The sequence below is a fragment of the Skermania sp. ID1734 genome, assembly GCF_007489285.1.
Classification (GTDB): Bacteria; Actinomycetota; Actinomycetes; order Mycobacteriales; family Mycobacteriaceae; genus ID1734.
In genome coordinates this window covers 57192-172534 of sequence record NZ_VLIY01000009.1, presented here as the reverse complement: position 1 = coordinate 172534, position 115343 = coordinate 57192, and the positions used below count along the sequence as shown (strand labels likewise).

Genomic DNA, 115343 nt, shown 5'->3' with positions numbered 1-115343 from the left:
GAACTCCCGCGGCGGGATCACGATGACGTCGCACAGAATGCGCATAGTGATCGGGTAGACGATCGAGAGCAGCGCCTTGCCGATCGGGCCGTTCTCCGGAACGTGCTGGCGCAGGAACTCGTGCGCGAACGAGATGTGGCGCGCCTCTTCGGCAACGTGGATACGCATGACGCCCTTGATGATCGGGTGGTAGTCGGCGTCGCTGCGCAGGTAGCTCTTCTGAATGTGGTCGATCGGCTCTTCACCGGCGAGCACGCCCATGAAGAAGATCGACGGGAACGGCGTGGCAGCCAGGCCCAGGAAGGGCGCTACCTTGCGCATGATCGGTCCGAAGCCGGGCACGTTTGCGCCGATGCGGTTGACCGCCTCCTGGAACATCAGGGTGTGGTTGCACTCCTCGATGACCTCATGGGTGGCGTAGCGGAACTCCGCGGAGTTGTTGGGCAGCTTGGACAGGTAGTCCATGAAGCCGCGGATGAGCACCTGCTCGAACAGCAGGCCTACCTTGGCGACGTTGGCCTGGCGGTACATGCCGATGGCGATCTGCTTCTCCTCCGGCTGCGCCTTGTACCAGGGGTGGCGGCCCAGCGGGTCGATCTCCGGGAGGATCCAGCGCCGGTCGTTCTCGACAACCTGGAACTCAGGGGCGTCCCAGTCGATATCGCGGTACGGGCTGAAGCTGCGGTGCATCGAGCCCTCGGCAAGCCGGGTGAGCATTTCGTCGTAGGTCTCGCCCGCGTAAGCGGTCAGCGGTTGGATGTCCGCGCTCTTTTCCATCGTCGTCATGACGCTGTCCTCTCCGACTGCGACAACATTGTCTGTGTTGGACAATAACATCAAAATTGTCCAATGGAAGACCCTTGCTGTTACTCGCAGTACCCAATATCGGTAAGCCTGCCCACCACCGGGCAAGAATGTGGCGGCGGTCACATAGGCCGCCGCCCCACTCAGCCCCGAATGCCCAGGTCACAGAGTTCTAGCGATGATTTCCTTCATGATCTCGTTGGTGCCGGCGTAGATCTTCTGGACCCGCTGATCGGCCCACATCCGGGCAATCGGGTACTCAGTCATGTAGCCGTAGCCACCGAAAAGCTGCAGACATTCGTCGGCCACCACCATTGCCCGCTCGGTGGTCCACCACTTGGCCATAGCGACAGTGGGGATGTCGAGCTCACCGCGAATGTGCCGGACGATGCAGTCGTCGACGAAGACCCGGCCGATCTTGGCGTCGGTGGCCACCTCGGCGAGTTTGAACTTGGTGTTCTGGAAGGCGAACACCGGTTTGCCGAAGGCCTGGCGCTCCTTGGTGTAGCGGAGGGTGTGCTCGAGGGCCACCTCCATCCCCGCAACCGAGCCGACCGCGATGATCAGTCGTTCCTGCGGGAGTTGCTGCATGAGCTGGATGAAGCCGAGGCCCTCCTGCGTGCCGAGCAGGTTCGACACCGGCACGCGCACGTCTTCGAAGAACAATTCGGAGGTGTCCTGGCCCTTCTGGCCGATCTTGTCCAGTACCCGGCCGCGCCGGAAGCCTTCCCGGTCCGCCTCGACCAGCACCAACGAGATGCCGTTGGCGCCCTGGCTCGAGTCCGTCTTGACGACCGTGATGATGAGGTCCGCCTGGCCGCCATTGGTGATGAAGGTCTTCGAGCCGTTGATCACGTACTCATCGCCTTGCCGGACGGCCTTGGTCTTGACGTTTTGCAGGTCCGAACCGGTGCCGGGCTCGGTCATGGCGATCGCGCAGACGACCTCACCGGAGGCCATCTTCGGCAACCACTTCTGCTTCTGCTCCTCGCTGCCGTAACCGAGCAGGTAGTGCGCCGCGATGACGCTGTGCACGGCGTTACCCCAGGACGAGTCGCCGATGCGGGCCTGCTCCTCCATGAGCACGGCCTCGTGGGCGAAGGTGCCGCCACCGCCGCCGTATTCCTCGGGAATTGACAAGCACAGCAGGCCGAGCTCGCCGGCCTTGTTCCACAGGTCGCGATCGACGTGGTGCTGTTCGATGTACTTGTCGATGTTGGGCTTGAGTTCTTTCTCGAAGAACGCGCGCGCAAGATCGCGCAGCGCATCGAGATCTTCGTCCAACCATGCAGACCGGTACGTCATCGAGGGTGTTCCTTACAGGTAGGAGCAGCCGCAGACGGCGGCTATTCAAGTTAACCGCAACAGTCTGTCTCATGTACCTGGCCGGTTACAAGACGGGCGCGGGCCGCAACCTTTCCGGAAGCCATCGCGGTGGCGCGTCGGGTGCGCCGTCGAGCACTCCGCCGACCGGATCATCGGTGCCGTCTTCGCGGACGAGGTCGGTGTCCGGGCGATAGATCTGCCGGATCACGAGCGCGCAGAGCGCGACCACGGCCAGGTCTCGCACCAGCACGGTTGCGGTGAACCACTGCTCGGGCAGGCCCTTGTTGCTGACGCCCAGGTAGTAATACATCCGCGGGACCCAGACCAGCGCGTCGATTGTCATCCAGGCCAACAGAATTCGTCGTTGTGGTATGGCCAACACCGCGAGCGGGACCAGCCACAGCGAGTATTGCGGACTCCACACTTTGTTGGTCAGCAAGAAGCCCGCGACCAGCAGGAAGCACAACTGCATCACCCGCGGCCGCTGCGGCGCGGTCAGCGCGAGGTAGGCGACACCGAGACAGACCGCGACGAACAACGCCAGCGACACCGCATTGAGAATGACCGGTTTGTCCGACGCCGCGAGGTTGCCGTCGAATCCCGGCCAGCCGGTGAAGGACGAGATGACGTTGTATATCGAGTCCGGGTCTGCGTGTCGGTCGGTGTTGAGCCGGAAGAACTCCGACCAGCCCGCCGGATACAACAGCGCAATCGGTGCGTTGACGGCCACCCAGGCCACCACCGCGCCGATAAACGTCGACAACCAGGTCTTGACGCGATCGGCCCGCACACACAGCACCAACAGCGGGCCGAGCAACAGCAGCGGATAGAACTTGGTGGCACCGCCCAGGCCCAGCAGAACGCCGGCTAACAGCGGCCGCCTGCGCGCCCAGGCCAACAGCCCGGCGGCGGCAAAACCGGTGGCCAGCGCGTCGAAGTTGGTGAAGATGTGCACGATCACCAGCGGTGAACAGGCGATCAGCGCGGCGTCCCACACCCGCCGGCCCGCCAGCATGGAACTGGCCCATACGGTCACCAGCCACGCCATGGCCAACCCGAGGGCCACGACGTTGAAATAGACCGCCACCTGCAGCCCGCCCGGCAACCACGGCGCAGCTGACCACGCCTTCTGAATCCGCATTGCCACGTACTGGTAGAGCCCTGACAGCACCGGATATTCCATGTACCGGGTCTGCGGGACACCGTCGGCGTTGGACTCCACCCAGGACTTCTTGTACGGGAACGCACCCTGATTGAGGCGTTCGGCGCCGTACAGCGGGACGGTGTCCGAATAGCACATGGCGACGTACTGCCGGCTGCCCGCCCAGTCCAGTCCGACGGCGCCGTCGGGTCCGATGGGTGCCTGCTGGATGCAGGCCGCCTTGCCGAACCAGCCCAGTGCCATGAATACGACCGCGAAAGCCAACATCACCCGCACGGGCGTAAAGAACCGGGACCGGCCGACGACGGCATGGTCGCCGATCGGGCCACCGATCACACTCGACAGCGCGTTCGTCAGCCGGTCGGTGCGGCTGGGCAGGTCGCGCCAGTCGGCCGAACGCTGGTCGACCACAACCTCGCGGGGTTCCGATCCGGTAGGCGCGACGAAGCGTGGCTCGACCACTGCGGCTTTGGCAGGTGGCCCAGCCACGGCAGAGCCGTTCGTTGCCGATTCGTCGCGCACTACTCGAACGCTACCGCCCTACGCCCACGCCGTTCGGCGCGACGCCATTCGGCGCGGCACCACCGCCGGCGCCGGGACCAGTTCCGCCGCCATTGGGCGACGGCCCGCCACCGGCACCGGTTTGCGATCCATTGTCGGTGCCGCCTCCGCCGCCCTGCGACGGTGACTCCTGCTGTATCCCGGGAACCGGGATTGTGATGCCCGGCAGGATCTGCACCTGCGACGGCGTGATCACCACGGGCGGCGGGCCGGAGTCCTCGGTCGGGCTCGGCTTGGCCACGGTCGTCTTCGGACTGGCGGTGGTAGGTCCGGTGTAGTCCGGGACCCCGGCCTGCCCGCCGATCGCCGCAGGCTTGGGGAAGTACTCGACGTCGGTGCCCTTCAGCGCCCCGTCCATCGTCGACTTCCAGATGTCAGCCGGCAGCCCGGCGCCATAGATTTCGCCGCCGTACGAGTTGACCAGCGGAATGCCCTGTTCGGTGCCCACCCACACCGCGGTCGACAGCGACGGCGTGAAGCCGATCATCCATGCGTCCTTGTTGGAGTCAGTGTCACCGAGCTGGGTGGTGCCGGTCTTCGACGCCGACGGGCGGCCACCGGCCAGATTGTGACCGTTGGAATAGGCGGCGATCGGCTCCATCGCGGAAATCACGTTGTCCACGACGTCCTTGTCGATGCGCTGCTCCCCGGACGGATTGCCGCGATCGAGCAGCACGGTGCCGTCGGCGTTGACCACCTTCTGCACGAAGTACGGCTGGTGGTAGACGCCCTCGGCCGCGAAGGTCGCGTACGCCGACGCCATGTCGATCGGGCGCACCTGGTACTGGCCGAGCACGATGCCGTCGTTGGGTCCGGCGCCATTCGGTTCGGTGAGGGACTTACCGACTCCGGGGATGTCTTCCGGGATGCCGGCCTTGTGCGCCATGTCGGCGATCTGCTGCGGGCCGTCGTTACCGAGGCCCAGCTCCATGCGGTAGAAGCTGGTGTTCAGCGACATCTTCAGCGCCTGCGCAATGGTGCAGGTACCGCAGGACTCACCGCCGACGTTGGTGACGGTGATGCCGTGCACGGTCAGCGGAGCACTGCTGTACATCTTCGACAGCGGGATTCCCTTGGCGAGGTTGGCGGCGAGGCCGAAGACCTTGAACGTCGACCCTGTCTGCAACCCGGCCTGGGCGAAGTCGTAACCGTGGCCGTTGTCGCCGCCGTAGTAGGCCCGCACCGCACCTGTGTGCGGATCGACGGACACGACGGCGGTTCGGAGGTCGTTGCCCTCGCCGTCCATGTTTGCCTTGACGGCCTTCTCGGCCGCGGCCTGCGCGGTGGGATCGATGGTCGTGGTGATGCTCAGACCCTCGGTATTCAGTTCCTGCTCGCTGATCCCTGCGGCCGACAGTTCCTTGAGGACCTGCGCCTTAATAAGCCCGGCCGGACCGTTGTCCTGGTCGTCCCCGTTTTGGGGCGTCGCAGGCAGGACTTGTGGGAACTGGATTGTCGCGCGCTCGGACTTGGACAGCGTGCCCATGCTGACCATTCCGTCGAGAACATAGTTCCAGCGCGCTTTCGCACCGGTCGGGTTGGTCTCCGGATCCAGACCGGACGGCTGCTGAATCAGCGCCGCGAGCACCGCGCCCTCGGAAACATCGAGCTGATTGACCGGCTTGCCGAAATACGCCTTGGACGCCGCGCCGATGCCGTATGCGCCGCGACCGAAGTAGATCGTGTTGAGGTAGGCCTGCAGAATGTCGTCCTTGCTCCACTCGCGGGTCATCTTTGTGGAGACGACGAGTTCATGCAGCTTGCGGATGATCGAGTGCTGCGAGCCGACCAGCGCGTTCTTGACGTACTGCTGGGTGATGGTCGAGCCACCACCCGCGTCCGCGCGCCCGAGCACGTTGTCGCGCAAAGCGCGGCCAAAACCAGTGATCGAGAAGCCTGGGTTGCTGTAGAAATCGCGGTCCTCCGCGGCGAGCACCGCGTTGCGCACGTGTGCCGGCACATCCGACAGCGCGACATCGGTGCGGTTGCCCTGCGGCGGAATGACCTTGGACAGCACGGTCTTGCCGTCGGAGTCGTAAATGGTCGCGACTTGGTTGGTCTTCATGTCGCCCGGCTTGGGAACGTCCACCACCAGGTAGGCAACGAAGAAGGCCACCAGGGGAACTACCAGAAAAATGGCGATCAGTGCGTACAGCGTCCGGCGGATGGCCTTCCAGTTCGGCCCCCGGCGCTTGCCGCCGGAGCCACCGGACCCGTGGCCGCCCGAGCCGCCCGTGGGCGGCGGTCCACCGGGACCGGTCGGTCCGCCGGGTGCCCGGCCACTCGGACCGTCAGGCCCAGCCGGCGGTCGCGAGCCCGCTGCACCAATGGGAGCGATCCGTGGCTCACGCGCCGGCGGCACGCCTGGACGCCGGATCTGCTGAGTGGGCGCGTCGTCGCCCGACGGCCGACGCGGCGGGAGCCCGCCACCACTGCCGCCCCAATTCGGTGGCGGCACCGGACGCCCACCTGGCGCCCCGGCTGGTCGGTTGGGGTTGCGGGCGGGTCCGTTCGGGCGATCACCTGGTGGCGGGTTGTAGGGGTTGGTCACTGGCAAATCTCCCGGTGTAGACAGTGGAGCATTTCTCTCGGGCCGAAACACAGGTGAGCGCTTCGGCGCGGTCGGTCAGGACATGGCTGATGAGCGCGTTCGTCGGTGGAGCGCTATTCGGTCGCGGTGCGGCGGCTGGGCGTGCGGCTGCCCGAAGACCGCCGCGAACGCTTGGTGGAGGGCACCATACCGAGCACGTACGACTGAACCAAATGGTTCCAACTGCAGGTCCGGCACACCTCGACGACATGCACCGAGAATTCCTCCCGTGCCGCTGCCAGTCGTACCAGCTCCTCGGCGGTACGCGCCGAACCCGACACTGGACCGAGCGTGTCACCGAACACCCACGAAACGAGCGTGAGTTGTTCCTTGCGGCAGATCGGGCACATCACCTTGCTGGGCTTGCCGTGGAACTTGGCGGCACGCAAGAGGTAAGGGCTGGCGTCACACACTTCGGAAACGCCGGTGCGTCCCGCGTACACCTCGGCAAGCAGCGAACGGCGCTGAAGCGCGTAGTCCACCACCTGCCGCTGTATTCGCACGCAAACCAGAGTACGTGCGGAGAAGCGGGAATTGACCCCGCACACCCAAAAGTGTGACGACGACGAGACGCCACAAGGCAATATCGCTGTGCGCTTTACGAACCTATGATTCTTCGGTGGCGACCCGTTTCCCCGACGGCCTACGGGTAATACGACGCAGCCCTGCGACAATGCGGGCGCGCGACAGCGATCGCTCCGACGCGTGCGGGGTCCTGGACGCCAGCCTGGCTGATGGTCAACTGACCCAAGCCGAGCACGACGCGCGAGTTGCGTCCGCCATGCATGCCGTCACCATGCAGGATCTGCACGGCCTGCTCGACGACCTCCAGATACAGCCCGGCGACGCTCCGCTGCGGTTGCCGGCGCAGCCGACGGGCGGTCGCGGCTGGCTACTCCTCGCTGCCGTGGTCGTGGCAACCGTCCTGGTAGTCACGGTCTCGGTCCGGTCGTGCAGCGGCGGATCTTCGAGCGGTTCGAACGCCGCGAACTACCTGTCGCTGAGCGGTTTGCAGACTTTGGTCCGCGCCGCACAGGACCATTTCGGCACGGCGACCGTGGATCAGCTGGTGGTCTACCCGACGTATGCGGTGTTCCAGCGCGCCGACCCGGCGGCTCCCCGGCGCTCGTTGAGCTACTACTTCAACGGCGACTGGAAGGATCCAACGAATGCCGGCACCCGCGACCCGCGCACTGTGCCGATCGACCTGGCCCGCGCGAATCTGCCCACCTGGGCGGGATTGATCGAAGGCGCGGGCGAGAGTCTGAACCTGAGCCAGATAGACACGATCTATTTCATCGTCGATTCGAGCGGCAAGTTCGGCGCGTTGTCCGTGCATGCGAGCAACGAACTAGGCGAGTCGGGCTACCTTTCCGCCGATCTCGATGGCAAGTTTGCCGCGGTCTACCCGTTCGATCCAGCCAAGTAGATTGCGCGTCGAGGAGGACTTGTGGGGGTCGCACGATTACGCGCCCGGGATGTCGATCGGGTCGCGGCCGTGTCCAAGCTGGACGCGGCATACGCCGACGGCCAACTCAGCCCAGCGGAGCACGGCGATCGGGTGGTGGCCGCGAATGCCGCAAAGACGCTCGGCGAACTCGACGGGCTGCTTGCCGATCTTCAGCTCGAGCCCGAATTCCGCGACCCGCCGATTCGTCCGGCAGTCGTAGCCACTCGATCCTGGCTGCCGGGCGCGGTTGCGCTGGCGCTGCTGCTCGCGCTTACGGGCGTCGGATGCTGGTTCGTCGCGTCCGGCAGTGAGGCTGGCGGTGCCCAGGTTCCGTCCAGCCAGCCGGCGGTGACGCCCATCGTCGCGCCGGTCGTCGACTTCAATACGGTCGCGGGTCTGCAGTCATTCCGTGACCAGTACCGCGCGCGCTTCGGCGATACCCAGGCCGACAGCGCGGTGTTCTACCCAGCGTTCGGCGCCCGGTACGCGGCGGTCGTTCGCATGGATGATCGCCCCGATCGCGCCATCGACTACTCCTACCGCGGGGGCTTTTCTCCGGGGAGCGTGTCCGACCGCGACCCCGCGACAGTTTCGTTCGATCTCGATGCAATGAACCTGCCGGCGCTGGTGAAGCTGATGACGACCATCAGCGGATTGGTCGAGGTTCCCGACGCCGCGATCAGTCACATCATGGTCGACACCACGTCCGGTGCGCCGACGATCCGGATTTACGCGGCGAACAGCGTTGGACGCGGCGGATTTGTGGAGACATCACTCGCCGGCGTGATCAGCCGCGCCGTGCCCTACCGGCGCTGAGCATCTCGTCACGTTGTATCGGGCCGAACTGTACGAAACTATATCGGCGCGATATAGTTGGGCATCGCATCAATCGGTTAGATCTGAGCGCACAACCAGGAGGTGACAGCCCGGTGCTCGAACTGGCGATCCTCGGGCTGCTCCTGGAGTCGCCCATGCATGGCTACGAGCTGCGTAAGCGGCTCACCGGCCTGCTGGGGGCCTTCCGTGCTTTCTCGTATGGATCGCTGTACCCGACGCTGCGTCGCATGCAGGCCGACGGGTTGATCGCCGAGGAGGTGCCCGCCGGATCCATTCGACGGGCGCGCCGCGTCTACGAACTGACACCTAAAGGCAAGCAGCGTTTCGCCGAGTTGGTCGCAGACACCGGACCGCAGAACTACACCGATGACGGCTTCGGCGTTCATCTCGCCTTCTTCAGCCGCACCCCCGCGGAAGCGCGGATGCGGATCCTCGAGGGCAGACGTCGCCAGGTCGAAGAGCGCCGGGAGGGGCTACGGGAGGCGATCAGTCGCGCCAGCGGCTCGTTCGACCGCTACACCCGTCAACTCCATCAACTCGGTCTCGAATCCAGCGAGCGCGAAGTGCGCTGGCTCAACGAACTCATCGCCGCCGAGCGTTCCACCGCCGAGGCGAGCAGTAGAGCAGCGCAGAAGACAGCACCACAAGTAGAAGGAGAACCCGACCATGGGTGACAACACAGTATCGACGGGGCGTTCCGCAGGCTCCACGCCCTCTGTGCGCGTGGCCATTGTGGGCGTGGGTAACTGCGCCTCATCCTTGGTCCAGGGCGTGCAGTACTACAAGGATGCAGACGAGACCGCGTCGGTCCCCGGCTTGATGCACGTCAAGTTCGGTGACTACCACGTGCGCGACGTGAAGTTCGTCGCCGCCTTCGACGTCGACGCGAAGAAGGTGGGCTTCGACCTGTCCGAGGCCATCCTCGCGAGCGAGAACAACACCATCAAGATCACCGACGTGCCGCCGCTGGACGTTCCGGTGCTGCGCGGTCCGACGCTCGACGGCATCGGCAAGTACTACGCGCAGACCATCGAGCTGTCCGACGGCGAGCCAGTCGACGTGGTGCAGGCCCTGAAGGACGCCAAAGTCGACGTGCTGGTGTCGTACCTGCCGGTGGGTTCGGAAGAAGCTGACAAGTTCTACGCCCAGTGCGCGATCGACGCGGGCGTCGCCTTCGTCAACGCGTTGCCGGTGTTCATCGCCAGCGACCCGGTGTGGGCGGAGAAGTTCAAGTCCGCCGGCATCCCGATCGTCGGCGACGACATCAAGTCGCAGGTCGGCGCCACCATCACCCACCGCGTGATGGCCAAGCTCTTCGAAGACCGCGGCGTGGTGCTCGACCGCACCTACCAGCTCAACGTCGGCGGCAACATGGACTTCAAGAACATGCTCGAGCGTGAGCGGTTGGAGTCCAAGAAGGTGTCCAAGACTCAGGCCGTCACCTCCAACCTCGAGGGCCCGCTGTCGGGCAAGGTACACGACCGCAACGTGCACATCGGCCCGTCGGACTACGTCGAGTGGCTCGACGACCGCAAGTGGGCGTACGTCCGCCTCGAGGGTCGCGCGTTCGGTGACGTGCCGCTGAACCTGGAGTACAAGCTCGAGGTGTGGGACTCGCCGAACTCGGCGGGCATCATCATCGACGCGGTGCGCGCCGCGAAGATCGCGCTCGACCGCGGCATCGGCGGTCCGGTCTACCCGGCTTCGGCGTACCTGATGAAGTCGCCGCCGGTGCAGATGGCCGACGACAAGGCCCGTGCCGAGCTTGAGGCGTTCATCGTCGAGGCCTGATAGCAGTTGTCGAAAGGCCCGCCGGCCAGGTGTCGGCGGGCCTTCTGCTGTCCCGGGGGCGTTCGCAGCGTTCGCAGTTTGTTCCCCTATTTCGCGGAAGCAGGGGACCACTACTTGCGTCAGCGTGCAGTAGGGGACCCCTGCTTCCGCGGTGGAAGTCCGGCTAAGCGGAAGCTGGCCTCGGCTCAGCCCGGCAGTGGGATCGTGATCCCCGGCAGGATTTCCACCTGCCGCAACGGCGGCAACCGGGGTGGCGGCGGCAGCTGAATCTGCAGCTGCGGCATGGGCGCCGGAGCGGGCGCCGGTGCATCGTCTGCGTTGGTGTTCGCTGGACCGGAAGGGCCGGAGTACGACGGAACGCCAGCCTGCCCGCCGATCGGATCGGGCCACGGGAAGTTTTCGAAGTCGGTGCCCTTCAGCGACGCGTCCATCGTCTTCTTCCAGATGTCCGACGGCAGGCCCGAGCCGTAGATCATCGCGCCGTTGGCGTTGGTGATCGACTGCGCCTTCTCGGTCCCCACCCACACCGCAGTGGCCAACGATGGTGTGTAGCCGACCATCCAGGCGTCCTTGTTCAACCCGGTATCGCCAAGCTGCGTGGTGCCCGTTTTGGCGGCGGACGGCCGCCCGCCGGCCAGACCGTGGCCGCGCGAATATGACGCGATCGGGATCATCGCCTGAGTCACATTTTCGGCGACCGCTGGCTTGATCCGTTGCTCGCCGGGATCGGCGGGCCGATCGAACAGCACGGTGCCATCGGCTTTGACGACGCGCTGGATGAAGTGCGGAGCGTGGTACATCCCGTTGGCGGCGAGAGTGGCATACGCGGAGGCCATGTCGATGGGCCGAACCAGGTACTGCCCGAGAACAATTCCGTTCTCCGGCGGACCACCGTTCTCGCTCAGGCTCTTGCCGGGCACGCCAGGGATGGACTCCGGAATTCCTGCAGCGTGCGCGGCATCGGCGATTTTCTGGGCACCGTGCTTCATCGACAACTCGAGCCGATAGAAGCTCGTGTTGAGCGACTGCTTCAGTGCCTGTGCAATCGTGCATGTCCCGCACGACTCGCCCTCGACGTTGGTGATATTCACATTTCCAACGGTCAGCGGTGCGCTGCTGTACATCGCGGACAGTGGAATGCCGTCGTTCAACGCCGCGGCCAAGCCGAACACCTTGAAAGCCGAGCCGGTTTGCAGCGGCGCCTGCGCGAAGTCGAACCCGGCGCCGTCCGCGCCGCCGTAATAGCCGCGCACCGCGCCGGTTCGTGGGTCGATCGACACCACCGCGGTGCGCAATTCGCCGGGCTCGCCGTCCATCACGTTGTTCACCGCGTCGACCGCCGCCTGCTGCGTCTTCGGGTCGATGGTGGTGGTGATCTGTAATCCGCCGGTATTCAGATCGTCCTCGCTGACGCCTATCGCGGCCAACTCACGCACCACCTGCGTGCGGATCAGCCCTTCAGGCCCATGACTGGCCCCGTTGTCGGCCACCTGATTGAGCGGCACGATCGCCGGAAACGCCGTGGCGTGCCGATCAGCGCTGCTCAATGCGCCCATCTCGACCATGCCGTCCATGACGTAGTCCCAGCGGGCCCGCAACTGGGGAAGATGGGTATCCGGGTCCAGTCCCGACGGACTGCGGATCACCGCCGCCAGCACCGCGCCTTCGGCGACGCTCAGGGCCTCGACCGGTTTGTTGAAGTACGCCTTCGATGCGGCGGCGATGCCGTACGCGCCGCGGCCGAAGTAGATGGTGTTGAGGTAGGCCTCGAGGATGTCGTCCTTGCTCCATTCGCGCGCCATCTTCGCCGAGATCACCAGCTCGTCCCACTTGCGCGCGATGGTGCGCTGCGACCCGACCAGCGCGTTCTTCACGTATTGCTGGGTGATCGTCGAACCGCCACCCGCGCTGTCGCGGCCCAAAATGTTGTCGCGCGCGGCCCGGAGGAAGCCGGTGACCGAGAACCCGGGGTTGGAGTAGAAGTTGCGGTCCTCGGCCGAAAGCACCGCGTCCCGCACATGTTTCGGCGCCGCCGAGAGCGGCACCTCGGTGCGGTTGCCGTCGGGCGGAACCACTTTGCTCAGCACCGTTTTGCCGTCTGCCGCGACGATGGTGGCTACCTGATTGGTGCGCATGTCCGCCGGCTCCGGCACATCTGTGCGCGCGTAGCTGATGACGAACCACACCAGCGGCACCACGATGACTATTGCCAGCAGCCATGCGCAGACGCGCAGAACACGCCGACCAGCCGATCGCTTCGATGTCGCCGATCTAGCAGTTGCCGCGTGGCGATGCTCGCTCACGATGTGTGCCGCCTCCGATTGCCCCGGGAATCGGGCGAAAAATTGCCGCTCGCCACCCTAGCCGCAGACGCACATGGTCGGCCAGTCCGCTCAGCTCTTGACGCCGCCCGCGGTCAGGCCGGAAATGATGCGCCGCTGGAAGATCAGCACCATGACCACGAGCGGCACGGTCACGATCGTTCCGGCTGCCATGATCGCCGTGTACGGCTCCACGTGCGGGTCATTCCCGGAGAAGCGTGCGATGGCGACCGTCACCGGCTCGGTCGCATCGCTGGAGAGCAATCGGGCGAGCAGGTATTCGTTGACGGCCGCGATGAACGCGAGAATCGCGGTGGTGAACACCGCCGGCGCGGCCAGCGGGAGCATCACCAACCGGAAGGCCTGGAATCGGTTGGCGCCGTCGATCCGCGCCGCCTCCTCCAGCTCCCATGGCAACTCGCTGAAGAACGACGCCAGGATGTACACCGTCATCGGCAACACGAACGAAATGTTGGGGATGATCATCGCCTGGTAGTGGCCGATCCAGCCGATGTTGGTGAACAGCTGGAACAACGGGGTCACCAACGCGACCACCGGGAACATCGACGCGCCCAGAATGATCCCAGCCACCAGGTAGCGGCCCGTGAACATGACCCGAGCGAGCGCGTAGGCGGCGAACACGCCCAGCACGACCGCGATCAGGGTCGTCGCGCCGCCGATGATCAGGCTGTTGATCAGCGCCTGGCCAAAGTGGTTGCCGCGACTGGTGTCGAACGCATTGACGAAGTTCGTCAGTGTCACGTGCGTCGGCCACGGGGTGGTGTCGAACGTGTAGGCAGGATCGCGGAATGCGGTGACCGCCATCCAGTAAAACGGCGCCAGCCCCCAGATCAAGATGATCAGCACGCCGACGTACACGCGCAGGGAGCCGATGCGGAAGCGTTGGCGCTTGATGACGACAGGTGCCTCGGGAGCGCGGTGAGCCATCATCGCGCCTCCCGCTGAGCTTCCTGGGTTCGCACCGCATTCGCACCCAAGAACTTCACCAGCACAAACGCCACCAGGAAGATCATCACAAAGGTGATCGTGGACAGGGCCGCCGCGCTGTTCGCCCCCTGCCGAATCTGATCCACCACCAGAATCGACACCGTCCTTGTGGCGCCATTGTCGAGGGTCAGGATCGCGGGCAGGTCGTACATGCGCAGCGCGTCCATGGTCCGGAACAGGATCGCTACCAGCAGCGCGGGCTTTACCAGCGGCAAGGTGATGTGCACGAATCGCTGCCAGGCAGAAGCGCCGTCCACCCGCGCCGCCTCATAGACGTCCTCGGGAATCATCTGCAACCCCGCCAGAATCAGCAGTGCCATGAACGGCGTGGTCTTCCAGACATCGGCGATGATCACCGCAAAGCGTGCCGGCCAGGCATCCGACGTCCACAAAATGTGCGTGCCGAACACCCGGTTCACCACGCCGTCGTAGGCGAACATGAAGGCCCAGAGCTTCGCCGTGACAGCGGTCGGAATCGCCCACGGGATCAGCACCGCCGCGCGCAGCAGCGCCCGGCCCTTGAAGGTCTTGCCCATCACCACGGCCATGCCCAGGCCGATGGTCGCCTCCAATGCCACGGTGACGACGGTGAAAAACAACGTCACCCCGACCGCGCCCCAGAACTGCGAGCCGAGCGTGCCGGGCGGACAGGCGTCCAGCGCCCCGCCGGGCGCCGGGCACTGTTGCAGCAACCAATGGGTGTAATTGGAAAACCCGGCCGACCCCCCGGCGGTGAACATGCCGGTCGTCGGGTCGAGCCCGGCGTCCTTGGTGAACGACATCCACAGCGCGCGCAACACCGGGTAACCGATGACCACGGCCAGCGCGATCAGCACCGGGGTGATCAGCAGCCAGGCGTGCACACTGCGCAGGCCGCGCCGTTTCGGCGGTCGTGACTCCCCGCCGCCGAGACTGGCTGCCGAGAGCTCGGCCGTTTTCGTGTCCGTCGTCATGACCCCGCGGACGCGATCCCTTGCTGCATGTCGGAAATCGCCTGGTCTACCGACTTGTCACCCTTGAGCGCCGCGTAGGCGTTGTCCTGGATCGCCTTGGACACGGCGGGGTAGAACGGGGTCACCGGCCGCGGTACCGCGTGCTCGATGGACTCCTTCAGCGTCGGCAGGTAAGGCATCTTGGCGTCCAACGCCGGGTCGTCGTACAGCGACCCCATCGTTGGCGGCAGTGCGCCGTCGGCGATGATCCGCTGAGCCTGCTCACCGGTGATGAACCGCAGGAAGTCCATGGCGGTGGCCTTGTGCTTCGAGTAAACGTTGATGCCTACGTTGTAACCACCGAGGGTCGACGTACCGATGCCGTCCTTGCCGGGCAGCGGTGCCACCGCGTATTTGCCCTGCACCGCAGATCCGGCCTGGCCCGCGGTGCCGTAGACGTACGGCCAGTTGCGCAGGAACAACAACTGCCCGGACTGGAACGCCTGCTGGCTCTCCGGCTCCTTGTAGGTGATGGCCTGCTTGGGAATGTCGCCGTTCTTGTACGCGTCGACCAATGTCTGCAGGCCCTGCTTGGACTGCGCGGAGTTAACGGTTGGCGTGGTGCCGTCGCGGCCGACGAAGCTGCCGCCGAAGGCGTTGATCACCTCGGACACGTTGACCGTGAGGCCCTCGTAGGGCGCGAACTGTCCGGCGTAGCACCCGATGTTGTGCTCCTTCGCGATGGCGCAGTCCTTGAGCATGTCGGCCCACGTCGCCGGCGGGCTGGGCAGGAGGTCCTTGCGGTAGAACAGCAGCCCGCCGTTGGTGTTCTTCGGCGCCGCATACAGCGTGCCCTTGTAGGTGGCACTGTCCACCGTGGGCGCGAGCAGCTTGGACGTATCGAGGGAGAAGTTGCCCTTGAGCGGCTGCAGCCAGCCCTTGGCCGCGAATTCGGCTGTCCAGACGACGTCAAGCGCCATCACGTCGTAGTCGGATTCCTTGGCCTGCAGGTGCTGGACCAGGTCGTCGTGGGCTTGGCTGGCGTCGTTGGACTGCTCCTTGAACGTCACCTGCTCATTGGGGTGGCTCGCGTTCCACTGCCCGACGAGTTGCTTGACCACGCCGGTCTCGGTGGTGTCCTTGCCCTCGACGTAGGTGATCGGACCGCGCGCGTCCTGGTTCTGCGACATCGCATCGTTGCTGTTGCTGCTGCTCGAGCAGCCAGCTACCAGCAGTGCCGCGGTCGTTGCTACGACTAGTGGGACCAGCGATCTCAAGGGCATGCGACTCTCCAAGTGCGTGGGGGTTCCGCCAGGCAACTTACAGGGCCGTCGGCTTGACTGGGCGGAATGGCCGGTGTTGTCGGCGGCCCGACGTACCCTCGCACCGTGAGCAGCGACAAGGTGACCGGCCGCGCGGGCGGCGAAAAGCTCCTCGGCCGGATCGGCGGTCTCTTGCGGCAGGCCGAGTCGACCGACAACGAACACGAGGCCGAGGCCTTCCTCGCGGCCGCCCAACGGTTGGCCACGCAAGCCTCGATCGACCTGGCCGTGGCGCGTGCACACATCGTCAACCGGGAGCGTCGGCCGGTACCGACGCAGCGCATCATCAAGATCGGCGAGCCCGGCAAGAAGGGTCTCCGCACGTATGTGCAGCTGTTCCTCGCTATCTCTGCAGCCAATGACGTTCGCTGTGACGTCGCGCAGTCGTCCGCGCAGGTATATGCGTACGGCTTCGACACCGACATTGATGCCTGTGAGGCCCTTTACTCCAGCCTGATCGTGCAGATGGTTCGAGCGTCGGACGCCTACATCAAGTCGGGCAGTTATCGCAGCGCGACGGTGGAGAAGGTGGTGGTGGAACGGCGTGGTCACCGCCGGATCGCGCGGACTGTGCAGGCGCCGGTCGCCGGCGTCACCGCTCGATTGAACTTTCAGCTGGCCTTCGCGGCCCGGGTGGGCAAACGTCTCGGGGAGGTCCGGGCCCAAGCACAGGCGGAGGCGATCCGCGACGACAGCGCGCACGACAGCACGGCTGGCACCGCACTTGCGTTGCGAAACAAGGAAATCGAGCTCGTCGACTTTTACCGACAGACTTCGCAAGCTCGCGGCACGTGGCGTGGGGCGCAGGCGAGCGCCGGTTATTCGGTGCAGGCGCGGCGGGCGGGCGATCGGGCGGGTCGTGCCGCCCGCCTGGGAACGGCACCCGAATTAGGAACGGCGCGTGGGCAATTGCCCTCATGAATGCTGTTCGCGACAGTCAGCGTGCGCGCGTCTACGACGCTGATCAGTTGGTCCGCAATGCATTCGAACGGGCCGACACCACGGGCGTTAGACAGATCGAGGTGTTCGGTTCGCACCTCACCCTGCCCGTGGAGCGCAAGTTCGCCTCGATCGAATCCGTGCAGAGTTACGTGCAGAAGGTGCTCGCGCTCGGATGGATCCAACAGCAGTGGCCGCAGGCTTCGGTTCCGGTTGCCGTGCGGGCACGTGCCGGGCAGTCCGCCGCGCACTACGAGCGGACCGGAAACCGAGCAGTGATCGCCGTGCCGACGCACGTGGGCAGTCGGGCGTGGGCGCTGCGTGAACTCGTCGTGCTGCACGAGCTGGCGCACCATCTGCAATCCCCGGACGACGAGGAGGCCGCGCATGGGCCGCAGTTCTGCGGTCGCTATGTCGAGCTGGTGGACGGGGTGCTCGGCGCCGAGGCGGCGTTCCTGCTTCGCACGACGTTGGCGGAGTGTGGAGTCGCCCTTGGCTGAGGGTCAGCCAGCCGCGAGTTCCGCGAGCGCCTCGTCCGTGGTGGGGTACACGGCGAAGGTCTGATCGAGTCCGACGAGTTGCAGCGGTCGCCCAGTTGCCGGACCGTGCGCGACCACCGCGAAAGCTGTCGACGGGTCGACCCGCTGGTGGGCTGCGGCCAGGACCGACATCCCCGCCGATGCCAGAAAGGCGACTCTGGACAGGTCGATAACTATCGCGCGCGGCTCCTCCGCGAAGACCGCGTCCAGCGACTTCGTCAATCCGGGAGCGTTGGCCAAATCGAGGTCACCTTGGACGGCCACCAGTGCCAACCTGTCCTGCCATTCGACGCGAACGGCGAACGGTTGGGATCCCAAAGCGAACTGATCGATGGTCATGACGCGAGGACCTCCCTGAGCATCGCAGCGCCATAGGCGCGAGGAGCGGAGGGGAGGTCCGCAGCGTGAGTCGCCGGCGCGAGGACCTCCCTGAGCATCGCAGCGAAGTGAGGAGCGGAGGGGAGGTCCGCAGCGTGAATCACTGTCATGACGTTTAAATCTATGCGGCAATTCGCCCGCGCGCACCCGAGCCGACCCAGCGGTGCCCGTCACCCGGATAGTCGACGCCCGTCGTCGGCCGCGAAAAAGTGCAGTTGGGACCGCTCAGCCTGCAGTCGTACCCGGGATCCCTTGGCCGGCGGGTTGCGCCAGTCCGCACGCGCAACCAGCGTCACATCGTCGCCCCCGCGCCCGTAGATGTAGGCGTCGGAGCCGAGCTCTTCGACCACGTCGACTTCTATTTCCAGGCCCTCGGCCCCGATTTCCAGATGTTCGGGGCGGATGCCCACCACCACGGATTCACCGGCCGCGGCGGCGACAGCGGACGGCAGCGATATGCGCCAATCGCCGATCGTGACCTCGCCCGCCGAGACCGGCAAGGTGAGCAGGTTCATGGCCGGCGAACCCATGAATCCGGCGACAAAGACGTTGGCCGGCTCGGCATAGAGCTGGCGCGGCGACGCGCACTGCTGCAGGACGCCGTCGCGCAGCACCGCCACCCGGTCGCCCATGGTCATGGCCTCGACCTGGTCGTGGGTGACGTAGACGGTGGTGGTTCCCAGGCGCCGCTGCAACTGGGCGATCTGCGTTCGCGTCTGGACCCGCAGTTTCGCGTCGAGGTTGGACAGTGGTTCGTCCATCAGGAACACCTGCGGTTGGCGCACGATCGCCCGGCCCATGGCCACTCGTTGCCGTTGGCCGCCGGACAGCGCCTTGGGCTTGCGGTCGAGGTAGTCGGTGAGATCGAGCAGTTTGGCGGCCTCACCCACGCGTTCGGCGATCTCGGTTTTGCTCTTGCCGGCCAATTTCAGCGCGAATCCCATGTTCTGCGCGACCGTCATGTGCGGGTAGAGCGCGTAGTTCTGGAACACCATCGCGATGTCGCGGTCCTTGGGATCCGCGCTAGTCACGTCACGATCGCCGATCAGGATGCGCCCGCCGTTGACGTCCTCGAGCCCGGCCAGCATGCGCAGCGAAGTGGACTTGCCGCATCCCGACGGCCCGACCAGCACCAGAAACTCGCCGTCTTCGATGTGCAGCTCGAGCTGGTCGACAGCCGGTGTCTTCGCCCCGGGGAACAGGCGAGTCGCGCGATCGAAGGTCACTGCGGCCATGGCTGGAATCCCTTCACCGGCGCCGTGGCACCGGAGATTCGTAAACGGTTCGCCTGGCAGTATGGCCGATCGTTCGGCGCTCGGTAGCCTCGGTTGCATCACCGGTCGCCGCGAAAGGAGCAGATCCACATGTCGCGTCCCATTCGAGTTGGTGTCCAACTTCAACCGCAGCACGCACCGAAGTACGGCCTGATCCGCGACGCGGTGCTACGGGCCGAGGAGGCGGGCGTCGACATCGTCTTCAACTGGGATCACTTCTATCCGCTTACCGGCGATGCCGACGGTGCCCACTTCGAATGCTGGACCATGCTGGGTGCATTCGCCGAACAGACTGAGCGGGTAGAGATCGGCGCGCTGGTCACCGGTGGTGGCTACCGCAACCCCGATTTGCTGGCGGACATGGCCCGCACGGTCGACCACATCAGCGACGGCCGGCTGATTCTCGGCATCGGCGCGGGCTGGTTCCAGAAGGACTACGACAACTATGGCTACGAATTCGGTACGCCTGGTACCCGATTGGCGCTGCTGAAGGAGAACCTGGCACGCATCGACGCGCGCTTGCACAAGCTGAACCCGCAGCCGGTACGACGGATTCCGATCCTGATCGGCGGGGGCGGCGAGCGTAAGACGCTGCGTCTTGTCGCCGAATACGCCGATACCTGGCACAGCTTTGCGAATCTCGAGGCTCTCGCCCACAAGTCCGACGTGTTGGCCGAGCACTGCGCGGCGGTAGGGCGCGACCCGAACCGGATCGAGCGCTCGGTGCCGTGGCCGGGCGCGGCGAAAGCACAGACGTTTGTCGACGCGGGAGTTTCGCTGTTCACCGTCGGCATCAGCGGGCCCGATTACCCGATGGAGAAGGTGATCGACGCCGTGCAGTGGCGCGACGAACACAATCCCGAGGCATTGACCGGGCTGGCGTAGAAAGTCGCTTTCGCTAAGCAAACTAATTGATTGATTACGATTTCGACCTGTTTGGTCGCAATTTGATACCCAACCGCATGCAGGTTTTCCCGCTCATTTAACGTCTCCGCGATACGTAATTGCGAACGACGGAGGATGGCCATGCGGCGCGGTTGGCAACGAGCAGTGTGCGTGACTGCCACGCTGGTTTTGGCTGCACTCGCGCCGGAGACGGTCGTGAGCGCTGACACCGCGAGTTACGAAGCATCGTTTTACCCAGGCCCCAGTGGTGATTCGTATCTTGATCAGCACCTTCCGGTCGATGCGTCGATGCCGAACGGCAAAATCCTGTCCTCGCGAAGCGTGGCTGTCCTGCCGCCGTTGGCCATCACCAATTCCTTTGACTCCTGGCAGATCTGGTTCAAATCGACAAATGCCGGTGGTCAACCGATTGCCGCGCTGACAACCCTGCTGAAGCCGAAGAAATGGAACGGCAAGGTGGTCAGCAATAACTACGCTATAGACGGCGACGGGCTGCAATGCAATCCTTCATACGCATTAATTCATAACGGCCAGATCGAGGCGCCAGACATCACCCGACAATTGCTAGGCCGCGGCTACGCCGTGGTGATGACCGATTACCAAGGCCCCCTCATGGCATATGCGCACGGGCCCACGGAAGGCCCGGAGGTGCTCGACGGAATTCGCGCGGCCCTGGCCTTTCCAGCGGCTGGGCTCGCCGGGAGCCCCGTCGCGATGGTCGGCTACAGCGGCGGTGCCATTGCGACCGTCTGGGCCGCCCAACTGCAGCCCACCTACGCGCCCGAATTGAACATGGTCGGCGCCGCGGCCGGCGGCACCCCCGCCGATCTCAGCCTCCTGCCACCGCGCATGGATGGGAAGCCGCCGGCCGCTGTGCTGTATCTGCTCGCCGTGCTGGGCGTGGCCAAGGCGTCGCCGGGGGCACTGGAACTACTCAACTCGGTCGGCGTGCAGACCGGTCAGAAGTTCAAGAACTCGTGCTTCAATGCCGCAGTCCTGGGTGTGACGCCGTTGCCGCTGCGCCTGTTGTGCACGACGAACCCGTACCAAACGACGGTGGTGCAGAACATCTTTGCCTTGACCAAGGCCGGACAGCAGATACCGAGGATGCCGATATTCTTGTGGCACGGGTCCAATGACCTGTGGATCCCGCTGGCCGGCGAACAAGCGCTGTACAACACCTGGAAGAACGCCGGGGTTTCCATCAAGCTGCACGTGATCCCGGGCGAGCACGTCACAGCCGCATACGACCCCGCTGCGCTCGATCAAATCGATAGCTGGATGGGACGCTGATTGGCGCACGCCGCGGCGTTCTGATAGGTCTGTTTGGACCCTATTTCCGATTTGCGTAGCGCCCACGCACGATCGCAGCCCGGCCCCGGGTACGCCGCGCATAGGAGCGATTCATGCCGGACACTTCCGCCGTCACCCCCACGCGCGACGTTTCGCCCGCAATTTTGCATCGGGCCATCGGCGCGTCGGCTATCGGCAACGCCGTCGAGTGGTTCGACTACGGCGTCTACGCGTACCTGACCGTGCACATCGCCGCGTCGCTGTTTCCGGAGGGCGCCAACGGCGTCTTCTACACCCTGGTGGGCTTCGCCATTTCCTTCCTGATCCGCCCGATCGGCGGGTTGTTCTGGGGACCGCTCGGCGACCGGATCGGCCGCAAACGCGTGCTCGCCATGACCATCGTGCTCATGGCCGGTTCTACGCTGGCGGTCGGATTGATCCCCAGCTACGCCACCGTCGGCATCTGGGCTCCCGTCATCCTGTACGCCTTGCGCATCGTGCAGGGATTTTCCGCAGGCGGCGAATACGGCGGCGCCGCAACGTTTATGGCCGAGTATGCCCCCGACCGCAAGCGCGGGTTTTACGGCAGCTTCCTCGAGGTCGGCACGCTGACGGGCTTCACGCTCGGCAACCTGATCGCACTACTTCTGGTGAACGTGCTCGATGACGCGTCGATGCAGTCCTGGGGCTGGCGAGTACCGTTCGTGGTGGCCGCGCCGCTCGGTCTCATCGGGCTGTATCTGCGTACCCGGATGCAGGACACTCCCGTCTTCACCGAACTCGAGGAGCGTCAGCACACCGAAGAGCGGGTTCGTGGAGTGTTCCGTGATCTGCTCACAAGGTATCTGCGGCCGGTTCTCACCCTGTTCGGCCTGGTGATCGCGCTCAATGTCGTGAACTACACGCTGCTGAGCTACATGCCGACGTATCTGCAAACCGCGATTGGGATGACGGAGTCACACGCGCTACTGGTGCCGTTGCTCGGTCAGATAGTCATGCTGTGCACACTGCCGCTGTTCGGCCGGCTTTCCGACCGGGTGGGCCGCCGTCCGATGTGGCTGTTCTCGTGCACCGCACTGGTGGTGGCGGTGGTGCCCATGTACCTGCTCATCGGGACCAACCTGGCCGGCGCGATCGTCGGCTTCACTGTGCTCGGCCTGCTTTACGCACCACAGCTGGCGACGATCTCGGCGACCTTCCCGGCGATGTTCCCGACGATCGTTCGCTTTGCCGGGGTAGCCATCGGTTACAACGTGGCCACGTCGCTGTTCGGCGGCACGGCGTCGGCCATCAACGACGCCCTGATCGACGCAACGGGTTCGCACATCGTGCCCGCCTATTACATGCTGGGAGCCTGCCTCATCGGCATTGTCGCCGCCTACTTCCTCATCGAAACCAAGGGAATGTCGTTGCGGGGCACCGAAGTCCCGGGCACACCGGAGGCTATCGCCGAGCAGCGCGCCCTCGCCCGTGCGTGAGTTTTCACCGCCCGCGGTGAAAACTCACGCACGGGTCGGGACGGCGCACCCTAGGATCGACCCGGCGCGTGCAGTCGGGAAGGGGCGCAATGAGCGGAGCTGGGGAGTACTCGCGTAGAGCTTTCATGGGCAAGGCCGCCGCCGCAAGCAGCGCCGCGGTGCTGGCTTCGTGGGCGGGGCCGATCATCGAACGCGCGTACGCGGCCGATCCCGGCGGCCACGGCTCGTTGAAGGACATCGAGCACTTCGTCTTCCTCATGCAGGAAAACCGCTCGTTCGATCACTACTTCGGAACCCTCTCGGGAGTAAGGGGTTTCGATGACCCCTCGCCCGCCTGGCGGCAATACGGTTACCAACCCGGGGTAGGGCCGACGCCCGACGGCTACCTCATGCCCTTCCGGCTTGACACCAATACCGGCACCAACCTGTCCGGCGAATGCGTCAACGACCCGACCCATGCGTGGGGCCCGCAGCACGAGTGCTGGAACGGCGGCGCGATGGATCAGTGGGTCCGGGTGCACCTGCAGCACGAAGGACCCGGAAACGGCCCGGCCACAATGGGTTACTACACCCGCGCCGACATTCCGGTGCACTATGAACTGGCCGACGCGTTCACCATTTGCGATCACTACTTCTGTTCGGTCCTGGGCCCCACCGACCCGAACCGGCTGTATTGGATCAGCGGCACCATCGACCCGGACGGCCACAACGGCGGACCGCTCGTGGAAACGCCGACCCTGATCCCCAAAAACGTCTACAGCTGGCGCACCATGCCGGAGAACCTCGAGGCCGCCGGCGTCAGCTGGAAGGTGTATCAGAACAAGGACATCGGCCCGGCGTCCGCGGTGATTCTCGACGGCATGCTGGGTTGTTTCAAGCAATTCAGCAATCCCGGAACCAGTCTGTACGCGCGCGGGATTGATCCGGTATTTCCGTACCACTTTCAGGCCGACGTGCAGGCCGGAACGCTGCCGGCGGTGTCGTGGGTGGTGCCATCCGTGTTCACCTGCGAGCACCCGGCCTTACCGCCGGCGGGGGGCGCGGTCGGCATCATGCAGGTGCTCGACATCCTCACCTCCAACCCCGCGGTGTGGGAGAAGACAGCGCTGATCATCAGCTACGACGAGAACGGCGGCTTCTTCGATCACGTGACGCCGCCGACCCCGCCGCCGGGCACGCCGGGGGAATTTTTGACCGTGCCGCTGGGGCCGGTCGCCGAGTCGGACGGCATCCCCGGGCCGATCGGGCTGGGCTTCCGGGTGCCGGGAATGGTGATCTCGCCGTACAGTCGCGGGGGATTGGTGGCCTCGGAAGTCTTCGACCACACCTCCCAATTACGGTTGCTGGAGGCACGTTTCGGCGTCGAGGTGCCGAACCTAACCAAGTGGCGACGCGCCACCACCGGCGACATGACGTCGACGTTCAACTTTGCGGCGACGCCCAATCCGGTGCGTCCGCCGATTACCCCCGCCGTGCCGGTGGCGCAGCAGAAGCTGCCGCAGTGCGTGCCCAACGTCGCCACCGGATTTCTCAATGCCGGCATACCGTATCCGGTTCCGCCGAATTCGATGCCGACGCAAGAGAAGTCACCGCTGCGGCGGCGCCCGTCGGGTTAAGGAGTCGCGAACGGGTCGCGCACCGTTATCCCCGGATATTTGCGAAAGTCCCGGTCTCTAGTAAGTATCGTGCCCACCCCGTGCTCATGCATGAGTGCGGCGATCACGGCGTCGGGCACATCGTTGCCTCGCCCGCCGCCGACGCTTCGGTAGCACTCCCAGAACCGCTCGCCCTCTCCCACCACGCGGACTGAAGGCGCAGCCATCAGGGCATCGACGTTCGCCTGCGCCTTCGCCGCGCTCAGCGGGGCCGGCAGGATCGCCGGGTGGGTGATTATCCGCAAGTAAGTCACCACCACGGGCCAGAAGATCGTGGTTAGTTGCGGTCCACGCAGGACGCTGGCCACGACGTCGGACGCAATGGCAAACTCAGGTGCGTCCACGTTGGACGCATATACCAATACGTTGGTATCGACGGTCTCCGCCATCACTCGGCCCGGTCCAGTGCCGCATTCAGGGCGTCCTTGTCCTCTAGATCGATCAACGGGCGGCCAAGATTGGCCGCCACCCAGGAGATGTCGGATCGCTGCGGTTCGCAACGAGCCAACTCTCGCGCGAGCAACTCCGACACCAGCTGGCCCAGCGACTTGCCCTCTTCACGCTGCTTTTGCTTCAACTGCGCGAGAACGACGGGATCCAGGTCGATTGTGGTACGCATACATCTGATGTTACGACTAATCGCATCTGATGCAACGACCTCACCCTTTCGGGGTAAGCTGCCGGAATGCGACCTACTGCGCTGATCACCGGGGCGAGCCGCGGGCTTGGTGCTGCCATCGCACGCGAACTCGCGGAAAGTCATGATCTGCTGCTCGGTGCGCGCAGCGCCGATTCGCTTGCCGACGTCGAAGCGGACATACCGACGGCGCGCCCCTGGGTGGTGGATCTGACCGACGCTGATGCGGTAGCGAACGCGGTTGCCGACGTCGAGCGCCTCGACGTGCTCGTGCACAACGCCGGTGTCGCCGAGCTGAGTTCGGTGGCCGACTCGAGTATCGAGCAGTGGCGGAACACGTTCGACGCGAACGTTTTTGCGGTGGTCGAGTTGACGCGCCTGCTGCTGCCACGACTTCGGGACAGCGGCGGACACGTTGTGGTGATCAATTCCGGGGCCGGACTACGCGCCAACGCCGGGTGGTCATCCTATGCGGCCAGCAAGTTCGCCTTGCGCGCCTTTGCCGACGCGTTGCGTCTCGAGGAGCCGCGAATCCGCGTGACCTCGATCTTTCCCGGACGCATCGACACCGACATGCAACGTGCCATCGTCGCAAGAGAAGGCCGCGACTACGACCCCGACGAATTCCTCACCCCGGCAACGGTTGCGCGCGCGGTGCGCAACGCAATCGACACACCGCGCGACGCCCACCCCACCGAGATCGTGTTGCGTCCCATCGCCCGCTAACTGAGCAATCCCTTTGCGATGTGGGTGACCTGCACCTCGTTCGAGCCGGCGTAGATCATCAGCGACTTCGCATCGCGGGCAAGCTGTTCCACCCGGTACTCGGTCATGTAGCCGTTGCCGCCGAACAGCTGAACCGCTTCCATGGCGACGTCGGTAGCGGCCTCGGAGGCATACAACTTCATCGCCGATGCTTCGGCCAGCGTCGGGATCTGACCCGCGCGCATCTTCTCCAGGGTGGCGAACACCATGTTTTGCACGTTGATTCGGGCGATCTCCATCTTCGCCAGCTTCAGCTGGATCAGCTGGAATTTGGCGATCTCCTGGCCCCACAGCTTGCGATTCTTCGCGTAATCGATGCTGAGGCGATGACATTCGTTGATCACACCGAGCGCCATGGCAGCAACGCCCACCCGCTCGACCACAAAGTTGGCCCGAGCGCTGTCGCGCCCGTCGCCGCCCTTGTGCTCCTCGGTCTCGCCGAGCAACCGATCCTTGCCCAACCGCACATTGTCGAAGAACAGTTCACCGGTCGGGGATGAGTGGATACCCATCTTCTTGAACGGCTTGCCCTGCGTCAGGCCTTCCATGCCGGAGTCCAGCACAAAGGTCAGCACCTTGCGGGAGCGCGGGTCGGCACCGTCGCGTTCGTCGAGCTTGGCGTAGACGACGATGGTGTCGGCGTAGGGGCCGTTGGTGATGAACGTCTTTTGCCCGTTGAGGATGTAGTCGTCGCCGTCGCGGCGAACGTTGGTCTTCATCCCCCCGAACGCGTCCGAGCCGGAGTCCGGCTCGGTAATCGCCCAGGCGGCAATCTTTTCCAGCGTCATCAACGGGGGCAGCCAGCGCTCCTTTTGCGCAAGGGTGCCCCGCGCCATGATCGTCGCCGCACCGAGTCCCAGGCTCACACCGAGGGCAGCCACCAAACCCATGCTCACGCCGCAGAGTTCGCTGACCACCATCAGCGCCATGGACTCCTGGCCGCCGAACGGACTGCCCCCTGAAGATTTCTTCTTCGCAGGCTTCGGCTCGCCAGCAGCAATACGAGCTTCTCGTGCCCGCTGCTTGTCCAGCATCTTCTTGACCGTCTCGGCCGCCATCACGTCGATACCGAACTCGCTGAACAGCTTCCGCAGCACGGGGTAGGGCAGCAACTCGCCGCTTTCCAGCGCGTCGACGTTGGGTCGGATCTCCTTGTCGATGAACTCGCGTACCGCGTCGCGAATCATCAGATCCGTGTCAGACCACTCGATCATGGGAGCCTCGCCGCAATGTCGTCGATGGCCCAGGGACCGTCGGTTTCAATGGTTTTCACGTCATGCCAGCCGCCGAGCTCGGAGATGGCGCCGCCCTGCACCGCAAACACCTTCCCGGTGATCGGACACTTGTCGGTGGCCAGGTAGGCGACCAATGGTGAGATGTTGGCCGGACTGAACGCGTCGAACTCGCCCTCTTCCACTTCGGCGGCCAGAAACTCACCCATGCCGGGGGTGGCCAACGTGAGCCGAGTGCGCGCGATCGGCGCGATCGCATTGACCCGAACACCATAGCGCTGCAACTCTTCTGCGGCGACCAGGGTCAGGGCAGCGATGCCGGCTTTGGCGGCGCCATAGTTGGCCTGGCCGGCGTTGGGCAACGTAGTGCCCGATGCCGAGGCGGTGTTGATCACCGCAGCATTGGGTTGGTCGCCGGCCTTACTTTGCGTCTTCCAGTACGCGGCCGCGTGCCGCAGGACGTTGAAATGACCTTTCAGATGGACGGCGATCACCGCGTCCCACTGCGATTCGTCCATACCGGCGATGAAGGCATCGCGCAGGATGCCCGCATTGTTCACCACCACATCCAGGCCACCGAATTCGCGGACTGCCTGGTCGACGAGCGCTTTGGCGCCGTCCCAGGAGGCGACATTGTCGGTGTTCGCGACTGCCCTGCCGCCGGCCGCGATGATTTCGTCGACGACCTGCTGGGCCGGTCCTGCATCCGCGCCCTCCCCGGCGTTGTTGCCGCCGAGGTCGTTCACCACGACGCTCGCGCCCTCCCTTGCGAACAGCAACGCATGTTCTCTACCGATACCGCGGCCCGCGCCGGTAATGACGGCAACCCTGCCATCGAGTGCACCCATTGAGAGATTCTCCTAGTCTCTGATTTCCGCGAGCCCATCAGTGATGACGAGGTCATCGCCGCGGGCCGTCTCGAATGCATAAGTGGTCGAATCGTTTTCCGATCCGACGCGCCAGATCCGGGTCTCCAGATCGTCGTTCGGGAAGACCATCTTGGCGAAGCGAACGGCGAGCCGACGCAGCCGCGTGACGTCCGAATCGGCGACCTCACTCAGCACCGCCCACGACGTGAACGCCATGGTGCACAACCCGTGCGCGATGATTCCCGGAAGCCCGGCGTCGCGGGCCACCTGCTCGTCGAGGTGGATCGGCACCGGGTCGCCCGACGCCGGGGCGTACCGGAACGTCTGATCCGCATCGACGTGCGCGGACACCTTGGCCACCGGCGCCGAAGTGCGCAACGCCGCGTCGAAGCGGTGGTCGGGGCTCAGCTCACCGACCTTCTTACCGGTGCTCGCATCGGCGCCACGGAAGAAGATCGTCACGTACTGCTCGTTGACGAGTTCGCCATCCTCCGTGCGGCATTCGATGTAGACACACGCCCGGGTGCCCTTTTCCAGCCCCTCGTACCCGGTCATGTTGGCGCGGGATACCAGCTTGTCGCCCGGCCGCATCGGGCGATGGAAGTGGAAGTCCTGCTCGCCGTGCACACCGCGGCCGAAGATCTCCATCGGCACCACTTCGAGCGTCGGTTCCATCAACGACTCGAAGACGGGAACTATCGCGAACACGGGTGGCGCGACGTCACCGTTTCGGTGTGCCTCGATCGGATCGTTGGTGGCCGCGGCGTATTCGGCGATGCGTTCGCGGGTGACCTCGAACCGCGTCTCGTCGGTCCAGGTGTCCAGACCATTGTCGTCAAATTCGATGTAGCCCATGCGAGTCGCCCGATCAGGCCGACGCGGTGGCGAGGGTATCGAGTTGCTCGAGCGTCTTATCGATCTGCTTCATGCCGTCCTTTTCGACGGCCTTACCCAACGCGCCCTTGATCAGCGCGCCTTCGAAGTCACCCGACGCGGAGAAGACGCTGCCCTCACCGTCCGGGGTGATCTGAAAAGTGAACTCCACCTTCACACCAGCCATGCCGGTGCCACCGAGCACGAGCTTGTGCGGTGCGTCGACCTCTTGAACTGTCCACTCGATCTTGTTTGCCATGCCAAGCATCACGATCTTGGCCACCAGCTTGGAGCCCACCGCGAGCTGCGTGGGCGGCTCCTCCATCCACTTCTCGTGAATGGTGAACCACTTGTCCCAGGTAGAGGTGTCGGATACGGTCGCCCAGATCGCTTCGGGGGTGGCGTTGAGCTTCTTGCTTGCCTCGATGTGTCCCATTGTTGTTGTCCTTTCTAGAGTTTCAGCGCTCGGCACGCTGGTAGGCGGTGACGACGGCGGCGCCGCCAAGTCCGATGTTGTGTTGCAAGGCGGCGGTAACGTTGTCGACCTGTCGTTTATCCGCGGTGCCGCGCAACTGCCAGGTCAGCTCTGCACATTGGGCAAGTCCGGTCGCGCCCAACGGATGTCCTTTCGAGATGAGTCCGCCGGACGGGTTCACCACCCACGTGCCGCCGTAGGTGGTCTCGCCCGAGTCGATCAACTTGCCGGCCTCACCCTCCGCGCACAGACCCAGCGCTTCATAGAGCAGCAACTCGTTGGCGGAGAAGCAGTCGTGCAGCTCGATCACCTGGAAGTCTTCCGGCCCGAGGCCGGACTGTTCGTAGACCTTCTGGGCCGCTTTGACGTTCATGTCGTAGCCGATGATCGACTTGCAGGTGCCGTCGAAGGTCGACTCGAAGTCCGTAGTCATCGCCTGCCCCACGATTTCCACCGCCTGACCTGCCAGGCCATGCTTATCGACGAACGCCTCCGACGCCAGGATCGCTGCCCCGGAACCATTCGAGGTTGGGGAGCACTGCAGTTTCGTCAGCGGGTCGTAAATCATCCGCGACGCCAGAATGTCCTCGAGCGAGTACTCGTCGCGGAACTGGCTGTACGGGTTGTTCACCGAGTGCTTGTGGTTCTTGTACCCGATCTTGGCGAAGTGCTCGGCAGTGGTGCCGTACTTCTGCATATGCTCGCGCCCGGCCGCACCGAACATCCACGGCGCAGGCGGGAACAGCACTTCGGAGATCTCGGCCAACGCCATGATGTGGCGCTCCATGGGCTGGGCGCGATCGTCGTAGGTGGAACCGAGCGACCCGGGCTGCATCTTCTCGAAGCCGAGCGCGATGGTGCAGTCGGCCAAGCCGCCGCGAATCGCCTGCACGGCAAGGAACAGCGCTGCCGACCCGGTGGAGCAGTTGTTGTTCACGTTGACGATCGGGATGCCCGTCATGCCAAGCTCATACAGCGCCCGCTGCCCGGACGTGGATTCGCCGTAGACGTAACCTACATAGCCTTGTTCGACCTGCTGATAGGAGATTCCGGCGTCTTCCAGCGCCTTCGTCCCGGACTCCCGGGCCATGTCTGGGTAGTCCCAGTCCGGCCGTGCGCCCGGCTTCTCGAACTTCGTCATTCCGACGCCGATGACATAGACCTTGTTCGCCATTGCGCTCCTTTTGGCCCCAACTCGGCACCCGCCGCTTGTTCTATATACAAACATGCAGTCGTGTATGTATCAAGACCAAATTATCGGCGTTTTGGCGGCAGTTCGAACCTTGCGACACAGACCGGATCCGCGATCGTCGAAGCGCGCAGGTGTCGCTGCCCTCAATCGCCGACGGTGGTGCCTTCTTCGTTCGGCATCGCGGACAACGCGTGGCTGAGCAGGGCTTGCGCAGTGCCGCACAGAATCTCGGCCGCCTCCGTCCTGCAGACTTTCGCGACATCAAGCAGCCAGATGAAGGATTCGATGCCGGTGGCGGAACGGATAGTGATGGCGAGTCGCCGAACGTCGATGTCCGGGCGGGATTCACGCAGCGGAGCGAGGGCCTGTTCGATCCAGCCGATGGCACGTCCTCGGCGTAGCACCGATAGGTCTGCAGCACCGGGTTCCAGTGACAGCCGCAATGAAGTGCGCAACTCCGGTTCCCACTCCTCGCAGATCCGCACGCACTCCCGCATGACGAGTTCAAGCCGGGCTTGGACCTCGGCAGGCGGCGGATCCGGAAGCAGAGAATCCTTGTCGATTTCCGGATGCACTGCCGCGAGTAGTTCACGCTGATTCGGGAAGTACCGGTACGCGGTTGTGCGGGAAATATCGGCCGCCTCCGCTGCCTCCTCCACAGTAGGAAGCACCCCCTGATCAAGGAGCCTCCTGGTAGCAGCGACGAGCGCGGCTCGGGTCCGGGCTTTCTGGCTACGCCGGCCAGTGGCTTCATATGGCATTCTCATTACCATCATGGTACTCTGATCACATATTGAAACCTCGGAGGGCACCATGAGCAGCGATCCCGCCGTTGTCGACCCGGAGCTCTACCGGGTCGTGTTCGAAAACGACCGCGTCCGCGTGCTGGAGTACCGAGACAAGCCGGGCGACCGGACGCACCCGCATCGGCACCCCGACAGCGTGCTCTATCCGCTGAGTTCATTCCGGCGGCGGATATCTGCGGATGGACGCGACGTCGAAGTCGTGCTCGCGCCTGGTCAGGTCCGTTGGCTCGACGCTCAGGAACACGCCGGCGAAAACATCGGCGACACCGAAACCCACGCCCTGTTTGTCGAACTGAAGGAACCATCGGCCAGGCGGCCAGACGCAACTTTGGGCCCGAGCGCGCACTGAATTCGTTGATCGAAGACGAGCCAGTCGCTAGGTGAAGCTCAGGTCACTCTGATTCCAGAACGCCTGCATCTTGGTGATCTTGGCATCCTCGTCGAATTCCATGACATCGATGGGCGACAGCGCCATCTGCTTGTCACCAACCTTGGTGAGCAGGCTGAAGTGGAATGCCGCCCGGTTGCCTGCGACGCGGAGGGTAAGCAACTCACTTTCCTGCTCCATGTTCTCGATCACCTGGTAGAACTCGCGGATCGCGGCGTGACCCTGGCGCACACCGCTGCCGACCGGGTCTTCGAGCGTTGCCTCCGCGCTGTAGAGCGCGACGATCTCGTCCGGCTTACCGGTCGCAACCAGTTCGACGTACCGGCGCACCACGTCCTCGATTGCCTGCTCAGTCGCCATATCGAACCACCTCGGATTTAGAACACGTTCTAGTCTGATGCTCACCGTAGCACTGCCGACTAGACTTTTCACCGCAACGTTGCCCGTGCCGACGCACCGGGGGGTGCTCGTGGACCAGACCCAGCACAGCCTTCGCCTGCGCATCCGGGAAGGGGCACGAGAGATCCAGGGGGAGCACGGCAGCGTCGAAAAGACGTTGGAAGTCATCACTTCGGCCGCGGTCGAGACAGTGCCCGGGACCAGCCATGCGGGCGTCACCCTCGTCATCGGCCGACGCCGGTTCGAGTCGCGCGCAGCCACTTCAGCCTTGCCTCGGCAACTCGACGAACTCCAGCAAAGCCTCGGCGAAGGGCCGTGTGTGCAGGCGGCGTGGCTGTACGAGACCGTCGACGTCGACGACCTCGAAGGCGACCAGCGCTGGCCAAAGTTCGCTGCGCGGGCGGTCGAGTTGGGCGTGCGATCGATGCTGTCGTTTCAGCTGTACACCGTCGACGAGACACTCGGCGCGCTGAACCTGTACGCGAAGACGCCCCGCGCGTTCCCGTCCGAGTCCTATGAGGCGGGACTGCTGTTGGCCACCCACGCCGCGATCGCGTTGACCGGGGCGCTGCGCGAATCGCAACTCAAATCGGCACTGGCCACCCGCGACATCATCGGGCAGGCCAAGGGCATGATCATGGAGCGCTACGGCATTGACGCCGTGAAGGCGTTCGACCTACTGCGCCGGTTGTCCCAAGAGACCAATACGCCGCTCGCGCAGATCGCGCGCAGCCTCGTCGAGCGCGAACATCCGCCACTCTCTGACCGGTGATCACGAGCCTATGGTCGATTTGTACGCCGTCAAGCTGACCATTCAATCGTGATCACCGCGGGGGAGGGTGCGTGCCTACAGCACCACGTTGACCATCCGACCCGGCACCACGATCACCTTGCGCGGCGGTTTCCCGTCGAGCAGCGCAGCGATCTTTTCGTCCGCAAGCGCGGCGGCTTCGACGTCGGCAACCGAGCTGTCGGCCGGCACGCTGATCTTGCTGCGCAGCTTTCCGTTGACCTGGATCGGATATTCGACCTGGTCCTCAACCAGCCACTTCTCGTCGGCCACCGGGAACGGTCCATGGGCGAGCGAACTGTCGTGGCCGAGTCGCTCCCACAGTTCCTCGGCCAGGTGCGGCGCGAGCGGCGCCAGCATCAGCACCAACGGTTCCACGACCGCACGCGGCGGGCCGGAGGCATAGTCCTTCGTCAGGTGGTTGGTCAGCTCGATCAGCTTGGCTGCGGCCGTATTGTCGCGCAGCGCAGCGTAATCCGCCCGAACACCGTCGATAGTCTTGTGCAGCAAGCGAATAGTCACATCGGCTGGCTCGATCTCGGCGACCCGTACCGAACCGGACTCTTCGTCCACCACCAGGCGCCAAACCCGCTGCAGGAATCGATGCGCACCAACAACATCCTTGGTAGCCCAGGGTCGCGATGCGTCGAGTGGACCCATCGACATCTCGTACACGCGAAGCGTATCGGCGCCGTAGTCGTCGCAAATCTCATCGGGGGCAACGGCATTCTTCAGGCTCTTGCCCATCTTGCCGTATTCCTGGAACACCTCGGCGCCGTCATGGAAGAACTTGCCGTCACGCTCGGTGACCTCTTCGGCCGGCACATACACACCACGAGCATCCGTGTACGCGAAGGCCTGAATGTAGCCCTGGTTGAACAGTCTTCGGTAGGGCTCGTTCGAGCTGACGTGCCCGAGGTCGAACAACGCCTTGTGCCAGAATCGCGAGTACAGCAGGTGCAGCACCGCATGCTCGACGCCGCCCACGTACAGGTCCACGCCGCCGGGATCGTTCGGCCCGTGTAGTTCCGGGCGCGGCCCCACCCAGTAGTGCTCATTTTCAGGGGCGCAAAAGGTTTCGGTGTTGGTCGGGTCGATGTAGCGCAACTGGTACCACGAACTGCCCGCCCACTGCGGCATGACATTGGTGTCGCGCCAATACTTTTGCGCGCCCTTACCGAGGTCCAGTTCGACCTCGACCCAGTCGGTCGCTTTCGCCAGCGGCGGTGACGGTTCGGAGTTCGCGTCTTCCGGATCGAACGACACCGGCGCAAAGTCCTCGACATCCGGAAGTTCCACGGGCAGCATCGATTCCGGCAGCGGGTGCGGTGCGCCGTTGGAGTCGTAAACGATCGGAAACGGTTCCCCCCAGTACCGCTGGCGGGCAAAGAGCCAGTCCCGCAGCTTGTACTGCACCATGCCCTTGCCGTGCCCGTCCGCCTCGAGCTGCTCGATCACCCGCGTCTTCGCGTCGTCGACCGAAAGCCCGTCCAGATAGCCGGAATTCACCAGTACGCCGTCACCGGAGTAGGCGGCGGCGGTCACGTCACCTCCGGAAATGACCTCGCGAATCGGCAGCCCGAAGGCGTGCGCGAATTCCCAGTCGCGCTGGTCGTGCCCCGGCACCGCCATGATCGCGCCGGTGCCGTAGCCGCTGAGCACGTAGTCGGCCACAAAGATCGGAACGTCGGCGCCGTTGACCGGGTTCTGCGCGAAGGCGCCCAGGAACACTCCGGTCTTTTCCTTGTTCTCCTGCCGCTCGAGGTCGCTCTTGGCGGCAATGTCCTTGCGATACTGCGCGACCGCCTCCCGCGGCGTGGCCGCTCCATACGTCCAGCGCGGATCCACCTCCGCGGGCCACTCGTCGGCGACAAGGACATCGACGAGCCGATGCTCCGGAGCCAGCACGACATACGTGGAGCCGAACAGCGTGTCCGGCCGGGTGGTGAACACCTCGATAGCCGCATCGGACGTCGCAAACCGCACCTGCGCGCCGCGCGAACGCCCGATCCAGTTGCGCTGCATCGTCTTGACCTTGTCGGGCCAGTCCAGGTTGTCGAGGTCGTCGAGGAGTCGATCCGCGTATGCGGTGATCCGCATCATCCACTGCCGCAGGTGCTTTCGGTAGACGGGGAAGTTGCCGCGCTCACTGCGCCCGTCCGGCGTCACCTCTTCGTTGGCCAGCACCGTGCCCAGCCCCGGACACCAGTTCACCAGCGAATCGGACAGATAAACCAGCCGATAGGAGTCGATCACCTCGCGGCGCTCGGCCTCCGTCAAGGCGTCCCAGGCGCGGCCGTCGGCCAGCGCGCGGGTGCCGCTGGCGAACTCGGCCACGAGTTCGTCGATCCGCCGCGCGCGCTGCAACTGCGGGTCGTACCAGGCGTTGTAGATCTGCAGGAAGATCCACTGCGTCCAGTGATAGAACTCCGGATCGGTGGTAGCCACTGAGCGTCGTTCGTCATGACCCAACCCGAGGCGGCCGAGTTGGCGGCGCATGTTGGCGATGTTCGCCTCGGTGGTGGTCCGTGGGTGGGTGCCGGTCTGCACTGCGTACTGCTCGGCCGGCAACCCGAACGCGTCGTAACCAAGTGCGTGCAAGACGTTGTGGCCGAGCATGCGGTGGTAGCGGGCGTACACGTCGGTGGCGATATAGCCGAGCGGGTGGCCGACGTGCAGACCCGACCCCGAGGGGTAGGGGAACATGTCCTGAACGAACAATTTGTCAGCCGGAGTCGGGCCGGCCAACGGACCGACCGGGTTCGGCGCCTCAAACGTCCCCAGCTCACGCCAGCGCTGTTGCCAGCGTCGCTCGAGCTGCCCCGCGAGTTCGGCCGTGTACCGGTGCTGGGGGGTTTCTCCTGCGGTCTGGCCCGCGGCGTTGTGCACTGATCGTCTCTTTCGGTTGCCTCACACGTCGGCTACCAGGGTAAAACGTGCCGAGGCCAGCCTCGCCAGACAGTCCGGTTGCCTCGGCCGCGGATTACGACGCCACGTATCCTGCCTATGTGCTGATCGTTGCTGTGGTCTTCGTGGTGTTGGCTGCCGTCGTCGCCGCAATCGGAGTCGCGGCGTTGACCCAGCGGCTGCCGCTCAATAGTTGGGTCGGAGTTCGCACCGCCGGCACGGTCCAGGACGAAGCGGCGTTTCGGCTGGCCAACCGGGTCGCGGCGCCCACAATTCTCGGCGCGGCGGTAGTGCTACTTCTCGGCGGCATCGCCGGTGGAGTTATCGGCGGCGGGTTCGGGGCCGCGGTCGCGGTTGTCACGGCGATCGGCGCGCTCGTGCTGATTGGACTCGGCGCGTCGATCGGAACCCACGCGGCCGCCCGGACCGCAGCAGCGGGCCGCGTTGGTGAGTGTGGTCAAGCGTGCGGCGCCTGCTCGCTGCGGGGAGCGTGCGAAGCGCACTAAGAAGCCACGTGCCCGGAGCGCCCCAAAGAATCAGACAGCGCAGAGTGCAAAAATGGGAGTTCCGAAAAAGGGAATCATCCCGAACGGCGTGCACAGCCTCGTCGCAGGACCGAGCAGCGCTGGGTGGAAACCGGGAACGAAATTAATGAACATGATGGCGGACCCTGGTCGAAGTTCTATCCAACGCCGCATGCCCTTGTGCTCAACTGCATCGGCGACAACTTCCGGTGGACGATGAAATCGCGCCCGCTCGATCGTAATCCGCGGTGGCAACGCGGCTCAAGCGCTCCGACCGGTTCCAGCGCAGGGCGGACAGTTGACCCGGCCGGGTTCGCTTTCGGCGTCGTGCTGCCCGTCCTGGCTGCAGTGACGGCACTGATCCTGACACTGGCGTGGCGCAGTCGCCTCCCGGAACGGATCGCTGTGCACTGGTCCGCAACGGCGCCCGATCGCTTCGCACCACCGATGCAGACCGCCTGGGTGTTCGTGCTGGTGATCTGCATCGTCGGCGGCGGCGCAACCGTGCTAGCTGCCTTCGCGCAAGCGTTGCTGCTCATGCGCCGAATGCTGCTCATGATCGGCGTGACGGTGATCGGCCTGCTGCTGACCCTGTACGTCGAGATGCTGCGTGTGCAGCTTGACCGAACCGATGCCGCCGGGATTCGACTGCCAGCAAACGCGATTGCCCTCGGCGTGGTTCTCGGGTTCATCGTCGGAGCGGTCGGCGCGGGATTGCTGCGTGACTACCGCGTCCGCGCGTACGCCAGCCAACCGCCCGCGAGCACGCTGCCGCGCGCGACACCGGTTCCCGTGCGCACGTCGGCGGGGTTCGGCTGGGCCGGTGTGGTGGTGTTCTGTGCTGTCGGTGGCGGGCTGGCGGTACTGGGATGCGTATTGGCCGAGGCCTACTGGCCGCTCGCCATATCGATTCCGGTCATCATCTTGATTGCCGCATTGATGCGTTTCGAAATAATCGTCGATCGTCGCGGTATCCGGGTCACCAACTTTGGATTCGCCACAATTGACATCGCGCTAGCGGAAGTAGTCGGCGCGAAGATCACCGAAGTGAATCCGTTCAAGGACTTCGGCGGCTGGGGACTGCGCACCCGCGGTCATCGGCGGTACGGGATCGTCACCCATACCGGCCCGGCGGTTCAGATCGACACGGCCAGCGGATTGCAATTGACAATTTCGCTGTCCCGCGCCGAGACGATTACTGGAATCATCAACGGCTTCGCGGATCAGCGTTTCGGAGAAGACTGTCGCTAGTCATCCGGTGGCTTTAGGACAGTCCGGTTTCGACGGTGCGGTCTCCATTCCGCCGAGCGTCGCGATTATTTCTGCCCGTAGCTGATCGGCCTGCTGCACCGCAGGCGTGCCGCCCGCGGGGGCGCGCACGACGTCTGCGGTAGTTGGCACGGCGACCTGTTGCCGATCGAAGTCGATCCCAGTCTGGATGGCCTGCTTCAGCGCTTGGACCTGCGCGGTCACCTTGGCCGGAAAATCGATTGTGCCGATGCTGTCGAGATACTGTTGGTCCGCTCGGATCTCGATCTGATTTGCCGCGGTGGCGGCGGTCAGGTCATGCGCATCGAGTGCCGCGTCGAATAGACCTTGTACCGGCAGCGCGGCCAGGTCGGCCTCGGCGTGGGCCAGAATCAGCCGGTCGGCCGCTAACCGCGCCTGTGGCCGCGGGTGGCCGAGGCTGGCAACGAGATCATCTGCCGCGAGGTAGCTCTTGTCCTCCAGGACGAAGGCCCGCCAGACCATCTCGCGAGCGTCCGCAGGGCGCACGGCCGCGGCAATGTCGGCCAGGGCGTCGATTTCGGCGAGGTTGTTCTGGTGCAACCGCTCCTGCTCGTCGCGGCTGTCCGGCGGGAACCTGATTTCGGAAATCTTCTTGTCCCAGTCGACTATCAGTTCCCGATACTGTTTGGCCGCTTCGTGCTCACCGGCCACGTCGTTGTTGATCTGCGCCTTGTCGAGATCGTCGTAAGCGGTTGAGCAGTCGAACAGCTTGCCCGCTTCCTGGTATGCCGCGTAACCGAGATCCGCATCGTGCTGGTCCGCTGACGCGGTGTCGGTCGAATCGTCGCCGCAGCCGGCCGCCGCGGCCGCAACAGCCAGGGCACACAACACGCTTGCTACGGAGGAAAATGCTTTGCGCACGTCCCAACCCCTTCCGTAGCGGCTGCCGCACTACGCTACGCCCGGAACAATTCGCGGTGGGGCTTTTGCGTGGTTTTACGCTACGACAGCGCCGCGAGGACTGCGGCGCTCGCCTCGGGGTCCCCGACCGCGACACGCGCGGCACCGTCGGGGTAGCCCTTGGCCGCGATCCCATGCCACCGCAACAGCTCGGCGGCCGGCGCGGGCAGATAGAGGAAGTTGGCGTGGCTGGCCGGGATGCGCAGGCCGCGCGCCCGCAACGCGTCACGAAGCTGTTCGCGGTCACGCGTGATGCGGGTGACCCGGATCCGCAACTCGCGTTCGGCCGCATATGACGCGGTGACTGCGGCAACGGCGGTTGCGTTCACCCCGAACGGCACCTGCCACCGGCGGATGCGCTCCGCCTCCTCGGGCGTGGCGATGGCATAGCCCACGCGCAGACCGGCCAGCCCATAAGCCTTCGAGAACGTGCGCAACACAATGACGTTCGGGTGCTCGACCACCAATCGCCGGGCATCCAAGCGCAACCGCGGCTCGACAAACTCCACGTATGCCTCATCCAGCAGCACGTACGTCCGCGCGCCGACCACACCGAGGAACCACTCCAGGTCTGCTGCGCTGATCAGCGTGCCGGTGGGATTATGCGGCCGGCACACGATCACGAGCCGAACGCGCTCGTCCACGGCCGCGGCCAAGGCCTCGAGGTTCTGGTTCCCCAGCGCGTCCAGCGACACGGCGCGCACCGGCGTACTCCGCATCGCCGCCAAGATTGGGTAGCCGTCGAAGGTCGGAGTGGCGCAGGCGATCTCGTCGCCGTCGGCGAGCAGTGCCTGCATCACCTGCATTGCCACTCCGGTGGCGCCGCTACCGACCACGACTGTCTCGGTCGCCAGACCAAGGTGCGTCGCGATGATTTTCGCGAGCCGAGTCGGAACGAACTCAGGATAGCGATTTGCCTGTGCCACCGCGGAATTCAGCGCGGTCACAACCGACGGCAACGGCGGGAACGGGTTTTCGCTCAGCGCCAGCTGTAACCGCATCGCGGGCGCGACATCGAGGTCGACGCTCATTGCGTTGCGCCCCAGCGGACCGCCGCCGCACCAGCGAAATCGCCGGCATGCGCAAACGCGGACATCAGTACAAACGACCCCGTACGTAGCCGGCCGGCCCGATTCTCGGTATCGAGCGTCACCGGGATTCCTGCGCCGAAAAGGTTCCCGCATTCGTCGAAGGTGTCGGGGTGCCGATCCTTCGGCAGTTCGAGCGCTTCGGTCCAGTTGCGCAGGAACAACCGATTGGGCTGGTTGGTGACGAAGGTGTCAACGTCGGCGCCGCGCACTCCGAGTCGGCCACACAGGCTCAGTGCCACCTCGGGCACCAGCCGGTTCCCGCGCGCGAAGACCTTGGTGATCCGTGATTCGGTAAAACCTATGCACGCCTGCGCCTTTCCGGGCTCCCAGTATTTGCGGTCAGTCTCCGGAAAGCCGGTGAAGTTCATGTCGCCGGCGAATTCCGGATAGGTGCGGCATTCGATTCCCAAAATGGGTGCATCCGAAGATTTCACCAGCAGACCGACGCCGCAGCCGTCGCCGGGCACCGGTGCCTGGGCCAGTTTCCGGATCTCCGACTGGGTGAAGGCCTGACCGGCGCTGTTCTGCACGACCGCAATCAATGCCGAACGGGCATTGCTGCTCTGCATGATTTGCTGCGCCAGTTGCATGAGATGCACAAATGCGGCGCATCCACCGTTGTGAATGTCGAGCACCCAGTCGGGTCGCATGCCTAGCCGGCGGGCGACTTCGGGCCCGCTGCCCAGCACCGGGTTGTCCGGCAGCTGCACGTGCGTCAACAGCATGTCCACGTCCGAAATGGCTGCCGCACCGTGCCTTTCGATCAGGGGTGCGACCGCGCGCTCGATCATGTCGACGGCGGTCTCGTCCGGTGCGACGTGGTGACGGTAGGTCGGCGACCGAAACATGACGTTCTTCGCCATCCGGTCCGAGCGGGCGAACTGGGTGAAATAGTCGGTGCTGACCCGATTTTCGGGCAGGTAGCTCGCGACATCGAGCAGGCTGATGACGGGCGGTTCAGCGACTGTCGTGCTCATTGCATCCACTCCGGCTTGATCGGCAGCCCCCGCGCGGCTCGGTACTCGCAGATGGCCCGCAGGTTGTCCAGCTCGAGTTGGTGGCCGGCGGAGAACATGTCCCAGAAGTCACCTACCCACACCGGCCGCTTCTTCGGCGCGGTCTCCGGATAACCGTTCTGGTCGTAGAACGGGTGGTGGCAATTCGTCCACAGCACAACGGCTCCAGGTTTGTTGAATACCACTTGGGCGTCGACAACGCGCATCAGGTAGATCATCCAAAGATGCTCACCCTGATCCCAGGCGCAGTGATAGTCGACGGTCATGGCATCGGCGCTGGCCACGGTTCGGGTGTAGATCTTGGTTTGATCGCCAAGCCGGTCGTACGCCAGCCACAGGCCCGGCTTGTCCGTTTCGGTGAAGCCACGCAGGCTGTAGGTCCACTCTTCCAAACTTCTGGTATCGGAAAGGTATTCGAATACCGCACGCGGGTCGGCGTCGATATAGCCCTGCACCGTGCAGAAGTCACCGTAGATCTTGTCGTGGGGGTAGACCGACCGCAGCATGTCCATGATGATCGGCGTGGTGGCATCCTTGTCCGAGTTCTCGATACGGATCAGCCCCGCAATGGCGGCGGTGTCGGGGATGTCGCTGAGCGCGGGAAGTGTCATCACGATTCCTTATTCAGAAATGGTGCAAAGGGCGGTATTTCGTCTGGATCACAGGTGACGGAGATGAAGGCGGGACCGTCGGTGTCCTCCGCGTGCGCGAGCGCAGTCCGCAGTTCGTCGATCGTGCGCGCATTCCAGCTCGGCAGTCCCGGAAACATCACACCCAGTCCAGTTCCCAAATCCGTGCTGCGGAAACGGTTGAAGCTGTATCGATCTCCGTAGAACAACTGCTCGCGGGTGAGGCACATGGCGTGCGAGTTGTTGTTGAAAACCACGAACGTGAGGGGCAACCGGTGTTCGACTGCCGTGTGAATCTCCATGCCGTGCATAAAGAACGCGCCGTCACCAGCTATCACAAAGGTGCGCCGGCTACCTCCCGAAGCAAACGCCGCACCAATACCCGCGCCGAAGCTGTAACCCATTCCGCCCATCCCGAGTGCGAGAACGAATCGCTGCGTCGAAGTCAGCGGAAGATGGTGCACCACCGCGCTTCCGGTGTTTCCTGCATCGGCGAAGACATCAGCCTCCGGCGGCAGCGCCGCGGCGAGCTCCGCGACCGCCTCCTGATAACGCAGTCCCAGGCCGCGCACTGCCGGAACCTGGGGCGGTGCCGGCGCTCGCTGCGCGGCGACCTTCGGACGTGCGTCCACCGCATTGGCCAGCTTTCCCAGCGCGGTGCGGATGTCGTCGGCGCCGCAGTAGGTCGATTGCGCCGACTCGACGAACGGCCGCTCGCTACAGATCCACCCGAGACGGCTGTGTGACAGCGCGGCCGCGATACCGGCGCGATCGGTCATCGGCATCCGGCTGCCCACGACCAGGCACATCTCGCTGGCCGAGATCGCTTGCGCTAACTTGGGGTTGCCCATGGTGCCGACTACGCCGCAGTAGCCCGGTCCGTCGGTGGGGTAGGCGTCCTTGCCCCCGGCGGTGACCGCAACCGTTGCGCCAAGCGCCTCGGCAAGCAGCGCAAGCTCCGCGCGTGCATCGGCACGGGAAACCTCTTCGCCCGCGATGATCACGACCGAACCGGCCCGGGACAACTCCTCGGCGATCATCCCCAACGCTGCCTCGTCGTAGCCTTGGCTGATTTGCGGCGGGTCGAACGGCCGGCCAGCATACGGCAACTGCTGAATGTCCTTGGGCAGCAACAGCACCGCGGGACCGCCCGACATCGCCGCCGTCACGGCGTCGGCGAGGACCTCGGAGACCATTTCGGCGGACGTCACCTTGGCAGCGAACCGGGATACGGTTCGAAACAGCGCCAATGCGTCTAACGAACCCGCCTTGCCGCTGCTGTCCTGAAACGCGCCCCGGCCTTCGAGTTCGGTTGGAGCTTGGCCCACCAGCGCCAGAATGGGGATCTTCGACGTGAAGGACTCGGCCAGACCCGCTACGACGTTCATCGCGCCGCCGCCCGAGGTCACCGCGACAACGCCGATTCCGTTGGTGCTGCGTGCGTAGCCTTCGGCCATGGTGGCCGCGGAGAACTCGTGCTTGGCCACCACGCCGGTGATCCGGTCGCCCGCGTTGTGGATCGCGTCGTAGATATCTTCGATGTTGGCTCCGCCGACGCCGAAAACGTGGCGGACGCCGAGTGCGACCACCGCGTCGACCAGATAGTCGGCGACGCGGGTCACGACGGCGCGCTGGCTCACGAAAAACCTCCTCAGGAGTCTCGCAGTGACACGAGATGCGCGCCGAGTTGGTTCAGCCGAGATTGCGCGCGACCATTCCCCGTCCGCGTCGAGTGTTTGCGGCGATCGCGACCAACGCACTCAGATACACCACGCCAGCGGCAAACGCGATGCTCGGCGAACGCCCATCCGCTGGCACCGATACGGCAGTCACGGCCAGGGCGAGCACGAAAGCGATGTTGAAGACCGTGTCCTGCAAGGCGAAGACCTGGCCGCGCCGGTCGTCGGGGATGTCTATCTGCATGGCTGCGTCACCGGTGAGCTTGATGGTTTGACCGGCCAAGCCGAGGAGGAAGGCGCCCAGCAGCAGCAGGCCGGGCACCAATGTGGTCACCAGGGTGAACTGCACGACGGCCGCGAACGTGACGGCCACGGTCACGGTTCGCGATCGGCCGAGTCGCGGAATGAGCACTGGTGCAACAGCCGCAGCCAACAGCATTCCCGCTGCGGTCGCCACGATGGCGACGCCGAAACCCACCAGCCCACCGGGCATCCGCGAGCCGGCGTCAGTGTCGCGAAGGATCAGCACCATGATCATCGTGTTCACCCCGAAGACGATCCGGTGTGCACCGATGCCGGTCATCGCCGTGGTTACCCCGGGCACCGCCCACACTGCGCGCGCCCCGTTGCGCAAACCGGAGGCGATTGCCGCCATCACCGCGACGCCGTGGGGACGGGGTCCGGCGCCGACCGAGAGGTCACCGGGTCCCAGGAATTGCGGGGCAAAACCCGCGGCCGCCAGCGCCCCGGCAGCGGAACCGGCGGCGCTGACCAAGACCGCCAAGGCCGAGCCCGCGTCGCCCGCACCGACAATGCCGATGACCGTGACGCTGCAGCCCGCACCGATCGCGGCACAGCCGGACGAAACCGTGGTCAGCACGGAGTTCATCGGTACCAGTCGCTCGCGGGTCACCACGTGCGGGAGCGCCGCCGATACGCCCGCCAGGACGAACCGACTCACGCCGACCGTTGCCAGAGCAAACAACAAGAGCACCCGATCGCGCGCGCCCGTGGCGAGCATGGCAGCGGTCGTGACGATGAGCGCCGCGCGCGTCAGGTTGGCCAGCAACAAAACGGCGCGCCGGTCCCAGCGGTCGAGCAGCGCTCCCGCGAATGGTCCAACCACCGAATAGGGCAGCAATAAGACCGTGAAGCCAGCGGCCACCGCGATGGGATCGGTCTGCCGCTCCGGATTGAAGAGGATGGCACCACTGAGTGCCGCCTGAAACATGCCGTCGCCGAACTGCCCGGCGAACCGGATGGTGGCGAGCCTGCCCAGACCGGGGCTCTCACGAATCACTGCGGCGATACGCGCGCGCGACCAGCGGTTGCGCGCGAAATCGGACACCCAGCGAGCGTATCCGCTGGCAGCACTACTCGCTCAAGGTGAGCGGGCAGCGCAATTGTTGACGGTGCTCTCGCTTCACGGCACGCTGGCCACATGACCAGCGGTGAGCAGGCGACACCTCGCACCCCCCGGGAACGGGCGCGGGCGCAGACAATGGCCGACATCACGCGCATCGGGCGCGCCCACCTGATCGAGCATGGCGCGGACGGACTTTCGCTGCGGGCAGTGGCCCGCGACTTGGGCGTCGTCTCATCAGCCGTATACCGCTACGTCCGCAGCCGCGACGAACTGCTGACCATGCTGGTCGTAGATGGATACAACGAGCTGGGCGAGGCGGTCGAGCAAGCAGTGCGGACCGTTCCAGACACCGACTTTGCCGGGCAGTTCCGTGCACTGGGCTGGGCCGTTCGCGATTGGGCACGGCGCGAACCCGCACGGTACGGATTGCTGTTCGGGACGCCCGTGCCCGGCTATCAAGCCCCGGCGGAGCAAACCACCGGTCCGGGCACCCGAGTGATCGTCGCGCTCATCGGCATCATCGAGCGAGCCTACCGCGCCGGGTCCATTTCGCCGCGCGAAGCACCCACGCCGGCCACCGGGCTGGTAGCCGACTGCGCCCGCATCGCCGACGAATTCGGCCTTTCCGCGCCTGCCACCGTGCTGACCCGCGGAATGTTCGCCTGGGCAAGTCTTTTCGGCATTGTCACCTTCGAGGTCTTCGATCAATATGGCCCCGGGACGCTGACCGATCCAACCGAACTGTTCGCCCATCACCTGGATGTTCTGGTCGAAACCATGGGCCTGGGCGGATGAGCGGACGGCACTCGGGCAACGGTGACATGATGGTTTTGTGGCACAGGCAGAGGAACCGGAGGACCGCACCGCGCGGCCAAGCGAGCGCAGCTCCGCGACCGGCCGAATCGTGCGGCCCGGAAGCATACTGGTGGCGTCGACCGATCTGCTGGAACCGACGTTCCGACGAACGGTCATCTACATCATCGAGCACAACGAAGGCGGCAGCCTGGGTGTGGTGATCAACCGCCCGAGCGACACTGCCGTGCACAACGTGCTGCCGCAGTGGGCCCAGCTGGCCGCCAAGCCCCGGGCCCTCTTCATCGGCGGCCCGGTGAAACGGGATGCTGCCGTGTGCCTCGCGGTGCTCCGGGTGGGCGCCGACATCACCGGCGCCTCCGGACTGCGGCGCGTCGATGGTCGGGTGGCGATGGTCGACCTGGACAGTGACCCGTCCGAGATCGCTCCGCTGGTCGAAGGCATTCGGGTGTTCGCCGGATATTCGGGATGGACGTTCGGACAACTCGAGGGCGAACTTGACCGCGACGACTGGATGGTGCTGTCCGGCCTGGCGTCGGACCTCCTCGCCCCGCCGCGCACGGATATCTGGGCGAGCGTGCTGCGCCGGCAACCGCACCCGCTGTCCATGTTGGCGACGCACCCGATCGAGCTCGAGCGCAACTAGGCCCCGAGATGATGGCTCTGTAGCCGAATGCCGAGTGCGTCAGTCCCTATCCATGAACTCGTCGCGGCTCATCGAGCAGCTCCGCAACCACCCGCAGATCCGCAACCAGTTCGGCAAAGGCTGCTTCGCGATCATCATCGCCGGCGCGCAGAATTGCCGAGGGATGCGTGGTCGCCACCGCGCTACGCCCGTCTTCCAGGTGCAGCGGTTCGCCGCGCGACTTGGTGATCCGGAACTGCGGTCCCAGCAACGACTGCGCCGCGGTGGCGCCAAGCAAGACAACCACCCGCGGATCGACGGCCTCGATTTCGGCAAGCAACCACGGCCGGCAGGCGACAACTTCGGTTCGGCCCGGCTTCTTATGAATTCGGCGCTTACCGCGTTCGACGAACTTGAAATGCTTGACCGCGTTGGTCACGTAGGTCTGCGTGCGGTCGATATCGGCATCGCGCAGCGCCTGATCCAGTATTCGCCCGGCCGGGCCGACGAACGGCTCACCGCGACGGTCCTCCTGATCCCCGGGCTGCTCACCGACCAGGAGGATCGACGCGTGTTGGCTGCCTTCCCCAAACACCGTTTGGTGCGCGTCCCGGTACAGGTCACACCCCCGACAGGATTCCGCGGCCTGGCGCAGATCAGAAAGGCTGCGCGAGTGCGGAAGGAATTCCTCGGCACCCACGGCCGGGGGAATACCTCAGCAAGTAACCAGCGAAACTTGTCTGCGCAACGCACCGTAAATGTCTGTTTGAACCGGGTGGCTCGCTATACCGTTCTGCAGGCGGGAGGTGGTCGATGCCCGATGATCAGGCGGAGCTGCTCAATGCGCTCTACCGCGAACACGCTTCTGCGCTGTGGCGATACACCCTGAGCCTGATCGGTGATCCGGGCCGTGCCGAAGACATCGTGCAGGAGACCTTGCTGCGCGCCTGGCAACGGCCGAGCGTGCTGGACCAATCGACGCAATCCGCGCGCGCGTGGCTGTTCACGGTCGCGCGCAATCTCGCATTCGACGAACATCGCAGCGCGCGCGCCCGACGGGAATTCGGGACGGATTCCCCGCCCGAGCAGTCGACGCCCGACCGGTCCGAACGTGCGCTGGATTCGTGGCTCATCGCCGACGCGCTGGCAACGCTGAGCGCCGACCATCGCGAGGTGATCATCCGCGGCTACTACGGGGGAATGTCGACGCAGCAGATCGCTGCCGAGCTCGACATTCCGGACGGCACCGTGAAATCTCGCATGCACTATGCGATCCGGTCGTTGCGGCTGGCACTGCAGGAGATGGGGGTGACGCGCTGATGACCGGACCGACCAACGCGCCAGCCGACCTGGGTTCGACACGCGACCCCTACCGAACCTGGGACGCCGCATACGTGCTGGGCGCGCTCAGCCCGAGCGAACGCCTCGAATTTCAGGCACATCTGACCGAATGCGAGCAATGCCGTGCGTCGGTAGCCGAACTCGCCCCGCTGCCCGGAATGCTGGCCAGCGTTCCCCGCGATGTGGCCGAGCAGATGCTCGACGGCGACCAGTTGTCGACTGCGCCGCCGGCAGGCGACACTTTGACGACGCTGGCCCGGCGCACGGCCCGCACGCGGTGGCGCAATCGGATGCTCGCGATCGGCGGTGCTGTCGTGGCGGCAGCCGCAGCCGTGCTCATCACCCTGCCGCTGGCGCACAGCAATGAGTCGACGCCACCAACGCCGGCCGGTCCGCAGGTGGTGGCGGCGCGCAGTCTGGACGAACTGGTCCAGACACCCCTTTCTGCCAGCGTCAAACTTATGACTCAGCCCGGCGGCGGCACCCGCGTCGACTTCCGATGCAGCTATGACAAGAGCGGCAGCGCGGGCAGCTACAGCGGGAAATACGCGATGTACGTAACCACTCAATCCGGCGTGCAGAGCAAGATCGCCGAGTGGACGGCCAATCCCGGCGACACAATTACCGGTTCGGCAGTGAGCGCCGTTGCACCCCACGACATCACCCGGGTGGACATCCGTTCGGAATCGACCGACGAGGTGTTGCTCAGCGCCACGATCTAATTCAGCGCGGATAGATCGCCACCTCGCTCGCCTTGACCGCGAAATACACGGCGAGTCCGGTGATGATGCCGAGTTCGCGCAGCGCGACCGGGGTGATGTCGGCCATCAACTCGATGTCCGCATTCGATTCCTCGCAGGCATAGACGCGAACGGCGGCGCCATGGAAGTCCACATGGGTGACGCGCATCCGAAACACGTTGCGTGGACTGCCTTCCGGTGGTCGAAGGTGTACCGCCACCGCCGCAGGCGGGAACACCGCCGACGCCGCCACGCCCGGCTGACAGTCGCCGTCCATCCGGCCGTACACCACGTCGCCACCCACCACGACACCATCGGGACGTGCCAGACCCTCCAAGAGGTTCACTCCGGCGATCCGCGCGGCAAACGCGCTACGCGGCTGGGTAAGCACCTCGTGCACCGAGCCGGATTCGACGACTCGGCCGTCCTCGAGCACCACCACCCGGTCGGCAAGGGTGAGCGCGTCGACGATGTCGTGGGTGACCAGCAACGTGGTTCTGCGCTGGATCCGCACGAGTCGGCGCAGCAGATTGCGCAATTCCGGCGCCGATGAAACGTCCAGCGCCGCAAAGGGTTCGTCCAGCATCAGGAGCCGTGGTTCGGCCGCCAGTGCCCGAGCCACCGCCACTCGCTGCGCTTGGCCGCCGGAGAGCTGATGCGGCTTGCGGTCGGCGAGCTGTACGGCATCGACTCGCTCGAGCCATCCGCGCGCCTGCACCTCGGCCTCGCGGCGCGCCACTCCCGCGCACTCGAGTGGAAAGGCGATGTTGCCGAGCACCGTTCGATGGGGGAAGAGCAATGCCTCCTGGGCCAGCAGCGCCACCCCACGACGATGCGGGGCCACCGCGACCGACGCGTCTGTGTCGGTCAGGACCCGCTCGTCGAGCGTGATTCGTCCCCGATTCGGTCGGATCAAGCCAGCGATCATCCCCAGCACCGTGGACTTGCCGGCACCGTTCGGCCCGAGCAACGCCACCACTTCACCGTCCGCCGCAGACAGGGTCACCTCCACGTCGCGCTGGTCCACGCGCGCGGACAGTTCGAGCCCGCTCACCACGGTGCACCCGGCAACCGGCGGCGGGTGGCCACCATGACGACGATCGCGATGACCACGAGCAGCAGCGAAAGAGCCACTGCGCCTTCGGGATCGGTCTCGCGCTGCAGATAGATCTCGAGCGGCAGAGTGCGGGTACGGCCCTGCAGGCTGCCGGCGAACGTCAACGTGGCCCCGAACTCACCGAGCGCGCGGGCGAACGAGAGCACCGCCCCTGAAATCACCGCCGGAATTAGCAGCGGCAGAGTGACCCGGCGCAGGACGGTGGTCGGCGCGGCGCCCAGGGTCGCTGCCACCGACTCGTATCGGTTGCCGTGCAAGCGCATCGCGGCCTCGAGGCTTACCACCAGATAAGGCAGTGCGACGAACGTCTGCGCCAAAACAACGGCCGCGGTGGTGAAGGCGATGTGAATGCCGAGTACGTCGAGCTGACGGCCGATCAGACCCTGCCGGCCGAATGTATATAGCAGCGCGATACCGCCCACCACCGGCGGCAACACCAGGGGCAAGAGGATCACCGACCGCCAGATGGCCAGCCCCGGCAGCGATCCGCGGGCCAGGACCACCGCCATGGGCACGCCCAGGATCACGCAGGCGACCATGCTGGCGAAGGCCGTCTTCAGACTCAATTGCAAAGCAATAAGCGCGGATTCGGAGGTAATGAGACCGAAGAAGTTGGTCCAGTCGATGGTGTTCAGCATCCCGACGAGGGGCAGCATCACCAGTAGTGCCCCGATCACTGCCGGTACGTAGATCCAGCGCGGCAGCCCGGTGGCGGCAGCCGGCGCCCTCACGCCAGCGGGTTCTCTGCCGAGGACCCTTCGATTTCGACGGTCACCATCGTCGCCTTGACACTCGCCACGGCCACCGTTCCCGGTTCCAGGCCCAATTCGCGGACGGCGGTCGCGCTCATGAGCGAGGCGACGGTGAACGGTCCGCACTGCATTTCCACGTGCGCCATCACGGAATCGCTCACCACCTTGGTGACCAGCCCGGGGAATCGATTGCGCGCCGAGCTTTGCACCGGCATAGACGTCTGCGGCACCCGGATGGCGTGCTCGCGCGCGTACTGAGCCAGCGCGCCGCCGTCCACGGTTTTCCGGCCCGACGCGTCCTTGCCGACAGGCAATGCGGCGGTATCGATCCAGCGCCGAACCGTGTCGTCACTCACACCCAGCAGCTCCGCAGCGTCGCGGATGCGCAAGTACGTCATTCCGCCGACTGTAACGCGGTTGAGCGCCTATCGAGGGCGAGCCGCCGCATTTGCGGGCTGCAACCACCGGAGAAATCCGCGTCGGGCGCCGCCCGATTGCGACACGCCGCACCAGAATCGGCGCACCAGTATTGTCGGATCAATCATGGCTTCGTATTTGGACCCTCGCTCGTGGTCCGGGTCCTGGTCTCCGCTCCGCGGCGCCGGATCCTGGCTGGACAGCTGGGTCGCCACCACCTCGTCCTGGGTCGACCCGGTCGCTACCCTGGGCGCGGGCACCGTCACCGCACTGCTGCCGGACGTGCTCATGAGCGTGCTTTCGGAAGGGATCAGCCGCCAGTTCACCGGGCGCGAGATCGATCTGTCGCTGCATGGCCAGCCCATTCGGGCGATCCTCAACGAGTTACGAGTCCGCCGTCGCGGCGCTTTCTTCGAAACCGAAATCTTTCTCACCGACGTCGATTGGGTGGGGCACCCGGTGCACCAGTTGCGCATCGTCGCCCACGGCGTCCGGCTGGTCCCCGGGGTGCCGACACGGTTGGAAACCCGCCAGTGTGACGTCATCGGCACTATATCTATGCAGTCGTTGGTCGCCTGGCTCAACAGCCAGGAGCTGGACTGGCGCCTGAGCGTGACGCCGTCGGGGCACATTCACGCCGAGCATCGCCAACGCAAGCTCAGCGCGGTCGTCGACGCGTCCGTGGTCGACGACTTGGTCCGGATCAAGGTGCTCAGCGCCCGCTGGAACGGCCTGCCGCTGCCGAAGGCACTGCTGCCAGCGCGCGCGATTCCGCTCGGACCGCTGCCATACGAGGCGCGTGTCGTGTCGGCGCGCAGGCACGACCACGAGGTGGAGTTCGTGCTGGATCTCCCGTCGTTCTCCGGTTCACTCGACCTCGGACAGATCCGCAATGCGATCGTCGCCGGGACCGGACTTATCGTCTGGTAGCGGTATCGCCCGGTGCGTCGGGGTGCTGATCGTTCCACCACGTGCGCAGCGCGTCTTCGGCCTCCGCGCGGGAAAGCGGCCCGCGGTCCAATCGCAGTTCCTTCAGGTACTTCCACGCGCGACCCACCTCGGGGCCCGGCGGCAGGCCGAGAATTTCCATAATCGCGTTGCCGTCGAGGTCAGGCCGCACCCGCGCGAGATCTTCCTGCTCCTGCAGGCGCGCGATCCGCTGTTCGAGATCGTCGTAGCTGGCCTGCAGCGCGGCGGCGCGACGCTTGTTGCGGGTGGTGCAGTCCGCCCGCACCAGCTTGTGCAGCCGGGACAGCAGCGGTCCCGCGTCGGTGACGTAGCGACGCACGGCTGAGTCCGTCCACTGGCCCTTGCCGTAGCCGTGGAAGCGCAGGTGCAGAAACACCAACTGCGCGATGTCGTCGGTCATCTGCTTCGGATACTTCAACGCGCGCAGCCGCTTACGCACCATTTTGGCGCCCACCACCTCGTGGTGGTGGAAGCTCACGCCGCCGCCCGGCTCGTTGCGCTTGGTGTCCGGCTTACCGATGTCGTGCAGGATCGCCGCCCAGCGCAGCACCAGGTCGGGACCGGGTACATCACCCGTCGCGTTGTCCTCCAGATCGATCGCCTGCTGCAGCACCGTCAACGAGTGCCGGTAGACGTCCTTGTGCTGGTGATGTTCGTCGATCTCGAGCTTCATGGCTGGAATCTCGGGAATCACGTAGCCGGCCAAACCCGTCTCGCACATGACGTCGATGCCCTCGATCGCGTGTTCCCCGAGGATGAGCTTGTCCAATTCCGCGCGCACCCGTTCGGCGGTGATGCGCTCGATCTCGGGAGCCATGTCGGTCATGGCCTGCTTCACCCGGGGGGCGAGGGTGAAGCCGAGCTGGGACACGAATCGCGCCGCGCGCAGCATGCGCAGCGGGTCGTCGGTGAAGGAATCCTCCGGCGCAGCGGGGGTGTCGAGCACCCCGGCGAGCAGGGCGGTCATGCCGTCGAGCGGGTCGACGAATTCCTGGGCGCCATCCACGCCGATCTTCACGGCCATCGCATTCACCGTGAAGTCGCGGCGGATCAGGTCGCCCTCGAGCGAGTCACCGAAGCTCACCTGCGGGTTGCGGGAAACCCGGTCGTAGGTGTCGGCGCGGTAGGTGGTGATCTCGATCGTGTGCTCGCCCTTACCGGCGCTGACCGTGCCGAAGGCGATGCCGCCGGTGTCCCACAGGTTGTCCGCCCAACCGCGCAGGATCTGCTGCACCTGTTCCGGGTGCGCGTCGGTGGTGAAGTCCAGGTCGGTGCCCAACCGGCCCAGCACGGCGTCGCGAACGCTGCCGCCGACCAGGTACAGCTCATGCCCGCGCGCGGCGAACAGATCGCCGAGCGGGGTCAGCACGTCGGCGAAGCGCTGCAACGAAATGGCGGCGGAGGCAAGCAAGCGATTACGCCGCTCGGCGTTTGGATCCGCGCCCGACGCGGCAGGGGAGGGCAAAACCACGGGACGCCAGCTTACCGGCGCGTGGGCCATACACCGTACGGTGTTGGTCGGCGGTGATACGGACTCCGGCGGCTAGGATTGATTGGGTGTCTCCAGCCGAACGTGCCAATAATCGACGCCGCCAGCCGCGGCGCCGTGGCGCAGTCGGCAAACCGCCGCGTCCCAGGTTGCGCACCGTTCAGGAAACGTCGGCGGGCGGATTGGTCATCTCGGGACTCGACGGTCCGCCAGAAGCCTTGCGCGCGGCGCTGATCGGACGTACCGACCGCCGCGGCCGGTTGTTGTGGTCGCTGCCGAAAGGTCATATCGAAAAGGGCGAGACCGCCGAAGAAACCGCCATGCGTGAGGTCGCCGAAGAGACCGGTATCCGTGGCAAGGTCCTCGCCGAACTCGGCAGCATCGATTACTGGTTCGTCACCGAGGGCCGCCGCGTCCACAAAACCGTGCACCATTACTTATTGCGGTTTCTCGGCGGCGAACTCTCCGACGCCGATGTCGAGGTCACCGAGGTGGCGTGGGTGCCGCTCACCGAACTAGAGACCCGGTTGGCGTACGCCGATGAGCGGCGACTTGCCGAGAAGGCCGGTCAGCTCATCGCCCGGATGGCCTTTCACCGGCGCAGCGAGTCAACCCCCGGCGACCCGCACGGTCGCCGGGCACAACCGGCTCCTGAAGGCCGCGACTCGGAATGATCGCTCGGTGGACGCGCGTCGCGGCTGTCGCGCTCACGGTTACCACTATCGGATTGGGACCCGCGGCAATCACAGCGCCCGCGGCACCGATTGCGCCCTCCACTCCCGCGCACGGCCTCCCAGATCCCGTCCAACGATCCGACCGCTCACCGGAGTTTCTAGAACTCGGCATCGACTCGGTCACCCCATCTGTGGTCACCACGACGAGTGATCAGACCGTCTCCGTGACCGCCACCGTCACCAACGTCGGCGACAGGCGAGTCAATGACGTGGATGTCCGCCTGCAACGCGCACCTGCGGTGGCGACCTCCGCGGAGCTGCGCACCACGCTCAAGCTGGACCAACAGAACTTCGACGTAGTGGGCACGTTCATCACGGTCGCCGATCACCTCGACGTCGGCCAGCACAAGCAGTTCACCCTGACCATGCCGCTGCGGCCGAGCGCGCAAACCGATCCCGGCACCCCGACCCTGCGGATCACCGATCCGGGCGTCTACCCGATGCTGCTCAATGTCAACGGTCAACCGGCCTACGGCAACCCGGCCCGCCTCGACGATGCCCGCTTTCTGCTTCCGGTGCTGGGCCTGCCCGCCGACCCGACGGTCACGGACGCGCAGCAGCCGCAGAGTCGCCCGATCGCACCGTCCACCGACAGCCCGATCGCCGTGACCATGCTCTGGCCGCTGGCCGACAAACCGCGCTTGGCCGCTGGAATTCCGGGATCCCTCGATCAGCCGGTGCGTCTCGTCGACGACGACCTGGCCACCTCTCTCGCGCCCGGCGGCCGCCTCGATCAACTCGTCGGTGCCCTCGAATTCGCACTGCGACCGAACGTCGACCGCGACCACAAGCTCGCCCAGAGCATCTGCCTTGCCGTCGACCCCGACCTGTTGATCACGGTGTCCAACATGGCACGTGGCTACCTGGTGGTGGCCGATCCCAGCAATCCGATGGGACCGGCTCGCGAAGGCACCGGCGCGCAGGTGGCAGCCGCCTGGCTGGACCGGGTCCGCAATCTGGCCGACAACGTGTGCACAGTGGCGTTGCCGTTTGCCCAAGTGGATCTGACGGCGCTGCGCCAGATCCATAATTCCGCGCTGAGCACGAGTGCGGTCGTCGCCCCGGCCGACATCGTCGACAGCATCCTGGCCACGACCAGCAAGCGCGGCATCACCTGGCCGGATTCCGGAACTGTCGACGACAACACCGCCGCGATGCTCGCCGGACTCGGCACCAAGACGCTACTGGTTTCCGGAAACGCTGTTGCCGCCAACGTGGACGAGGCCATCGCGCCGCCTGATGTCGTACGCGTGGCCAACCTCAACGCCGACGCTGGGACCGCCACCGCCGCCACCGCGAGTACCGCCGAACCGGAACTGCACGCCGCGACCTTCGACGTTTCCGCCGCGACGGCGCTGGCCGCAGTCGGCAGCCAGCCGCAGACGCCGTCGTTCACGCCGAGCAAGGCGCGCTACGACCTCACCGGTGATTCGCGGCCGGCTCGCCTGCAGGACGCGCTCGGCGCCCTCGCCTGGCCCGCGCTGACGCCGCAGCCCGATCACCCACGATCCCTGTTCATTGCGCCGCCGCAGCAGTGGAGCGTCGACGGAAACGAAGCGTCCGCAGTGTTGTCGCAGGTAGCAACGCTGATTCGGTCCGGTTTAGCGGTCCCGCGGACCCTCGACACCCTGGTGAGTGAGCCCGCCGATGCGCGCCCGTTCACCGCGAACTACCCGCAACATGCGGTGGACGACGCGATTCCAGATTCGATCCGGTTGCCGGCGGCCGAGCAGGCCGGGCGCATCGACACCTTGACGGCGGCACTCGTCGACGACCCGAATTCGGAACTGACCCCCCAGCGCTTTTCGGCGCCACTGCGCGAGGACCTCTTGCGCGCGATGAGCCTCTCCGGCCGGCGCGACGCCACCCGGGCGAACTCCGAGTTGGCCGGCTACTCGCGGGTGATCGTCGAAGCGGCGTCGATGGACACGCTGCTCAAGGGGGTCACGGTGCTGGCTCCCGGCGGCGTGTACACCCTTGCGTCCGAGCAGAGCCCGCTGCTGCTCGTGGCACGCAACGATCTCCCCGTCGGCATCCGGGTCCGACTCAAGGTTGATGCGCCGTCGGACATGCACATCACCGACATCGGCGAGCAACAATTGCCGCCGCGCGGCTCCCGCGCGCTGCAGGTACCCGCGGAAGTCAACGACAGTCGCAGCCTCGTCGTGGATGTGTCGCTCACCACCCCTACCGGGCAAGCGCTCGGTGATCCCACAACAGTTTCGGTACGTTCCAACGCATACGGCAAGCCGCTCGCGATAATTACCGCGTGCGCAGGAGCGTTGCTGCTGCTGCTCGCCGGACGACGTCTGTGGCACCGCTTCCGTGGTCAGCCCGATCCCGCGGACAAGCAGATCGACGTTTAACGACGCCGAGTGCGTCGCTGCGTCGACGTTCCATAGTGCAAGGGCTCGGGGAGAGGACCGGAGGAAGTAATGACGGGTAGTGGCTACGGCGAGCACGCCGCATACCCGCCGCCCGCCCGGCCGGCGCCCTGGGAGCGGGTGCGGCCGTACCCCACACCGCATCGCGCCCAGCCCGTCCGGCACCAACCGACACCTGAGCCGGAGCCCGTGCCCGAAGCCGAGACCTCCGCGAATTCCAACACAGGGCTTCTCGCGGCCAGCGGATCGATCGCGATCGCCACGCTGGTCAGCCGGATCACCGGCTTTCTCAAACAGATGCTGCTACTCACCGTCCTCGGCGGCAGCATCGCCAGTTCGTTCACCGTCGCCAGCCAGATCCCGAACATCATCTCGGAGCTGGTGCTCGGTCAGGTGCTCACCGCCATCGTCGTACCGGTGCTGGTCCGGGCCGAACGCGAGGATGAGGACGGCGGCGCGGCATTCGTGCGTCGGCTGTTCACCACCGCGGTGATCCTGCTGGGCACCGCCGCACTGCTGGCGGTCGCCGCCGCTCCGTTGCTCACCACACACGTGTTCTTGTCCACCGACGGCAAGGTCAACACCCACCTGACCACGGCGCTGTCCTTCCTTTTGTTACCGGCAGTGCTGTTCTACGGCCTGTCGGCGCTTTTCAGCGCGGTGCTCAACACCCGGCAGATTTTCAAGCCGGGCGCCTGGGCCCCGGTCCTGAACAACGTGGTTGTCCTTGTGGTCCTCGGCATCTATCTACTGATGCCCGGCGAGATCAGCCTCGATCCGGTGCGGATGAGCGACCCGAAACTGCTCACCCTCGGGATCGGTGTGACGCTCGGCGTGGTCATTCAGGCGGTGAGCATGGTGCCGATGATCCGGCGCCAGGGCATCAGCCTCAAGCCGCTGTGGGGGATCGACGACCGGCTGAAGAAGTTCGGCGGCATGGCGCTGGCCATCATGCTCTACGTCCTGATCAGCGTCTCCGGCATGGTGTTTGCCACCCGCGTGTCCTCGCACTACGACGCCGCCGGACCGGCGATCTACAACAATGCTTGGCTCCTGCTGCAACTGCCGTACGGAGTGCTGGGTGTGACCGTGCTGACCGCGATCATGCCGCGGCTCAGCCGAAACGCCGCGGCCGACGACACTCCGGCCGTGGTAGACGACCTATCGGTGGCGACCCGCCTCACTCTCATTGCTCTCGTCCCGGTCATCACCTTCCTCACTATCGCCGGACCGCAGGTCGGTGAGGCGCTCTACGGTTACGGCAACTTCGGTGCGGGCGACGCCGGCCGACTCGGCGAGGCCGTCAGCTGGTCGGCCTTCACGCTGATCCCGTACGCGATCACGCTGATTCAGTTGCGTGTGTTCTATGCGCGCCAAGAAGTGTGGACGCCCACCTGGATCATCTTGGGGATCACCGGCGTCAAGGTGGTGCTGTCCGCGCTCGTGCCGATGGTTGCCACCGACAACAAGCACGTGGTGGTGCTGCTCAGCGGCGTGACCGGGGTGTCGTTCATCGTCGGCGCCGTCATCGGAGGGCTGCTGCTGCGCCGCAGCCTGGGCAATTTGCGGACCGCCAATGTGGGCAAGACCGCATGGATTGCGCTGCTCGCCTCGCTGGCCGGCGGTGCCGTGATGCTGGCCGCCGATCGGTTGTTGCGACTGAATCGGCTGAGCGCGGAACTGGGCGGGCCCGGTTCGGCTGTTCGCGTGGCCATCGAGGGACTGTTGCTGCTCGTCGTGACCTTCACCATTCTGCGTTTGGCCAATGTCTCCGAAGTCGTATCGATAACGGTGGCCGTCACCCGTCGCTTCCGGCGCCGACCGGAGCCGGATGTGCCAGCACACGAGCCGGTGCAGCACGTCGTCGAACGTCCCTATGACCCGGTGATGGACGCCGAAACGATGGTGCTACCGGTACTGCGGCCGGAAGCCACCGATATCACTGGAGTCGGTCAGTTCACGTACCCTATTCGGCAGAGGGTGACGGGGGAGGCACTCTCGCAGCCCCGGCATGTTTATCCCGGACCGCACCCTGGCGCGAGCCGAAGACCACCGCAGGTCTATCCGGGTTCACCAGGTCAGCTACCCGCACCGCGGGCAGGCATACGCGAAGGAGTGAGGGTGGGCGACGACGCTATCGCCGATACGCGAACCGGCAATGCCGCCACGGACGCCGCGCGGCCACCGGGCGCTGGTTCCGCCAACGTCTCGACTGCCGGGTCGCGGCCACAATCCGATCGCAAGACGCCACCGCCGAAGGACCTTTCTCCTGAGCAGGCCCGGCCCGAACCGCCGCGCCGGATACTGCGTGGACCGAAACTGATCCCCGGCGCGTCTGTCGCCGGCGGCCGCTACCGGTTGCTGGCTCCGCATGGTGGCGCGCGCGGTCTGAAGTTCTGGCAGGCCCTGGACACCAAATTGGACCGAGAGGTTGCGCTCACGTTCGTCGACGCCGATCAGAAGGCGGCGGCGACCGCCGGTGAGGACGGGCCGCAGGCAATCTTGTCGCGCACCCTTCGGCTCGGCCGGATCAATTCTCCTGGTTTGGCGCGCGTACTCGACGTCGTCCGCGGCAGCTCCGGCGGCATCGTCGTCGCCGAATGGACGCCCGGCCGGTCGCTGCGGGAAATGGCGGAGACTCAGCCGTCGCCGATCGGCGCGGCCCGCGCAATCAGGGCGCTGGCGTCGGCGGCCGAACTCGCCCATCGCGCTGGCAGCAGCCTGTCGATCGACCACCCGGATCGGGTTCGCATCAGCGTCAACGGTGACGCGGTCCTGGCCTTCCCCGGCACGCTGGCCGATGCCAACCCGCAGGCGGACGTCCGTGGCCTCGGCGCGATGCTGTACGCCCTGATCACTGCCCGCTGGCCGATCGGCTCGACGCCGGGCGGCGTCACCGGCACGGCGGCGCCCGCTCCGACCGTCGGCGGTTTGAAGCTTGCGCAACACGGTCCGAACGGCGCGCCGATCGAGCCGCGCGAGATTCGGCCCGAAGTACCGTTCGAGATTTCGACGATCGCGGTGCGAGCGCTGGAAACCGATCGCGGTGTGCGGACCGCGGCCACCGTGCAGCATGTCCTCGACCAGGCGTCGGTAGTAGATCAAAAAACCGATCTGATGCCCGCGTTGCGCCTGGGTCAGCGCGCGCCGGGCGCGAGCGGCCACTCGCTCGCCGACCCGGAAGCCGCCGAGGCCGAGGCGGCCAAGAGCAAGCGGATGCGGCTGATTCTCATCGGTCTCGCCACCGCGAGCGTCATCATTCTCGGGATCGTCGCGTGGTGGCTGGCCAGCCTGTTCGGCGGCAGCGGCTCGGACAACCCCTTGAACGACCCCAACCTCGGACTCACCACCGCACCGCCCAGCGCAGCGGCACCAGCCGCGCCAGCTCCCCCGGCTGGGGTAGCGGTCCCGGCAAGTGACGTGCGGGTATTTTCCCCGAAGGGCACGCCGGACGATCCCGATGGCGCGTCGCTGGTGCTCGACAACAACGCCGGCACCATCTGGCGCACCGACTCGTATTATCAGCCGTTCCCGGCACTCAAGAACGGCGTCGGCCTGCTCGTCACACTGCCGAACCCGAACAAGTTGACCCGGGTCTGGATCAACTCACCAAGTCCGGGCACCAAGGTCGAGATTCGCTCGGCGCCCTCGGCCTCGCCCACGCTTGATCAAACTCAGATCATCGGCAGCGCGACGCTGGGTCAAGGTGTCACCCAGATCCCGGTGCAAAGCGATCAGCCGGTTCGGTACGTGCTCGTCTGGATCACCGATCTGGCCAAGGTCGGCAAGGAGAACCAGTCTGCCATTGCAGATCTCGGCTTCACCGCTACAAGCTGATGTTCACCATGCGGCGACATCGCAAGAAGTCTGTCCGGGCGGCGGCCGACCGGGTCGACGCTGCGCTGGACACTGTCGCGCTGCCCGACCCGTGGCAGATCGGTGACTACGTCGATGCCGTCGCCGCGCAGCGCGGACGGCCGATTATGTTGCACGCGATGCCATTGCGGGCCTCCACCGGACTGTGCGGACTGTGGCTGGCCCTGCCGGACCGAGACGTCATCGTGCACGAAACGTCCACGGTCGACGAGCATCAGGAAGTCATCATCTGTCACGAGCTGGCGCACATGCTGCTCGAGCACACCTCGGACACGTCGCTGACGGCAGCAGAGTTGGCGCACCAAGTTACTGGTGTGGACATGGAAGTAGTCCGGGCGCGCGGCCACTCCAACTTCGATCGCATCGAGGAACTCGAAGCTGAATTGTTCGCTCGCAAGCTCATAGCGCGAGTTCGGGACACACATGACGGCGCCCCGCGGGAAGGCAAGATTCGCCGCATTCTGGATTCGTTCTAGTGCCTGGTCGGGAATGTTTCTAGGTGTACGACAGTTATCCCGAGTTTGTCGTCGTGCCGCTGCTGTGCTGGATCTGGCTCGTGGTCTTCGGCCGGTTGTGGCTGGCCAATCACACGCCGAGCGAGCGGTGGGCGAACCGGATATTGATCTGTTGGGGAACTGCCGCGACGCTTCGCCGCATCGTCGCCGACATCGGGTTCACCCAGTTGTCGAACTTCCAGCAGGCGCTCGCCACGGCTGGGTTTCTATTACTACTCCTGCTCGGTCACATCTCGGTGTTGGCGCTGGCCATCAGCTGGGACACCGGTCGAGAAGGGATGTCTTCGCGTCAGCGCGGAGCCATCGCGGGACTTGTCATCACAGCGGTGGTTCTGCAGCTCGCGCAGATCGCGATGCTCGATGCGGGTGACGCCGCGCAGCCGTGGATGCCGCTCGCCTACGACGCGGCCTACTTTGTCTTTCCGGCGACCGCGGGCACGGTCATGATCAAGATCTGCGTTGACCAATTCCCGCACGCATCGCGGTTGCGCGACCGCCTTCCCCTGTTTGCGGTCATTGTCGTGGCGGTGGTTGGAGTTGGCCAGGAGGCGCTGATTCTGCTGGCGGAGGTACTTCGCACGGCAGGACTGCCGAACCCGCTCACCGCGGAGATCTTCACTCGCGCGAGCGGCAAAGAAGTGTCGATGTATACGGCGCTGGGCGCCGCGGCGGCCGCGGCGCCGGTTCTCACCATGCTGCGCCGGCAGTTGCGGGTCAGCCCGGAGGCGCGACGGTCGGCGGCCTTGCGACGGGTGTGGCGGGATCTCACCGACGCCGTGCCCGAGGTGGTGCTCGAGGCGAGCTTTTGGGGTCACCGCCGCCTCGATGCCACCACGGAACGGATCGCCCTCGAGACCGAAATCCGCGATGCTATCGCGATTCTCAACCGCTACACCCGCGATGTCTCCGGTGCTATCACCGCCGCCGTCGTTCGCCAGCTGCCGCCGACCTCGCACCCCGCGGCGCTGGCCGCGGCCCGCTTGCAAGTAGCCGCCGAATCCCGCAAGAACGGCGCAAAACCGTTCCCCTACAAGCAAATCGAGCATGATCATCTTCATCATCTCGACGAACTGGCCGCCGTGTGGTCGACCGTGCGCAAAATCGTGCGGCGTTGCCTGAACTTCGAGCGCGTTATGTCGGACGCGGACCCATCGGCAATTCGTTGAGCAGCGCGATGATCTCCTCGACGAGTTCCGGCGCGAGCGTGTGGCCGTCATCGGCGGGGCCTGCTCCACGCATCGCGATATGAGTGACGCCGCGGCGCTCCAAGGCACTGAGCAGGCGGTCGTGCCGATCGATGTCGGCACGAGTTGGCCGGGCATCTTCGAGGGGTCGTGGATCTTCGCCGCCGAGCACGGCGGCAGCGCTACCGGGCTGCCAACGCAGGGCGCAATCGATCTTCCGCAACGTGCTCGGGGAGGGCTCGGGGCCTTGGCCGTGTTCGATCTTCGTCATCAACCGGTCCGACGGACCGCCGGCCGCGCGGACATCGTCGTGCGTCATGCCAAGTCGTGCGCGTCGCGCGCGGACGATCATTCCGAAGCGCTGACGCCTCGACGTCATGTATCCGCCTCCACTGTGTTGTCGATATCCGCAGCGTTGCCTCAGCGTGTCCGTCGAACAGTATACGGTCGGGGTTCGCAACATCCCGTTCCGCAGCGCGCGCGTCGAGGTGTAATCGCGTTGCGATTCGCCAAAGATTCGCCTAGTGTAGGCGATTCGGACGGTTCTTCCGAGAGGAAATGCCGCCGCGACAACCACCGCTTTTGCCGCGAGTGGCGCTGGCAGGCACCGCGAGGGGTCGCCTCGGCAGAACCATCCGAGTTACTCCTCTTCCTGGTCCGCTCTTTACCCCATGTTTGCTAACGGATTGCCGAGTTCTCCGATTGATGTATAGAATCCGGTTGCGCTCGCGTTGAGTGACTAGATGTGCCATCGGGGGACACATCCATGAGCGGCCGGGGGCGGGGGAACAGTGCGAGAAAGCGATGCTGGGCGCGTCCGTGGCCGCTCTTCTGGCGTTTTGAGCTACTTATCTGAAGATAGCTATGTAATCGCGGCAACCGAGCCTTCGGACCTGGAGTTGCTGCGGGCGCACGTCGGTGGCGATCGGCAGGCCTTTGCCGTGCTGCTGCGACGCCACTACGACCATCTCTGGCACACCGCGTTGCGCACCTCATATACCCGCGAGGATGCGGCCGACGCACTGCAGGAGGCGCTGCTGTCTGCACATCGCACCGCGGCGCGCTTCCGCGCCGACGCAGCGGTGCGGAGTTGGTTGCACACCATCGTGGTGAATGCATGCCTGGATCGGATCCGGCGCAACAAGGTCCGCCCCACCGTCTCGTTGTCCGGCGAGGACGACGTCGAGCCACGGACGGAACGAGACACGATCGCCGACTTCGAGATGTCGATGGTGATCGATCGGGCGCTGTTTGCGCTGCCACCGGAGCAGCGCGCCGCGGTGGTCGCGGTCGACGTCGAGGGCTATTCCGTTGCGGATGCCGCCCGCTTGTTAGGGGTGCCCGAGGGCACGATCAAGAGCAGGTGTGCGCGTGCGCGTCTCAAGCTGGCTCAGCGGCTCGAATTCCTCCGCGATCCGGGGAACCGGACATAGCTCGCCGGCGTCATATTCAATAGCTGGTCAGGTCTGGCGAGCGCACCAATCAGGGAGGTAAGCGATGGCGACGCGCGGCGGCCACCTGCCTGACCCGCCGTGGTCTGCCGAGCTGCTCGCCCAGCTGCACGCGGACAATCTCGACGGCGACGCCTCGGCGGCGCTGTGGGCACACGTCCACGACGATCCGGAGGCCGCCTCGGTCATCCACGCCCTGGACCGGGTCAGCGCCCAACTCGGTGAGCTCGCCGACCAGCCAGACGCCTGCGCGCCGATTCCTCCCGATGTGCTCGCGGTCGTCGAATCGGCCATTGCGGCCGAGGGTGCGCCGCGGGCAGCGCGATTCCAGCCAACACGCCGCTGGGCGTACGCCGGTGCTGCGATCGCCGCCGCCGCGGCGGTCGTCGGCGTGCTCGCGTTCACCGGGATACGTTCGGCGCCGCCCAACGCGCCCGTGCAGGCACAGGCAACGCCTGGTCATTCCGCCGACACGCTGGTGGATCTCGGTAGTCGGCTGCGCCCGGATGCCGTCACCGCTCTCGTCGGTCGCCACGACCTTCCCGGACGCCTGCGCGATCCCGACGAACTCGCGGCGTGCCTCACGGCCAACGAGGTGTCCGGCACCGTCCTCGGCGCCGCCCCGGTTCAGTTCGACGGCCAGCAGGCGACCGCTCTGCTGGTGCCCGGACCGCGTCCGCCGCAGATTACGGCGATCGTCGTTGGCCCCGCCTGCGCAGCCGGTGAGCCCGACACCCTCGCCCGCGCGGACATCGGCTGACCGAGCGGCTCAACTGCGAGGTCCCGGGAACATCACTGGATACCCTGGTGTTGACAAGCACGAGAAAGTTCCGTTCCCCGAAAGGTCCGCATGAGCACCGACGACACCGCGATTCACGAACTGATCATTGTTGGCTCGGGGCCCGCGGGCTACACCGCCGGCGTCTACGCGGCACGTGCCGAGCTTTCGCCGTTGCTGTTCGAGGGCACCCAGTTCGGCGGTGCGTTGATGACCACCACCGAGGTCGAAAACTTCCCCGGCTTCCGTGACGGCATCATGGGCCCGGATCTGATGGAGCAAATGCGTGAGCAGGCCAAGCGGTTCGGCGCCGACATTCGTACCGAAGATGTCGAGGAGATCGACCTGTCCGGCCCGGTGAAGACGGTCACCGTGAACGGTGAGGTCCATCGTTCGCGCGCAATCATCCTCGCGATGGGCGCCGCCGCGCGCTATCTCGACGTGCCGGGCGAGCAGGAATTGCTCGGCCGTGGCGTCAGCGCGTGCGCGACCTGTGACGGCTTCTTCTTCAAGGACCAGGACATCGCGGTCATCGGCGGTGGCGACTCGGCGATGGAGGAGGCGACCTTCCTCACCAAGTTCGCCCGCAGCGTCACCGTCATTCACCGGCGCGACGAATTCCGGGCGTCGCGGATCATGCTCGACCGGGCCCGCTCCAACGACAAGATTCGGTTCATCACCAATTCACAGGTCGTCGCGGTGCACGGCGAGAACAGTGTCACCAGTCTGACGCTGCGCGATACCGTCACCGGCGCCGAGAGCACGCTCGACGTGACGGGCATGTTCGTTGCGATCGGCCACGACCCGCGCAGCGAACTCGTGGCCGGACAGGTTGATACGGATGCCGAGGGATACGTCCTGGTGAACCTGCCGACCACCAGCACCAACGTGGATGGCGTGTTCGCCGCGGGTGACCTGGTCGACCACACCTACCGACAGGCAATCACGGCGGCGGGCAGCGGCTGTTCGGCCGCTATCGACGCCGAGCGCTGGCTTGCCGAGCGTGGCGACATCTCTCGCAACACGATCACCAACGCCCGCCCCTCGGCAGTCACCGCATAACCCGGCCAGCCCAGCCACCACAGCCCGGTCACCACAAGTCACCACTAGGAGCCACTCTTGTCCAACACCATCAAAGTCACCGACGACTCCTTCAACCGAGACGTGCTCTCCAGCGAGAAGCCTGTCCTCGTCGACTTTTGGGCCACCTGGTGCGGCCCGTGCAAGATGGTTGCTCCCGTTCTCGAAGAGATCGCTGCGCAGCACGGCGACAAACTCACCGTCGCCAAGCTCGATATCGATGAGAATCCCTCGACCGCGCGCGACTACCAGGTCATGTCGATCCCCACGATGATCCTGTTTTCCGGGGGGAAGCCGACGAAGCAGATCGTCGGCGCGAAAGGCAAGGCCGCGCTGCTGCGCGATCTCGCCGACGTGCTCTGAGCGCTTCGTATCTCATAGCGATAGCCGGATTGCAGCAGTTCGAGCGTGATTGCAGCAATCCGGCTTCCTTCTGCGACAATCGATCGACAGGCATTTCGGTCTGGGAGATTCCGTAGTTTGGGGTGACCTCCGCGCGAGGTATCCAGCCAAGAGGTAGGGGAAGGCTTCACGGTATGCACCGACTCCGTCACGGCGATCATGGTCCGGCCGTCGCTGAGGTGCGTGGCACGCTAGCTGGCCTTGGGTTTATCGACGACGGCGCATCGGCGACTGATCGGGAGTCCGGCAGCGGTCACTATTGGGCGGCCGACGCAGTCTTCGATGAGACTCTCGACGGGGCGGTGCGTGCGTTCCAGCAGCAGCGTGGGCTGCTCGTCGATGGAGTGGTCGGGCCCGCGACCTATCGGGCGCTCAAGGAGGCCTCGTACCGACTCGGCGCCCGGACGCTGATCTATCAGCTCTCGGCGCCGATGTACGGCGACGATGTGGCGACCTTGCAGCGACGGTTGCAGGATCTCGGGTTTTACGTGGATCGCGTCGACGGGTACTTCGGCGCGCAAACCCACGAGGCCCTCATCGCTTTTCAACGCGAGATCGGCCTTTCCGCCGACGGGATCTGCGGTCCGGATACTTTGCGCTCGCTCGAGTTGCTTGGGCCGCGCGTCACCGGCGGCAACCCGCACCGGATCAGCGAAGAGGAGATCGTTCGGCGTTCGGGCCCGCAGCTGACCGGCAAGCGCATCGTCATCGATCCTGGCCTCGGTGGTGAGGATCGAGGTCTCACCGTGCCAACGGAATTCGGCGACATGTTCGAGTCCGAGATTCTCTGGGATCTCGCCAGCCGCCTCGAGGGACGCATGGCAGCGACCGGGATGGAGACGTTCCTTTCCCGCCCACACCATGCGAATCCAACGGATGCCGAGCGCGCCGAGACGTCCAACGCATTCGACGCCGACCTGATGATTTCGCTGCGCTGCGCCCGCAGTGAGAGTCCGCAAGCCAACGGGGTGGCCAGCTTTCACTTCGGGAACTCGCATGGCTCCACCTCGATGATCGGCCAGGTGCTGGCCGGGTTCATCCAGCGTGAGGTGGTCGCTCGAACTGCGCTGCAGGACTGTCGATCCCACGGCCGCACGTGGGACCTGTTGCGGCTCACCAAGATGCCGACCGTGCAGGTCGACATCGGTTACCTCACAAACGATTACGATGCGTCGGTCTTGGCGACGCCACGCTTCCGCGACATTATCGCCGAGGCAATTCTCATTGCGGTCAAGCGCCTATATCTGCTTGGTCAAGATGATCAACCCACCGGCACTTACACGTTCGCCGAGTTGCTGGCCGAAGAGTTGGCTTCTTCCGACCGCGGCTAGCGCGACTGAAGTTTCACGTGAAACGCGCGTGACCGGATACCCCAACGCTCGAGCGTTCGTTGATATCGGCGACGGTCAGCGTCGCCGCGGCCATCAGTTGATCGAGTGCGTGCTCGACGTCTGCCTTCCAGCTGTGATCGCTGTCCAGTTCTAGTCGCAGGCGCGGGAAACGGCGGTGCGGCGCAACCACCTCGAACCCCGCGCTCTCCAAAAAGTCGGCGTCGATCATGCACTTCTCCGGCGAACAACCACGCTTCGACTTGCCCCGTCGCTCGCCGCGCGCCTCCGGCAAGAGCGCAGAGGCCGCGGGGGAGAGAGGTGCCTCAGACACGCCGTCGTCACGAACCCCGAACGCTTCCAGGGCGCGCACGCCCCGACGAACAAGGTCGCCGACCACAGCCTGGACCAACTGACGAGCCAAACCGTCGTAGTCGACGATTCCTTCACGACCGAGGCCGCGTTCCAAACTCAACGCCGTAAGGAGCACCGCGTCAGCGCTGACCGGGGAGGTGGGGAAGAGCCCGGCTCTCGGCACAGCGCTAGGCGGCGAGTAGAGGGCGCACCCGGCGGGGTAACCGTTGATCGAAGCGACCTGTCCACACGATCCCCACTCGAGCATGACCGTGGACAGCCACGCTTCCTTCTCGAAGGTCGGATCGGCGAACTTCTCGGTGTCCTTCGCGACCGCCGGATCGAGTTCCCAGAACACGCACCGCCGGGCATGAGCCGGCAGTTTGCTGACACCATCGAGAGTCAGGGCGCTCACGTTTGTCGACACGATCCTGCGGTCTCCGTTCGAGGAACAACGCCAAAGGGATGCACAAACAATACGAGTCGGGCGGGTCCGTCACAGTGACGTTTCGGCCACATATGACGGCACCCGTCGACACCGTTGTTATTTCGCCGCTTCGCGCTCCATCAGCGCGACGATTCGCTGCAAATCATCCACCGAGCCGAACTCAACGACGATCTTGCCCTTGCGTTTGCCCAGGCTCACCGTGACCCGGGTGTCGAAGGATTCGGACAGCCGCTCGGCCACGTCTTGCAGTCCCGGCATCTGAATCGGCTTGCGCCGCGGGGCCGGGGGCTGCGCCTTGTCGTCCCCGCGGTTGGCCAAAGTTACGGCCTCCTCGGTCGCGCGGACCGACAGGCCTTCCGCCACGATCCGGGCCGCCAGCGCCTCCTGCGCATCGGCACCCGCCTCGAGGCCAAGCAGCGCGCGAGCATGTCCAGCGGACAGGACACCGGCCGCGACCCGTCGCTGCACAGCGATCGGCAACTTCAGCAACCGGATCATGTTCGTGATGACCGGACGGGACCGGCCCAGCCGACTCGCGAGCTCCTCGTGGGTTACTTCGAACTCCTCGAGCAGCTGCTGGTATGCCGCCGCCTCTTCGAGCGGGTTGAGCTGTACTCGGTGGATGTTCTCGAGCAGCGCGTCGCGCAGCATCGAACCATCCGCGGTCTCTCGGACGATGGCGGGGATCTTCTCGAGGCCGGCTTCCTGGCTGGCCCGCCACCGCCGCTCGCCCATGACGAGTTGGTATTGCTGCGGTCCGATCTCGCGAACCACGATCGGCTGCATCAAGCCGAACTCGCGGATCGAGTGCACGAGTTCGGCGAGCGACTCTTCCTCGAATACCGTTCGCGGTTGCTTCGGGTTCGGCTTGATCTGGGCGGGCGGAATCTCCCGGTAGGTCGCGCCGGCGGGGGAGAGCTCCTCCTCGGCCACCGGCGGGGCACCGATCGTCGCGGTGAACGCCGGCCCCGCCTTTGCCGGCCGAGCACCGATGATCACATCGGCGGCAGCGTTGCCCAGTCCAGGTGCGCCATCCGCCGGCCCGGTCGGAATGAGCGCGGCCAACCCGCGGCCCAGGCCGCCCTTGCGTGTCTGGCTCATCGTTGCGCCCCCGTCGCCGCCGCGGACTTCAAGTTGCGGGCCGCCAGCTCGCGCCCGGCATCGAGATAGCTCATTGCTCCACGTGAACCAGGGTCGTAATCCAGGACGGTCATGCCGTAGCCGGGAGCCTCGGAAACCTTGACGCTACGCGGGATCACCGATCGCAGGACCGCTTCCCCGAAGTGCCGGCGGACTTCTTCGGCGACCTGGTCGGCCAGCTTTGTCCGCCCGTCGTACATGGTGAGCAGCACGGTCGAAACGTGCAGGCCTGGGTTCAGATGCGCCTGCACCAACTCGATGTTGCGGAGCAACTGCCCAACACCCTCGAGGGCGTAGTACTCACACTGAATCGGGATAAGGACCTCCCGTGCCGCGACCATCGCATTGACCGTCAGCAGACCAAGCGACGGCGGGCAGTCAATGATGACGAAGTCGAGGTCGAGCCCATCGAGTGCCTGGTCCGACAGCGCCGTCTTCAGTCGGCCTTCGCGGGCAACCATGGAGACTAGTTCGATCTCGGCGCCCGCCAGGTCAATCGTTGCGGGGATGCAGAAGAGGCGTTCGCTGTGCGGGCTGCGCTGCATGGCGTCCTTGGCGCTGACCTCGCCCAGCAACAGTTCGTAGCTCGACGCCGTACCGGCACGGTGGTCGACGCCCATGGCCGTGCTCGCATTGCCCTGCGGGTCAAGGTCGACCACCAGCACGGTCAGCCCCTGGATGGCGAGCGCGGAGGCCAGGTTGACGGCGGTCGTGGTCTTACCGACACCACCCTTCTGGTTTGCGATGGTGATGACCCGCCGCTCGGCCAGCTTCGGTAGCGTCACCGATCCTGGGTGCAAGACCTGGCTCGCGCGTTGCGCGGCCGCACCTATCGGGGTGTCCAGCGGGGAGATGCCCGAGTACGGGTCAGCTGCAAAATCGTCAGCTATCGCACCACCGGTGTCCGGTGAGGGTGCTGACGTTTCACGTGAAACGGTTCCACGTGAAACAGGGGAGTGACCCGACATGAACTGACTCCTTACCCGAGATGAACCGAAATTCCAGAATCGACGCTTCGACGGCACTGCATCCATGCGTTATCGACCCCCCACTTCAACGACGCTGATGTCTGCGCGGAACACGATCCGCGCGAACGACAATGGTCGGCGGATCAACAATCCCCGCACCGCATTCGACGATGTCAAGCTTGCCAGCTCCCGCCTTCAAAAGGGAAGCTCGATGCGACGCGACTTCGGAAACTGCGGACGATCCTTTGATCGCCAACATCCGACCGTGGTCGTGCAGCAGCGGGAACGACCACTTGACCAACTTGTCGAGAGGAGCAACCGCTCGGGATGTCACCACGTCGGCGCCACCGACCTCCTGAATGACGCCCGGCTGTTCCGCTCGGCCACGAACGATCACCACGTCGAGACCGAGCGATTCGACGAATTCGACGAGAAACTTCGTGCGACGTAGCAGCGGTTCGACCAAGGTCACCTTAAGGTCCGGACGAGCTATCGCCAACGGGATTCCGGGCAACCCAGCACCACTGCCGACATCCACGACCGATTCGCCCGTACCGATCAACTCCGCGATAACAGCGCAATTGAGAAGGTGTCTGTCCCATATCCGGTCGACCTCACGTGGTCCCAACAACCCGCGCTCTACACCGTCACGTGACAGTACCTCCGCATACGCGACGGCCAGATCTAGACGGTCGCCGAAGACCCGAGCCGCGGCCGGCGGGGGATCCAATTGCGGGGATGCGTCTTGTTCCACGTGAAACGTTCCTCCCACCGACAAACTACACCCATGTAATTAAAACTCGTGAAAACACCGACGGGGCTCCCGGCAACAACCGGAAGCCCCGTCGGTTTTCCTCAGCGTTACTGCTGCCGGATCACAACGACCCGCCGCGATGGCTCGGCACCTTCGCTCTCACTTGTCACGCCGTCAACGGAGGCGACCGCGTCGTGGACGATCTTGCGCTCAAACGGAGTCATCGGCGCCAACGCTTCACGCTCGCCGCTCTCCAACACGCGCTTCGCGGCCTGGCGGCCCAACGCCGTCAGGTCGGACTTCCGCTTCGCACGCCACCCCGCGATGTCCAACATCAGCCTGCTCCGCTGACCGGTTGACTGTTGCACCGCCAGCCGCGTCAGCTCTTGGAGCGCATCCAGGACTTCGCCGTTGCGACCAACCAACTTGGTCAGGTCCTTGCCGCCGTCGATGCTCACCACCGCTCGGTCACCTTCGACGTCCAGATCGATGTCTCCATCGAAGTCGAGCACGTCGAGAAGTTGCTCAAGGTAGTCCCCGGCAATCTCGCCTTCTTCGATCAGTTCTTCTTCGGTCTCCAGCTCGTCGGAATCTTCCGTGTCCGCTGAGCCCACCTGCACCGCCGTCGCATCGTCGGGAGACGGAACCGACTCCGTCACCTCGGGATCCGACGTCATCCCCGCATTCGACATCGCATTCGCCTTTCGTTACTTACTCACGATTGTTTGCGCACAAAGATTTCAGCGGCCCGACCGCTTTCGCTGATTTGGCCGGCCGCGATTGCCTGACCGCTTCTGCGGAGGTCTCTTCTGAGAGTTCGGCGAACCACCCGACTTCTTCGGCTGTCCGGCGGCGGACTTCTTCTGTTGATTGCCGGCGTTCTCGGGTGAATCGCCATCGACACTCGGCGCTGAGGTGGGGGACTGGGTCTGCTGCTTCTTCTTCACCGGGTCCGGGCGCGCGCCGGGCTTCGGAGCGTTCTGCGTGCGCCGCTCGATCGCCTCCTGCTTCTTGGCCTCTTCTTCCTTGTCGATCCGGCCGAAGACGAGGTGCTGCTGCCCGTAGGTCCAGATGTTGTTGCTCACCCAGTAGACGAGGATGGCGATCGGCAGGAACGAACCACCCACGAGCACACCGAGCGGGAACACATACAGCGCGAGCTTGTTCATGATGGCGGCTTGCGGCTGTGCGGCCGCGGCGGCGCTCTGCCGACTCACCGAGGCCCGCGAGTTGAAGTGTGTCGCCAGCGCCGCGACGATCATCAACGGAACGGCCACCAGCGCGATGTGCACATGCGATGGCACCGACAGATGCGCACCCAGGATCGGATCGGCGAACGCCTTCAGTTGTTCCTTCGGCTGGGTGATGTAGGCCGAGATCGGCACCCCGAAGAGTCGAGCGCGCAGAAACGACTGGACCTCGTCGGGCCCAAAGACATAGTTGGATGTCATGGCGTTCTCCGTCGTCGACATCCCGCCCGTCTTCAGCGGACCGAATCCCGTGTTCGCGGTCCGGTTGAACGATCGCAACACGTGATAGAGACCGATGAACACCGGGGCCTGCGCGAGCATCGGCAGGCAGCCCATCAACGGGTTGAAGCCGTGTTCCTTCTGCAGCTTCTGGAGTTCTAGAGCTTGCCGCTGCCGATCGCCCGCGTATTTCTTTTGCAGCGCCTTGATCTGGGGCTGCAGTTCCTGCATCTGTCGCGTCGTCCGAACCTGCTTGACGAACGGCTTGTACAACACCAGACGCAACGTGAAGACCAGGAACACCACCGACAGTGCCCACGCGAATCCGTTATCGGCTCCGAGGACGAACCCGAACGCCTTGTGCCAGAACCACAAGATCGCGGAAACGGGATAGTAGATGAAGTTGAGCACTGCTCTATGTACTCCTCTTTTCGGTTGTCGCCACCGAAGCACGGTGACCACACGCGGATGGGTCGGAAGCCTTGCGTTCCGGCACCGGATCCCACCCCCCAGGGTGCCAGGGTGCGCATTTTGCGAGCCGGACGACGGTCAGCGCGCCGCCGCGCAACAAGCCGTACTGCGTCAACGCGGTGACGGCGTACTCACTGCAGGTCGGGGTGAATCGACATGTCGGCAGCCGCAGCGGCGAGATGAATGTTCGATACGCCTCGATGAGCAGAATGACCGCCCGGGCCGGGGCTCGTCGAAGACTGACCGAGGCGGTCACGGAGTCCCACCACCGTCGGCAAGCACCCGCAGCCGTCGCAGCGCAGCGGAGAGGTCACGGGCGAATTCGGCGGAGGTGCCGGCAGCGGCCGGTGGCAGTGCCCGAACGACCACATCGACCTCGGGGCGGATGTTCGGTAGAAGCGCTGCGTACACATGACGAAGCCGCCGCGCGACGCGATGCCGCACGACGGCGTTGCCGACCGACTTACTGACTATCAATCCGAAACGGGGATTGCCACAACCCAGTACGGGTACCGAGAGTCCCGCGTCCACTGCCAGATCGGCGGTCGCTCGGTCTAGGGCGTACACAACGAAGTAACGCCTCCCTATCCGATGGCCACGGCGCACCGTCCGGGAGAAATCTGAATGGTGATGCAACCGATGCGGCTCAGGCAACACCCGAGCGTCCGAACCTGACCGAAGGTCAGGCAGTCAGCGATGCGCGACCCTTACGACGACGAGCCGACACAATGGCCCGACCCGCCCGCGTGCGCATCCGGAGACGGAAGCCGTGAACGCGTGCACGACGACGGTTGTTCGGCTGGAACGTCCGCTTGCCCTTGGCCACGGTCAACACTCCTCATACGACATCGGGGCGGCCGCTGTCGGCGCCCACTTTTCATTCACACACTCGGTGTCTTGCAAAAGCCTGTGGTCCGCATCGGCGATGGCATGGCTGCCGAGCTCGACCGGACTATTGCGGCCAGCACAAGACAGCCACCACACCAACGGGTGACTGTTCGAGGGTACTGATGCGGGTTTCCAGAATCAAATTTTCCCCGTTCAGGCCACGTTCATAACTACATTCATGTAAGTATCGACTTTTGCGCCGATTCCGCCCGCGCGCTTGCAACGAGTTGCTAACTTCGTGCAATGCAGCTGCCGACGAGCCACTTCCACCGGCCTCCTCGACACCTTCACACCCTGCTTCCGGGCAACCGCTCGCTGACCCCCAGTCCGCACGCACTGTCCATTCTCATGTCATAGACCCAGGTCAGGGCCTCTTTGACGACACCGTGCACACGCCGCACGACCTCGAAAAACACACCTCTGTGGTTTTCCACATCTGTGGATAATTGTGTGGAAACACGGTCGCGGTGGCATATTCGTATGCCGAGCGGGAGCCCGATGAGCGCCGGGAGGACAGCCTCGGAAGCAGATCCGCACAGAGCACTCGTCGCAGAACCCGTCGGGGAGGCACCGCCGTGAACAACGATCCAAATGTCCTTTCGATCGTCTGGCCACAGGTAGTTCGCGAACTCAGCTCGGGAAACGGTGGATCCATCGCGCCGCTGTCAGCTGCTCAGCGCGCCTGGCTCAACCTGGTCAAGCCGTTGACGGTCGCGCAAGGCTTCGCGCTGCTCGCCGTGCCGTCGCCGCTGGCTCAGGAAGCAATCGAGCGCGATCTGCGCGAACCCATTCTTGACGCACTGGGCCGGCACCTGGGGGAACCGATCGAAGGCCTCGGTGTGCGCATCAACGCCCGCGCCGCCGAATCGGTCGATGACGTCGACGACTACGACGACGAACCTGAACCCACGCCCATCACCCGCGTCGATCCGGACCAGTTGCCCACCCGCGACGGATTTGCCCGCCGCCGGATGGTCGGCGACAGCCACGGATTCGATGAAGTCGATGACGACGGCGACGCGGTGGTCAGCGTGCAGCGGTCGTGGCCGTCGTATTTCACCAAACCGACCACCAGCGAAGCCCCCGATCGCGGGGCGCTGGCGAGCCTGCACCCGAAGTACACATTCGACACCTTCGTGATCGGCGCCTCCAACCGGTTCGCGCACGCGGCCGCCGTGGCGATCTCCGAGGCGCCGGCGCGGGCGTACAACCCGTTGTTCATCTGGGGCGCCTCCGGGCTGGGCAAGACGCACTTGCTGCACGCGACCGGGCACTACGCGCTACGGCTGTTCCCGGGCATGCGGGTGAAGTATGTCTCCACCGAGGAGTTCACCAACGACTTCATTAACAGCCTCCGTGACGACCGCAAGGTCGCATTCAAGCGCCGCTATCGCGAGACGGACGTGCTGCTCGTCGACGACATCCAGTTCATCGAGGGCAAGGAAGGTATCCAGGAGGAGTTCTTCCATACCTTCAACACCCTGCACAACGCCAACAAACAGATCGTGGTTTCGTCGGACCGACCGCCCAAGCAGTTGGCCACCCTCGAGGAGCGGTTGCGCACGCGGTTCGAATGGGGACTCATCACCGACATCCAGCCCCCGGAACTCGAGACGCGAATCGCGATCCTCCGCAAGAAGGCCCGGATGGATCGACTCGACGTTCCGCACGACGTTCTCGAACTCATCGCCAGCCGCATCGAACGCAATATCCGTGAACTCGAGGGTGCGCTGATCAGGGTCACCGCGTTCGCGTCGCTCAACGGGCAGCCACTGGATCTGACGCTGGCCGAGATCGTGCTGCGGGATCTCATGCCCGACAGCGCGGCCCTCGAGATCAATGCGTCGACGATCATGGCCGTCACCGCCGAGTACTTCAACACCACAATCGAGGAACTGCGCGGGCCCGGCAAGGCCCGACCACTCGCCTCCGCCCGGCAGATCGCCATGTATTTGTGCCGGGAGCTGACCGACCTGTCATTGCCCAAGATCGGGCAGACCTTCGGCCGCGATCACACGACAGTGATGTACGCGGAAAAGAAGGTGCGCAAGGAAATGAGCGAATCCAAGCGCGTGTACGACCAGGTGCAGGAACTCACAGCGCGCATCAAGCAGCGCTCCAAGCGCTGACTCCGCGAACTACTCAGACCCGCGTCGCGCGCGTTTTTGCGCTGCGGCCCTACCCGCGTACCCGAGCAACGCCGCAAGAACCCGCGCGGCAACGAGGTGCTGATGAACTACTCACATCTGTGGATAACCGTGTGCATAAGTGCGAATCACTGTGGATCAGCGTTGAACGCGATGTCGATGAAATTCGACTGTGCACAGCGCACCGCGGGCGTCCACGAACTGCTTCAGCGTCGATCCCCAGCACGGCACGCGGCGGTACCTGCGGCTTCGGCCGAATTCCACAGAATCCACAACGCCTAATACTGCTTTGATCTTTTCTTCTTGAAGATCTCTTTAAAAGCAGGGCTTGGGGATTACCCGGTCCACAGGCTCCATAAACCTTCGCCGGACCGACAACTTGCCCGAGATCGCAGTAGCCCATTCACTTTCGAAGTCACCGATCGTTGGCATACGGTGTTGTGTCTGCGGGGTGTGCGACACTTCCGTCATAGCGAGCTAGTGACCAATCGAGAGGATTTGCCGGGCGATGGAGCTTGGGAGCATGAAGTTTCGACTCGCTCGAGAAGACTTCGCCGACGCCGTTGCCTGGGTGGCCCGCAGCCTGCCGTCCCGGCCTCCGGTCCCGGTCCTCGGTGGTGTCCTGCTCGCCGCCGACGAGGGCGGGCTGACCGTCTCCGGATTCGACTACGAGGTCTCTGCGCAAGTCCGGGTCGCCGCCGAGGTGGCCGAGACCGGTGAGGTTTTGGTGTCGGGCCGTCTGCTCGCCGACATCACCAAGGCGCTGCCGGCCAAGCCGGTCGATGTGAGCGTGGATGGCACACGGGTCCTGATCACCTGCGGCAGTGCCAAGTTCTCGCTGCCTACCATGCCGGTCGAGGATTACCCGCAGCTTCCAGAGCTGCCGCAGCGCACCGGGTCGCTGCCGCTCGACGACTTTGCGCAGGCTGTCGGCCAGGTCGCGGTCGCGGCCGGCAAGGACGACACGCTGCCGATGCTGACCGGTATCCGGGTGGAGATCGACGGCGAGCGCATGGTCCTCGCGGCCACCGACCGATTCCGGCTCGCGGTGCGCCACGTCGACTGGCAGCCTGCCAAGGTAGACGTGTCCGCGGCCGTACTCATCCCGGCACGGACGCTCTCCGAATCTGCCAAAACCCTTGTCGGCTCGCATGATTCGCCGGTGGAGTTGTCCCTCGGGGCGGGTTCGTCGGTCGGTGCCGACGGCCTGCTCGGCATTGTCAGCCAGGGCCGGCGCACCACCACCCGGCTGCTGGACGCGGAGTTTCCGAAGTTCCGTCAGTTGCTGCCCAAGGAGCACTCGTCGGTGGCCGTCATGGACGTGCAGCCGTTGGTCGAGGCGATCAAGCGGGTGGCGCTTGTGGCCGACCGTGGCGCCCAGGTGCGGTTGCAGTTTTCCGGCGACGGACTGATGCTCTCGGCGGGCGGTGACGACGCCGGACGCGCCGAAGAATTCCTCGAGGCGCAGTTCCAGGGCGAGAACCTCACCATCGCGTTCAACCCGGGCTACCTGGTCGACGGGTTGTCCTCGCTGCACAGCGATCGGGTGGCGTTCGGCTTCACCACACCGAGCCGGCCGGCCGTGCTGCGCCCGGCGCCTGACGAGGAACTTCAGACCGACAGCTCGGGAAACTTCCCGGCGCCCGACAGCGAGTACACCTACCTGCTGATGCCGGTTCGGCTACCGGGTTAAGGCCCGACCCGCACGTGTTCGTCAGAGCGCTGACTCTCGGAAACTTCCGTTCCTGGGAAGGTTTCTCGTCGGACCTGCAAACCGGCTGCACCGTCTTTATCGGGCCCAACGGCAGCGGCAAGACCAATCTCCTCGAGGGACTCGGGTACCTCGCCACATTGGATTCGCACCGGGTCTCGGCCGATGCCGCGCTGATCCGAACCGGGACGACGCGCGCCAACGTCGGTGCTGCCGTGGTCAACAACGGCCGAGAGTTGTCGGTCGAGGTCGAGCTGAACTCCTCGGCGCCAAACCGGGCGCGCGTTAACAAGTCTCCCGTGCGCCGGACCCGGGAAATCCTTGGCATTCTCAAGACCGTGCTGTTCGCGCCGGAGGATCTGGCGCTGGTTCGGGGCGAACCTGCAGAACGTCGCCGGTTTCTCGACGAGCTCCTCACCACGCGGTTGCCGCGGTTGGCCGGGGTCCGCGCGGACTACGACAGGGTGCTGCGCCAGCGCTCCGCGCTGCTGAAAACGGCGGCGCGTGCATCCCGGGCCGACCTCAGCACGTTGGACGTCTGGGACGGACATCTGGCGACTCACGGTTCGGTGCTGCTCGCGCAGCGGTTGCGACTTGTGCACGACCTGGCCCCGCATCTGGCCGCGTCCTACCAATCCATCGCGCCGTCCTCCCGCGAGGCGCATCTGCGGTACCGCTGCAGTCTCGGTGAGTCACTGCCAGCGGAGCTGCTCGACCCGGCCCGGAGCCCGGGTACGGATGATCAGGCTGTTATCGAGGCGGCCTTTCTTTCCGAGTTGGCCGCGGCGCGCCGCAAGGAGCTCGAGCGCGGGGTCTGCCTGGTCGGTCCGCATCGCGACGATCTCGACTTGCGGTTGGGTACCGAAGCGGTGAAAGGCTTTGCCAGTCACGGTGAATCGTGGTCGTTCGCGCTGGCGTTGCGGCTGGCGTCGTTCGCTCTGCTGCGCGAAGATGGGACCGATCCGGTGTTGCTGCTCGACGACGTGTTCGCGGAGCTGGACCGCCCGCGCCGCGCGGCGCTGGCCAAGGCCGCGGGTGCGGCCGAACAGGTGCTGATCACCGCCGCGGTGGCCGAGGACGTCCCCGAGGAACTCGACGCCTGTGAGATCGGCGTGGAGATGGTCGGTGGCGAAGACGGGCGAACGTCGCGCACGGTGGCAATCGAGGCGGAAGGGTGGGAGCAGTGACGGAGGGTGAACCCGAATTGCGGGGTATCGATCTGGCCCGCCGCGCCCTCGAGGAGGCCAGGGCGGCGGCCCGGGCCAACGGCAAGGCCGTGGGTCAGGGCAAGGCGTCGACCGGTCGCCGGCCGCTGCCGCGCCGCCGCGGCTGGTCCGGGGCGCGCCCCGACGACCGTGACCCGCAGCGCCTCGGCGCGCTGGCCGGTGCAATAGCCAAAAACCGTGGCTGGTCGGGGCGGGTGGCCGAAGGCACGGTGCTCGGACGCTGGATTCAAGTGGTGGGCAGCGAGATCGCGGATCACGCCGAAGCCACCGCGTTGCGCGACGGTGTCTTGCACGTCGCGGCGGAGTCGACCGCGTGGGCCACTCAGCTCCGGCTGATGCAGACGCAGATCCTGGCCAAAATCAACGCCGCCGTCGGCAATGGTGTGGTGACCAGCCTGCATATCACCGGGCCGCAGGCGCCGAGCTGGCGCAAGGGTCCGCGGCATGTTCCGGGGCGCGGCCCGCGCGACACCTACGGCTGATTGCGCGCCGAGATCGTCGCTTCGGCAACCCGCGACCCCTTCGCTAGGGTTTCACTCGTTTCTGGTCGAGAAAATCGGCTCACGGGCGCGTCAGGGCAGTGATAGGCGCACTGTGACCCGAATGAACCAGTAAGATGGTCACGTAAATAGCGGCGATCTATTCGGCGCGCGGCTTCGATACCCTTTCCGGCCACTCATCTGCGCAACAGATGGTGCTCGCGTGCGGCCTCGAAGCGCCTGCCCGGACGTCGCATTGCGGTTGCCGGAAGTCGGCACGACAGAGCTAGGAGACTCGTGGCTGCGCAGGGCTCGAAGAACAAGGCGAACGCCGCCAAGGATTACGGTGCTTCGTCCATCACCATCCTCGAGGGACTCGAGGCGGTACGCAAGCGGCCCGGCATGTACATCGGTTCCACCGGTGAGCGAGGACTGCACCACCTGGTGTGGGAAGTCGTCGACAACTCCGTCGACGAAGCCATGGCGGGTTACGCGAGCAGAGTCGACGTGACGTTGCTGGCCGACGGCGGCGTCCAGGTCGTCGATGACGGCCGCGGCATTCCGACCGGAATGCACGCCTCGGGCATCCCGACGGTCGAGGTCGTCATGACCCAACTGCACGCCGGCGGCAAGTTCGATTCGGAGGCCTACGCCGTTTCCGGTGGCCTGCACGGCGTCGGTATTTCGGTCGTGAACGCGCTGTCCACGAAGCTCGAGGTGGAAATCGACCACGCCGGGTATCACTGGACGCAGCAGTACATCGATGCGAAGCCCGGCGAACTGATCAAGGGCGCCCCGACGCGCAAGACCGGCACCACCGTGCGATTCTGGGCGGACCCGGACGTGTTCGAAACCACCGACTACAACTTCGAGACTGTGTCACGGCGCCTGCAGGAAATGGCGTTCTTGAACAAGGGCCTGACCATCACCTTCACCGACGAGCGAGTCTCGGACGCGGAGGTCACCGACGAGGTGGTCAGTGAACATGCCGAGGCCCCGAAGTCGCACGCCGACGTCGAAGCGGACGGCGCGGCTGGCGAAGGCAAGAAGCACAAGGTCAAGTCGCGCGTGTACCACTACCCGGGCGGCCTCGAGGACTTCGTTCGGCATATCAACCGGACCAAGCAGCCGCTGCACAACTCGGTCGTCGGCTTCACCGGTAAGGGCCCGGGCCACGAACTCGAAGTCGCGATGCAGTGGAACAACGGCTACTCCGAGTCCGTACACACCTTCGCCAACACCATCAACACCCACGAGGGTGGTACCCACGAGGAGGGCTTCCGCGCCGCGTTGACCTCGGTGGTGAAGAAGTACGCCAAGGACAAGAAGCTGGTCAAGGAGAAGGACGCCGAACTCACCGGTGACGACATCCGCGAGGGTCTCGCCGCGATCATCAGCGTGAAGGTCGGCGAGCCCCAGTTCGAGGGCCAGACGAAGACCAAGCTGGGCAACACCGAGGTCAAGTCGTTCGTGCAGAAAACGTGCAACGAGCACCTCGCGCACTGGTTCGAGTCTAATCCGGCCGATGCGAAAGTCATTGTGAACAAGGCGGTTTCGTCGGCGCAGGCACGCACGGCCGCCCGCAAAGCGCGGGAGTTGGTGCGGCGCAAGAGCGCCACCGATCTCGGTGGCCTGCCGGGCAAGCTGGCCGACTGCCGCTCCAACGATCCGGGCAAGTCCGAGATCTACATCGTGGAGGGCGACTCGGCCGGTGGTTCGGCCAAGTCCGGTCGCGACTCGATGTATCAGGCGATCCTGCCGATTCGCGGCAAGATCATCAACGTCGAAAAGGCCCGCATCGACCGGGTACTCAAGAACAACGAGGTCCAGTCGATCATCACGGCGTTCGGCACCGGCATCCACGACGAGTTCGACATCGCCAAGCTGCGCTACCACAAGATCGTGCTGATGGCCGACGCTGACGTTGACGGCCAACACATTTCGACGCTGTTGCTGACCTTGCTGTTCCGGTTCATGCGTCCGTTGATCGAGCACGGCCACGTCTACCTGGCACAGCCGCCGCTGTACAAGTTGAAGTGGCAGAAGGGCGCCGAGCCTGAGTTCGCGTATTCCGACCGCGAACGCGACGGTCTGCTCGAGGCCGGTCTTGCGGCGGGCAAGAAGATCAACAAGGACGATGGCGTGCAGCGCTACAAGGGTCTGGGCGAGATGAATGCCAAGGAATTGTGGGAAACCACAATGGATCCCACCGTGCGGGTGTTGCGTCAGGTGACGCTCGATGACGCCGCGGCCGCGGACGAACTCTTCAGCATTCTCATGGGCGAGGACGTGGAAGCCCGCCGCAGTTTCATCACTCGCAACGCCAAAGACGTTCGCTTCCTCGACGTCTAGCCGTGCGTGAATTTTCACCGCGGGACGTGAAGAAACGCGCACAAGCGACTTAAGGAGCCACTAGATGACCGACACCACGTTGCCGCCGGACGGTGGTCCCGGCGACCGCATCGAACCGGTCGACATTCAGCACGAAATGCAAAGCAGCTACATCGATTACGCGATGAGCGTGATCGTCGGCCGGGCGCTGCCGGAGGTGCGCGACGGTCTCAAGCCGGTGCACCGCCGAATCCTCTACGCGATGTACGACAACGGCTATCGACCCGACCGCGGCTATGTGAAAGCGGCTCGCCCCGTTGCCGAAACGATGGGTAACTATCACCCGCACGGTGACGTCGCGATCTACGACGCGCTGGTCCGGCTGGCCCAGCCGTGGTCGCTTCGGTACCCACTCGTCGACGGGCAGGGCAACTTCGGCTCGCGCGGTAACGACGGGGCTGCCGCGATGCGGTACTGCGTCACCGGAGACACCCGGGTTCGGTTGCCCCTGGGCGAGTCCGTGCGAATCGCCGACATTGTGCGCAACGCCGCGCCCAACAGCGACAACGAAATCGACCTCAAGGTTGTCGACCGCCACGGTGACCCGGTCCGAGCAGAGATGTTGTTCCACTCAGGAACTCACCAGACGTGGAATGTCCGCACCCGAGAGGGCTATTCGATCTCGGGCACGAGCAACCACCCAGTGCTCTGCCTCGTGGACGTCGCCGGTGTCCCCACCTTGCTGTGGAAGCTCATTTCCGAGATTCGGCCCGGTGACCACGTAGCGCTGCAGCGCGTGCCTGCCGATGAACTCGGCGTTCCGGATTGGTCGGAGGCCGCAACGGCTCTGCTGCTCGGTGCGTTTGTCAGCGAAGGCTTCGTTTCGAAGGAACGCGCCGGCTTCAACAACCTCGATCGCGAGTTCTTCAATATGGTTGTCGCTGCTTATGACACGGTCGTCGGCGGCGCCCGCTACGTCTCGCATCGAACCATCGCCTCTGGCTCATACATTCATGAACTCGACATTCATAACCTCAGCGCGCTAAGGGAATCACCGCTCGCGGATTTGCTCGGACAACGCAGTGCGGAGAAATCCGTTCCGGACCGGATCTGGCGGTCCTCGACAGCCATCAAACGCATTTTCCTGCAGGCGCTGTTCGAGGGTGATGGCTCGTGCTCGGCACTGCCGCGCAACACGATTCAAATTTCCTACTCGACGCGTAGTGAACAACTTGCCGCTGATGTGCAGCAGCTGCTGCTGGACTTCGGCATCATCGCCAAGCGGTACCGGCATGCCACGGGCGAGGTGAAAGTCGCGATCACGAATCGTCGGGACGCGGTCCTTTTCCTCGACCGAGTGGGGTTTGGCGGGGCCAAGCAAGAGAAGTTGAGAAAGATCGTCGCGGCATCCGAGGCCGCGAGTCCGGTTGCGAGTTCACGATCAATGAGCACGGACTTCGTTCCCGGGCTGGCTGCATTCTTGCGCAGGCACGGCGCTACCGCCCGAGCAGACCGGGAATGGTTGGCCAAACACAACATCGATCGCATCGAGCGCTGGATGCATCGCCGGGACGAAATCCTGCAGCACATCACCGAACCCGACGCGCGCGCGATTGCCACCGAACTAACCGATGGTCGCTTTTATTACGCGGCCGTCGAGTCGATCGAGGACAGCGGACAACAACCGGTCTACAGCCTGCGAGTGGATACGGCTGACCATGCCTTCGTGACAAATGGCTTCATCAGCCATAACACCGAATGCCGGCTCACCCCGCTGGCGATGGAGATGTTGCGCGAAATCGACCACGAGACGGTCGATTTCATTCCGAACTACGACGGACGTTCGCAAGAACCGACGGTGCTGCCGAGCCGGGTGCCCAACCTGCTCATCAATGGCAGCGGCGGCATCGCCGTCGGCATGGCGACCAACATTCCGCCGCACAACCTCAACGAGGTTGCCGAGGCCATCTACTGGTCGCTCGACAACCACGAGGCGGATGAGGAGCAGACCCTCGCCGCGTGTATGCAGCGAGTCAAGGGGCCGGACTTCCCCACGCACGGCTTGATCGTCGGCAGTCAGGGCATCCACGACGCGTACACGACGGGCCGTGGCTCGATCAAGATGCGCGGTGTGGTGGAGATCGAGGAGGACGCCAAGGGGCGCACCACGATCGTTATCAAAGAGCTTCCCTACCAGGTCAATCCGGACAACCTGATCGCCTCGATCGCGGAGCAGGTGCGCGACGGCAAGATCGCCGGGATCTCCGATATTCACGACGAATCATCGGACCGGGTAGGCATGCGGATCGTGGTGACCGTTAAGCGCGATGCGGTCGCGAAGGTGGTGCTGAACAACCTCTACAAGCACACCCAGCTGCAGACCAGCTTCGGCGCGAACATGCTCTCGATCGTCGACGGAGTGCCGCGCACGTTGCGGCTCGACCAGATGATCCGGTTCTACATCACCCACCAGCTCGACGTGATCGTGCGCCGGACCCGCTATCTGCTGCGCAAGGCGGAGGAGCGCGCGCACATCTTGCGCGGTCTGGTCAAGGCGCTCGACGCGCTCGACGAGGTCATCGCGTTGATTCGCCGCTCGGCGAACACCGAGACGGCCCGCACCGGCTTGATGGAACTGCTCGACATCGACGAGATCCAGGCCACCGCGATCCTCGACATGCAGCTGCGACGCCTGTCGGCGTTGGAGCGGCAGAAGATCATCGACGAACTCGCCGAGATCGAGGCGAAGATCGCCGACCTCAAGGACATTCTCGCCAAGCCCGAGCGGCAGCGCGCGATCGTCCGTGACGAACTGAAGGAAATTGTCGACAAGTACGGCGACGAGCGGCGCACCCGGATCGTCGCGGCGGACGGCGACGTAAGCGACGAGGACCTGATAGCCCGCGAGGACGTCGTGGTCACCATCACCGAAACCGGCTACGCCAAGCGCACCAAGACCGATCTGTACCGGTCCCAGAAGCGTGGCGGCAAGGGTGTGCAGGGCGCGGGGCTGAAGCAGGACGACATCGTCAAGCACTTCTTCATCAGCTCCACCCACGACTGGATCCTGTTCTTCACCACCAAGGGCCGGGTCTATCGCGCCAAGGCGTACGAACTGCCCGAGGCCAACCGCACCGCCCGCGGCCAGCACGTGGCCAACCTGCTGGCGTTCCAGCCGGACGAGCGAATCGCGCAGATCATTCAGATCAAGACCTACGACGACGCGCCGTACCTGGTGCTGGCCACGCGCAACGGCCTGGTCAAGAAGTCCAGGCTGAGCGATTTCGACTCCAACCGCAGCGGCGGGATCGTGGCCGTGAACTTGCGCGACAACGACGAGTTGGTCGGCGCGGTGCTGTGCTCGTCGGACGAGGATCTGCTGCTGGTATCGGCGAAGGGTCAGTCGATCCGGTTCTCGGCCAACGACGAGGTGCTGCGGCCGATGGGCCGGGCGACGTCCGGTGTGCAGGGCATGCGGTTCAACGAAGAAGATGAGCTGCTATCGCTGAACGTCGTGCGTGACGGCACCTATTTGCTGGTAGCAACCTCCGGCGGCTACGCCAAGCAGACGGCGATCGAGGAATACACCGCACAAGGTCGGGGTGGCAAGGGCGTGCTGACCATTCAGTACGACCGACGGCGTGGCACCCTAGTAGGGGCGCTTATCGTGGACGACGATGACGAGCTGTACGCGATCACCTCGGGCGGCGGAGTGATTCGCACTGCCGCCCGTCAGGTGCGTAAGGCCGGCCGACAGACCAAGGGGGTGCGTTTGATGAACCTCGGTGAGGGTGACACCCTGTTGGCTATCGCGCGCAACGCCGACGAGCCCGATGACGTCAACGGTAGTGGCGGCGCTTCACCTGCAGCGAAGGGGACCAAGTGACGACTCCGGACCAGCCGACGCCACCGCGCAGCCCAGAACCTGGCGGTGAGCGGCCCGTAAACCAGTCGTCGGCTCAGTCGCAGCCGTCCACTGACAGGGTGCAGTCCCGGCCGATCCCGCCGCGGCCGCTGCCTCGAACCGGCCCGGGACCGCAGCGGCCCGGGGAACCGGCGACAGGTCCGCGTCCGCAGGGACCGTCGATGTTCGAGCCAGCGCGTCCGGCGTCGCAGGACCGTGGGCCGCAGGGCGCTCCGAAACAGCCTCCCGCGCAGCCGGATGTGAAGACTCCTGGTGGCACGCCGCCGCCAGCGGCACCCCCGACCCGGCCGCAGCACCCCCCGGCCAACTCGCACCGGCTGCCGCGGATCTCCGAGACTGGCCCGCGCCCGGCCGCGGGTGCGACAACGGAGCCGCCCACCGCCGGCCAGCCCGCTGCGCAGAACGGCCAGCCGAAGCCGCCGCAACCGGGTCAGCAGTCCGGCCCCCAGCGCGAACCGCAGTCCAACCTGCATCGACCGGGACAGCCGCCGGTCGCCGGCAAGCCGGTCGCGTCCGGTCCGGCGCCGCAGTCGGCGGGCCAGGATCAGAAGACCGTTCGCCAGCAGGCCGCGAAGGCCAAGGCGGCCGTGATCGACGGTCCGACCCGATCGATCGCGCGACCGGAGCTCACCAAGGACATGCCGGACCTGTCCGAGGTGCGCCATCCGCTGCCCAAGGCGCAGCCGGGTTCACCGACATCGACGCGGACTGCCGCCATTGCGGCGCCGCAGACGGTTGCCGCAGGTGAGCCGCTGCGCGCCACGATTCAGGTGCGCCGGATCGATCCGTGGTCCACGCTCAAGGTCTCGTTCGTGATCTCGGTGGCGTTGTTCTTCGTCTGGATGGTGGCCGTCGGCCTGCTGTACGTGGTGCTCGATGGAATGGGCGTGTGGGACCGACTCAACAACGCCTTCACCGACATCGTCTCGGAATCGTCGTCCGGTGGGCTGATCAGTGCCGGTCAGGTCTTCGGATATGCCACCGTGATCGGCCTGATCAACGTGGTGCTTTTCACGGCGTTGGCGACCATCGGTTCGTTCATCTACAACCAGTGTTCAGACCTGGTTGGCGGCATAGAGGTGACGCTGGCGGACCGGGATTAGCGGTTTTGGCATACCGGGCCGGGTGCGGTAATCTCGTCCCTCGGTCCGGGTTGCCGGAACACGTAAGGGCCTATAGCTCAGGCGGTTAGAGCGCTTCGCTGATAACGAAGAGGTCGGAGGTTCAAGTCCTCCTAGGCCCACCACCGAGGGAAACGTAGGGTAATCACCATGAAATCCGTTTTGTTCCTCGGTACCGTCGTGGCGCTCGTGGCGGGACTTGTGAAGCTGCTTACGCAGCGCAACAGCGACGACGTATGGCATGAGGTGACCAACGCCGAGTGACCAACTCGGGGCCGTAGCTCAATTGGCAGAGCACTGCCTTTGCAAGGCAGGGGTTAGGGGTTCGATTCCCCTCGGCTCCACCATTTCGTCAAGTTTGCTTACTTTGCGCTGAGCGCCTTTTTCGACTGCTACTTCGCGCGTAAAATTGTCTTGGACCTGCAGTTTTGAAAGGACGAACAAGACAATGCGTACGTTTGCTCGCGCCGGTATTGCCGGTGTTGCCGCGATTTCGATGATCGGTCTGGGGGCCGGTTTCGCCAATGCCGCGCCGACCGTGGTCGGTGGGTCGACGGCTGGATCGGTCACGATGAGCACCGACTCCGCTGGCGGAAACTGGACCTGCGCGGTGGCCGGCATGGCCGCCACGGGCGGATTGCTGCTCAACATAGCGAGCACGGGCCAGACGGTGGCGAACCTTGCGCCCGGCAGTGCCGTGGGAGCAGCGTGTGTCAACGTGCAGTCGATGGGCCTGCAGTTCACGTCTGGGACGGCGGCGAGCGCGACCACCACCGCAACAACCGGGTAGCGGCGACACCGGTTTGCTTGCATGAGTTGCCGCCGGTAGGGCTATATCGATGTCATGACCTGGTTGGTGACCGGCGGCGCCGGCTACATCGGGGCCCATGTCGTGCGGGCGATGGCCGATGCCGGGATGCCGGTCGTGGTCCTCGATGATCTCTCCACCGGCGTCGCGGAGCGGGTCAAGGGCGCAGCGCTGACCGTCGGAAGCGTCGACGACAAGGATCTGGTCCGCGAGACGCTCCGCAGTCACCACGTCGACGGCGTCATGCATCTCGCCGGGAAAAAGCAGGTCGGCGAATCGGTCACCCATCCGCTGCTGTACTACCAGGAGAACCTGGACGGCCTGATCGTCCTGCTGGAATGCTGCCGCGACGCCGGCGTGCAGCAGTTCGTCTTCTCCAGCAGCGCGGCCGTGTACGGGCCCTCGGACGCGGATCTGATCGGTGAAGATGCGCCGTGTCGGCCACTCTCGCCGTATGGCGAAACAAAGTTGTTGTGTGAGTGGCTGATTCACGACTGCTGCGTGGCCTGGGGGTTGCGCGCGATGAGTCTGCGCTATTTCAACGTCGCCGGATCGGCGACCGCGGCGCTGGGCGACCGCAACGCCTCCAACCTGATCCCGCTGGTGTTCGATGCGTTGTGCCGCGGCGAGCAACCGAAGGTCTTCGGGCAGGACTATCCGACTGTCGACGGCACCGGCGTCCGCGACTACGTGCATGTCGCCGACGTAGCCGACGCGCATCTCGCCGCAGCCCGCGCCCTGACCCGCGGTGCGGACAATGCGGTCTACAACGTGGGCCGCGGCGCGGGCTACAGCGTGCTCGAGGTGATGCGCATGGTCGGCAAGGTGACCGGGCTGGAAGTGACCCCGCAGATTGTGCAGCGCCGGGCCGGTGACACCGCGCGGGCGGTAGCGGCGGTGGATCGAATCCGAACGGAACTCGGCGTCGTGGCTAGCCGGGATTTGGCTGAGATCGTTGAGAGCGCGTGGGCGAGTTGGCAGTTTCTGACTCGCTGAGTTGCGGAGACCGTGACAACCGCAGAATTCCCCAGCCGAGCAGCGCGGCGGAGGCGACCGCGACGACAAGTAGTGGACCCTGCCGGACGTCTTCGTCGAAGACGACGACTCCCCACAACACCGAGACGATCGGGTCCGCGATGGTAAAGCCGGGCTGGGCCGCGACCAGCGGACCTGCGTTGAGCGCCGATTGCAACAGGAACATCGCTCCGCAGCCGGACACGACCATCGCATAGGTCTGCCAGGTGGTAAAGACCGCGGCGAAGCCGCGCTGATCGAGTACGTCGGTCATGGCCTTGATGAACGCCGCGGTGAGGCCGAATGCGGTGCCGGTCGCGATCCCGAGCAACGCCGCCGACGGCAACTGCCCCACCCGTCGGTGCTGGGCCAACGCCACCAGGACTGCGATCACAGCGAGCGTGGCACCGACCGCCGGCAGCCACAGGTCCCACGACACGTGGTTGCTCGTCCCACCGCTCGGCGCCAGGAAGTAGAGCATGCCGGCCAAGCCGAGGGTCATCGCCCCGGTGGCGATCCATTCACGTCGGTGCATCGGCTGGCCGAACGCCAGACCGCCGAGGAAGAGCGTCAGCGGCAACTCGACGATGAGGATTGGCTCGACAATGGCCAGCGGTCCCGCACTCAACGCGGCGGCCTGTAGCAAAAATCCGGCAATGATCCCGCAGATACCGAAGAACCACCGCGGATCATGGAGCAAATCCAGAATGAGCCGCGGTCGCAGGTTGTGCGACGACGGCAGGTCTTTGTTCGCGGCACGTTGTGCAACCGAGCTCAATGCATTCGCGCACGCAGCTAGCAACGCAAATACGTAGACCACAGTTCTCCTCGGATCGGTGTGAATACCGCGATCGTCACCACAACTATCGCGGATGCACAACTAGATTGGGCTGAGTGGTGTACCTGCTCGGCCTCGCTGCCGCGGCGTTTCTTGCTGTCGGATTCGTGTTGCAGCAGCATGCGGCCGAGGAGGAACCTGCGGCGCTGCGGTTGCATCCCGGCCTGTTGCTCGATTTGGCGCGCCGTCCGCGGTGGTTGCTCGGCATTGCGAGCATGGTCGTCGGCCAGGTGCTCAGCGCGGTCGCGCTCGACCAGGGTGCCCTCGCCCTCGTGGAACCCTTGCTGGCGGCGAACCTGCTCTTCGCCTTGCCGTTGACGGCGCTCTATCACCGAATACGAGTACCCCCGGCAGACCTCGTTGGCGCAGCAATTTTGATTGTCGGACTCGGCGTATTTGTCGCGGCGAGTCAGCCGGAGGGCGGATCGACGCGATCGCCGGGCGTCTTGGCCTGGAGTTTGGCGTTTGCGGCGCTCGCGGCCGTCCTGGCGGTGCTGCTCATCCTGCAGCGACGCGCCAACACCGAGATGGCTGCCGGGCTCCTCGCCACCGGCGCGGGCTTGCTCTTCGGGATGCAGGACACCCTGACGCAGGGACTGGACAACCTGGTGGACCGCGGATTGCTGCACGCCGTGACGAACTGGATGCCCTACGCATTGGTTGCGCTTGCAATCCTCGGCCTGCTGCTGGCCCAAAGCGCCTTCAACGAGGCGTCCCTGTCGTCGTCACTGCCCCCGATCACGGCCACCGAGCCCGTCGTCGGCATTGCGCTGGCCCTGGCGCTGTACGGGGAGGGCATTCGGACGACCCCGCTTGCCATCACAGGGGAGGTGCTCGGCCTGGTGGCGATTGTCGTGGGGATCGTTGTCGTCGGCCGGTCCCCGATTGTCACGGGCGAGCACCCGGAGTGCCGTTAGTTCGCTACTACACTGAAAATGTGTGCCGCCGAATGCGGTCCGCCACGGCCCGCCCGAGATGATTCGAGAGCGTATGCCCGACAACGGTTTTGGCCGGATCTCTGCAGATCCGGCGGTGCGGGAGGCCCGCACCGGAGTCGCCGACCCGTCCAGTTCTGCCGAGCTGCACAGCGCGCTGATCCTGTCCGGTGATATCGGCGCTGGTCACAAGGTCGTGGCCGCTACGGTTGCAGACTTGCTTGCTCCGCGCGGCTGTCGGGTGCACACCCTGGACTCGATGGCCTTGTTGGGCTCGGCGGGTGCGTCCGCCGGCGAGGCCGCGTTTCGACGGCTGCTGGATATCCCCGGCGTCTACGACGCCTTCCACTTCTCGTGCCTGCGTCCGGGTACTTGGCCGGCGCGCTTCGCCGATCGGGCGGCGCGTCACTACATGGTTCCCCGGTTGGCCAAGGTGCTGGAAGCGGATCGGCCGGACGTCGTGCTCGCGGTCTTCGCGACGGGTGCCGCCGCGACCGCGGAACTCGCCCGCGCCGGCGCCGCGCCGCCGGTGGTCGCGTTCTGCACCGACGTCACACCACACCGGTTGTGGGTGCACGACGGCATCGGCGCTTACCTGGTGATCTGTAAGGCCGCCGCCGAGGCCGTCCGGCGCTACCAGCCGCGTGCTCATGTCGTGGTGGTGCCGCGCCCGGTTCGGCGCGGTTTCCTCACCGCGCCCAGCCAGTCCGTCGCCCGCCGGGCGTTCGATGTGCCTGCCGGTGAGCCCTGCGCATTGCTGATGTCCGGGGGGTGGGGACTGGGGCCGATTTCCGAGGCGGCTGCCGCTTTGGCCGATGCCGGGGTCCATGTTCTGGCAGTAGCGGGCAGCAACTCCGCGCTGGCGGATCGATTGCGCGCCGTCGCCCGGTCGCGGCCGCGGATTCGACCGTTCGGGTTCACCACCGAAGTCCCCGCGCTGATGAGCGCCGCTGACTTGGTGATCACGACGAGTGGAGTGACCTGCTCGGAAGCTCGGGCCGTCGGGCGACCGATGCTCTTGTTGGATGTCGTGCCCGGTCATGGCCGCGAGAACCTGCAACAGGAACTCGAACTCGGCGGTGCCGCGGTCGCGTCGACCGACGCCGCGTCGTTGACCGCATCCGCGCTCGCCGTACTCGAGCGGGGCACAAAGATCGAAGCGTACGATCCGACGCAGGCATTCACCGCGGGGCTCGATGAGGTTCTCGCGAGCGTGCGGCGCTAGCGGAGGCCGTGGTCGCGTAGGGGTCCCACTGTGAGGCCTTGCGACCGGAGTTCAGTTAGCAGCGTCGGCAACGCGGCGGCCGTTGTCCGCCAGGAATCCAAGGCCGACGCGCAGTCGCTGTCGTGCAACAGGATGGTGCTCCCGCCGCATGCATTGCGACACACGGTGTCCACAACGCTCTGCGGTGTCGCGTCTGCGCGCCAGTCCTTGCCCCAGGCATCCCACAAGACCGGGACCAGCCCGGCGCGGTGGGCCTCGATGAACGAGGCAGCCGAAGCGATCCCGTAGGGCGGCCGATAGAAGCGCGGCTCCATGCCGGTCACCGCGGCGATCTCGGCGAGGCCGGCGCGCACGCTGCGCCGCAGCGCCATTGGGGTCATGGTCAAGCTGTTGTGGTGATGCCAGCCGTGCAGGCCGATCTCATGGCCATCGGCCACGATGCGACGGGCTACGTCGGGATGCTGTGCGACCTGCTCGCCAAGCACGAAAAACGTTCCGGTGACTCTGAATTGATGGAGTATGTCAAGGATTGCCGGCGTGCCGACCGGGTGTGGGCCGTCGTCGAAGGTGAGGGCGACATGGTCTGCGCGTCCGCGTCCGGCCAGGTGCGGGGTGAACCGACGGACGGCCGCGAGCGCGGTGACCGAGGGCAATGCGTAACCGACGTACGCCGACAACGCAGCCACGCCAACGGCTTTCAGCCCCGCTGACGCGTCCATGAGACCTCCGCCGGTATTTGATCTTTGCCTCACCATATTGCCTGCCTGAGCGAAGGTTTGCTGAGATACTTCGACCAGCGGATCGATTCGCTGACAGTTAGCGCGTTACCGAGCCAAAGGACAGCCGGTGAAAGCACTATCGTTGTCGGGGTTGCGGTTTCGGTGGGTCGTGGTAATGGTTGCCAGCGTCGGGCTGCTGGTGGCGTTCGCGGGGTTTGTTCCCGGACGAGCATTCGCGGACCCGGTGGTCGAGCCGCAGGTCGATCCGTTCTATGTGCCACCGCCTGACCTCGCGAACCTGTCGCCTGGTGCGGTTATTCGGACCCGGCAGGTCGGACTGACCTTCTACTCGATCCCGACGCCGCTGTCGGCGACACAGATCTATTTCCGGACCACCGACAGCCACGGTGCACCGGTGGCTACCGCGACAACGGTCGTCCTGCCCCTGGGCGGGTGGACGGGCCCGGCGCGACGCGTCGTTGCCTATCAGATAGCGATAAACGGTCTCGCCGGCCGATGCGATCCGTCCTATCGGCTTCGCGTGGGAACCGAGGGCGATCTGCGCGTGATCGCGCAGTTGGTGCAGCAGGGATATGCCGTCGTGGTGACGGATCATCAGGGGCCCCGCCACGCGTACGGTGCCGGATTGATGTCGGCGCACGCGGTGCTCGACGGGATTCGTGCCGCAGAGGCGACGCCCGAGTTGGGTCTGGTGGGGGCTCGGACTCCGGTCGCGTTATGGGGATACTCGGGCGGCGCCTTGGCCACCGGGTGGGCCGTGCAGGAACAACCGCGTTATGCACCGGAATTGAACGTGGTGGGTGCCGCATTCGGCGGCACGCCTGCGGACCCGCGAGCGGCCGGTAAGGCCATGGACGGTGGGATCGCGTCGAGCGTCTTCTTGATGGCTGTCATAGGTACCAGTCGGGAGTATCCAGAGCTGGACACTTATCGAAGCCTCTTGAATGACCAAGGACGGCAGGCCGAACAGGTGCTGGGTGGCCGCTGTATCGAGGACGGCGCGATTGCATACCCGTTCCGGCGATTCTCCGACTTCACCACCGTCCCGGATCCACTCGATGATCCGCGACTGGCGAGCGTCTTCGATCAATTGACGCTCGGAAAGTCCGCGCCGACGGCTCCCGTGTATCTGTATCACGCCGCGCACGACGAGGGCATGCCGCTGGCGGCGGTCGCCAAACTGGACGCCGACTGGTGTCGTCAGGGATCACGGGTGTGGTTCGTGGTGGATCCGCTCGCCGAACACATCAGCCTTGCCGTTACCGCAATTCCTGGGGTGTTGAGTTTTCTTGCAGACCGGTTCACTGACCGGGACGCACCCTCGAACTGTTTCATGTGAAACCGACAGAATTTTCCTGCTGGATCCAGTAGCGCCGGGGTCCATTCCGGCGATGTGTAGGTAACAGCTTCGGGTGCTGAGCAGGAGGCCCACAATGAACGTGATGATCGAGATGACCGCGCTGTCGGTCGGCCGTCCCCACAACGGCGCGAGCACCGAGGCCGTGGCCGCCTGGTACGAAGCGAAGTCCCGCCTGCACGAGCACCTGGCGAGCCTCGGCGGCCCCGATGCCGACCGCGAACGTGCACTCGCCGTTTCCGCGCACGAGCGTTCGTTGCGGATGTTGCGTACCGTCGCTGCCTAGAACGGCGCCGGTTCGTCACCCGGTGGCGAGTCCGGTGGTGTCGGTTTGGGTTGTGGCGGTGGGGGTTTCGGGAGTGTTGTTTCGAGGAGGAATTCAAGCTCGTCTTCGATGCGGCTGTAATAGCCGAGGTTGGCCGGGTAGAGCAGGGCGGGGTTGTCGCAGTGCAGGATGCCGGTGAACTCGGTTTCGGGTGCGGTTGGCTTTTCTGACTTATATGAGTTCGCGGTTTCGTGTTCGAACCGACGGGTTCGTAACGTGCCGAAGGTGATCGGAAAAGTTGGCTCGGCGGCTTCATGTCGCCCGCCTATCGGTGGGCTGGCTTTCAGAGGGTCTGCTGCTCTTCCGATTCCGCCCGCACGCTGACTCAACAGAGGTCTGAATACCCCGAAGTGGTGTCATGAAGTCGGAATGTCGCCTGCGGTCGATCACCCACAGTGAAACCTATCTGGAGGACCGAGAAGTTTGATCGGCATTGGAGTCGATCCGCACAAGTCCACCCACACGGCCACAGCCGTGAACCCTGCAACCAACGCTGATATCGGATCAATTCGCATTCGGTCGACGCTTGCACGACTATGAACAGCTCCTCGCCTGGGCCGGGCAGTGGCCGCAACGCCGCTGGGCGGTGGAGAATGCGCACAGCCTAGGACATCATCTCTCGCAATGGCTTGTCCGCAATGGTGAATAGGTAGTGATGTTCCCTCGACCGCCACGGCACGGATTAGACAGCTCTCCCGTGGAAACCGGCGCAAGAACGATCGAATAGACGGTGCGGCGGCGGCCAGCGTGGCGGCTTTGCAAGGCGATGCACGACCAGTCGCCAGCGAAGACCACACTGCCGTACTGCGGTTACTCGACGAACGTCGCCAAAACCTTGTCGAGCAATCAATCCGCGTTCGCAACCAACTCCACGCGGTCTTATGAGAACTGATCCCGGGCGCTGTCGACAAACGCATGGACCACGAGGACGCGTCGCTGGCTCTGCGCAAGATCGACCCTGCGACCGCCGCTGCTCGGATGCGTCTGAGGCTGGGGTTGGAAATGGTCGGTGACCTGCGTCGTTTGACGGTCCAGATTCTCGAGATCACCGAACGAACCGAGGAACTGCTTACCGACTGCGGTACGACGCTCACCGAGATCTGCGGAGTGGGTCCGGTCATGGCCGCCCGCATTCTCGGCCGCACAGGCGATCCGTTCCGTTTCACCAGTGAGGCAGCATTCGCCAACTACACAGGAACCGCACCGGTCGAAATCTCTCCAGCGCCGACACGCATCGACATCGCCTCTCGCGCGGAGGCGATCGAATATGAACTCGGCCATCCATGTCATTGCAATGTGCCAAGCGCGAAACACGCGGAAGCGAAGGCTACGCGTATTACCACCGAGAAATTGCCGAAGGTAAAGCTCCCCGTGATGCACGACGCTGTCTCAAACGACAGGTCGCCAAACGATTGTGGATGACTATGTGCGCCGATGAAAAACGGCGGGCCGCGTCCTCCCTTCGCGAACCCGCCGTTGCTTGAGTGTCATGTCACAGGACATCGATCGAATTCGGAGTCCGCACGGCTTTCGGTGCGGCCAGTTTCGCGCGGTGACCCGGCACCAGCATGAGGAGGACGACGATGAGGCAGGCGCTCAGGAGCACACTCGCTGCTATGAGGGCGTAGGCGAACTGGCTCATCAGTGTCGTGGCGCGCGCTGATACGGAAACCAGGATCGCGAGCCCAAGTGCCATCCCGAGCTGGTGGAAGGTGTTGACCAGACCCGATGCTGCGCCGGCGTCTTCTGCCGGGGCGTCGACGATGCCGAACGATGTGAGCGGCGCGAACGCGAGTCCCTGACCGACACCGATGAGCAGCATCGGCAGAGCAACCGAAGTGAGGTAGCCGTATGCGGGAGAGGCCTGGCTCAACCACGCCATACCCGCGAGAGTGAGCACGACGCCTGCGGTGAGCAATGCGGCACTGCCGAACCGTCGAACCAATCGGGGCACCATCATTGCGACCGCGAAGTTCACGGCGGTCATGGGCAGGAAGCCGAGTCCGGCTTGGAGTGCGGTGAATCCGAAAATGCCCTGCATGAGCTGGGTGGTGAAGAAGAAGAACCCGATCATGGCGCCGAGATACAACGCACGCGCGAGGTAGGCGCCGGCCCGCCGGCGGTCGGTGAACAGCCGCAGCGGCAGGATCGGCTGGTCCGCGCGCTTTTCGTTGATCACGAGAAGGGCGAGCATCGCGACGGCGATTGTGATCGAGGACAGAACAAGGGCATTGGCCCAACCGCGAGCCGCGGATTCGATGACTCCGAACACCAACGCCCCGGTCCCCACCGTGGCCAGGACCGCCCCCGCGAGGTCGAACGTGCCCGGACGGCGGGCGGTTTCTGGAAGGTATTTGGGAGCCAGAGCGATCATGGCTACCCCGATCGGCAGATTGATGAAGAACCCTGCTCGCCACGAGATCCAAGAAGCAGCGGCGCCGCCGACCAGCAGTCCCAAACTGGCACCAATTCCGGCCGTCGCGCCGTAGTAGGCGACGGCCTTCGAGCGTGCCTCGCCTTCCGGAAAGCTGGCAGTCAGTAGCGACAGCGATGACGGGGCCACGATCGCGGCACCAATTCCTTGCAGGGCGCGGGCGGCGATGAGCCATGAGCCGCTCGGTGCGACGCCGATCAGGAAAGAGGCGCCGACGAAGATCGCGAGCCCGGTGATGAATACGCGGCGGCGTCCAATCAGGTCTCCAAGGCGAGCGCCGAGCAGAAGCAGCCCACCAAAGACGAGGGTGTATGCGTCCTGCACCCACGACAGGCTGGTCGAAGACAGCTGAAGCGACTCTCGGATCGACGGTAATCCGGTGAACACCACAGAGTTGTCGAGCAGGATCAGAAAGTAGCTGACCAGGATAATCGTCAGGATTGCGCCCGGTTTAGCAGCGGTTGTTGTCCTCGGGGTGCCCGCTGTGTCGGTGCTGAGCAAAGTCGTCATACTTCTAAACAACGCCGTATCGGTCGTCGGTGGCAGACCCCGTTGAGAGGGGTACGCGCAGGGCCTCCCACGAACGCCCGCCGTCAGTAGCGTTGATGGTGTGACACCCAGAGACGACATCCGCGACTTCCTCGCCACCAGGCGCGCGAAACTCTCGCCCGAGCAGGCGGGACTGCCGATCTATGGGGCCAACCGCCGCGTCAGCGGATTGCGGCGGGAAGAGGTTGCGCTGCTCGCCGGAATCAGCGTCGAGTACTACACGCGCCTCGAGCGCGGCAATATTGGATCGGTCTCCGAAAGCGTCGTCGAAGGCGTCGCGCACGCGCTACAACTCGACGAGGCCGAACGTGACCACCTGAATCGGCTCATCCGCACCGCGACGACGCGTAAACCCGCCCGCCGAACCGCGACGAGGCGGCGCGTGCGACCCACCATCCAACGAATGCTCGACCTGATGCCGATGCCGGCGTACCTGCGCAATGGCCGGTTCGACATTCTCGCCGCCAACGACCTCGGTAGGGCTCTGTACAGCCCGGTTTACGAAGAGTCCGATACCCCGAACACTGCACGATTCGTGTTCCTCAGCCCGGCGGCACCGGAGTTCTTCCTCGACTTCGACAAGATCCAGGACGACGCCGTGGCGTTCCTGCGTACCGAAGCCGGGCGCGACCCGTTCGACAAAGACCTGCAGGACCTCATCGGTGAACTGTCGACCCGCAGCCAAACGTTCCGGCAGCGCTGGGCCAGCCACGATGTGCGCTATCACCGCACCGGCACCAAACGATTCCACCACCCGCTCGTCGGCGATCTGACCCTCGATTTCGAGGCCCTCGAACTTCCCGGCGATGAAGGACAGCGACTCAACGTCTACACCGCACCACCGGGCACTCCCACTGCCGAAGCGCTGAACCTGCTGGCCAGCTGGACCGCTAGAGAACCCGTGAATCCGACTCGGAACGAGGCATCGTGAAACGTCTGGAAAAGCAACCGACCACCAAGGGACCAGCGGACCTGTTCACCGGCGATGTCTGGTTCGACGTGATCGCCCGGGGAACCGACCAGTCGCGTCTACGCGTGAACGCTGTGCGCTTTTCACCCTGTGCGCGTACCGCGTGGCATAGCCACAGCGTCGGTCAGACATCGCACGTTACCGACGGCATCGGGATCGTCGCCACTCGCGATGAGGTCATCATCATGCGACCCGGCGACACGGTCCACACGCCACCTGGCGAGGAACATTGGCACGGCGCCATACCCGAGCACTTCATGACCAACCTCGCGATGTGGGAAGACGACAACGCCACGTGGGGTGAGCACGTGACCGACGACGAATACAATGCTGCCGCCGCCACGGACGGCTAGGGCGCGAGTTCGCCGAAGAAGTACGACGCGGTGACCCCGCCATCGAGGAGGAAGTCACTGCCGGTGATGAAGCCGCCATCGGGTCCCATCAACAGCGCCGCCACAGTGGCGATTTCGTCCGGGGTTCCGGCGCGTCCGGCCGGACTGAGTTCGAGCATGCGCCGATAACCCGCCCCGCGTGGCCCGGTGAGTTCGTCCCGCGCCAGCGGGGTGATGACAATTCCGGGGCTAATCGTGTTGATCCGAGCGCCACGTTTGGCCCACCGCACGGCTTCGGCCATGACACGCAGTGCATTGCCGCGTTTTGCCAGCTGGTATGCGTGTAGTGTGTCTGTTATCTGATCGGGTGCGAGCATCGGCAAGCGCAGCAGCTCTTCGGCCGGGGTGGTGGCCAGTGCTCTGTTCTGCTCCGGAGTCAGTGCCGGCAGGCGGTGTCCCGATTGTGAAGCGATGACGACGCCGGACCCACCGCGAGCGATGACTTGACCGAACTCTTCGAGAACGACGGCGGTGCCGTACAGGTCAACGGTCAGGATCGCTTCGGGAGGGGCTTGGCTGGGTGAAACACCCGCGGCGTGGATGACGTGGGTGATCGCACCACGTTTGCTCGCTTCCTCGACCAAGGCGTGCACCGATTCGCGATCGGATACGTCCACGGTGGTGGTGGTGGCCTCGAACCCGGCGTTGAGCAAGGTGTCGGCGGCGGCCTCGGCGTTTTCGCGGCGCAGGTCAGCCAGCACGACCTTCTTGCCGGCACTGACGCGCCGGGCGATGGCTTGGCCGATCAAACCGGGCCCGATGACAACCACGACCTCGCTCATGACTGGCTCCTGATGAGGCGGATGGTGACCGGATGAGAACCTGGACCGGTGACATGGCTGACCGGTCCAGGTCCGTAGCGGTCGTACTTTGCGTGGTAGGTGCGGTCGATGTCGGAATGAGGACTCGATATGTCTTGATCGAAACGCACATCTCGTTCGATCCCGCCGGCACGGACGCGGCCTTTTCCACTGGTCAGCGCGTGGCGATACCAACCGCGGGTGGGACCGCCCGCAGAGCGCACATAGATGCCGTCGCCGACCCGCACCACCCACATCGTGGTGTACGGACGCAGCGAACCGTCCACTTTTCGCGTGGCTAGTTCCAGCTCGACGGCGTTGCCGATGACACTCAACTCGCCTTCGGTCCAGTCGTCAGCCCCGCTCACAGCGTGCCGACCCGGATCAAAGACTTGGTCGCGCGGCGCTGGTTCATCGCTGCGTAGGCGTCCGCGACGTGTTCGAGATCGGTTTCGTAGTCGAACACCAGTCCCGGGTTGATCGTTCCTGCAAGTACGTCATCGAGCAGTTCGGGAATGTAGATGCGTGCTGGTGCGGGGCCGCCGCGCCAGCCGACGTTGCGGAAAAAGGTTTGCGCGAACGGCACGGCCCCGTGCGGCACCCCGACGATTCCGACCGTTGAACCCGGACGGGCGACGGCGAACGCGGTGCTGATGGATTCGTCGGTGCCTGCGCATTCGAGTGCAGCGTCCACACCGATTCCACCGGTCACTTCCAGCACGGCTTCGTTCGCTGCCTCACCGCGTTCGGCGACGATGTCCGTCGCGCCGAACTGCCGCGCGATCTGCTGCCGTTGCGGATGACGACTCAGGGCGATGATCCGTTCGGCACCAAGGCGTTTGGCGGCCAGCACCGCCGACAATCCGACCGCGCCGTCACCGACAACGGCCACCGTGTCGCCTTTGGAAACGCCGGCGCTGACAGCGGCGTGATGGCCCGTGGACATCACATCCGACAACGCCAGCAGTGATCGCAAAACCTCATCCGAGTGGCCGGAACCAGGGACCGGGACCAGAGTGCTGGCCGCAAGAGGAACCCGCACGACTTCGCCCTGACCACCGTCGATGATGCCGTTTCCGAAGGAACCGCCGCGCACGCAGCTGATCGTCGATCCGTTGCGGCAGTGCGGACACGTCATGTCGCTGAAGAGGAACGGAGCAACGACCAGATCGCCAGGAGAAACGGTGTCGACCTCGGCTCCGACCTCCTCGACCACACCTATGAATTCATGACCGATCGACCCTTCCGCATGAGGGCTCTCGCCGCGGAAGTACCACAGGTCCGAACCGCATACGCACGCTAGAACGACGCGGACGACTGCATCCGTTGGTGCCTCGATCACCGGGTCCGGGCGATCGCCCAGCTCGACCACGCCAGGTCCACGAAAAATAGCGGCTTTCATTCCTCGACTCCTTCGTATTGCCCGTCGAAGCGACTGGCTCTATCGAGGTAACCGCGAATGCCCCTTACTCGACAGGCCCTCCTGAGGCAGGTACTACCAGTACCTCCCAACGGACTACCTAGAGCAATGAGGCGTAGTCCTCAACGACAAGAAGAGCAGGGACGAACCCTCCGCTGCGTGCGACCAGAGATGCCGGAACAGGGTTATGTTCGAACACTGAGTCGCTTGACATACACAGAGGCACCGACTTCAGACTGTCGTACCTTAGTGCGAACATATGTTCGTGTCCGCCGAACCGCACATCTTGCACGCCGACCTCGACGCCTTTTACGCGTCGGTCGAGCAACGCGACAACCCCGCACTGCGCGGTCGGCCGGTAATTGTCGGCGGTGGCGTGGTGCTCGCCGCGAGCTACGAGGCGAAAGCATTCGGCGTGCGCACGGCGATCGGCGGACGCGAGGCGCTGCGGCTGTGTCCACAGGCCGTGGTGGTGCCGGCGCGCTTCGACGCGTACCTCGCCGCGAGCAAGGCGGTGTTCGGGATCTTCCGGAACACGACCCCGAACGTCGAAGGTATCTCGATCGACGAGGCATTCCTGGATGTTCGCGGCGTGCGAAGAATTAGCGGCAACCCGCGCGCCATTGCGGAGCAGCTGCGCCGTGACGTCCGCGAACAGGTGGGCCTGCCAATCACCGTAGGCATCGCCCGCACCAAATTCTTGGCGAAAGTCGCCAGCGCGGTGGGCAAACCGGACGGACTGCTCGAGGTTCCCACCGACTCCGAACTCGAGTTCCTACATCCCCTTCCGGTGGAGCGACTGTGGGGGGTGGGCAAGGTGACCAGTCGACGGTTGCGGGAGCGCGGGATCACCACGGTCGGAGACCTTGCGGCGCTCGGCGAACCGGTTCTCACGTCGATGCTCGGAAACGGCGCCGGCCGGCATCTCTACGCGCTCGCGATGGCTCGCGACCCGCGGCGAGTCCAGACTGGACGGCGGCGGCGTTCGATCGGATCCCAGCATGCGCTGGGCCGTGGACCGACCAGCAGCGAGGATCTCGAGGCAATCGTCGTCGGGATCATCGACCGAGTGAGCAAGCGGCTGCGGAAGGCGGGTCGACGATGTCGAACAGTCGTCCTGCGGTTGCGGTTTGGCGACTTCACGCGTGCCACTCGATCCCACACACTTCGGCACCCCACCTCGCACACCGAGACGTTGCGTGCGGTCGCGCAAGAACTTTTGCGGGCGGCGATGCCGATGTTGGCGGAGCGCGGGTGCACCTTGGTCGGAATTTCCCTGTCCAATCTCGACAATGAATCGACCGCGCAGCTCGAGCTTCCGCTCGATTCCCAGCCAAGACCCGAAATCGACTGCGCAATAGATGCTTTGCGGGAACGCTTCGGCGCCGGCGTGCTTACCCGCGCAGTATTGATTGGTAGGCAACCGCGGCCGCAGGTGCCGTTGCTGCCGGATTAGGAGGCCTGCTGCTGCTCCTACTGAGTTCGGGACTGAAATGCGCCGAGCCGTCGGCGATGATGTCGGCGTGGAGTATGTGTCCAGGGTGCCCGGTCCGCCGCTGGACGGGCTGATCGACGACCTCTACTACCTGGAGGGCACCCCGCCGTACTCCCGGTTGATGCTGCCTGCGGCGCCCGCGCCGTTGCTCATCGTCAACCTCGGGGCGCCGTTTCTCATCCGGGCAGGCGCCGACGTAGCAGCTGTGGAATACGCCGATGGCTGCGCGGTCACCACCCCCACGCGTGCGTGGGAGTTCAGCTACCCGTCCCCGACCCGGTCCGTGGGCGTCCACTTCAGGCCGTGGGGGTTGGCACCGTTGCTTCCGATGCCCGCGGCCGAATTGTGTGACCGACCGGCGACCGTGGAGCAGATCTGGCCCGCTGTCGCTGAGTTGCGACACCGACTGATCTTGGCGGACGCACCGCACGAAATGCTGATGTTGCTCGAGGAGGAACTGGTGCGACGGCTGCGGGTGATCGACGGTCTTGACCTGGTCCGCCAAATGAGCAGCGCCATCGCGGCGACAGGCGGGACGGTGCCGATCAGCGAGATCGATGTCGCGGCGCGCGTCAGCAGCACGTATGTGGCGAATCGGTTCAAGGCCGTCGTCGGGGTCACGCCGAAACGGTTGGCTCGCAGCTACCGCTTCACCTCCACGGTGTTGGCTATCGACGTCGCTGCTCCGATCGACTGGGGAGAAGTCGCCGCCGATGCGGGCTACTTCGACCAGGCCCACTTCGTGCGCGAGTTCCGGGAGTTCACCGGGCTCACGCCGACCCGGTACGCCGAACTCCGGCGGCGGTTCCTGCGCGATCATCCCGACCACGCCCTGGACGGCTGGCCGCTCCCAGCCGATTGATTTCTTACAAGAGCGACAAGTTCACGCCGCACAAGACTTGGGACTCCAAGCAGAGGAGGAATCCATGGGGAAAGTGGTCATGAACGCGTCGGTTTCGGTGGATGGTTTCATCGCGGATGAGAAAGACGATCCCGGTCCGATCTTCGAGTGGCTGGTCAGCGGTGACGTGCCGTTGGACGACGGTGGCGTTCTGAAGGTGTCGCAGGCCTCTTACGGCCACATCCGGCCGTACTGGGACGAGATCGCAGTGACCATTGTTGGCCGTCACGTCTTTGACATCACCGACGGCTGGGAGGGGACGCCTCCGAGCGGGGTCGACCATGTCGTCGTGGTGAGCCACCGTGGTGCGCCCGAGGGCTGGAACGCCGAGGCGCCGTTCCACTTTGTCGACGGCATCGAGTCAGCCGTGGCCAAGGCGCGGGAGCTTGCGGGTGACCGCACTGTCGAGGTCGCTGCCGGCGATATCGGCGGCCAGGTGCTCGCCGCAGGCTTGGTCGACGAGGTACGCATGGACGTCGCACCCGTCGTGCTCGGGTCCGGTAAGCGCTACTTCGGCTCCGTCGACGCGCAGCACCTGCTGGATGGCCCAGACGTAGTTGTTCAGGGCAACCGGGTGCTTCACCTGAGCTATCGGGTGCGCCGTTGACCGATCTGACCGGGTACGCGTCTGCCGGCTCGAAAAAAAGGGATGCGCGAACTTGTCGGTGGCTCGAATAATACTGGAGCGATAACCGGGCGAATCGGACGTTCGACCCGGCTCGAGCACAGGGAGGCGAACCAGATGGCAGACGCAATTGTCGCCGAGGGTTTGGTCAAGAGATACGGCAACCTCACGGCCCTCGACGGCCTAACTCTGTCAGTTGCCGAGGGCACGGTGCTCGCGCTGCTGGGCCCGAACGGCGCGGGTAAGACCACAACGGTCCGGGTGCTCACCACGTTGTTGCGGCCGGATGCGGGCACCGCGACGGTGGCGGGCATCGACGTACTTGCGCAACCGCGCAAGCTGCGCGAACACATCGGGGCCTCGGGTCAGTACGCAGCGGTGGACGAGTATCTGACCGGCGCGGAGAACCTGGAAATGGTGGGACGGCTCTACCACCTCGGCGTCAAGCGCAGTAAGCAGCGGGCGCGCGAACTTCTCGAACGATTCGATCTCAGCGACGCCGCCGACCGTCCGGTCAAGGGGTACTCGGGCGGCATGCGCCGCCGGCTCGACCTGGCCGGCGCCCTGGTGGCGAACCCGCCGGTGTTGTTCCTCGACGAGCCGACCACCGGTCTCGATCCTCGTGCCCGAATCGGGCTGTGGGACGTGATCGACGAGTTGGTAGCGGGCGGGACGACCCTCCTCCTGACGACGCAGTACATGGACGAGGCGGACCGGCTCGCCGACCGCATCGCGGTAATCGACCATGGTCAATTGATTGCCGAAGGCACCGCCGATTCGCTCAAGGACCGGGTAGGCGGCGAGCGCATCGAGATCACCGTCGCCAACGCAGACGATCTCGATGACGCCCGAAACGAGTTGGCGCAGTTCGCTGTCGGTGCGGTGAGCGTTGACACCAACCTGCGGCGGCTGACCATACCGGTCACCGAGGGTGCCCAGTCGCTCATGGAGGCGCTGGGCAAACTCGCGGCCCGCGGCATCCGCGTCCGTGACGTCGGCCTGCGCCGTCCGACGCTCGACGATGTATTTCTCGCATTGACCGGGCATCAGGCCGAAGAATCCGAAACCACCACGGCGCCAGCGAAGGAGTATGCGAAGTGAACGCGTTACAGATGGCCGCCAGCGATGGCATCACCATCGCCAAGCGCAACCTGATCAAGATCAAACGGGTGCCGGACTTGCTCGTGTTCACGACGATGTCACCGATCATGTTCGTGCTCTTGTTCGGTTTCATCTTCGGCAGCGCGATCACCCTGCCGGGAATGTCCTACCGGGAGTTCCTGATCGCCGGGGTCTTTGCCCAGACTGTGGTCTTTGGGGCGTCGTGGACGGGGCTGGGCCTGGCCGAGGACATGCAGAAGGGCATTATCGACCGATTTCGTTCGCTGCCGATGGCGCCGTCGGCGGTGCTCGTCGGGCGCACCACCAGCGACGTCATGATCAACCTGATCAGCCTGATCGTGATGTCCCTGACCGGATTGTTGATCGGGTGGCGAATTCGTACCTCGCCGCTCGAGGCGCTGGGTGGTTTCGTGCTGCTCTTGGTCTTCGCCTACGCGATGTCGTGGGTGATGGCCGTGGTTGGCCTGTGGATCCGGACGCCGGAGGTCTTCAATAACGCCACGTTCATGACGATTTTTCCGCTGACGTTCCTGGCCAATACGTTTGTGCCCAGCGATAATCTGCCCGGACCGTTGCGGGTGATCGCCGAATGGAATCCGGTCTCCGCGCTGACGCAGGCGACGCGGGAGTTGTTCGGCAATACCAATCCGGCGATGCGGGTGCCCGACGCATGGCCGCTGCAGCACTCGGTCCTGGCGACGCTGATCTGGACGGCGCTCATTCTGATCGTGTTCGTTCCACTCGCCGTGCGTCGGTACCAAAAGGCTGTCAGTCGTTAGGGATTCGGTCGAATGCCCCACGCAGAGGATCCGGATTGTCGAGTTCTATGTGGAAATCCCGCCGCAGGCACTCGATCAGTTCGTCGGCGGAGCCGAGGACGTGCCGTTCCGACGTCCCGTCAAGGTGATGAACGTTGAGTCGACGGTTGTTGAGGGCATACCGACGATCGGCGGCCGGGCGCGCCGCCGTGAGTCCGTTCACGAAGTGCGAGCTCGGATGGGTGGACAGGTACCAGTTGGCGGCCTCGTAATCGACCGGGTACTGCGGGGTCAGGTCGAAGCGGTAGAGCGTTACCCACGCATCCCCGACCAAGGCCTCGACCGTGAAGTCGCCGTCGATATCGCCGACCCGGAACGGTTCGTGTGGCGTGGTTTGCTCGACCCCGCGCGAGAACAGCAGCGCGGAGGTGGGGGTCATGCCGCCGAAACCGACATCGACCAGATACGGCTGCGGGTCGTCTGGAACTCCCACTCGCAGCAGCATGTGCGAACGCGGAGTGATGCGATCGGGCGGACCTCCCCACAACACACGCGCGGCTAAGGCGGTCACCTCGTAACCCAGCGCCAGCAGCGCTTCGCGCAGCAGCAAATTGTGTTCGAAGCACCAGCCGCCGCGGCGATGGTCGACGAGCTTGCGCTGCAATGCGGACAGGTCCAATGAAACGGATTGTCCGAGAAAGGGATAGAGATTCTCGAACGGAATCGCAAGTGCGTGGCAATACGCGATCGAGGTCAGCGTATCCAGCGTTGGAGCGCAGTCGCCGGTGAATTCGATGCGCGCGAAATAGGCATCTAGATCAAATTCACCGGCCGCCGCCATGGTCCAATTCTGCACCGGCACTAGGCTGCGACTCGTAGGAAAGTAGCTCCGGCCGGTATCGACGTTCGCCGAGGAGATCCGATGTCCGACCCGATATCAACGATCGAGGAGCCGGAGGAGACGGCCACTCGCTCGCGCGGCTTTCGGTGGCCGATCTTCTCTATCGTTGCGGTCGCAATCGTGGTGTTCCTGCTTGGTGGCTTCGGAGGCTCTTTCCAGGCGAAACTGAGCGAAGTCCAAAAGAACGACAATTCGTCGTTCCTGCCTGGCAGCGCCGAGTCCACCCGGGCGATGCAAGAAGCAAGCGCATTTACCAAGGTGGAAAACCTGCCCGGGTTCGTCGTCTTCCATCGCGCATCCGGGCTGACGCCGCAGGACAAGCAGCGGATAACCACCGCGGTACAGGCAATTGGCGGCGTCAAAGGCGTCGACAAGCCGGCGATGCTCGGCATCCAGTTCTCCGCCGACGGAACCACCGCTGCTGCCTTCGTGCCGTTGATCGCCAAGGAGAACGGCAAGTCGCGCAACGGCGACGAGCTGCTCGATGCCGAGAACGCCGTGCTCGACACCGCCAAAAACGCGGTCGGACCCGATCTGGATGTGTATCCGGCCGGTCCGGGCGGGCTGCTGGTCGCGTTCATCTCCGTATTCAGCTCGATCGACGGCACGCTGTTGTTCGCGGCCATCGGTGTCGTCGTACTGATTTTGCTGCTGGTGTACCGCTCGCCGGTGCTCTGGGTCTTCCCGCTGTTGTCGGATGTCCTGGCCCTCGGTATCGCCTCGCTGGTGGTGTATTGGCTGGCCAAAGACGAGATCATCACGCTCAACGGGCAAAGCCAGGGAATCCTCTACGTCTTGGTACTGGGTGCCGGAACTGACTACGCGCTCTTGCTCATTGCGCGATATCGCGAGGAATTGCACGTCTACGAGAATCGGTTCGAGGCGATGATCAAGGCCTGGAAGGAATCCGCGGCCGCGATCGTAGCGTCGGCGGTGACCGTGAGCCTCGGATTGCTGTGCCTGACGTTCTCCGAGCTGAACTCGAACAAGGGCATGGGACCGGTCGGCGCGGTCGGCGTCGGCTGCACCCTGCTCGTGATGATGACGTTCCTGCCCGTCGCACTCGCCGCCTGCGGACGGTGGGTGTTCTGGCCGCGGATTCCGCGTGCGGATCAGGCGACGGACCTTGCCACCCATGGCATGTGGGGGCGGATCGCCAACACCGTCGTGAGCAATCGGCGACCGGCGTGGATCGGAGCGACGGTCATCCTGCTGATCGCAATCTCGGGGATCGGTTTGCTGAAGACCAACGGGCTGACGACGGCGCAAAGTTTCACCAATCGACCGCAAGCCATTGTGGGACAAGAGCTTTACGACGCGAAGTTTCCCAAGGGCGCCGGCGCCCCGGCGGTGATAGTGGCCAACGCGTCGACCGCGGGGGAGGTGATGAAGGTCGCCGCAGCTGTTCCTGGGGTATCGACGGCGCCCGCTTCGGTCTGCATTCAGGCCGACGCCGAGAAGGTGGCCGCGCTGCTGAGTCAACTCGGCACGGCGCCGAGCGGCGGAGCCGGCCAGTGTGTGCCGCCGAGCTTGCAGGTGCAACCGGTCAACGGCCGGACCGTCATCAACGTGGTGCTGCAGGACGCGTTCGACCAGCCCGGAGCATTGGACACGGTCAAGCGGTTGCGCGCAGCGGTGCACGCCGTCCCCGGTGCTGATGCGCTGGTGGGCGGCCAATCGGCGGCGACACTGGATGTGCACCAGGCCGCCGTGCACGACCGCGACCTGATCATCCCGATCGTGCTCGCGGTCATCTTCGTCGTGCTGTCGGTCCTCTTGCGTGCGCTGCTCGCACCGCTACTGCTGATCGGCTCGGTTGTGCTGTCCTTCGCGGCGACCCTGGGCGTGTGCGGGTTCGTGTTCAGCCACGTCTTCAACTTTTCTGGCGCCGACCAGTCGTTTCCGCTGTTCGCGTTTGTTTTCTTGGTCGCCCTCGGCATCGACTACAACATCTTCTTGATGACCCGCGTGCGGGAAGAATCGCAACAACACGGAACCCGACCAGGAATCCGTCGTGGTCTTGCGGTGACCGGTGGCGTGATCACGTCGGCCGGCGTCGTGCTTGCCGCGACCTTCGCCGTGCTGGGCGTCATGCCGCTGGTGTTCTTGGCCGAAGTGGGCTTCGCGGTGGCGTTCGGCGTACTGCTCGACACCATCGTGGTGCGGTCGGTATTGGTGCCGGCGCTGTCCTACGACATCGGCAAGCGAATCTGGTGGCCCTCGCCGCTCGCCCGACGCGAGTAAACCGTCAGCCGGGCTGGCTGGTCGGCGCCGGCGCTTGTTGGGTCGACGCGACGCCATTCGAGGACGGCTCACCGAGCCGCGGCGGTTCAGCGGCGGGCGGTGGCGTGTGGCGGCGCCGGCTCCAACCGAAGACGGCTCCACCGGCGAGTACCGCGGCAGCGACGCCGCCGACCACTAGCAGCGCGCGGGGACGAGACACCTTGGGCGTGTCCGCGACGGCTGCCGCATCCATCGCCGCCAACTCGGCCAGGTCGCGCCGCGCCTCACGGGCCCGGGCCACACCCCGTTTGGCGAGGTCGAAGCCGTTGCGAGCCAGCAGCATTCCGATACCGCCCGAACCCATCGCCAGCGCGGTAGCGCCCGCGCCCACCTGTCGCAACGCACTGCCGTAGGTAACCGGATTGCGTTCCTGCGAAAGGGTGGCAGCGTCGTCCTTACCAACTGCGCCATTCGTGCTCGACTTGCGAACGAGATTCATCGCTCCACTCTTACACAAGGACGCCACCAAACGCGCGAGTTGCCCCAACGCGTCAACCGACCCGTGCGTGAGTTTTCACCGCGGGCGGTGAAAACTCACGCACGGTCGTTGTCGGGCGTCTCGATCCGCCGCCCCCGACGTGATGGCACGATGTTGTGGTGACTTCTCCGAAGCAGACATCCACCGCGACATTGCACACCAACCGCGGCGACATCACCATCGCCCTATTCGGTAACCATGCGCCCAAGACGGTCGCCAACTTCGTCGGCTTGGCCGACGGCAGCAAGGAGTATTCGACGCAGAACGCGCAGGGCGGCACCAGCGGTCCGTTCTATGACGGTGCGCCATTCCACCGCGTCATCGCCGGCTTCATGATCCAGGGCGGCGACCCCACGGGCACCGGACGCGGCGGCCCGGGCTACCAGTTCGCCGACGAGTTCCACCCGGAACTGCAGTTCGACCGCCCGTACCTGCTGGCCATGGCCAATGCCGGCCCCGGAACCAACGGTTCGCAGTTCTTCATCACTGTCGACCGCACGCCACACCTGAACCGTCGGCACACCATCTTCGGTGAGGTGGTAGATCCGGAGTCGCGCAAGGTCGTCGATGCGATCGCCACCACGCAGACCGATCGCATGGATCGTCCGACAGAACCGGTGGTCATCAACAGCATCACCGTCGCCTGAGCCTGCGTCATCGATGAGCTATCCCGGAGGGTTCGGTCCGCCACCGGGCGGGCCGAACGCCGGTCAGCCGCAGCCGCCGGTCTGCTACCGGCACGGTGACCGGCCGACGGGCCTGTCCTGTAACCGATGCGGGCGACCGGCGTGTCCGGAGTGTCTGCGCGAGGCCGCCGTCGGGTACCAATGCGTGGACTGTGTGCGCGCTGGCCAACAGTCCCAGCGACCCGTGCGCACGGCAGCGGGTGCGCGGGTGCACGCCGGATTCACGCCTTACGTCACCTACGCGCTTATCGCCGTCAACGTCGTCGTCTTCGCGGTTACGGCCATCCAGGCGCAATCGGTGTGGGAGAACGATCGCGGCTCATCGCTGTTCAATTCCTGGGCGCTGTATCCACCGGCCGTGGCCAACGGCGACTATGTGCGGTTGATCGGGTCTGGATTCTTGCACTTCGGCCCGGTGCATCTCCTGGTCAACATGTTCGCGCTGTGGATCGTTGGTCGCGATGTGGAGCTGGTGCTGGGACGCTGGCGTTACCTCGGCGTCTACGTGGTGTCCATTCTCGGTGCGTCGGCGGCGGTGATGGTGCTGCAAACCAACGCCGTCACGGCGGGTGCGTCCGGGGGGATATTCGGGCTGTTCGGCGCGCTCGCCATCATCTTGGTGCGCCTGCGGCAGAGCCCGGGTCCGGTGCTCGTCGTCATTGCTATCAACGTGATCATCAGCGTCTCGCTGCCGGGCATATCGATCTGGGGTCACCTCGGCGGACTGGTCGCGGGCACACTCGCGAGTGTCGGCGCGCTGTTTGTACCGGTGTGGCTGGCTCACGGCCGCGGATTGAGCGGGTCGGTGACCCGTGCGATCGGTTGGGGATCGATCGTGGCGATCGGCGTGCTCTGCGCTGTAGTTATCGCCGTCCGCATCGAGCAGTTGCGCACGCAGGTCCCGCTCGTCTGAGTCAATCGCGCTCGGCGGGCACGAGTCCGTACGTGCACAGCGCGTCGAATACGTCTTGCGGGTTCGTGCCCAGGTCCCACCGTCCAAAGACGAGCAAGTGTTCTTCGCTCGTCGACTGAATGTCGATTTCGAGCATCGGCACCCGGCGGCCCAGGCGCGGGTAGCGCAGTACCCGAATGCGCTGGATGTCGGCCGCCGACCAGCTCCGGCGGCCGCGGAGACCGCCGACAGACAACATCCCGCCCGGATGAACGGCCAGCCGCGGACGTTCGCGGCCCGCCACGGCGGCGATGCCCAGACATCCCAATGCCGCAAGCAGGACCAGCACCCTCCCGGCCGCCTCGGTCGGCACAATCAGCGCGGCAATTGCCAGCGAAACACCGCCAACCGCGACGGCAACGACTGCCTGAATGGGTGTGGACCACGCGGCCAACACTCGAGAGTTATCCACAGGTGTTATTAACAATGGGGATAAACGACATCGATGTAATTCAGCGCCATCGCATGGTCATCACGAGGCCGATAACCATAAGGCCGAAGCCGATCAGGAAGTTCCAGGCGTTGAGGTCGGCCATCCAGGAGATGTGCTCGGCCGCGAGGTAGTAGACGATCAACCAGACCAGGCCGGCCACCATGAAGCCGAGCATGACGGACACGTACCAGACCGGTGACGGACCGGCCTTGACCTTCACCGGGATCCGGCTCGCCGGATTGATCGTGTAGTCGTTCTTCTTGCGAACCTTGGACTTGGGCATGCTGCTAATTTAGCCGTGCAACGTACGCTGCAGGTATGCAGATCCTGGTCGTCGACAACTACGACAGCTTTGTGTTCAACCTTGTCCAGTACCTCGGTCAGTTGGGCAGCGATGCTGTGGTGTGGCGCAACGACGACCCGAACCTCGCCGATCTCACCGCGGTCGCCAAGTCCTACGACGGCATCCTGCTCAGTCCTGGCCCGGGAACGCCGGACCGGGCTGGCGCCACGATGGGCCTCGTGGCCGCCTGTGCTGACGCCGGAACGCCGTTGCTCGGTGTTTGCCTGGGCCACCAGGCGATCGGCGCGGCGTACGGCGCGACCGTGACTCGCGCCCCAGAATTGCTGCACGGCAAGACCAGCCTGGTGCATCACAACGGTGAGGGGGTTCTGACGGGACTACCCGACCCCTTCACCGCGACTCGCTACCACTCGCTGACCGTGCTGGAGGACACCATTCCGGACGAGCTCGAGGTGACCGCCCGAACCGACAGCGGAATCGTCATGGGGATGCGGCACCGCGAACTGCCCATCCACGGCGTGCAGTTCCATCCGGAGTCGGTGCTGACGCAGGGCGGGCACCGCATGCTCGCCAACTGGCTCGAGGTGTGCGGGCGGCGGCCCGCCGAGAACCTGGTGGCAACACTCGAGCGTGAGGTGGCGAACGCCCTGGCCTGAGAGGTTTGTTAACCGCCGGGGATACCGAGCACCCCGATACCGACGCCGATGTTGCCGCTCTTGGAGACCTCGGAACCGGCCGGCTGATCCTGGTGGACCACCTTGCCGACGGCGGTCGGGTCCAACGTCGGCGACGGTGTCTGAACCAGCTGATTCGCCTCGCCGGTCCAACCGGCCGCGCGCAGCGTCGCCAGCGCTTGGGAAACCGTGAGACTGGTCAGGTCCGGCATCTTCATCTGGTCACCGCTGGACACCTGCACCTTGACGGTCGATCCCTTGTCGGCGTTGCTGCCGCCGCCGGGCGTGGTGGACAGGACCGTGCCCTTCGGCTGCGACGAATTAGTCGTGGCGATTTCGACCTTGAACCCTGCTCCCTCGAGGTTCGGCTGGGCCACGTCGATGGACTGACCAACCACGTCAGGGACCCGAACCTGCTCGGGGCCGGAGCCGAGAGTGATCTTCACGACCGAGTCGACGTCGACCTTCGCCCCTGCCGAGGGAACTTGCTCGACGACATGGTCTATGTCGCTGGGACTCGACGGCGCCCTCGCGACGGAGGGATCGAGACGCAGACCGACGGAACTGAGTGCCTGGCTCGCCGCCTGCTGGGTCAGGCCGGCGAGTTTGGGGATCGCGATCTGTTCGGGACCCTTGGACACCTCGAGGCTGATGGTCGCGCCCTGGCTCACCCGCGACCCGGCAATCGGCCGGGTGTCGATGACGTTGCCTATCGGGACGGTGCTGTCGAACTTCTGTACCTGTTCGACGCGGAAACCGAGGCCCTGCAGCGTGTTCTGCGCGTCGGCGGCGGCCCGGTTGGACAGGTCCGGAATGGTGATCTGTCCCGGCGACCAAATCTTCCACGCCAAGGTGGCCACGAACGCGATCACCAATATCGCGACACCGAGCAGGGCCGCGGTGCGGAACCGGTGCCTGCGCGGCGTGGGCTCGGCCGGCGGCACCGTGACCGGCTTGGCCGGGGCCGAGCGCTGTGGGTCGGAAAATCGCTGTGACGAATCGACGGCGCCGAGGATGGTGGTCCGGTCTTCGTCCGTCATCACCATCGGCGCACTGGGCTTTTGCCCGCCCAGCACGCGGACAAGGTCGCTGCGCATCTCCGCGGCCGTCTGATACCGGTTGGCCGGGTTCTTGCTCATGGCCTTGAGCACCACAGAATCGAGCTCACGCGGAACGCCAGGATGCACCCGCGAGGGAAGTTGCGGATCTTCCCGCACATGCTGATAGGCCACCGCCACCGGTGAATCGCCCCGGAACGGTGGCTCGCCGGTGAGGATCTCGTAGAGCACGCAACCCAGCGAATAGACGTCGGAACGGGCGTCGACCTGCTCGCCCTGTGCCTGCTCCGGCGACAGGTACTGGGCCGTGCCGATGACCGCGGCCGTCTGGGTCATCGGACTCGAACTGTCCGCGATAGCGCGCGCGATGCCGAAGTCCATGACCTTCACCGCACCCGAGCGGTTGATCATGATGTTGGCCGGCTTGATGTCGCGGTGCACGATGCCGTTGCGATGACTGAAGTCGAGCGCCGCGCAGACGTCGGCAATGATCTCCATCGCCCGGCGCGGCATCATCGGGCCCTTGGTGCGGACGATGTCGCGCAGCGTGTCGCCGTCGACGTATTCCATCACGATGTAGGGCAGCGGACCGGTCTCGGTTTCGGCTTCACCGGTGTCGTAAACCGCCACGATCGCCGGGTGGTTCAGCGCCGCCGCGTTCTGTGCCTCGCGGCGAAACCGCAGGTAAAACGTCGGGTCCCGGGCGAGGTCGGCGCGCAGCACCTTGATCGCGACGTCGCGGCCGAGGCGGTGGTCGATGGCCTTGTGGACTTCCGACATACCGCCGAATCCGAGGATCTCGCCAAGTTCGTAGCGCTCGGAGAGCCGGCGCGGGGTGGTCATGGAACACCCCCGGACTGGCTCGTCGACGACTGCCCGGTGCTCGAGCTGGTCGTGGACGTCGTGGTCTGCGACGACGACTGCTCGGACGGGGTGGTCTCGATGGGACCGCTGGCGCCGGGCAAGCCTGGAATCGGGATGGTGATGGTGAGCTTGTTGGGCGTGCTGGTGGGCGGTGTGGTGGTCGTTGTGGTCGGCTCCGGCGTGGTGGTTGTGGGCTGCGTCGTGGTCGGCTCGGTGGTCTGGGTCGGCGCGACGGATTCTTCGGTGGTGGTTGTCGTCACCGGCACGGTCGGGGTGTTTCCGTTGAACGAACCGCGGGCGACGAGCCAGCCGGCAAGTGCCAGCGCCACCAGCAAGGCGCCACCGCCTAGCCAGGCCAGCGCCTTCTGGCCGCCGGTCGCACGCGGCCGGTCGTCGGTGTAGTCGCGCTGGGCGGCGGGATAGCCGCCATAGTTGGTCTGGGCGTTCGGCAGCATCTGCGTGCTGCGCGGCTCGTTGCCGCCATTGCCGCCGCCGTTGGGCGGGATCACCCGAGCCGCGCCGGTCGGCACCGAACCGGCACCGGCCGGGATGCCCATGGCCGCCATCCCGATTCCGGCTGTCGGCGGCAGCTTTCCGGGCGGGGGCGGGCGCCGTCCGGCGCGCACGGCGGCAACTGCGTCGGCAAATTCGCCGCCGGTCGTGTAGCGGGCCGCCGGGTCCTTGGCCATTGTGATCTCGATGAGCTCACGAATGTTGGGCGGCAGTTCGGACGGCAGTGGCTGGGGTGCCTCGCGCACGTGCTTCATCGCGACGGTCAAGGCGCCCTCGCCCACGAACGGACGCTGCCCGGAGACCGCCTCGTAGCCGACCACGCCGAGCGAGTACACGTCGCTGGCCGACGTCGCGTCCTGGCCGAGCGCCTGTTCGGGCGCGATGTACTGGGCCGTGCCCATGACCATGCCGGTCTTGGTCACCGGGGAGGCGTCGACCGCTTTGGCGATACCGAAGTCGGTGATCTTCACCTGGCCCGTAGGAGTTACCAGAATGTTGCCGGGCTTGACGTCGCGATGCACTACGCCCGCGGAGTGTGCGACGTCGAGCGCGCGCCCGGTCTGCTCGAGCATGTCGAGCGCGTGCGGCAGCGCCAACCGGCCCAGCCGGCCCAGCACTGCGTTGAGCGGTTCGCCTTGGACGAGTTCCATGACCAGATACGCGGTGGCCGCGCCGGACGGGTCGTGGGTTTCGCCGTAGTCGTACACCCCCGCGATGCCCGGGTGGTTCAGCTGGGCGGTGGTCCGCGCCTCCGTGCGGAATCGCTCACGGAACGTCGGATCTTCGGAGAACTCAGCCTTGAGTACCTTCACCGCGACGCGACGGCCGAGGAGGTTGTCGGTGGCCTCCCACACCTGGCCCATTCCGCCGGTGGCGATGAGCCGTTGCAGTCGGTAGCGGTTTGCAATCACCGCGCCGTTGTTCAACATTTCTCACCACCCCCTTCGGGTTCGATCGGTTTTGCTTGCTCGTGGCTGCACCGCAGCAGTTGGTGGCCCCTCATCGCATCGTCTGCAATCCTGCAGCTATTACGGAGCGTGCAACCGGAGCCGCCACAGACCCGCCCGTTGCACCGAGGCCCTTGTTGCCGCCATTCTCCACAATCACCGCGATGGCAATTTTCGGCTTCTGCACCGGAGCGAATGCGATGTACCAGGCGTGCGGCGGCGTCTGTCGCGGGTCGTTGCCGTGTTCCGCGGTCCCCGTCTTCGACGCTATCTGAACGCCAGGCACCGAATTGGCACCGTACGTGTGCTGCTCGGAGCCGATCATCAGTTGCGTCAGCGTCGCATTGACGTCCGGCGAAATCGCCTGACCATCGGAAACAGGCTGAGTGGTCGACAAGTTGGCCAGATCCGGGGCCTGCAACTGCTTGATCAGGTGCGGTTCCATCCGCACGCCACCGTTAGCCACCGTGGCAGCGATGATCGCGTTCTGCAACGGCGTCAACGCCACGTCGCGCTGCCCGATACTGCTTTGCGCCAGCGACGGAGTATCCGGAATCGATCCGACGGTGCTATCGGCAACTTGCAGCGGAAAATCGGACATGTCCTGACCGATTCCCAGCGCCGCCGCCTGGTCCTTGATCGCCTTGGCTCCGGTCTTCATCCCGAGCTGCGCGAATGCCGTGTTGCACGACAGCGCGAACGCGAGTTGCAGTGTTGCGGT

111 protein-coding genes and 2 tRNA genes (2 of these 113 cut by a window edge) are annotated in these 115343 nt (G+C 65.0%); 58 read left to right on the top strand and 55 right to left on the bottom strand.

Features of this window, described 5'->3' with window-relative positions:
- From FOS14_RS13285 to FOS14_RS13265, 5 genes are all read right to left on the bottom strand, one after another.
- On the bottom strand, positions 1–786 hold the 5' portion of the coding sequence (locus tag FOS14_RS13285) for a diiron oxygenase (RefSeq protein WP_370512228.1). It extends 228 nt beyond the left edge of the window; 786 of the gene's 1014 nt are visible here — the first part of the coding sequence; the start codon lies at positions 784–786; its stop codon lies off the left edge, out of view.
- A 180-nt stretch (positions 787–966) separates the two neighbouring features.
- Complete coding sequence (locus FOS14_RS13280; protein ID WP_143771251.1) at positions 967–2109, bottom strand: acyl-CoA dehydrogenase family protein; 1143 nt, start codon at positions 2107–2109, stop codon at positions 967–969.
- Positions 2110–2194: 85 nt separating this feature from the next.
- Complete coding sequence (locus FOS14_RS13275) at positions 2195–3754, bottom strand: glycosyltransferase family 87 protein (RefSeq protein ID WP_143771308.1); 1560 nt, start codon at positions 3752–3754, stop codon at positions 2195–2197.
- A 70-nt stretch (positions 3755–3824) separates the two neighbouring features.
- Positions 3825–6020: a transglycosylase domain-containing protein gene (locus FOS14_RS13270; protein WP_143771307.1), complete on the bottom strand. Its 2196-nt coding sequence runs from the start codon at positions 6018–6020 to the stop codon at positions 3825–3827.
- 497 nt (positions 6021–6517) lie between these two features.
- The gene (locus tag FOS14_RS13265) at positions 6518–6946 is read right to left on the bottom strand and encodes a DUF5318 domain-containing protein (protein WP_143771250.1); all 429 of its coding nucleotides are present in this window, start codon (positions 6944–6946) and stop codon (positions 6518–6520) included.
- A 116-nt stretch (positions 6947–7062) separates the two neighbouring features.
- Between FOS14_RS13265 and FOS14_RS13260 the strand changes: the two genes are divergently transcribed.
- From FOS14_RS13260 to FOS14_RS13245, 4 genes are all read left to right on the top strand, one after another.
- Positions 7063–7872, top strand: coding sequence for a DUF1707 domain-containing protein (locus FOS14_RS13260; protein ID WP_143771249.1), 810 nt, complete (start codon positions 7063–7065; stop codon positions 7870–7872).
- A 21-nt stretch (positions 7873–7893) separates the two neighbouring features.
- Positions 7894–8709 (top strand): DUF1707 domain-containing protein, encoded by an 816-nt coding sequence (locus tag FOS14_RS13255; protein WP_185981757.1) that lies wholly within the window; start codon positions 7894–7896, stop codon positions 8707–8709.
- A 113-nt stretch (positions 8710–8822) separates the two neighbouring features.
- Complete coding sequence (locus tag FOS14_RS13250; protein ID WP_143771247.1) at positions 8823–9404, top strand: PadR family transcriptional regulator; 582 nt, start codon at positions 8823–8825, stop codon at positions 9402–9404.
- A complete protein-coding gene (locus FOS14_RS13245; RefSeq protein ID WP_143771246.1) occupies positions 9397–10521 on the top strand; it encodes an inositol-3-phosphate synthase in 1125 nt (374 codons plus the stop codon). Before FOS14_RS13250 ends, FOS14_RS13245 begins: the two co-directional genes overlap by 8 nt.
- A 185-nt stretch (positions 10522–10706) precedes the next feature.
- On the opposite strand, the gene FOS14_RS13240 is transcribed toward FOS14_RS13245, so the two are convergent.
- The 4 genes from FOS14_RS13240 to FOS14_RS13225 form a co-directional block, all read right to left on the bottom strand.
- Positions 10707–12824, bottom strand: a complete 2118-nt coding sequence (locus FOS14_RS13240; RefSeq protein ID WP_255450312.1) for a transglycosylase domain-containing protein — start codon at positions 12822–12824, stop codon at positions 10707–10709.
- 90 nt (positions 12825–12914) lie between these two features.
- Positions 12915–13790: a carbohydrate ABC transporter permease gene (locus tag FOS14_RS13235; protein ID WP_185981763.1), complete on the bottom strand. Its 876-nt coding sequence runs from the start codon at positions 13788–13790 to the stop codon at positions 12915–12917.
- On the bottom strand, positions 13790–14803 hold the full coding sequence (locus FOS14_RS13230) for a carbohydrate ABC transporter permease (RefSeq protein ID WP_143771245.1): 1014 nt from the start codon (positions 14801–14803) through the stop codon (positions 13790–13792). The genes FOS14_RS13235 and FOS14_RS13230 overlap by 1 nt, the downstream gene beginning before the upstream one ends.
- Positions 14800–16065, bottom strand: coding sequence for an ABC transporter substrate-binding protein (locus FOS14_RS13225; RefSeq protein WP_143771244.1), 1266 nt, complete (start codon positions 16063–16065; stop codon positions 14800–14802). The genes FOS14_RS13230 and FOS14_RS13225 overlap by 4 nt, the downstream gene beginning before the upstream one ends.
- Before the next feature lie 105 nt (positions 16066–16170).
- On the opposite strand from FOS14_RS13225, the gene FOS14_RS13220 reads away from it, so the two are divergent.
- A complete protein-coding gene (locus FOS14_RS13220; protein ID WP_255450311.1) occupies positions 16171–17025 on the top strand; it encodes a DUF2786 domain-containing protein in 855 nt (284 codons plus the stop codon).
- On the top strand, positions 17022–17543 hold the full coding sequence (locus FOS14_RS13215) for a TIGR04338 family metallohydrolase (RefSeq protein ID WP_143771242.1): 522 nt from the start codon (positions 17022–17024) through the stop codon (positions 17541–17543). The genes FOS14_RS13220 and FOS14_RS13215 overlap by 4 nt, the downstream gene beginning before the upstream one ends.
- Positions 17544–17546: 3 nt before the next feature.
- Here FOS14_RS13215 and FOS14_RS13210 read toward each other — a convergent pair whose 3' ends face one another.
- Together FOS14_RS13210 and FOS14_RS13205 are read right to left on the bottom strand one after the other, a co-directional pair.
- Complete coding sequence (locus FOS14_RS13210; RefSeq protein WP_143771241.1) at positions 17547–17921, bottom strand: STAS domain-containing protein; 375 nt, start codon at positions 17919–17921, stop codon at positions 17547–17549.
- Positions 17922–18130: 209 nt separating this feature from the next.
- Positions 18131–19195 (bottom strand): ABC transporter ATP-binding protein, encoded by a 1065-nt coding sequence (locus tag FOS14_RS13205; RefSeq protein ID WP_143771240.1) that lies wholly within the window; start codon positions 19193–19195, stop codon positions 18131–18133.
- A gap of 129 nt (positions 19196–19324) precedes the next feature.
- On the opposite strand from FOS14_RS13205, the gene FOS14_RS13200 reads away from it, so the two are divergent.
- The 4 genes from FOS14_RS13200 to FOS14_RS13185 all read left to right on the top strand — a co-directional run bounded on the left by FOS14_RS13200 (position 19325) and on the right by FOS14_RS13185 (position 24527).
- The gene (locus FOS14_RS13200; protein ID WP_143771239.1) at positions 19325–20119 is read left to right on the top strand and encodes an LLM class F420-dependent oxidoreductase; all 795 of its coding nucleotides are present in this window, start codon (positions 19325–19327) and stop codon (positions 20117–20119) included.
- Positions 20120–20290: 171 nt separating this feature from the next.
- Positions 20291–21433, top strand: a complete 1143-nt coding sequence (locus FOS14_RS13195; RefSeq protein WP_185981756.1) for a lipase family protein — start codon at positions 20291–20293, stop codon at positions 21431–21433.
- A gap of 113 nt (positions 21434–21546) precedes the next feature.
- A complete protein-coding gene (locus FOS14_RS13190; RefSeq protein ID WP_143771237.1) occupies positions 21547–22911 on the top strand; it encodes an MFS transporter in 1365 nt (454 codons plus the stop codon).
- Positions 22912–23000: 89 nt separating this feature from the next.
- The gene (locus tag FOS14_RS13185; RefSeq protein ID WP_143771236.1) at positions 23001–24527 is read left to right on the top strand and encodes a phospholipase C; all 1527 of its coding nucleotides are present in this window, start codon (positions 23001–23003) and stop codon (positions 24525–24527) included.
- On the opposite strand, the gene FOS14_RS13180 is transcribed toward FOS14_RS13185, so the two are convergent.
- Positions 24524–24955 (bottom strand): TA system VapC family ribonuclease toxin, encoded by a 432-nt coding sequence (locus FOS14_RS13180; RefSeq protein WP_143771235.1) that lies wholly within the window; start codon positions 24953–24955, stop codon positions 24524–24526. The genes FOS14_RS13185 and FOS14_RS13180 overlap by 4 nt on opposite strands.
- Entirely contained in the window at positions 24955–25185 is a 231-nt protein-coding gene (locus FOS14_RS13175; RefSeq protein WP_143771234.1) for an antitoxin, read from the bottom strand. The genes FOS14_RS13180 and FOS14_RS13175 overlap by 1 nt, the downstream gene beginning before the upstream one ends.
- A gap of 66 nt (positions 25186–25251) precedes the next feature.
- On the opposite strand from FOS14_RS13175, the gene FOS14_RS13170 reads away from it, so the two are divergent.
- Positions 25252–25929: an SDR family oxidoreductase gene (locus FOS14_RS13170; protein WP_143771232.1), complete on the top strand. Its 678-nt coding sequence runs from the start codon at positions 25252–25254 to the stop codon at positions 25927–25929.
- On the opposite strand, the gene FOS14_RS13165 is transcribed toward FOS14_RS13170, so the two are convergent.
- The 6 genes from FOS14_RS13165 to FOS14_RS13140 form a co-directional block, all read right to left on the bottom strand.
- Positions 25926–27182: an acyl-CoA dehydrogenase family protein gene (locus FOS14_RS13165; RefSeq protein ID WP_143771230.1), complete on the bottom strand. Its 1257-nt coding sequence runs from the start codon at positions 27180–27182 to the stop codon at positions 25926–25928. The genes FOS14_RS13170 and FOS14_RS13165 overlap by 4 nt on opposite strands.
- Complete coding sequence (locus FOS14_RS13160) at positions 27179–28048, bottom strand: SDR family oxidoreductase (protein WP_143771228.1); 870 nt, start codon at positions 28046–28048, stop codon at positions 27179–27181. The genes FOS14_RS13165 and FOS14_RS13160 overlap by 4 nt, the downstream gene beginning before the upstream one ends.
- A 12-nt stretch (positions 28049–28060) precedes the next feature.
- The gene (locus FOS14_RS13155) at positions 28061–28924 is read right to left on the bottom strand and encodes a MaoC/PaaZ C-terminal domain-containing protein (RefSeq protein ID WP_143771227.1); all 864 of its coding nucleotides are present in this window, start codon (positions 28922–28924) and stop codon (positions 28061–28063) included.
- Between the two features lie 13 nt (positions 28925–28937).
- The gene (locus tag FOS14_RS13150) at positions 28938–29378 is read right to left on the bottom strand and encodes an SRPBCC family protein (RefSeq protein ID WP_143771226.1); all 441 of its coding nucleotides are present in this window, start codon (positions 29376–29378) and stop codon (positions 28938–28940) included.
- A 22-nt stretch (positions 29379–29400) separates the two neighbouring features.
- On the bottom strand, positions 29401–30591 hold the full coding sequence (locus FOS14_RS13145; RefSeq protein ID WP_143771224.1) for a lipid-transfer protein: 1191 nt from the start codon (positions 30589–30591) through the stop codon (positions 29401–29403).
- A gap of 161 nt (positions 30592–30752) precedes the next feature.
- Positions 30753–31376 (bottom strand): TetR/AcrR family transcriptional regulator, encoded by a 624-nt coding sequence (locus FOS14_RS13140; RefSeq protein WP_143771222.1) that lies wholly within the window; start codon positions 31374–31376, stop codon positions 30753–30755.
- Between the two features lie 46 nt (positions 31377–31422).
- Here FOS14_RS13140 and FOS14_RS13135 point away from each other — a divergent pair, with 46 nt between their 5' ends.
- Positions 31423–31764 carry a cupin domain-containing protein gene (locus FOS14_RS13135; protein WP_143771220.1) on the top strand — a complete coding sequence of 114 codons (342 nt, stop codon included), beginning with the start codon at positions 31423–31425 and terminating at the stop codon, positions 31762–31764.
- 27 nt (positions 31765–31791) lie between these two features.
- Here the strand turns inward: FOS14_RS13135 and FOS14_RS13130 are convergent, their stop codons facing one another.
- Complete coding sequence (locus FOS14_RS13130; RefSeq protein ID WP_143771218.1) at positions 31792–32163, bottom strand: nuclear transport factor 2 family protein; 372 nt, start codon at positions 32161–32163, stop codon at positions 31792–31794.
- Positions 32164–32200: 37 nt separating this feature from the next.
- Here FOS14_RS13130 and FOS14_RS13125 point away from each other — a divergent pair, with 37 nt between their 5' ends.
- Positions 32201–32974, top strand: coding sequence for a GAF and ANTAR domain-containing protein (locus tag FOS14_RS13125; protein ID WP_143771216.1), 774 nt, complete (start codon positions 32201–32203; stop codon positions 32972–32974).
- Between the two features lie 75 nt (positions 32975–33049).
- Here the strand turns inward: FOS14_RS13125 and leuS are convergent, their stop codons facing one another.
- Positions 33050–35881: a leucine--tRNA ligase gene (gene leuS / locus FOS14_RS13120; protein WP_143771213.1), complete on the bottom strand. Its 2832-nt coding sequence runs from the start codon at positions 35879–35881 to the stop codon at positions 33050–33052.
- A 119-nt stretch (positions 35882–36000) separates the two neighbouring features.
- On the opposite strand from leuS, the gene FOS14_RS13115 reads away from it, so the two are divergent.
- Both FOS14_RS13115 and FOS14_RS13110 read left to right on the top strand, forming a co-directional pair.
- Positions 36001–36405, top strand: a complete 405-nt coding sequence (locus tag FOS14_RS13115) for an SdpI family protein (protein ID WP_143771211.1) — start codon at positions 36001–36003, stop codon at positions 36403–36405.
- Positions 36406–36771: 366 nt separating this feature from the next.
- The gene (locus FOS14_RS13110) at positions 36772–37674 is read left to right on the top strand and encodes a DUF1648 domain-containing protein (RefSeq protein WP_255450310.1); all 903 of its coding nucleotides are present in this window, start codon (positions 36772–36774) and stop codon (positions 37672–37674) included.
- Here the strand turns inward: FOS14_RS13110 and FOS14_RS13105 are convergent, their stop codons facing one another.
- From FOS14_RS13105 to FOS14_RS13080, 6 genes are all read right to left on the bottom strand, one after another.
- Positions 37675–38574 carry a hypothetical protein gene (locus FOS14_RS13105; RefSeq protein ID WP_143771206.1) on the bottom strand — a complete coding sequence of 300 codons (900 nt, stop codon included), beginning with the start codon at positions 38572–38574 and terminating at the stop codon, positions 37675–37677.
- A gap of 80 nt (positions 38575–38654) precedes the next feature.
- Complete coding sequence (locus FOS14_RS13100) at positions 38655–39644, bottom strand: aminotransferase class I/II-fold pyridoxal phosphate-dependent enzyme (protein ID WP_185981755.1); 990 nt, start codon at positions 39642–39644, stop codon at positions 38655–38657.
- Positions 39641–40681, bottom strand: coding sequence for a 3-oxoacyl-ACP synthase III family protein (locus FOS14_RS13095; protein ID WP_143771204.1), 1041 nt, complete (start codon positions 40679–40681; stop codon positions 39641–39643). Before FOS14_RS13095 ends, FOS14_RS13100 begins: the two co-directional genes overlap by 4 nt.
- On the bottom strand, positions 40678–41331 hold the full coding sequence (locus FOS14_RS13090) for an SRPBCC family protein (RefSeq protein ID WP_185981754.1): 654 nt from the start codon (positions 41329–41331) through the stop codon (positions 40678–40680). The genes FOS14_RS13095 and FOS14_RS13090 overlap by 4 nt, the downstream gene beginning before the upstream one ends.
- Positions 41331–42989 (bottom strand): thiamine pyrophosphate-binding protein, encoded by a 1659-nt coding sequence (locus FOS14_RS13085; RefSeq protein WP_255450307.1) that lies wholly within the window; start codon positions 42987–42989, stop codon positions 41331–41333. Before FOS14_RS13085 ends, FOS14_RS13090 begins: the two co-directional genes overlap by 1 nt.
- Before the next feature lie 52 nt (positions 42990–43041).
- Positions 43042–44376 (bottom strand): MFS transporter, encoded by a 1335-nt coding sequence (locus tag FOS14_RS13080; protein WP_255450306.1) that lies wholly within the window; start codon positions 44374–44376, stop codon positions 43042–43044.
- 93 nt (positions 44377–44469) lie between these two features.
- Here FOS14_RS13080 and FOS14_RS13075 point away from each other — a divergent pair, with 93 nt between their 5' ends.
- The gene (locus FOS14_RS13075) at positions 44470–45189 is read left to right on the top strand and encodes a TetR/AcrR family transcriptional regulator (protein WP_143771200.1); all 720 of its coding nucleotides are present in this window, start codon (positions 44470–44472) and stop codon (positions 45187–45189) included.
- Positions 45190–45226: 37 nt separating this feature from the next.
- The gene (locus FOS14_RS13070) at positions 45227–45853 is read left to right on the top strand and encodes a YqgE/AlgH family protein (RefSeq protein ID WP_143771198.1); all 627 of its coding nucleotides are present in this window, start codon (positions 45227–45229) and stop codon (positions 45851–45853) included.
- A gap of 46 nt (positions 45854–45899) precedes the next feature.
- On the opposite strand, the gene FOS14_RS13065 is transcribed toward FOS14_RS13070, so the two are convergent.
- Positions 45900–46532 carry a UdgX family uracil-DNA binding protein gene (locus FOS14_RS13065; protein WP_255450305.1) on the bottom strand — a complete coding sequence of 211 codons (633 nt, stop codon included), beginning with the start codon at positions 46530–46532 and terminating at the stop codon, positions 45900–45902.
- Between the two features lie 113 nt (positions 46533–46645).
- Here FOS14_RS13065 and FOS14_RS13060 point away from each other — a divergent pair, with 113 nt between their 5' ends.
- Both FOS14_RS13060 and FOS14_RS13055 read left to right on the top strand, forming a co-directional pair.
- Entirely contained in the window at positions 46646–47152 is a 507-nt protein-coding gene (locus FOS14_RS13060) for a sigma-70 family RNA polymerase sigma factor (RefSeq protein ID WP_143771194.1), read from the top strand.
- Positions 47152–47895, top strand: coding sequence for an anti-sigma factor (locus tag FOS14_RS13055; RefSeq protein ID WP_143771192.1), 744 nt, complete (start codon positions 47152–47154; stop codon positions 47893–47895). The genes FOS14_RS13060 and FOS14_RS13055 overlap by 1 nt, the downstream gene beginning before the upstream one ends.
- Before the next feature lies 1 nt (position 47896).
- Here the strand turns inward: FOS14_RS13055 and FOS14_RS13050 are convergent, their stop codons facing one another.
- Genes FOS14_RS13050 through FOS14_RS13040 form a run of 3 tightly spaced genes read right to left on the bottom strand, consistent with a single transcriptional unit; the run spans position 47897 to position 50180 of the window.
- On the bottom strand, positions 47897–48967 hold the full coding sequence (locus tag FOS14_RS13050) for a sulfate/molybdate ABC transporter ATP-binding protein (RefSeq protein ID WP_143771190.1): 1071 nt from the start codon (positions 48965–48967) through the stop codon (positions 47897–47899).
- On the bottom strand, positions 48964–49761 hold the full coding sequence (locus FOS14_RS13045; RefSeq protein ID WP_255450304.1) for an ABC transporter permease: 798 nt from the start codon (positions 49759–49761) through the stop codon (positions 48964–48966). Before FOS14_RS13045 ends, FOS14_RS13050 begins: the two co-directional genes overlap by 4 nt.
- Positions 49758–50180 (bottom strand): molybdopterin-binding protein, encoded by a 423-nt coding sequence (locus tag FOS14_RS13040; RefSeq protein WP_143771188.1) that lies wholly within the window; start codon positions 50178–50180, stop codon positions 49758–49760. Before FOS14_RS13040 ends, FOS14_RS13045 begins: the two co-directional genes overlap by 4 nt.
- Positions 50181–50325: 145 nt before the next feature.
- Here FOS14_RS13040 and FOS14_RS13035 point away from each other — a divergent pair, with 145 nt between their 5' ends.
- Complete coding sequence (locus FOS14_RS13035) at positions 50326–51129, top strand: hypothetical protein (protein ID WP_143771186.1); 804 nt, start codon at positions 50326–50328, stop codon at positions 51127–51129.
- Here FOS14_RS13035 and FOS14_RS13030 read toward each other — a convergent pair.
- Positions 51116–52639: a CCA tRNA nucleotidyltransferase gene (locus tag FOS14_RS13030; RefSeq protein ID WP_255450303.1), complete on the bottom strand. Its 1524-nt coding sequence runs from the start codon at positions 52637–52639 to the stop codon at positions 51116–51118. The two genes, FOS14_RS13035 and FOS14_RS13030, sit on opposite strands and share 14 nt — an antisense overlap.
- A 53-nt stretch (positions 52640–52692) precedes the next feature.
- Here FOS14_RS13030 and FOS14_RS13025 point away from each other — a divergent pair, with 53 nt between their 5' ends.
- The 5 genes from FOS14_RS13025 (at position 52693) to FOS14_RS13005 (ending at position 61332) form a co-directional block, all read left to right on the top strand.
- Positions 52693–53331 carry an NUDIX hydrolase gene (locus FOS14_RS13025; RefSeq protein WP_370512227.1) on the top strand — a complete coding sequence of 213 codons (639 nt, stop codon included), beginning with the start codon at positions 52693–52695 and terminating at the stop codon, positions 53329–53331.
- A complete protein-coding gene (locus tag FOS14_RS13020) occupies positions 53328–55757 on the top strand; it encodes a DUF6049 family protein (RefSeq protein WP_143771180.1) in 2430 nt (809 codons plus the stop codon). Before FOS14_RS13025 ends, FOS14_RS13020 begins: the two co-directional genes overlap by 4 nt.
- Positions 55758–55826: 69 nt before the next feature.
- On the top strand, positions 55827–59612 hold the full coding sequence (locus FOS14_RS13015; protein WP_143771178.1) for a murein biosynthesis integral membrane protein MurJ: 3786 nt from the start codon (positions 55827–55829) through the stop codon (positions 59610–59612).
- A gap of 8 nt (positions 59613–59620) precedes the next feature.
- Positions 59621–60127 carry an ImmA/IrrE family metallo-endopeptidase gene (locus tag FOS14_RS13010; protein ID WP_185981753.1) on the top strand — a complete coding sequence of 169 codons (507 nt, stop codon included), beginning with the start codon at positions 59621–59623 and terminating at the stop codon, positions 60125–60127.
- A 23-nt stretch (positions 60128–60150) separates the two neighbouring features.
- The gene (locus FOS14_RS13005; RefSeq protein ID WP_143771175.1) at positions 60151–61332 is read left to right on the top strand and encodes a DUF6545 domain-containing protein; all 1182 of its coding nucleotides are present in this window, start codon (positions 60151–60153) and stop codon (positions 61330–61332) included.
- On the opposite strand, the gene FOS14_RS13000 is transcribed toward FOS14_RS13005, so the two are convergent.
- Positions 61298–61729 carry a helix-turn-helix domain-containing protein gene (locus FOS14_RS13000; RefSeq protein WP_255450302.1) on the bottom strand — a complete coding sequence of 144 codons (432 nt, stop codon included), beginning with the start codon at positions 61727–61729 and terminating at the stop codon, positions 61298–61300. The two genes, FOS14_RS13005 and FOS14_RS13000, sit on opposite strands and share 35 nt — an antisense overlap.
- Positions 61730–62189: 460 nt before the next feature.
- Here FOS14_RS13000 and sigM point away from each other — a divergent pair, with 460 nt between their 5' ends.
- The 5 genes from sigM (at position 62190) to FOS14_RS12975 (ending at position 66392) form a co-directional block, all read left to right on the top strand.
- Positions 62190–62783, top strand: coding sequence for an RNA polymerase sigma factor SigM (sigM, locus tag FOS14_RS12995; RefSeq protein WP_255450301.1), 594 nt, complete (start codon positions 62190–62192; stop codon positions 62781–62783).
- A 64-nt stretch (positions 62784–62847) separates the two neighbouring features.
- On the top strand, positions 62848–63561 hold the full coding sequence (locus tag FOS14_RS12990) for a hypothetical protein (protein WP_143771174.1): 714 nt from the start codon (positions 62848–62850) through the stop codon (positions 63559–63561).
- A 90-nt stretch (positions 63562–63651) separates the two neighbouring features.
- Positions 63652–64641: a thioredoxin-disulfide reductase gene (trxB, locus tag FOS14_RS12985; RefSeq protein WP_143771173.1), complete on the top strand. Its 990-nt coding sequence runs from the start codon at positions 63652–63654 to the stop codon at positions 64639–64641.
- Between the two features lie 57 nt (positions 64642–64698).
- Positions 64699–65022 carry a thioredoxin gene (gene trxA / locus FOS14_RS12980; protein ID WP_143771172.1) on the top strand — a complete coding sequence of 108 codons (324 nt, stop codon included), beginning with the start codon at positions 64699–64701 and terminating at the stop codon, positions 65020–65022.
- 173 nt (positions 65023–65195) lie between these two features.
- A complete protein-coding gene (locus tag FOS14_RS12975; protein ID WP_143771171.1) occupies positions 65196–66392 on the top strand; it encodes an N-acetylmuramoyl-L-alanine amidase in 1197 nt (398 codons plus the stop codon).
- 13 nt (positions 66393–66405) lie between these two features.
- Here FOS14_RS12975 and FOS14_RS12970 read toward each other — a convergent pair whose 3' ends face one another.
- The 9 genes from FOS14_RS12970 to rpmH all read right to left on the bottom strand — a co-directional run bounded on the left by FOS14_RS12970 (position 66406) and on the right by rpmH (position 72819).
- Entirely contained in the window at positions 66406–67170 is a 765-nt protein-coding gene (locus tag FOS14_RS12970; RefSeq protein ID WP_143771170.1) for a GNAT family N-acetyltransferase, read from the bottom strand.
- Between the two features lie 117 nt (positions 67171–67287).
- Positions 67288–68292: a ParB/RepB/Spo0J family partition protein gene (locus FOS14_RS12965; protein ID WP_143771169.1), complete on the bottom strand. Its 1005-nt coding sequence runs from the start codon at positions 68290–68292 to the stop codon at positions 67288–67290.
- Positions 68289–69299, bottom strand: coding sequence for a ParA family protein (locus FOS14_RS12960; RefSeq protein WP_143771168.1), 1011 nt, complete (start codon positions 69297–69299; stop codon positions 68289–68291). Before FOS14_RS12960 ends, FOS14_RS12965 begins: the two co-directional genes overlap by 4 nt.
- A gap of 85 nt (positions 69300–69384) precedes the next feature.
- Positions 69385–70053 carry a 16S rRNA (guanine(527)-N(7))-methyltransferase RsmG gene (gene rsmG, locus FOS14_RS12955; protein ID WP_143771167.1) on the bottom strand — a complete coding sequence of 223 codons (669 nt, stop codon included), beginning with the start codon at positions 70051–70053 and terminating at the stop codon, positions 69385–69387.
- A gap of 107 nt (positions 70054–70160) precedes the next feature.
- The gene (locus tag FOS14_RS12950) at positions 70161–70730 is read right to left on the bottom strand and encodes a protein jag (protein WP_143771166.1); all 570 of its coding nucleotides are present in this window, start codon (positions 70728–70730) and stop codon (positions 70161–70163) included.
- 63 nt (positions 70731–70793) lie between these two features.
- Complete coding sequence (yidC, locus tag FOS14_RS12945) at positions 70794–71933, bottom strand: membrane protein insertase YidC (protein WP_143771165.1); 1140 nt, start codon at positions 71931–71933, stop codon at positions 70794–70796.
- 4 nt (positions 71934–71937) lie between these two features.
- Positions 71938–72249: a membrane protein insertion efficiency factor YidD gene (gene yidD / locus FOS14_RS12940; protein WP_143771164.1), complete on the bottom strand. Its 312-nt coding sequence runs from the start codon at positions 72247–72249 to the stop codon at positions 71938–71940.
- Entirely contained in the window at positions 72246–72650 is a 405-nt protein-coding gene (gene rnpA / locus FOS14_RS12935) for a ribonuclease P protein component (protein ID WP_143771163.1), read from the bottom strand. The genes yidD and rnpA overlap by 4 nt, the downstream gene beginning before the upstream one ends.
- A 25-nt stretch (positions 72651–72675) precedes the next feature.
- Positions 72676–72819 (bottom strand): 50S ribosomal protein L34, encoded by a 144-nt coding sequence (gene rpmH, locus FOS14_RS12930; RefSeq protein WP_006550910.1) that lies wholly within the window; start codon positions 72817–72819, stop codon positions 72676–72678.
- A gap of 637 nt (positions 72820–73456) precedes the next feature.
- Between rpmH and dnaA the strand changes: the two genes are divergently transcribed.
- The 11 genes from dnaA (at position 73457) to galE (ending at position 87625) form a co-directional block, all read left to right on the top strand.
- Positions 73457–75010: a chromosomal replication initiator protein DnaA gene (gene dnaA, locus FOS14_RS12925; RefSeq protein ID WP_143771162.1), complete on the top strand. Its 1554-nt coding sequence runs from the start codon at positions 73457–73459 to the stop codon at positions 75008–75010.
- A gap of 526 nt (positions 75011–75536) precedes the next feature.
- Positions 75537–76721, top strand: a complete 1185-nt coding sequence (gene dnaN / locus FOS14_RS12920) for a DNA polymerase III subunit beta (RefSeq protein WP_143771161.1) — start codon at positions 75537–75539, stop codon at positions 76719–76721.
- Between the two features lie 14 nt (positions 76722–76735).
- On the top strand, positions 76736–77926 hold the full coding sequence (recF, locus tag FOS14_RS12915; protein ID WP_143771160.1) for a DNA replication/repair protein RecF: 1191 nt from the start codon (positions 76736–76738) through the stop codon (positions 77924–77926).
- Positions 77914–78447, top strand: a complete 534-nt coding sequence (locus FOS14_RS12910) for a DUF721 family protein (protein ID WP_143771159.1) — start codon at positions 77914–77916, stop codon at positions 78445–78447. The genes recF and FOS14_RS12910 overlap by 13 nt, the downstream gene beginning before the upstream one ends.
- 294 nt (positions 78448–78741) lie before the next feature.
- On the top strand, positions 78742–80796 hold the full coding sequence (gene gyrB, locus FOS14_RS12905) for a DNA topoisomerase (ATP-hydrolyzing) subunit B (protein WP_143771158.1): 2055 nt from the start codon (positions 78742–78744) through the stop codon (positions 80794–80796).
- A gap of 64 nt (positions 80797–80860) precedes the next feature.
- Positions 80861–84661 (top strand): intein-containing DNA gyrase subunit A, encoded by a 3801-nt coding sequence (gene gyrA, locus FOS14_RS12900; protein ID WP_143771156.1) that lies wholly within the window; start codon positions 80861–80863, stop codon positions 84659–84661.
- A 200-nt stretch (positions 84662–84861) separates the two neighbouring features.
- The gene (locus tag FOS14_RS12895; protein ID WP_143771154.1) at positions 84862–85803 is read left to right on the top strand and encodes a DUF3566 domain-containing protein; all 942 of its coding nucleotides are present in this window, start codon (positions 84862–84864) and stop codon (positions 85801–85803) included.
- A gap of 66 nt (positions 85804–85869) precedes the next feature.
- A tRNA-Ile gene (locus FOS14_RS12890) sits at positions 85870–85946 on the top strand.
- A gap of 146 nt (positions 85947–86092) precedes the next feature.
- Positions 86093–86168: transfer RNA gene (locus FOS14_RS12885), tRNA-Ala, on the top strand.
- Between the two features lie 101 nt (positions 86169–86269).
- The gene (locus FOS14_RS12880) at positions 86270–86611 is read left to right on the top strand and encodes a hypothetical protein (protein WP_143771152.1); all 342 of its coding nucleotides are present in this window, start codon (positions 86270–86272) and stop codon (positions 86609–86611) included.
- 54 nt (positions 86612–86665) lie between these two features.
- Complete coding sequence (gene galE, locus FOS14_RS12875; protein WP_143771150.1) at positions 86666–87625, top strand: UDP-glucose 4-epimerase GalE; 960 nt, start codon at positions 86666–86668, stop codon at positions 87623–87625.
- On the opposite strand, the gene FOS14_RS12870 is transcribed toward galE, so the two are convergent.
- The gene (locus tag FOS14_RS12870) at positions 87561–88463 is read right to left on the bottom strand and encodes a DMT family transporter (RefSeq protein WP_143771149.1); all 903 of its coding nucleotides are present in this window, start codon (positions 88461–88463) and stop codon (positions 87561–87563) included. The two genes, galE and FOS14_RS12870, sit on opposite strands and share 65 nt — an antisense overlap.
- A 74-nt stretch (positions 88464–88537) precedes the next feature.
- On the opposite strand from FOS14_RS12870, the gene FOS14_RS12865 reads away from it, so the two are divergent.
- On the top strand, positions 88538–89398 hold the full coding sequence (locus tag FOS14_RS12865; protein ID WP_143771147.1) for a DMT family transporter: 861 nt from the start codon (positions 88538–88540) through the stop codon (positions 89396–89398).
- A 22-nt stretch (positions 89399–89420) separates the two neighbouring features.
- Positions 89421–90641: a glycosyltransferase gene (locus FOS14_RS12860; protein ID WP_143771145.1), complete on the top strand. Its 1221-nt coding sequence runs from the start codon at positions 89421–89423 to the stop codon at positions 90639–90641.
- Here the strand turns inward: FOS14_RS12860 and FOS14_RS12855 are convergent.
- The gene (locus FOS14_RS12855) at positions 90638–91360 is read right to left on the bottom strand and encodes a polysaccharide deacetylase family protein (protein ID WP_143771143.1); all 723 of its coding nucleotides are present in this window, start codon (positions 91358–91360) and stop codon (positions 90638–90640) included. The two genes, FOS14_RS12860 and FOS14_RS12855, sit on opposite strands and share 4 nt — an antisense overlap.
- A 127-nt stretch (positions 91361–91487) precedes the next feature.
- Between FOS14_RS12855 and FOS14_RS12850 the strand changes: the two genes are divergently transcribed.
- The 4 genes from FOS14_RS12850 (at position 91488) to FOS14_RS25225 (ending at position 94485) form a co-directional block, all read left to right on the top strand.
- Positions 91488–92720 (top strand): lipase family protein, encoded by a 1233-nt coding sequence (locus tag FOS14_RS12850; RefSeq protein WP_143771141.1) that lies wholly within the window; start codon positions 91488–91490, stop codon positions 92718–92720.
- A gap of 94 nt (positions 92721–92814) precedes the next feature.
- Complete coding sequence (locus FOS14_RS12845) at positions 92815–93024, top strand: hypothetical protein (protein ID WP_143771139.1); 210 nt, start codon at positions 92815–92817, stop codon at positions 93022–93024.
- 684 nt (positions 93025–93708) lie between these two features.
- Positions 93709–93948, top strand: coding sequence for a transposase (locus tag FOS14_RS25230; protein ID WP_370512231.1), 240 nt, complete (start codon positions 93709–93711; stop codon positions 93946–93948).
- A 30-nt stretch (positions 93949–93978) separates the two neighbouring features.
- Positions 93979–94485, top strand: a complete 507-nt coding sequence (locus FOS14_RS25225) for an IS110 family transposase (RefSeq protein WP_255450299.1) — start codon at positions 93979–93981, stop codon at positions 94483–94485.
- 70 nt (positions 94486–94555) lie between these two features.
- Here the strand turns inward: FOS14_RS25225 and FOS14_RS12835 are convergent, their stop codons facing one another.
- Complete coding sequence (locus FOS14_RS12835) at positions 94556–96007, bottom strand: MFS transporter (RefSeq protein WP_143771137.1); 1452 nt, start codon at positions 96005–96007, stop codon at positions 94556–94558.
- 100 nt (positions 96008–96107) lie between these two features.
- Here FOS14_RS12835 and FOS14_RS12830 point away from each other — a divergent pair, with 100 nt between their 5' ends.
- Both FOS14_RS12830 and FOS14_RS12825 read left to right on the top strand, forming a co-directional pair.
- Positions 96108–96977 (top strand): helix-turn-helix transcriptional regulator, encoded by an 870-nt coding sequence (locus tag FOS14_RS12830; RefSeq protein WP_143771135.1) that lies wholly within the window; start codon positions 96108–96110, stop codon positions 96975–96977.
- Positions 96974–97369, top strand: coding sequence for a cupin domain-containing protein (locus FOS14_RS12825; RefSeq protein ID WP_143771133.1), 396 nt, complete (start codon positions 96974–96976; stop codon positions 97367–97369). The genes FOS14_RS12830 and FOS14_RS12825 overlap by 4 nt, the downstream gene beginning before the upstream one ends.
- On the opposite strand, the gene FOS14_RS12820 is transcribed toward FOS14_RS12825, so the two are convergent.
- From FOS14_RS12820 to FOS14_RS12810, 3 genes are read right to left on the bottom strand one after another with little or no spacing between them, the layout of a single operon-like run.
- The gene (locus FOS14_RS12820; RefSeq protein ID WP_143771131.1) at positions 97366–98190 is read right to left on the bottom strand and encodes an SDR family oxidoreductase; all 825 of its coding nucleotides are present in this window, start codon (positions 98188–98190) and stop codon (positions 97366–97368) included. The two genes, FOS14_RS12825 and FOS14_RS12820, sit on opposite strands and share 4 nt — an antisense overlap.
- A complete protein-coding gene (locus FOS14_RS12815; protein WP_143771129.1) occupies positions 98187–98576 on the bottom strand; it encodes a DUF2255 family protein in 390 nt (129 codons plus the stop codon). The genes FOS14_RS12820 and FOS14_RS12815 overlap by 4 nt, the downstream gene beginning before the upstream one ends.
- The gene (locus FOS14_RS12810; protein ID WP_143771127.1) at positions 98573–99610 is read right to left on the bottom strand and encodes a zinc-dependent alcohol dehydrogenase family protein; all 1038 of its coding nucleotides are present in this window, start codon (positions 99608–99610) and stop codon (positions 98573–98575) included. Before FOS14_RS12810 ends, FOS14_RS12815 begins: the two co-directional genes overlap by 4 nt.
- A 277-nt stretch (positions 99611–99887) precedes the next feature.
- Between FOS14_RS12810 and dinB the strand changes: the two genes are divergently transcribed.
- The 5 genes from dinB to FOS14_RS12785 all read left to right on the top strand — a co-directional run bounded on the left by dinB (position 99888) and on the right by FOS14_RS12785 (position 104550).
- Positions 99888–101084, top strand: a complete 1197-nt coding sequence (gene dinB, locus FOS14_RS12805; RefSeq protein WP_143771125.1) for a DNA polymerase IV — start codon at positions 99888–99890, stop codon at positions 101082–101084.
- 37 nt (positions 101085–101121) lie between these two features.
- The gene (locus tag FOS14_RS12800) at positions 101122–101985 is read left to right on the top strand and encodes an AraC family transcriptional regulator (protein WP_185981752.1); all 864 of its coding nucleotides are present in this window, start codon (positions 101122–101124) and stop codon (positions 101983–101985) included.
- Between the two features lie 64 nt (positions 101986–102049).
- Complete coding sequence (locus FOS14_RS12795; RefSeq protein WP_143771122.1) at positions 102050–102631, top strand: dihydrofolate reductase family protein; 582 nt, start codon at positions 102050–102052, stop codon at positions 102629–102631.
- A gap of 135 nt (positions 102632–102766) precedes the next feature.
- Positions 102767–103750: an ATP-binding cassette domain-containing protein gene (locus FOS14_RS12790; RefSeq protein WP_143771120.1), complete on the top strand. Its 984-nt coding sequence runs from the start codon at positions 102767–102769 to the stop codon at positions 103748–103750.
- Between the two features lie 11 nt (positions 103751–103761).
- Positions 103762–104550 (top strand): ABC transporter permease, encoded by a 789-nt coding sequence (locus FOS14_RS12785; RefSeq protein WP_143771297.1) that lies wholly within the window; start codon positions 103762–103764, stop codon positions 104548–104550.
- On the opposite strand, the gene FOS14_RS12780 is transcribed toward FOS14_RS12785, so the two are convergent.
- Complete coding sequence (locus FOS14_RS12780; RefSeq protein ID WP_255450298.1) at positions 104540–105385, bottom strand: arylamine N-acetyltransferase; 846 nt, start codon at positions 105383–105385, stop codon at positions 104540–104542. The two genes, FOS14_RS12785 and FOS14_RS12780, sit on opposite strands and share 11 nt — an antisense overlap.
- Before the next feature lie 66 nt (positions 105386–105451).
- Here FOS14_RS12780 and FOS14_RS12775 point away from each other — a divergent pair, with 66 nt between their 5' ends.
- Positions 105452–107674 carry an MMPL family transporter gene (locus FOS14_RS12775; protein ID WP_143771118.1) on the top strand — a complete coding sequence of 741 codons (2223 nt, stop codon included), beginning with the start codon at positions 105452–105454 and terminating at the stop codon, positions 107672–107674.
- A 4-nt stretch (positions 107675–107678) separates the two neighbouring features.
- On the opposite strand, the gene FOS14_RS12770 is transcribed toward FOS14_RS12775, so the two are convergent.
- Positions 107679–108152, bottom strand: a complete 474-nt coding sequence (locus FOS14_RS12770; protein ID WP_143771116.1) for a hypothetical protein — start codon at positions 108150–108152, stop codon at positions 107679–107681.
- 155 nt (positions 108153–108307) lie between these two features.
- Here FOS14_RS12770 and FOS14_RS12765 point away from each other — a divergent pair, with 155 nt between their 5' ends.
- A complete protein-coding gene (locus FOS14_RS12765; RefSeq protein ID WP_185981751.1) occupies positions 108308–108838 on the top strand; it encodes a peptidylprolyl isomerase in 531 nt (176 codons plus the stop codon).
- Between the two features lie 13 nt (positions 108839–108851).
- Positions 108852–109790, top strand: coding sequence for a rhomboid family intramembrane serine protease (locus tag FOS14_RS12760; RefSeq protein WP_143771112.1), 939 nt, complete (start codon positions 108852–108854; stop codon positions 109788–109790).
- Position 109791: 1 nt separating this feature from the next.
- On the opposite strand, the gene FOS14_RS12755 is transcribed toward FOS14_RS12760, so the two are convergent.
- Positions 109792–110241, bottom strand: a complete 450-nt coding sequence (locus tag FOS14_RS12755) for a PH domain-containing protein (protein ID WP_143771110.1) — start codon at positions 110239–110241, stop codon at positions 109792–109794.
- 40 nt (positions 110242–110281) lie between these two features.
- Entirely contained in the window at positions 110282–110545 is a 264-nt protein-coding gene (gene crgA, locus FOS14_RS12750; protein ID WP_143771108.1) for a cell division protein CrgA, read from the bottom strand.
- A gap of 35 nt (positions 110546–110580) precedes the next feature.
- Here crgA and FOS14_RS12745 point away from each other — a divergent pair, with 35 nt between their 5' ends.
- Positions 110581–111222, top strand: coding sequence for an aminodeoxychorismate/anthranilate synthase component II (locus FOS14_RS12745; RefSeq protein WP_143771106.1), 642 nt, complete (start codon positions 110581–110583; stop codon positions 111220–111222).
- An 8-nt stretch (positions 111223–111230) separates the two neighbouring features.
- Here the strand turns inward: FOS14_RS12745 and pknB are convergent, their stop codons facing one another.
- From pknB to FOS14_RS12730, 3 genes are all read right to left on the bottom strand, one after another.
- Entirely contained in the window at positions 111231–113141 is a 1911-nt protein-coding gene (gene pknB / locus FOS14_RS12740) for a Stk1 family PASTA domain-containing Ser/Thr kinase (RefSeq protein ID WP_143771104.1), read from the bottom strand.
- The gene (locus tag FOS14_RS12735) at positions 113138–114604 is read right to left on the bottom strand and encodes a serine/threonine-protein kinase (RefSeq protein WP_143771102.1); all 1467 of its coding nucleotides are present in this window, start codon (positions 114602–114604) and stop codon (positions 113138–113140) included. The genes pknB and FOS14_RS12735 overlap by 4 nt, the downstream gene beginning before the upstream one ends.
- A 70-nt stretch (positions 114605–114674) precedes the next feature.
- Positions 114675–115343, bottom strand: the 3' end of a protein-coding gene (locus tag FOS14_RS12730; protein WP_143771100.1) for a penicillin-binding protein 2. Its footprint extends 822 nt past the window's final position; 669 of the gene's 1491 nt are visible here — the last part of the coding sequence; the start codon falls outside the window, past its right edge — the gene reads right to left on this strand; the stop codon is at positions 114675–114677.

Coding starts and splice junctions, on each gene's coding strand:
- FOS14_RS13010 (WP_185981753.1), top strand. CDS start 59,621: ATGCGGCGACATCGCAAGAAGTCTGTCCGGGCGGCGGCCGACCGGGTC.
- FOS14_RS12820 (WP_143771131.1), bottom strand. CDS start 98,190: ATGAGCGAGGTCGTGGTTGTCATCGGGCCCGGTTTGATCGGCCAAGCC.
- FOS14_RS13135 (WP_143771220.1), top strand. CDS start 31,423: ATGAGCAGCGATCCCGCCGTTGTCGACCCGGAGCTCTACCGGGTCGTG.
- FOS14_RS13020 (WP_143771180.1), top strand. CDS start 53,328: ATGATCGCTCGGTGGACGCGCGTCGCGGCTGTCGCGCTCACGGTTACC.
- FOS14_RS12795 (WP_143771122.1), top strand. CDS start 102,050: ATGGGGAAAGTGGTCATGAACGCGTCGGTTTCGGTGGATGGTTTCATC.
- FOS14_RS13055 (WP_143771192.1), top strand. CDS start 47,152: ATGACCGGACCGACCAACGCGCCAGCCGACCTGGGTTCGACACGCGAC.
- FOS14_RS12810 (WP_143771127.1), bottom strand. CDS start 99,610: ATGAAAGCCGCTATTTTTCGTGGACCTGGCGTGGTCGAGCTGGGCGAT.
- FOS14_RS12735 (WP_143771102.1), bottom strand. CDS start 114,604: ATGTTGAACAACGGCGCGGTGATTGCAAACCGCTACCGACTGCAACGG.
- trxB (WP_143771173.1), top strand. CDS start 63,652: ATGAGCACCGACGACACCGCGATTCACGAACTGATCATTGTTGGCTCG.
- FOS14_RS12785 (WP_143771297.1), top strand. CDS start 103,762: ATGGCCGCCAGCGATGGCATCACCATCGCCAAGCGCAACCTGATCAAG.
- FOS14_RS12965 (WP_143771169.1), bottom strand. CDS start 68,292: ATGAGCCAGACACGCAAGGGCGGCCTGGGCCGCGGGTTGGCCGCGCTC.
- pknB (WP_143771104.1), bottom strand. CDS start 113,141: ATGACCACCCCGCGCCGGCTCTCCGAGCGCTACGAACTTGGCGAGATC.
- FOS14_RS13090 (WP_185981754.1), bottom strand. CDS start 41,331: ATGACACTTCCCGCGCTCAGCGACATCCCCGACACCGCCGCCATTGCG.
- FOS14_RS13155 (WP_143771227.1), bottom strand. CDS start 28,924: ATGGGCTACATCGAATTTGACGACAATGGTCTGGACACCTGGACCGAC.
- FOS14_RS12770 (WP_143771116.1), bottom strand. CDS start 108,152: ATGAATCTCGTTCGCAAGTCGAGCACGAATGGCGCAGTTGGTAAGGAC.
- FOS14_RS12895 (WP_143771154.1), top strand. CDS start 84,862: ATGTTCGAGCCAGCGCGTCCGGCGTCGCAGGACCGTGGGCCGCAGGGC.
- FOS14_RS13040 (WP_143771188.1), bottom strand. CDS start 50,180: ATGACGTACTTGCGCATCCGCGACGCTGCGGAGCTGCTGGGTGTGAGT.
- FOS14_RS13205 (WP_143771240.1), bottom strand. CDS start 19,195: ATGGCCGCAGTGACCTTCGATCGCGCGACTCGCCTGTTCCCCGGGGCG.
- FOS14_RS13130 (WP_143771218.1), bottom strand. CDS start 32,163: ATGGCGACTGAGCAGGCAATCGAGGACGTGGTGCGCCGGTACGTCGAA.
- dinB (WP_143771125.1), top strand. CDS start 99,888: ATGTTCGTGTCCGCCGAACCGCACATCTTGCACGCCGACCTCGACGCC.
- FOS14_RS13210 (WP_143771241.1), bottom strand. CDS start 17,921: ATGACCATCGATCAGTTCGCTTTGGGATCCCAACCGTTCGCCGTTCGC.
- FOS14_RS13000 (WP_255450302.1), bottom strand. CDS start 61,729: ATGACGTCGAGGCGTCAGCGCTTCGGAATGATCGTCCGCGCGCGACGC.
- FOS14_RS13095 (WP_143771204.1), bottom strand. CDS start 40,681: ATGAGCACGACAGTCGCTGAACCGCCCGTCATCAGCCTGCTCGATGTC.
- FOS14_RS12880 (WP_143771152.1), top strand. CDS start 86,270: ATGCGTACGTTTGCTCGCGCCGGTATTGCCGGTGTTGCCGCGATTTCG.
- FOS14_RS13165 (WP_143771230.1), bottom strand. CDS start 27,182: ATGATCGAGTGGTCTGACACGGATCTGATGATTCGCGACGCGGTACGC.
- FOS14_RS12760 (WP_143771112.1), top strand. CDS start 108,852: ATGAGCTATCCCGGAGGGTTCGGTCCGCCACCGGGCGGGCCGAACGCC.
- FOS14_RS12775 (WP_143771118.1), top strand. CDS start 105,452: ATGTCCGACCCGATATCAACGATCGAGGAGCCGGAGGAGACGGCCACT.
- FOS14_RS13190 (WP_143771237.1), top strand. CDS start 21,547: ATGCCGGACACTTCCGCCGTCACCCCCACGCGCGACGTTTCGCCCGCA.
- FOS14_RS12950 (WP_143771166.1), bottom strand. CDS start 70,730: ATGACGTCGGATCCCGAGGTGACGGAGTCGGTTCCGTCTCCCGACGAT.
- dnaN (WP_143771161.1), top strand. CDS start 75,537: ATGGAGCTTGGGAGCATGAAGTTTCGACTCGCTCGAGAAGACTTCGCC.
- FOS14_RS13035 (WP_143771186.1), top strand. CDS start 50,326: ATGGCTTCGTATTTGGACCCTCGCTCGTGGTCCGGGTCCTGGTCTCCG.
- FOS14_RS13215 (WP_143771242.1), top strand. CDS start 17,022: ATGAATGCTGTTCGCGACAGTCAGCGTGCGCGCGTCTACGACGCTGAT.
- FOS14_RS13230 (WP_143771245.1), bottom strand. CDS start 14,803: ATGACGACGGACACGAAAACGGCCGAGCTCTCGGCAGCCAGTCTCGGC.
- FOS14_RS13200 (WP_143771239.1), top strand. CDS start 19,325: ATGTCGCGTCCCATTCGAGTTGGTGTCCAACTTCAACCGCAGCACGCA.
- FOS14_RS13160 (WP_143771228.1), bottom strand. CDS start 28,048: ATGGGTGCACTCGATGGCAGGGTTGCCGTCATTACCGGCGCGGGCCGC.
- FOS14_RS13185 (WP_143771236.1), top strand. CDS start 23,001: ATGAGCGGAGCTGGGGAGTACTCGCGTAGAGCTTTCATGGGCAAGGCC.
- FOS14_RS12975 (WP_143771171.1), top strand. CDS start 65,196: ATGCACCGACTCCGTCACGGCGATCATGGTCCGGCCGTCGCTGAGGTG.
- crgA (WP_143771108.1), bottom strand. CDS start 110,545: ATGCCCAAGTCCAAGGTTCGCAAGAAGAACGACTACACGATCAATCCG.
- FOS14_RS12855 (WP_143771143.1), bottom strand. CDS start 91,360: ATGGACGCGTCAGCGGGGCTGAAAGCCGTTGGCGTGGCTGCGTTGTCG.
- FOS14_RS13150 (WP_143771226.1), bottom strand. CDS start 29,378: ATGGGACACATCGAGGCAAGCAAGAAGCTCAACGCCACCCCCGAAGCG.
- FOS14_RS13245 (WP_143771246.1), top strand. CDS start 9,397: ATGGGTGACAACACAGTATCGACGGGGCGTTCCGCAGGCTCCACGCCC.
- FOS14_RS13015 (WP_143771178.1), top strand. CDS start 55,827: ATGACGGGTAGTGGCTACGGCGAGCACGCCGCATACCCGCCGCCCGCC.
- FOS14_RS12800 (WP_185981752.1), top strand. CDS start 101,122: ATGCGCCGAGCCGTCGGCGATGATGTCGGCGTGGAGTATGTGTCCAGG.
- FOS14_RS13175 (WP_143771234.1), bottom strand. CDS start 25,185: ATGCGTACCACAATCGACCTGGATCCCGTCGTTCTCGCGCAGTTGAAG.
- FOS14_RS13280 (WP_143771251.1), bottom strand. CDS start 2,109: ATGACGTACCGGTCTGCATGGTTGGACGAAGATCTCGATGCGCTGCGC.
- FOS14_RS13180 (WP_143771235.1), bottom strand. CDS start 24,955: ATGGCGGAGACCGTCGATACCAACGTATTGGTATATGCGTCCAACGTG.
- FOS14_RS13140 (WP_143771222.1), bottom strand. CDS start 31,376: ATGAGAATGCCATATGAAGCCACTGGCCGGCGTAGCCAGAAAGCCCGG.
- FOS14_RS12835 (WP_143771137.1), bottom strand. CDS start 96,007: ATGACGACTTTGCTCAGCACCGACACAGCGGGCACCCCGAGGACAACA.
- FOS14_RS13100 (WP_185981755.1), bottom strand. CDS start 39,644: ATGAGCGTCGACCTCGATGTCGCGCCCGCGATGCGGTTACAGCTGGCG.
- FOS14_RS13060 (WP_143771194.1), top strand. CDS start 46,646: ATGCCCGATGATCAGGCGGAGCTGCTCAATGCGCTCTACCGCGAACAC.
- FOS14_RS13075 (WP_143771200.1), top strand. CDS start 44,470: ATGACCAGCGGTGAGCAGGCGACACCTCGCACCCCCCGGGAACGGGCG.
- gyrA (WP_143771156.1), top strand. CDS start 80,861: ATGACCGACACCACGTTGCCGCCGGACGGTGGTCCCGGCGACCGCATC.
- FOS14_RS13235 (WP_185981763.1), bottom strand. CDS start 13,790: ATGGCTCACCGCGCTCCCGAGGCACCTGTCGTCATCAAGCGCCAACGC.
- FOS14_RS13170 (WP_143771232.1), top strand. CDS start 25,252: ATGCGACCTACTGCGCTGATCACCGGGGCGAGCCGCGGGCTTGGTGCT.
- FOS14_RS12960 (WP_143771168.1), bottom strand. CDS start 69,299: ATGTCGGGTCACTCCCCTGTTTCACGTGGAACCGTTTCACGTGAAACG.
- FOS14_RS13225 (WP_143771244.1), bottom strand. CDS start 16,065: ATGCCCTTGAGATCGCTGGTCCCACTAGTCGTAGCAACGACCGCGGCA.
- FOS14_RS13145 (WP_143771224.1), bottom strand. CDS start 30,591: ATGGCGAACAAGGTCTATGTCATCGGCGTCGGAATGACGAAGTTCGAG.
- galE (WP_143771150.1), top strand. CDS start 86,666: ATGACCTGGTTGGTGACCGGCGGCGCCGGCTACATCGGGGCCCATGTC.
- FOS14_RS13125 (WP_143771216.1), top strand. CDS start 32,201: ATGCTCACCGTAGCACTGCCGACTAGACTTTTCACCGCAACGTTGCCC.
- FOS14_RS12845 (WP_143771139.1), top strand. CDS start 92,815: ATGAACGTGATGATCGAGATGACCGCGCTGTCGGTCGGCCGTCCCCAC.
- FOS14_RS25225 (WP_255450299.1), top strand. CDS start 93,979: ATGGACCACGAGGACGCGTCGCTGGCTCTGCGCAAGATCGACCCTGCG.
- FOS14_RS12790 (WP_143771120.1), top strand. CDS start 102,767: ATGGCAGACGCAATTGTCGCCGAGGGTTTGGTCAAGAGATACGGCAAC.
- FOS14_RS12990 (WP_143771174.1), top strand. CDS start 62,848: ATGGCGACGCGCGGCGGCCACCTGCCTGACCCGCCGTGGTCTGCCGAG.
- FOS14_RS12745 (WP_143771106.1), top strand. CDS start 110,581: ATGCAGATCCTGGTCGTCGACAACTACGACAGCTTTGTGTTCAACCTT.